At 61.9% G+C, this 87,770-nt stretch carries 73 protein-coding genes, 2 rRNA genes and 1 riboswitch (2 of these 76 cut by a window edge); of the genes, 39 read left to right on the forward strand and 36 right to left on the reverse strand.

Translation table 11 applies throughout. The annotated features are described in order from the left end of the window. Both AB4Z24_RS01580 and AB4Z24_RS01585 read left to right on the forward strand, forming a co-directional pair. Positions 1-238: the 3' portion of a hypothetical protein gene (locus AB4Z24_RS01580; protein WP_441705384.1), read on the forward strand. 71 nt of this gene lie to the left of the window's left edge; the window shows 238 of its 309 coding nt (coding positions 72-309); its start codon lies beyond the left edge, outside the window; its stop codon occupies positions 236-238. An 80-nt stretch (positions 239-318) separates the two neighbouring features. Next, positions 319-1,191: an aldo/keto reductase gene (locus AB4Z24_RS01585; protein ID WP_441705386.1), complete on the forward strand. Its 873-nt coding sequence runs from the start codon at positions 319-321 to the stop codon at positions 1,189-1,191. On the opposite strand, the gene AB4Z24_RS01590 is transcribed toward AB4Z24_RS01585, so the two are convergent. Beyond that, positions 1,166-3,118 (reverse strand): MDR family MFS transporter, encoded by a 1,953-nt coding sequence (locus AB4Z24_RS01590; protein ID WP_441705388.1) that lies wholly within the window; start codon positions 3,116-3,118, stop codon positions 1,166-1,168. The genes AB4Z24_RS01585 and AB4Z24_RS01590 overlap by 26 nt on opposite strands. Positions 3,119-3,497: 379 nt before the next feature. Between AB4Z24_RS01590 and AB4Z24_RS01595 the strand changes: the two genes are divergently transcribed. Continuing rightward, positions 3,498-4,595: a D-alanyl-D-alanine carboxypeptidase family protein gene (locus tag AB4Z24_RS01595; protein WP_441705390.1), complete on the forward strand. Its 1,098-nt coding sequence runs from the start codon at positions 3,498-3,500 to the stop codon at positions 4,593-4,595. 20 nt (positions 4,596-4,615) lie between these two features. Here the strand turns inward: AB4Z24_RS01595 and AB4Z24_RS01600 are convergent, their stop codons facing one another. Continuing rightward, complete coding sequence (locus AB4Z24_RS01600; RefSeq protein WP_441705392.1) at positions 4,616-4,939, reverse strand: hypothetical protein; 324 nt, start codon at positions 4,937-4,939, stop codon at positions 4,616-4,618. 169 nt (positions 4,940-5,108) lie between these two features. On the opposite strand from AB4Z24_RS01600, the gene AB4Z24_RS01605 reads away from it, so the two are divergent. After that, entirely contained in the window at positions 5,109-5,345 is a 237-nt protein-coding gene (locus tag AB4Z24_RS01605) for a hypothetical protein (RefSeq protein ID WP_441705394.1), read from the forward strand. A 90-nt stretch (positions 5,346-5,435) separates the two neighbouring features. On the opposite strand, the gene AB4Z24_RS01610 is transcribed toward AB4Z24_RS01605, so the two are convergent. Beyond that, on the reverse strand, positions 5,436-6,152 hold the full coding sequence (locus tag AB4Z24_RS01610; RefSeq protein WP_441705395.1) for a CAP domain-containing protein: 717 nt from the start codon (positions 6,150-6,152) through the stop codon (positions 5,436-5,438). Positions 6,153-6,475: 323 nt separating this feature from the next. On the opposite strand from AB4Z24_RS01610, the gene AB4Z24_RS01615 reads away from it, so the two are divergent. From AB4Z24_RS01615 to AB4Z24_RS01660, 10 genes are all read left to right on the forward strand, one after another. Then, the gene (locus tag AB4Z24_RS01615) at positions 6,476-7,633 is read left to right on the forward strand and encodes a hypothetical protein (protein ID WP_441705397.1); all 1,158 of its coding nucleotides are present in this window, start codon (positions 6,476-6,478) and stop codon (positions 7,631-7,633) included. 17 nt (positions 7,634-7,650) lie between these two features. Continuing rightward, positions 7,651-11,016, forward strand: a complete 3,366-nt coding sequence (locus AB4Z24_RS01620; protein WP_441705399.1) for a helicase HerA-like domain-containing protein — start codon at positions 7,651-7,653, stop codon at positions 11,014-11,016. Between the two features lie 724 nt (positions 11,017-11,740). After that, positions 11,741-14,260 carry a transglycosylase domain-containing protein gene (locus tag AB4Z24_RS01625; RefSeq protein WP_441705401.1) on the forward strand — a complete coding sequence of 840 codons (2,520 nt, stop codon included), beginning with the start codon at positions 11,741-11,743 and terminating at the stop codon, positions 14,258-14,260. Positions 14,261-14,546: 286 nt separating this feature from the next. Continuing rightward, positions 14,547-16,952, forward strand: coding sequence for a hypothetical protein (locus AB4Z24_RS01630; RefSeq protein WP_441706047.1), 2,406 nt, complete (start codon positions 14,547-14,549; stop codon positions 16,950-16,952). A gap of 164 nt (positions 16,953-17,116) precedes the next feature. Then, on the forward strand, positions 17,117-17,692 hold the full coding sequence (locus AB4Z24_RS01635) for a hypothetical protein (protein WP_441705402.1): 576 nt from the start codon (positions 17,117-17,119) through the stop codon (positions 17,690-17,692). 403 nt (positions 17,693-18,095) lie between these two features. Then, positions 18,096-23,453 carry an alpha-2-macroglobulin family protein gene (locus AB4Z24_RS01640; protein WP_441705404.1) on the forward strand — a complete coding sequence of 1,786 codons (5,358 nt, stop codon included), beginning with the start codon at positions 18,096-18,098 and terminating at the stop codon, positions 23,451-23,453. A 312-nt stretch (positions 23,454-23,765) separates the two neighbouring features. Further along, a complete protein-coding gene (gene pbpC / locus AB4Z24_RS01645) occupies positions 23,766-25,829 on the forward strand; it encodes a penicillin-binding protein 1C (RefSeq protein ID WP_441706049.1) in 2,064 nt (687 codons plus the stop codon). 33 nt (positions 25,830-25,862) lie between these two features. Beyond that, positions 25,863-26,732 (forward strand): protein-L-isoaspartate O-methyltransferase family protein, encoded by an 870-nt coding sequence (locus AB4Z24_RS01650; protein WP_441705405.1) that lies wholly within the window; start codon positions 25,863-25,865, stop codon positions 26,730-26,732. Between the two features lie 39 nt (positions 26,733-26,771). Continuing rightward, positions 26,772-27,878: an extracellular catalytic domain type 2 short-chain-length polyhydroxyalkanoate depolymerase gene (locus AB4Z24_RS01655; RefSeq protein WP_441705407.1), complete on the forward strand. Its 1,107-nt coding sequence runs from the start codon at positions 26,772-26,774 to the stop codon at positions 27,876-27,878. A gap of 102 nt (positions 27,879-27,980) precedes the next feature. Further along, a complete protein-coding gene (locus tag AB4Z24_RS01660) occupies positions 27,981-28,937 on the forward strand; it encodes a hypothetical protein (protein ID WP_441705408.1) in 957 nt (318 codons plus the stop codon). On the opposite strand, the gene AB4Z24_RS01665 is transcribed toward AB4Z24_RS01660, so the two are convergent. The 8 genes from AB4Z24_RS01665 to argH all read right to left on the reverse strand — a co-directional run bounded on the left by AB4Z24_RS01665 (position 28,880) and on the right by argH (position 38,637). Continuing rightward, positions 28,880-29,833 (reverse strand): LysR substrate-binding domain-containing protein, encoded by a 954-nt coding sequence (locus AB4Z24_RS01665; RefSeq protein WP_441705410.1) that lies wholly within the window; start codon positions 29,831-29,833, stop codon positions 28,880-28,882. The two genes, AB4Z24_RS01660 and AB4Z24_RS01665, sit on opposite strands and share 58 nt — an antisense overlap. 220 nt (positions 29,834-30,053) lie before the next feature. Then, the gene (locus AB4Z24_RS01670) at positions 30,054-30,857 is read right to left on the reverse strand and encodes a hypothetical protein (RefSeq protein ID WP_441705411.1); all 804 of its coding nucleotides are present in this window, start codon (positions 30,855-30,857) and stop codon (positions 30,054-30,056) included. 124 nt (positions 30,858-30,981) lie between these two features. Then, positions 30,982-33,675, reverse strand: coding sequence for a TIGR02302 family protein (locus tag AB4Z24_RS01675; RefSeq protein WP_441705413.1), 2,694 nt, complete (start codon positions 33,673-33,675; stop codon positions 30,982-30,984). A gap of 181 nt (positions 33,676-33,856) precedes the next feature. Continuing rightward, positions 33,857-34,699, reverse strand: coding sequence for a vWA domain-containing protein (locus AB4Z24_RS01680; protein WP_441705415.1), 843 nt, complete (start codon positions 34,697-34,699; stop codon positions 33,857-33,859). Positions 34,700-34,712: 13 nt separating this feature from the next. Next, the gene (locus AB4Z24_RS01685) at positions 34,713-35,057 is read right to left on the reverse strand and encodes a helix-turn-helix domain-containing protein (protein ID WP_441705417.1); all 345 of its coding nucleotides are present in this window, start codon (positions 35,055-35,057) and stop codon (positions 34,713-34,715) included. Positions 35,058-35,596: 539 nt separating this feature from the next. Then, positions 35,597-36,862 carry a diaminopimelate decarboxylase gene (lysA, locus tag AB4Z24_RS01690; RefSeq protein ID WP_441705419.1) on the reverse strand — a complete coding sequence of 422 codons (1,266 nt, stop codon included), beginning with the start codon at positions 36,860-36,862 and terminating at the stop codon, positions 35,597-35,599. Between the two features lie 80 nt (positions 36,863-36,942). Continuing rightward, positions 36,943-37,167, reverse strand: coding sequence for an LPS translocon maturation chaperone LptM (gene lptM, locus AB4Z24_RS01695; RefSeq protein ID WP_441705421.1), 225 nt, complete (start codon positions 37,165-37,167; stop codon positions 36,943-36,945). Between the two features lie 60 nt (positions 37,168-37,227). Continuing rightward, on the reverse strand, positions 37,228-38,637 hold the full coding sequence (argH, locus tag AB4Z24_RS01700) for an argininosuccinate lyase (RefSeq protein ID WP_441705423.1): 1,410 nt from the start codon (positions 38,635-38,637) through the stop codon (positions 37,228-37,230). Between the two features lie 38 nt (positions 38,638-38,675). Between argH and AB4Z24_RS01705 the strand changes: the two genes are divergently transcribed. Further along, the gene (locus tag AB4Z24_RS01705) at positions 38,676-39,323 is read left to right on the forward strand and encodes a TlpA family protein disulfide reductase (RefSeq protein WP_441705425.1); all 648 of its coding nucleotides are present in this window, start codon (positions 38,676-38,678) and stop codon (positions 39,321-39,323) included. A gap of 70 nt (positions 39,324-39,393) precedes the next feature. Here the strand turns inward: AB4Z24_RS01705 and AB4Z24_RS01710 are convergent, their stop codons facing one another. Beyond that, on the reverse strand, positions 39,394-39,642 hold the full coding sequence (locus tag AB4Z24_RS01710) for a hypothetical protein (protein WP_441705427.1): 249 nt from the start codon (positions 39,640-39,642) through the stop codon (positions 39,394-39,396). Positions 39,643-39,887: 245 nt separating this feature from the next. Between AB4Z24_RS01710 and dapD the strand changes: the two genes are divergently transcribed. From dapD to dapE, 4 genes are read left to right on the forward strand one after another with little or no spacing between them, the layout of a single operon-like run. Then, positions 39,888-40,730, forward strand: coding sequence for a 2,3,4,5-tetrahydropyridine-2,6-dicarboxylate N-succinyltransferase (dapD, locus tag AB4Z24_RS01715; protein WP_441705429.1), 843 nt, complete (start codon positions 39,888-39,890; stop codon positions 40,728-40,730). Positions 40,731-40,740: 10 nt separating this feature from the next. After that, on the forward strand, positions 40,741-41,496 hold the full coding sequence (locus AB4Z24_RS01720; RefSeq protein WP_441705431.1) for a hypothetical protein: 756 nt from the start codon (positions 40,741-40,743) through the stop codon (positions 41,494-41,496). Between the two features lie 16 nt (positions 41,497-41,512). Beyond that, the gene (locus AB4Z24_RS01725) at positions 41,513-41,989 is read left to right on the forward strand and encodes a DUF805 domain-containing protein (RefSeq protein ID WP_441705432.1); all 477 of its coding nucleotides are present in this window, start codon (positions 41,513-41,515) and stop codon (positions 41,987-41,989) included. Beyond that, positions 41,986-43,158: a succinyl-diaminopimelate desuccinylase gene (gene dapE, locus AB4Z24_RS01730; RefSeq protein WP_441705434.1), complete on the forward strand. Its 1,173-nt coding sequence runs from the start codon at positions 41,986-41,988 to the stop codon at positions 43,156-43,158. The genes AB4Z24_RS01725 and dapE overlap by 4 nt, the downstream gene beginning before the upstream one ends. 169 nt (positions 43,159-43,327) lie before the next feature. Here the strand turns inward: dapE and AB4Z24_RS01735 are convergent, their stop codons facing one another. Together AB4Z24_RS01735 and AB4Z24_RS01740 are read right to left on the reverse strand one after the other, a co-directional pair. Next, positions 43,328-43,669 (reverse strand): HU family DNA-binding protein, encoded by a 342-nt coding sequence (locus AB4Z24_RS01735; protein ID WP_441705436.1) that lies wholly within the window; start codon positions 43,667-43,669, stop codon positions 43,328-43,330. A 258-nt stretch (positions 43,670-43,927) separates the two neighbouring features. Beyond that, the gene (locus AB4Z24_RS01740) at positions 43,928-45,052 is read right to left on the reverse strand and encodes a 2'-deoxycytidine 5'-triphosphate deaminase (RefSeq protein WP_441705437.1); all 1,125 of its coding nucleotides are present in this window, start codon (positions 45,050-45,052) and stop codon (positions 43,928-43,930) included. 136 nt (positions 45,053-45,188) lie between these two features. Beyond that, a riboswitch (SAM riboswitch) is annotated at positions 45,189-45,267 on the forward strand. A gap of 72 nt (positions 45,268-45,339) precedes the next feature. Here AB4Z24_RS01740 and metZ point away from each other — a divergent pair. From metZ to AB4Z24_RS01760, 4 genes are all read left to right on the forward strand, one after another. Next, positions 45,340-46,551, forward strand: a complete 1,212-nt coding sequence (gene metZ, locus AB4Z24_RS01745; RefSeq protein ID WP_441705439.1) for an O-succinylhomoserine sulfhydrylase — start codon at positions 45,340-45,342, stop codon at positions 46,549-46,551. Positions 46,552-46,561: 10 nt separating this feature from the next. Beyond that, positions 46,562-47,017, forward strand: a complete 456-nt coding sequence (apaG, locus tag AB4Z24_RS01750) for a Co2+/Mg2+ efflux protein ApaG (protein ID WP_441705441.1) — start codon at positions 46,562-46,564, stop codon at positions 47,015-47,017. Positions 47,018-47,032: 15 nt separating this feature from the next. Then, positions 47,033-48,202, forward strand: coding sequence for an acetylornithine deacetylase (gene argE, locus AB4Z24_RS01755; RefSeq protein ID WP_441705442.1), 1,170 nt, complete (start codon positions 47,033-47,035; stop codon positions 48,200-48,202). 221 nt (positions 48,203-48,423) lie between these two features. Further along, complete coding sequence (locus AB4Z24_RS01760) at positions 48,424-48,990, forward strand: EF-hand domain-containing protein (protein ID WP_441705443.1); 567 nt, start codon at positions 48,424-48,426, stop codon at positions 48,988-48,990. A 36-nt stretch (positions 48,991-49,026) separates the two neighbouring features. Here AB4Z24_RS01760 and AB4Z24_RS01765 read toward each other — a convergent pair whose 3' ends face one another. The 3 genes from AB4Z24_RS01765 to AB4Z24_RS01775 are packed head-to-tail and all read right to left on the reverse strand — an operon-like array spanning position 49,027 to position 52,160. Further along, positions 49,027-49,989 (reverse strand): Hsp33 family molecular chaperone HslO, encoded by a 963-nt coding sequence (locus AB4Z24_RS01765; RefSeq protein ID WP_441705445.1) that lies wholly within the window; start codon positions 49,987-49,989, stop codon positions 49,027-49,029. A gap of 15 nt (positions 49,990-50,004) precedes the next feature. Then, positions 50,005-50,946: an ornithine carbamoyltransferase gene (argF, locus tag AB4Z24_RS01770; protein WP_441706050.1), complete on the reverse strand. Its 942-nt coding sequence runs from the start codon at positions 50,944-50,946 to the stop codon at positions 50,005-50,007. 38 nt (positions 50,947-50,984) lie between these two features. After that, positions 50,985-52,160: an aspartate aminotransferase family protein gene (locus tag AB4Z24_RS01775; RefSeq protein WP_441706052.1), complete on the reverse strand. Its 1,176-nt coding sequence runs from the start codon at positions 52,158-52,160 to the stop codon at positions 50,985-50,987. A gap of 664 nt (positions 52,161-52,824) precedes the next feature. Here AB4Z24_RS01775 and AB4Z24_RS01780 point away from each other — a divergent pair. After that, positions 52,825-53,388 (forward strand): GcrA family cell cycle regulator, encoded by a 564-nt coding sequence (locus tag AB4Z24_RS01780; protein WP_441705447.1) that lies wholly within the window; start codon positions 52,825-52,827, stop codon positions 53,386-53,388. Between the two features lie 188 nt (positions 53,389-53,576). Then, positions 53,577-54,566, forward strand: a complete 990-nt coding sequence (ppk2, locus tag AB4Z24_RS01785; protein WP_441705449.1) for a polyphosphate kinase 2 — start codon at positions 53,577-53,579, stop codon at positions 54,564-54,566. 14 nt (positions 54,567-54,580) lie between these two features. On the opposite strand, the gene AB4Z24_RS01790 is transcribed toward ppk2, so the two are convergent. Both AB4Z24_RS01790 and AB4Z24_RS01795 read right to left on the reverse strand, forming a co-directional pair. Continuing rightward, positions 54,581-55,438 carry a hypothetical protein gene (locus AB4Z24_RS01790; protein WP_441705451.1) on the reverse strand — a complete coding sequence of 286 codons (858 nt, stop codon included), beginning with the start codon at positions 55,436-55,438 and terminating at the stop codon, positions 54,581-54,583. Then, entirely contained in the window at positions 55,435-57,153 is a 1,719-nt protein-coding gene (locus AB4Z24_RS01795) for an AAA family ATPase (RefSeq protein ID WP_441705452.1), read from the reverse strand. The genes AB4Z24_RS01790 and AB4Z24_RS01795 overlap by 4 nt, the downstream gene beginning before the upstream one ends. Before the next feature lie 114 nt (positions 57,154-57,267). On the opposite strand from AB4Z24_RS01795, the gene AB4Z24_RS01800 reads away from it, so the two are divergent. After that, positions 57,268-57,765: an MmcB family DNA repair protein gene (locus AB4Z24_RS01800; protein WP_441705454.1), complete on the forward strand. Its 498-nt coding sequence runs from the start codon at positions 57,268-57,270 to the stop codon at positions 57,763-57,765. Between the two features lie 19 nt (positions 57,766-57,784). On the opposite strand, the gene AB4Z24_RS01805 is transcribed toward AB4Z24_RS01800, so the two are convergent. Next, positions 57,785-58,351, reverse strand: coding sequence for an ActR/PrrA/RegA family redox response regulator transcription factor (locus AB4Z24_RS01805; protein WP_290995188.1), 567 nt, complete (start codon positions 58,349-58,351; stop codon positions 57,785-57,787). A gap of 157 nt (positions 58,352-58,508) precedes the next feature. Next, complete coding sequence (locus AB4Z24_RS01810) at positions 58,509-59,906, reverse strand: ActS/PrrB/RegB family redox-sensitive histidine kinase (RefSeq protein WP_441705457.1); 1,398 nt, start codon at positions 59,904-59,906, stop codon at positions 58,509-58,511. A 135-nt stretch (positions 59,907-60,041) separates the two neighbouring features. Between AB4Z24_RS01810 and AB4Z24_RS01815 the strand changes: the two genes are divergently transcribed. Both AB4Z24_RS01815 and AB4Z24_RS01820 read left to right on the forward strand, forming a co-directional pair. After that, positions 60,042-60,647: an SCO family protein gene (locus AB4Z24_RS01815; RefSeq protein ID WP_441705458.1), complete on the forward strand. Its 606-nt coding sequence runs from the start codon at positions 60,042-60,044 to the stop codon at positions 60,645-60,647. A gap of 191 nt (positions 60,648-60,838) precedes the next feature. Further along, the gene (locus tag AB4Z24_RS01820; RefSeq protein ID WP_441705460.1) at positions 60,839-61,612 is read left to right on the forward strand and encodes a M48 family metallopeptidase; all 774 of its coding nucleotides are present in this window, start codon (positions 60,839-60,841) and stop codon (positions 61,610-61,612) included. 35 nt (positions 61,613-61,647) lie between these two features. On the opposite strand, the gene AB4Z24_RS01825 is transcribed toward AB4Z24_RS01820, so the two are convergent. Beyond that, the gene (locus tag AB4Z24_RS01825) at positions 61,648-64,035 is read right to left on the reverse strand and encodes a transglycosylase domain-containing protein (protein ID WP_441705462.1); all 2,388 of its coding nucleotides are present in this window, start codon (positions 64,033-64,035) and stop codon (positions 61,648-61,650) included. A 273-nt stretch (positions 64,036-64,308) separates the two neighbouring features. Between AB4Z24_RS01825 and AB4Z24_RS01830 the strand changes: the two genes are divergently transcribed. Further along, entirely contained in the window at positions 64,309-66,099 is a 1,791-nt protein-coding gene (locus AB4Z24_RS01830) for a cation:proton antiporter domain-containing protein (RefSeq protein WP_441705464.1), read from the forward strand. Between the two features lie 93 nt (positions 66,100-66,192). Further along, complete coding sequence (locus tag AB4Z24_RS01835; RefSeq protein ID WP_441705466.1) at positions 66,193-66,654, forward strand: DUF4112 domain-containing protein; 462 nt, start codon at positions 66,193-66,195, stop codon at positions 66,652-66,654. Positions 66,655-66,765: 111 nt separating this feature from the next. Here the strand turns inward: AB4Z24_RS01835 and gyrB are convergent, their stop codons facing one another. Together gyrB and recF are read right to left on the reverse strand one after the other, a co-directional pair. After that, positions 66,766-69,219: a DNA topoisomerase (ATP-hydrolyzing) subunit B gene (gene gyrB / locus AB4Z24_RS01840; protein WP_441705468.1), complete on the reverse strand. Its 2,454-nt coding sequence runs from the start codon at positions 69,217-69,219 to the stop codon at positions 66,766-66,768. Between the two features lie 147 nt (positions 69,220-69,366). Further along, positions 69,367-70,572 (reverse strand): DNA replication/repair protein RecF, encoded by a 1,206-nt coding sequence (recF, locus tag AB4Z24_RS01845; protein ID WP_441705470.1) that lies wholly within the window; start codon positions 70,570-70,572, stop codon positions 69,367-69,369. A 133-nt stretch (positions 70,573-70,705) separates the two neighbouring features. Between recF and AB4Z24_RS01850 the strand changes: the two genes are divergently transcribed. Beyond that, positions 70,706-71,068, forward strand: coding sequence for an endonuclease domain-containing protein (locus tag AB4Z24_RS01850; protein ID WP_441705472.1), 363 nt, complete (start codon positions 70,706-70,708; stop codon positions 71,066-71,068). A gap of 127 nt (positions 71,069-71,195) precedes the next feature. Here the strand turns inward: AB4Z24_RS01850 and dnaN are convergent, their stop codons facing one another. The 4 genes from dnaN to rpsT all read right to left on the reverse strand — a co-directional run bounded on the left by dnaN (position 71,196) and on the right by rpsT (position 75,601). Beyond that, positions 71,196-72,314: a DNA polymerase III subunit beta gene (gene dnaN, locus AB4Z24_RS01855; protein ID WP_441705473.1), complete on the reverse strand. Its 1,119-nt coding sequence runs from the start codon at positions 72,312-72,314 to the stop codon at positions 71,196-71,198. Positions 72,315-72,630: 316 nt separating this feature from the next. Continuing rightward, positions 72,631-74,148: a chromosomal replication initiator protein DnaA gene (gene dnaA, locus AB4Z24_RS01860; protein WP_441705475.1), complete on the reverse strand. Its 1,518-nt coding sequence runs from the start codon at positions 74,146-74,148 to the stop codon at positions 72,631-72,633. A gap of 110 nt (positions 74,149-74,258) precedes the next feature. Then, entirely contained in the window at positions 74,259-74,702 is a 444-nt protein-coding gene (locus AB4Z24_RS01865; protein WP_441705477.1) for a rhodanese-like domain-containing protein, read from the reverse strand. 632 nt (positions 74,703-75,334) lie between these two features. After that, positions 75,335-75,601 (reverse strand): 30S ribosomal protein S20, encoded by a 267-nt coding sequence (gene rpsT / locus AB4Z24_RS01870; protein WP_290995154.1) that lies wholly within the window; start codon positions 75,599-75,601, stop codon positions 75,335-75,337. A 286-nt stretch (positions 75,602-75,887) separates the two neighbouring features. Between rpsT and AB4Z24_RS01875 the strand changes: the two genes are divergently transcribed. Together AB4Z24_RS01875 and AB4Z24_RS01880 are read left to right on the forward strand one after the other, a co-directional pair. Then, positions 75,888-76,472, forward strand: coding sequence for a hypothetical protein (locus tag AB4Z24_RS01875; protein WP_441705479.1), 585 nt, complete (start codon positions 75,888-75,890; stop codon positions 76,470-76,472). A 38-nt stretch (positions 76,473-76,510) separates the two neighbouring features. Beyond that, the gene (locus tag AB4Z24_RS01880; RefSeq protein WP_441705481.1) at positions 76,511-77,125 is read left to right on the forward strand and encodes a hypothetical protein; all 615 of its coding nucleotides are present in this window, start codon (positions 76,511-76,513) and stop codon (positions 77,123-77,125) included. A gap of 13 nt (positions 77,126-77,138) precedes the next feature. Here the strand turns inward: AB4Z24_RS01880 and mutM are convergent, their stop codons facing one another. After that, complete coding sequence (gene mutM, locus AB4Z24_RS01885) at positions 77,139-78,020, reverse strand: bifunctional DNA-formamidopyrimidine glycosylase/DNA-(apurinic or apyrimidinic site) lyase (RefSeq protein WP_441705483.1); 882 nt, start codon at positions 78,018-78,020, stop codon at positions 77,139-77,141. 77 nt (positions 78,021-78,097) lie between these two features. Here mutM and ubiE point away from each other — a divergent pair, with 77 nt between their 5' ends. The 3 genes from ubiE to ubiB all read left to right on the forward strand — a co-directional run bounded on the left by ubiE (position 78,098) and on the right by ubiB (position 81,159). After that, entirely contained in the window at positions 78,098-78,910 is an 813-nt protein-coding gene (ubiE, locus tag AB4Z24_RS01890; RefSeq protein ID WP_441705485.1) for a bifunctional demethylmenaquinone methyltransferase/2-methoxy-6-polyprenyl-1,4-benzoquinol methylase UbiE, read from the forward strand. A gap of 125 nt (positions 78,911-79,035) precedes the next feature. Then, positions 79,036-79,329, forward strand: a complete 294-nt coding sequence (locus AB4Z24_RS01895; protein ID WP_441705487.1) for a hypothetical protein — start codon at positions 79,036-79,038, stop codon at positions 79,327-79,329. A gap of 237 nt (positions 79,330-79,566) precedes the next feature. Continuing rightward, entirely contained in the window at positions 79,567-81,159 is a 1,593-nt protein-coding gene (ubiB, locus tag AB4Z24_RS01900) for a 2-polyprenylphenol 6-hydroxylase (protein WP_441705489.1), read from the forward strand. Between the two features lie 12 nt (positions 81,160-81,171). Here ubiB and AB4Z24_RS01905 read toward each other — a convergent pair whose 3' ends face one another. Next, positions 81,172-81,492: a carboxymuconolactone decarboxylase family protein gene (locus AB4Z24_RS01905; protein ID WP_441705491.1), complete on the reverse strand. Its 321-nt coding sequence runs from the start codon at positions 81,490-81,492 to the stop codon at positions 81,172-81,174. A 112-nt stretch (positions 81,493-81,604) separates the two neighbouring features. Between AB4Z24_RS01905 and AB4Z24_RS01910 the strand changes: the two genes are divergently transcribed. Then, positions 81,605-82,075 carry a nuclear transport factor 2 family protein gene (locus AB4Z24_RS01910; RefSeq protein WP_441705492.1) on the forward strand — a complete coding sequence of 157 codons (471 nt, stop codon included), beginning with the start codon at positions 81,605-81,607 and terminating at the stop codon, positions 82,073-82,075. A gap of 41 nt (positions 82,076-82,116) precedes the next feature. Here AB4Z24_RS01910 and AB4Z24_RS01915 read toward each other — a convergent pair whose 3' ends face one another. Together AB4Z24_RS01915 and AB4Z24_RS01920 are read right to left on the reverse strand one after the other, a co-directional pair. Then, positions 82,117-82,944, reverse strand: coding sequence for an FTR1 family iron permease (locus AB4Z24_RS01915; RefSeq protein WP_441705493.1), 828 nt, complete (start codon positions 82,942-82,944; stop codon positions 82,117-82,119). Between the two features lie 6 nt (positions 82,945-82,950). Continuing rightward, positions 82,951-83,340: a cupredoxin domain-containing protein gene (locus AB4Z24_RS01920; RefSeq protein ID WP_441705495.1), complete on the reverse strand. Its 390-nt coding sequence runs from the start codon at positions 83,338-83,340 to the stop codon at positions 82,951-82,953. Between the two features lie 232 nt (positions 83,341-83,572). Here AB4Z24_RS01920 and AB4Z24_RS01925 point away from each other — a divergent pair, with 232 nt between their 5' ends. After that, positions 83,573-84,412 (forward strand): hypothetical protein, encoded by an 840-nt coding sequence (locus tag AB4Z24_RS01925; RefSeq protein ID WP_441705497.1) that lies wholly within the window; start codon positions 83,573-83,575, stop codon positions 84,410-84,412. A gap of 77 nt (positions 84,413-84,489) precedes the next feature. On the opposite strand, the gene AB4Z24_RS01930 is transcribed toward AB4Z24_RS01925, so the two are convergent. Further along, positions 84,490-84,978 carry an aminoacyl-tRNA deacylase gene (locus tag AB4Z24_RS01930; RefSeq protein WP_441705499.1) on the reverse strand — a complete coding sequence of 163 codons (489 nt, stop codon included), beginning with the start codon at positions 84,976-84,978 and terminating at the stop codon, positions 84,490-84,492. Positions 84,979-85,265: 287 nt separating this feature from the next. Between AB4Z24_RS01930 and AB4Z24_RS01935 the strand changes: the two genes are divergently transcribed. Continuing rightward, a complete protein-coding gene (locus AB4Z24_RS01935; protein ID WP_441705501.1) occupies positions 85,266-85,550 on the forward strand; it encodes an acylphosphatase in 285 nt (94 codons plus the stop codon). A gap of 102 nt (positions 85,551-85,652) precedes the next feature. On the opposite strand, the gene AB4Z24_RS01940 is transcribed toward AB4Z24_RS01935, so the two are convergent. From AB4Z24_RS01940 to AB4Z24_RS01950, 3 genes are all read right to left on the reverse strand, one after another. Beyond that, positions 85,653-85,934 (reverse strand): SEC-C metal-binding domain-containing protein, encoded by a 282-nt coding sequence (locus AB4Z24_RS01940; protein ID WP_441706054.1) that lies wholly within the window; start codon positions 85,932-85,934, stop codon positions 85,653-85,655. 127 nt (positions 85,935-86,061) lie between these two features. Further along, positions 86,062-86,176: ribosomal RNA gene (gene rrf / locus AB4Z24_RS01945) — 5S ribosomal RNA — on the reverse strand. A 155-nt stretch (positions 86,177-86,331) separates the two neighbouring features. Further along, positions 86,332-87,770: ribosomal RNA gene (locus AB4Z24_RS01950) — 23S ribosomal RNA — on the reverse strand (it continues 1,354 nt past the right edge of the window).

Consider the following 87,770-nt stretch of genomic DNA (forward strand, 5'->3'; position numbering starts at 1 on the left):
CAGCGCCATCGAATGCGATGAAGATTATCAGATCGTTCAGGGCAGACCCATCTCTACACCCTACTGCCGTGACAATTACCTCGCAGCCGTGGCACGCACCTACGGTTACAAGGTCTCCGACAGCACCATCCGCAACAACCCCTCCCGCAAAGAAGAAATCTGCAGGTTCATCGGCAGCGATATTCGCGTGCAAACAGCATGTGAGGAAGTACTGCCGCGGTCCCGCGGTTCCCGCTAGTTTGATCAATACGGCGCCACAAGCTCGCGGCGCTCCGCATGCAATCAAGCTCGCCAATCCCTGAAGAAAGGCAAGCAGCCATGTCCACGACCACAGCCACGAAGAGTCACTCCGGCGTTTTCTCCATCGGCGGAGATATTCCCGTCAACCGCCTCGGCTTCGGCGCGATGCGTATCACCGGCAAAGGCGTATGGGGCGAACCGGACGATAAGGAAGAATCGCTACGCACGCTTCGCAAACTCCCCGAGCTTGGCGTGAATTTCATCGATACGGCCGACAGCTACGGACCCGAAGTCAGCGAACGGCTGATCCGCGAAGCGCTTCATCCCTATCGCGGCCTCACCATCGCAACGAAGGCGGGTCTCGTACGTACAGGCCCTGATGTATGGATTCCGCTCGGCCGGCCTGAGTATCTCCGGCAGGAAGTGCTATTGAGCATTCGCCGCCTCGGCGTCGAACGCCTGGACCTCTGGCAGCTGCACCGCATCGATCCGAAGGTGCCGCAGAGCGAACAGTTCGAAGCCATCGCGGCGATGCAGAAGGAAGGCCTGATCCGCCATGTCGGTCTGAGCGAGGTCAAGGTAAGCGAAATCGAAGCGGCCCAGAAAGTCTTCAAAGTCGCGACCGTCCAGAATCTTTATAACCTCGGCAATCGCGCCAGCGAGGATGTTCTGAACTACTGCGAGAAGCAAAATATCGGCTTCATCCCGTGGTTTCCGCTTGCCGCCGGCGACCTCGCGAAACCGGGCTCGCGTCTCGAGGCGATCGCGAAAAAACATAACGCCGTTCCGAGCCAGATCGCGTTGGCGTGGCTCCTGCAGCGCAGCCCGGTGATGCTGCCGATCCCGGGAACTTCGAAGGTCAAGCATCTCGAAGAGAACGTCGCGGGCGCGAACATCAACTTGAGCGACGCTGAATTCGCCGAGCTCAGTGAGCTATCGAAGAAGAAATAGCGGACGCAGGCGGTACCGGTGGCGAACTCGCGAATGAGTTCGCCATCTCTTTCAGCATCGCACGAACTTCCGGATGCTCATTCCGGTCCCAATCGTGCAGCATGTGACGAAGATCGTCTTCGCGCTGACGAAGCAGCCGGTCGTAGACCGATTTCCCGTCTTCCGTGAGCTCGATCGTATCGCCGGCGGCGCTGGCCATTCCGGCGGCCTCTATCCGGCTGAACGGCCGCGGCGGCCGCCCTTCCTTCGGACCGAGCAGGCTTCGAAGCGCCTCCTTCTCGGCCTTTCCGCCCCGCTCGCCGAGCCGCGCGACCAACCACAATTCATCCGGTTGAAGATCGACGCCAAGCCGCGTGGCGGCGCTCTGATAGACGCGCCAACGATTTTCGCGCGCCGTGATGCGCTCGACGATCCGCTCCAGTTCTTCGAGCGAAGTTGCGTCTCGCGGAATGAGCAGAGGATCGGTCAGTGGCTTTGAGGTGGTGATGCTGCTCCGAAGCGGCACTTCCTCGATTGCGAACGAAAGCATGAAGGCCAGAAATGCCAGCAGCGACGCGGTGTGGAAAACCGGATGCAGTGACGCGACGAAGAGCTTGTCGTACGTGGCCTTGAGATCTCCCGACAGTGCGACTACAGCATCCGGGTGGGTCAAGGTCGCTGCCAGCTCGGGGGCGGTCGCCATCACCTGCCGCTGCATCGTGTAGGCGAAGATCGCCCCGAACATCGCAACGCCGACGACGCCGCCGATTGAGCGGAAAAGTGTCGTCCCGGACGTCGCGACCCCGAGCTGTTCGAAATCGACGGTATTCTGCACCGCCATGACGAGGATTTGCATGACCATGCCGAGGCCGAAGCCGAGAATGAGCATGTAAACGGACGCCGTGAGCGGCGTGGTCTCGACCGTGATGCGCGAAAGGAGGAAGAGTGCAGACGTCATGAGACCGGTGCCCATGATCGGGAATATCTTGTAGCGCCCGATGCGCGAGATGATCTGTCCGCTCGTGATCGACGTTAGAAATACTCCAACCATCATCGGCGTCAGGTGCCACCCCGCACTCGTCGGATCGAGACCTTTCACGATCTGGAAATAGAGCGGCAGAAGCGTGATCGATCCGAAAAGCGCAAGCCCGACGATAAAGCCGATCGACACCGCGATGACGAACGTCCGGTTCTTGAAAAGCGAAAGCGGCATCAAAGGATCGGGCACTTGCGTCTCGATATAGATGAACGAGGCGAGCGACACGGCGCCGAGCAATGCGAACGCGAACATGCTGACCGGCGCTTCTTTGACGAGCGTTTGTCCGAGGCTCGTGAGAATGACGAGCGCAGTGAGCGCCATACCAAGCAGCACGGCGCCAGCGTAGTCGATGGAGATATCGGCCTTCCGCGGATGCGGCCGGAACGTCCGGTTGATGACGAAAAGCGCGAGCAATCCGAACGGCAGATTGATCAGAAATATCCAGCGCCACGAAAATTGATCGACGATGAAACCGCCGAGCAGCGGCCCGAGCACGGTGGAAAGTCCGAAGATCCCGCCGAAAAACCCCTGGTACTTCCCACGTTCGCGCGGCGGCACAACGTCGCCGACCACTGCGACGGAGGTGACGATCAAACCACCGCCGCCGAGGCCCTGCAGGAAACGAAAGGCAATCATCTCCGGCAGGTTCTGCGCGATGCCGCAGAGGGCCGATCCGACAAGAAAAATAACCACGGCGGCTTGCAGGACCAAGCGTCGCCCGAACAGATCGCCAAGCTTTCCGTAAAGCGGCACGACGACGGTGGTGGACAGCAAATAGGCCGTCACGATCCACGTCAGGTGCGTTAACCCGCCGATATCGCGCACGATTGTCGGAAGCGCCGTCGCGACGATCGTCTGATCGAGCGAGGCAAGAAGGAGCACGAGCGAGAGCGCGAAAAAAATCGCCATTCGGCCGCGCGCGCTGGTTTCCGGCCGAAGCTGTGTTCCCGAACTTGTGTGCTGCATGATGCCGAAACGCCGAGCCTGTGATTATGTGGCGTCTATATTTTCGAGAGGGCACGATTTAAGCACGGCCTGTCAACCCGCTGAAGGGCAAGCGCATACGACTATTGCTCCTGAGCGCCGCAAGCGGAACCTGGGCGCCCGTGCCACGTATTCTCTGCTGAACCAGGGGAACCGTGGATTTCTGAATCCCGCTCATCCTGACATATCCGCAGATAGCGCCGCACGAGCAACACAACCAATCATAAGGTCGCCGTCAAATCGGGTTCGGTTGGCCCCTCTTCGCGAATATGGTAGCCGATCTCTGTCAAATTCTGAGGACACTATGCGGTCACGCGCAGCCGGCATCGTTGCAACACTGTTGATTTGGCTGACGGCAATCCCGCCGGCGTCGGCAAGTCCGACGCTGCTGTTCGAGCCTGATACGGGCAAGATCCTCTATTCCGAAGATATTGACGACATTTGGCATCCGGCCTCCCTGACGAAGCTGATGACGGCCTACGTCACCTTCGAAGCGATCAAAGAGGGCAAGATCCATCTCGACGACAAGATTTCCTGCTCGCTGGTCGCAACCCTGCAGCCGCCGAGCAAAGTCGGCCTGAATGTCGGCGCGACCCTCTCCGTCGAGCAGGCGCTGAAGGCCGTGATCATCAAATCCGCCAACGACGTCACCGTGATGCTCGCCGAAGCGATATCCGGCAGCGAATCCGCATTCATCGACAAGATGAACGCGACGGCTCGCCGCTTAGGGATGACGCATACAAATTTCGTCAATACGAACGGTCTGCCCGACCCTGGCCAGCTGACCAGCGCGCGCGACATCGCAAAAATCGCCCGCGCCGTCGTCAGCGAATATCCGCAGTATGCAAGCTACTGGGCAATGCCGGACATGCGCATCGGCAAGCGGCGGCTCGGCAGCCACAACGCGCTGCTGAAGACGTTTCCGGGGGCCGACGGCTTGAAGACGGGCTTCACATGCGATTCCGGATATAACGTCGTCGCCAGCGCCACGCGCGACGGCCGGCGCCTCATGGCGGTGGTTTTGGGCGAGTCATCCGGCAACGAACGGGCGATCCGTGCGGCGAGCCTCCTGGAATACGGATTCCAGAATTACGATTGGAAGCAGCTTTTCAACACATCGACCATCGACAGCCTGCCGATGGACCCGAATTCCAGAGGCGTCGTCTCGGTCCGCGATACCGTCACGGCGTGGGGATGCGGTGGCCATAAGCGGCACATCGCGGGCGGCAAGCATAAATCGAAAAACAAGCTCGCAGCATCCAAGAACAAGAGTGCGAAAAAAAGCGGCGAAGCAACGGGCGATAGCCAGGCGGCGCTGAAGGGGTCCGACGCCGAGGGATCATCGTCAAGCGCATCGAGCGGCTCGGCCCAACCGGAAGCCGCCCAAGCGACCTCGGAATAAGGCCGCCTCGCTCCCCTCCGCTAGACGATCAGGTCGAGTGGACCCTTCCGAAAGATGCAGCCCGGAACCGCATCGGGCGGCGATGCCTGATCCGAACCGGCGCCATCGTCGTTGTTATCGTTATCGCCGGGTGCCTCTGGAGTCTGCCCGCTCGTCCCGTCATCCGGCGTTGTATCGGGATCAACGTTTGGACTGTCCTCTTTCGGCGACGCGTCTTGGACCAGTTCCATTCCGGCACAGCCGAGCGAGTGGCAAGCACTGCCGCCGGTTGCGGCCGTCACACCGGCGCACGCGCCGAACAGCACCATCGCAACGAGCCCCGCAGCCCTCGAAATCCAAATCATATTGATTTCGTCCTAGCTATTTTCCGGCTGAGAGGCGCGCTGACGGTCACGCTACCTCCGGTTAACCAATCGACACAACAGGCATGAATCGGCAGCCTACGAAAATGGCGTCAAACTTGCTTTTCCAAAATCCGTCAATCTGGATTTAAGCCTTGAGTAGGACCTTACGATGGCCTTGCCGTTGCGTGCGAGAGAGAACACCGAACTGGACTGTACGCCGCCGCCCCAAGATCTCGGCGCCATGGCCGAAGTTCTCGAAGGACAACACGGATCTCTTGCAGCGGGGATCGCCGACTTCTTTGCCCTCTATCATGGACAGCGCGGGGACGCAGGACGGGCATGGGCATGGACGGGGGTCGCCGATCTCGTTCGGACGCGGGAGCGGGAACGCCTCGAAGGTATTTGAAGGACGGAAATTAGGGGTGGGGTGAGAAGAAAATGGCTCCGTTTGCGCGGAGCCACTTGCAACCATCGTCCTCTGCGACCTGCGCAATCTTCACATCGGCGAGCCGATGACGAGTGTCCAGAACGATTTGAATTCCGTCTTCGGATCTTGAACGAGCGCAATGCCCATGTGCTCGGCGTCTGGAGTGAGAAGATTCTTGTTGTGACCGGGGCTCTCTTCCCAGCCCTTCAACACTTCATTGAAATTGACCTGGCCCGTGCCGACGTTCTCGGCCGTGAGACGCGCGTGATATCCGGCCCTCTTGACGCGATCCCAGGGATTAGAGCCGTCCGAACCGTAATGGGAAATGCGATCCCACTTCGCGAGATCGCGCGAATGCGACTTGGCGGCTTCGGTCAGCTCCGGATTGAGTTTCAGCGGCTTCAGCCCATGCTTCTTGCGATAGGCATTGATGAGATCGCGCGCCATTTCCGCGTTGAGAGACGTACGTGAATAGTCGCGATCGGAAAGAACGCCGGGCGCCGCCTTCTCGAACGTGCCAGAGGGCGCCTTGTCGAGCGCTGCAACTTTCGTGTTGCGCGGCGTTGAAGGCTCGCCGCCGAGGCCGACACTCTTGATAGATGGCGAAAACGATGCGGACGGCGCGGGCGAGGCCAGCGACGAGGTGGTGTCGGTATCCGTAAAGCCCGACGAGATGGATGAGGAACCGAGACTGCAACCGGCTAGCGCGGTCGCAAGTCCGGCAGTGAGCGCAACGCGATACATTTTAGCTACCCCCGGCACGGGACGTGCGGCTGTGCTCAGCATTGCCGGAAATCCGTTAACTGGTCGTTAACGCTAACGAGTTGCGATTCGCGCGCGACCTCGCGCCGCCACTGCGAACTATCAGAGCCACTCATTACGCCGGACCCCTCGTGAACTCGAACCCGTGCCCCAGGGCAGATAATCGCCTGAATAAGGTGTCGCGATTTTGACCACGTCGCGGCAAAAGCCCGGCAGAGCCGCCAGAGGCGAGCATTTCGAAGACATAGACGCGTTGTGGGTCAAATGCGGGCGGCTCTTGGAAGTGAAGGATCAATCATTGAAGTTGTCGAGACAGCGCTTCTGATTCGCGCGGGGAGACCAATTCGATGAGTGCAGCCATCGAACAATCAGAACGGACAGCCGCAACCGGACCTTCGAGCCATCTCGGGGTCCGCGACCTTCTGCTGCTGCGGATAGCGATTGGCGGAGCGACGCGCGCCGATCTTCAGCGCGATGTCGCGCCGTTGCTGACGCCGCGGATCTCCGGCACGGAGTTCCGCCGTACCGCCGAGCTGGCGTTGAGCACGCTCGCCGGCTCGCATGCGATCTCCGAGTCGAAAGGGCGTCTGACGGCAAGTCCTAAAGGCCTGAAAGCGGCGACAGACCTGCTGCCAACGTCCCGCGCCTTCCCCGAGACATGGGCCGACGTGAAAACGGCACTCGTCCTTGCTTCGGTCGGTGCCAATGACGGCCCTGCGGTCCGGAGAGCCATCCAGCGCGCCGAAGGTCTCGCCGCGCTCGTGTTGCAGCATCATTTTGGAAAATCGACATCGCGCGTCCTCTCGCCCGCCGATCTCAGAGCCGAACTCGCGATCGTCGCCCTCGAACGCGCCTTCGGCAATAAGATAAAGACCGGCCTCGGCAAGGGCGCGGGTCTGCCGGCGAAGCCCGGCAGGCTTCTCGCCGGTCAACTCTTCAAGCAGCCGCGCGAGATCGCCAGCGACGGCAAGCTCATTATAAACTTGGCGTGCGAGATCGCCGGCAGCCGCGAAACGTCTCTGCCCGCGCTCGAACTCGCACTCCTCCGGGCGCTCATGGTGCCCAAGGCCGAGAGCGCTGCTGTCCCGCCCGCACGTCCGCGCGGCGAGCCGCAGCGGCGCCCGGTCCGCACGGCGGCGCCGAACCCCGCGAACGACCGGACACCGCTCGGAACCAGCCAGCCATCGCTGTTCGAAGTTGTATCCCCTCCCGACATGCCAGAATTCTGTCGCGCTGTTGTCGATGCGGCACGACCGGTCGCGGAGGGCTGGCCAGGCAACCGGAAGGCGTTTATCTCTTTGGTATGGAAGGCGATTCGCAACGCGCGTCCCGACTGGGGTCTATCCGAGATTGCGTTCAAGGGAATGCTCGCGGAAGCCCACCGTTCAGGTCAGCTCGAACTCGCGACCGCTGATCTCAAAGACGGTCGCGATCTCAAATCGCTCGAGGACTCGAAGATCCTCTACAAAAACACTGTCTGGCACTTTGTGCGCGTTCAAGATTGAAGGCATTCCGGTACGCAATGGGTGTTGAAGGCGCTTCCCTCAAGCCGACGTTTGCTCCCCCGCTCGCGCCTGACAAGCTGAGCGAGGCGTTCGAGCATTCGATTACCTGGGAAGACGATCTCTGGCGCGCCGACCCCGTCGACGTGCCCGAGATCCACGCCAAGGCGCGCCAGAAATTCAACGAGCTTCTGACGAGCGTCACGTCCGGCCGCGGCTACCACATGCAGGATCGCATCCTGCTGTTTCACGGCCAGTCGGGTGCCGGAAAAACCCATCTTTTGCGGGCTTTGCGCACCGATTCCCATCGCACCGGCCAGAGTTACTTCGGCTACGCGCAGATGACGCCGGACGTGCAGAATTACGCAGATTTCTATCTGCGCCGCCTCGTCCACTCGCTCGAAAAACCTTACGACCCCGATCGCTTCGGCGAGTCCGCCCTGTCGCGGCTGACGAACCGTATGGTGCTCGACTCCGAGGTCATCTCGTCAGCAGATCTCGAAAAGCTTCGCGATGCGACGCTCGACGACAAGCAGCTGGCTCAGCTCATCCTGCGCCTCGCCGACCAGATCGTCGCCTGCGACAAGTTCCAGACGCGCGAGCTCGACATCAACATCGTGCGCGCGCTCCTTTATCTGCAGCGCCACGACCCGCGTATTGATCAGCGCGTGCGGCAGTATCTCAACGGCCGTCAGTTGACGGCGATCGCGCATGAAGCCGTCAGCGCGCTCGACCCGAACGACGGCGAAGACCGCGCCTTCGAAATCATCGCCGCGCTCGGTGCGCTCATCTGGACCGTCGATCGCGCCGCGCTCGTGTTCTGTATCGACCAGGTCGAAGACCTGCGCTTCTTCGATAATGCCGAAGACCGTTTCCAGCGCGCCGTTCGCGATCTCATCCAGATCGCCAACCGGCTGACGAACGCCATCGTCATCATCTCCTGCCTCGAAGATTTTTACGGGCAGGTTCGGAGCCTCGTCGCGCAGTCCTATATCGATCGCATCGAGAAATCCGGCCCGGTTCTGCTTCGTGAAAGCCGGACGCCCGAGGAAGCGCGCCTCATCATCTCGAAGCGGCTCGCCCATCAGTCGGAGTTGAGCGGCGGCGGCCTGAGCTTCCCCGACGCCTCGCAATTTTTCGGACCGCAGTTCTTCGAGGAATTCGGCGGTCTCTCGACGCGCCGCCTCCTGGAGCACGCGCAGTCGCGCCTGCGCGAGGCAACCTCGACAGAAGGCGACGAGCGCGAGCGCGAGCCCGAAAGACCGTCGTTCATCTCGACGCTTGCGCAGGCTCTCGGTCAGGTCGTCGGCTTCGGCGGCCAGGACGACGAAGCACCCTCGACGCTGTCCGCAGTGCAGTTCCGCGAGATGTGGGAACGCTTCGCCAACGAAAGCGAAGCCGAGATGCCCGCCGACGATCAGGAACTGGTAGACGTTTTGTCGGCCGCCCTTCTGCTCGCCCGCGATGAATGGGGCCGTTCGATCGAAGTCACCGTGAAGCGGCTGGAGCTTGGCGACGACCTGCCGGCGTTCGATTTGACCGTCCGCCACCGCACCGGCTTTGCCAACGACGTACGCGTATTCCTTTGCAATCGCCCGACGCAGGGCGGCGGCTTGAAGCGCCAGCTCGACAAGGTGCTGACGGCGATGCAGGGCAAGCCCTGCTTCATGCTGCGCGCCAGCGACTTCCCGCCGAACAAGAAGAACCAGACGGCGCAGGCCTTCCGCAAATTCCGCGACGGCGGCGGGCGCCAGCTGCTCGTGCCGATCCCCGAGTGGGAACGCATGATGACGGTGCGCGAGTTCACCGCCCATCACCGCAGCGACGCCGGCATGACGCAATGGCTCGAAGGCACCAAGCCGCTGTCGAGCCTCATCTCGATCATTCACCTGTTGCGTCTCGATCTGCTCGGACGCCCGGTGCCGCGCCTCGTCGCCAAGAACATGGACGACCCACAATCGACGCTGGACGGTTTCGACGCCGTCTCCGCCGAGCAGGCGCGCGCCAACGAACAAGGTGACGGCGACAACGGCCTCGCAGCGAACGACGACGATCTGCCGATGTCCGTTATTCTCGACGAGAACGGCAGCTACGGCGCCAGCATTCTGGCGGGCGGCGAAAAGAACAATCGCGGCCGCGCAGTGACAATGAATAAGAGCGTGCTGAAACGGCACGCTGCATTCCTCGGCGGCTCGGGCTCCGGTAAGACGACGCTGGCGCTGTCGCTTATCGAGCAGCTTCTTTTGCGCGGCATTCCGGCCGTCCTGATCGACCGCAAGGGCGATCTCGCAAGCTACGCCAACCCCGATGTCTGGCGGTCCGACGACAACGAGTCGGCTGAACGCCGCGCCGAACGCGAAAAGCTCGCCGACGCGATCGACGTCGCCGTCTATACGCCGGGCCGGGCCTCGGGCCGGCCGATCTCGATCACGCTCCTGCCGAACGGCATCAATGAATTGCCCGATCACGAGCAGCAGCTGCTGGCGAACCTATCGGCTGCCGCGCTCGGCGAAATGCTTCACCTGAAGAATTCGGCGACGCACCAGAAGCAGTCGGGCGTTCTGGCGGTCGCGTTGCGCATCTTGGGCTCGCTGTCGACGAACGAAGTGACGCTCGCCGACCTGATCCATCTTCTCGAAGACGAGCATCCCGAGCTTACCGATCAGACGCAGCGCATGGACCCGTCCGGCAAGCTGCGCCGCGATCTCGTCGCCCAGCTCGACTCGCTACGCCTCCGCAACGCTGCGCTGTTCGAAGGTGGCGGCGAAAGCCTGCGCATGGACAGCCTGCTGGGCCTCGGCAAGTATCAGAGGCCGAACCGCACGCGCCTGTCCGTCATCTACACGGGCTTCCTCGGCGACAACGAAAACATCCTGTTCTGGGTCTCGCAGTTCCTGTCGGAAGCGCTTCGCTTCTGTCAGCGCAACCCGAACGATGAGCTGCAGGCCGTCGTCATGTTCGACGAAGCCGACCTCTACATTCCGGCGAACTCGAAGCCCGCGACCGCCGAGCCGCTGCAGAGCTTGCTGAAGCGTGCGCGCTCCGCCGGTCTCGGCATGATGTTGGCCACCCAGTCGCCGGGCGACCTCGACTACAAGAGCCGCGACCAGATCACGAGCTGGTTCATCGGCCGCGTCCGCGAAGACACGGCCCTCAGAAAGCTGAAAGCCGCCTTCCAGTCGGAGTCCGGCCTCGATCCCGCGACCGCGCTCCCTGGGCAGACGGTCGGCGAGTTCCACCTCGTGCAGGAGGGCCTCGTCCGGCCCATGAAGGCGCAGCGTTCGTTGATCGCCGCCGAGCAGGTTCCGTTCGACCGGATCGAGCAGTTGGCTGCTGAAACAAGAGGCACAGACGAAAGGCAGCTTCGTCTTTTCGACCTTCGCTAAACTTCAATTCTGATTTCAAACCACGACATATTCCGTGATGGTGCGATGCCAGCAGTTGCGGCGCTGGACGCAGCAGACGCATGATTTTAAACGCATAACATATTGAAAATGCACAATTTATATGAATTTTCACGCCACGCTAAAAAGCGTTAAATATTATGTTGCTCCCGCGAATTTAGTGTGATCCCGTTTCTACGCCCAAGCGCGCAAACACCTTGCAACCCCTGTCAAGTTTTTTTGCAAAGCTGTATTCTCTGAGATTGCCGGGCTTGAGGGGTTCTGACCGGCTGCGCTGACTGGGGGCGGCTCCTTTTAGCGAAATGAGATGCGAGACCGAGGGGGCAAAACCGGTCGAAACATCGTCTTAGGGCCGCGCGTAATAGTGGAGCGAACTCACGAGTTCAGTGCGGGGTAAGTGTTATGATGGCGAAACCATTCGTCATGATGGTCGTTGCAACGCTCATTGGGCCTGCAGTCGGCGTCGGACTTTTCATTCTGATGAATAATTTCTGAGCTTCCGGGGCCTTTCCTGCTTTTCGCTGAAAGATCCAAGCTGCTTTAGACGTCGGCGGCAACGCTGCCAGCGTGCGCCGTATATTTGCCTCATCTCGGAACGGAAGCCGCCCAGCCTTCGCTGAGTTGACGCCGCAAAGCTCAACTACCGTCTAACGCTTGAGGCCGCCGCCGATCTCGGCGATGGCATTAGCGCGGCTATGCGACAGCGATGTTACGTTTACTGCGGCATCTGACCGCTCTCGCGGAATTCTGCCTTTGGGTTCCGCGGACTGTCGTGCGCTGGCTCATGATGACCGTGGCTTTCAATCCGAAGCTCGGTCCGCTCCGCCACGTTTTCACGGCCGCAGTGCTCTATGGTCTCTTCGCGGTTCTCCTCGTCTACGTCGCGGCGCCGATCCGCGGCTATCTCGGCGAACTTTCCATGCACGACAAGCTCGGCTACGACGCCGAGCGGTGGCTGGCGACCGCAATCTACGATCCGAAGGGAAATTTCGTCGGAACGTTCGATCCCCGGCTCGATAGCCTGCGCGACGTCAACTACACCGGCAATGCCATCGCACTCGGCGATTACGTCGCGAACCCCGATCACAAGTCCATTCCCGTGCGCGAGGTGCCGGAACAATACTGGCGCTGCCTCTCATTTCATGAGGATCGCTACCTCGGCGGCCCGCTCAATCCGTTCGGCATCGATCTCGTCGGCGTCCTGAAAATTCCGCTGACGACGATCACGCGCTCCATTGCCGCCCGCCGGCCGAGCCTCGGCGTCGGCGGCTCGACCTTGCCGATGCAGTTTGCCCGCGTGATCTACAAAACGCCGCCGAGCCTGGACGAAAGCGGCCTGACGAAACTTCAGCGGAAGCTCGGCGAATGGTGGCTCGCGCCGGTCATCTATCGCGAGCTGACCCGCGGCGGCGACGATACGCTTCTGAAGCAATGGGCGGCGAACCATATCTGGCTCGCGCAACGCACTGGCGGTCAGCCGCTGCACGGCGTCGAAGTGACGAGTCAGGTCGTCTTCGGCAAGGAAGCGAAGGATCTCTCGACCGCCGAGCAGTTCGTCCTCGCTTCCGCCGTCAACAAACCGATCATCCTGCTCGAAGGCAACGACAGGCTGAATGCCGTCCGCCTCGACCGCTGGCGCTACATCACCGAAGTCCGCGCGCGCACCTGCGCCGAAAAACTCATCACCGATGAAGCCGAGCAGAAGAAAGTCGTTTTCGAACTGATGGCACTCGCCGGCGGCCCGCCCGATCCCAAGGTGAAACCGAAACTCGAAGCCGCCCTCGAGCGCTTCGCACCCGGCGACGTGAAACGCGCCGAAGCCAATCCCATGATCCGCGCCAATCTGCTGCTGCCGGCCGCGCGCTTCGGCATCCGCGAGGAAATGAAGCAGAGCTACGGCTTCAGCTGGCGTGATTACGTGCGCGGCGTGACGACGACGTTCGACATCGGCGAAAACTTGGCCTTCCGCGAAAAGATCGACGGCGCGCTGGCGACGCTCGATACGAAATGGACGTCGCGCATCGATCCCGCCTACACGCTCGATCCGAAAAAGGTGACGGCCGACAAGACCCTGCCGAACGTCATCGTCGTCGCGGCCGATGGCGACGGCAATATCGTGCGCTACTACGAGGCGGGCGAAACGGCCGCTTACTTCGGCTCGCTTCCCGCCCGCCGCGCCAGCGATGGCCGTTATGATCCCACGCTCGAAAGCCGTCAGGTGGCGTCGACCGGCAAAATGATCCTGGCCGTCGCCCTCGCCAATCAGGGGCGCGACACCGCCGACAGCCTCTATGCAGATCCGCAAGCACCGGCACAAGGACTGGAGACCTGCGCCAAGGGCGGAAGCTCCGGCAATCGCAAGGCCATCGTCGCCTTCGCCTGCTCCCTCAACGCCCCCCTGATCACGCGCGGGGCGCAACTCGGACAGGCGCCAGTCAAGCGGCTGATCGACGGCTTTGGCTTTACGATGCCGCCCGCCGCTGAACTCGGCGGCACGCCACCGTCAACGGCCGTCGTCCTCGGACAGATAGCGGGAGCGCCGCAGCGTGTTCAGTTCATGTCGAGCGTGATCCTTGCGTCACTGATCGGACGCGGCACGAAGCCGATCAAACCACCGACGCTGATCGAGGCGTACGACTACACGCAGAAAGGCCAGGGAGGCGCGGGCCGCATGGCCGAAGCCCGCCCCGCGATCATTCCAAAGTCGCTCATCAGGCCGAACGCGGTCTGGCTGATCCGCTCGCTCCTCGAAGCCCCTCTCTGCTATCAGACGGGCGGCCAGTCGTACGGAACGCTGAAGAGCCTCAGCCAGTGGTGCGCGCGGCGCCGCGGCGACCTGCGGCTCCACTTTGCCAAGACAGGAACCGCCGTTTCGCTCGACCCGAACGCCACGGTTGACGCCTGGGCGTCCGGCGGACTGCAGTTCGCAAACGGCGCCGCCTATTCCTACGTCGTGCTCGTTGGCACCGGCACGCCGTCGAAGCCATGGGCCCGCGATCTCCACTCCGCGCAGATTGCGGCACCCCTTCTCGATGTCCTCCTTCACGATCTCGCCGATCACGCAAAATCCAACCCGCGCCGGGACTTCCTTCCGGCCCGCCGCGCCGTGCCAGTCGCAAGCCTGCGCAATGCGCCACGCACGATGGCGGCCGATGACGCCACGAGGCCGACCGCGCGCAAACGCTCGCCCTCCGATGAGCAGTTCCGCACGCTCACCTCGAACTAACCCGTCATCCTCGACCGAGTGAGCGAAGCGAATGACGGTCGGGGATCCAGCGTGAAACTCGTCGGAGACGCGATGCTGTGAGCCTTCGGCAGCTTTGCGCTGGATCCCCGGCCTTCGACGCGCCTAGGCGCGCTCGGCCGAGGATGACGAGAAAAAACTCATCTCCCATTCATCCATCCGCTGAAAATCCGCCAATACTCAAACACCGGCGAGCCGCAGTTGCGACATCAAAAACGCGGACTGCACGCCGAACCTGTGCCCCTCAAACGGGGATGGGTTGGCGGTGATGAACCTGGATGGTCCTGAACTCGGGCGCGGGACGGGCTCGATGCGCCTCTATGCCGATGCGCGCGCCGGCGATGCACCGCAAAAGCCGCCGCGCGATTGGAAGCGTCTGATCCTCGTCATCGGCCTCGGCGCGCTGTCCTGGGTCGCGACCTACGTCGGCATGCTCGAGCTGATCGAAGCCAACATGGGCGACCTGCCGCTCGTCCATCGCGTCATCGTCGGCTTTTCCGTCGCCATGCTGATGACGATGATCATCTGGCTGCTCGACCAGCTCTTCCGCCCGCACCCCTTCACGACGAAACTCTTCTATGCGGGCGGCTACATATTCCTGTCGCTGATCTCGATCGGCTTCGGCTTTGGCTTCTATTGGAAGGTTCTCGAAAGCCGGGGCGAAGCCTCCCGCTCGGCCGAGAGCGCCGTCAGCCAAGTGCAGAATTCCTTGCACGGCGCCGAAACGCGCCTCGAACAGCTTCAGGCGACGCTGGTGCAGCTGACCCAGGTCTCGACCGACAAGGCCGAGCTCGAACGCGCGAAGGGCACGTCCTGCCCGAATTCGAAGCCGGGCGACGGTCCGCGCCGGAAAATGCGCGAAGACGATGCGCAGCGCTTTTCCTTCGCCTCCGACTTCGTAAAAGGCCGCATCGGCGCCGTCAAAGGTGACATGACGGCCCTGAACGGCGACCTGGCAAAAATCGTCTCCGCCGACGCGTCGACCTTCGATCCCAAGACCGGAACCCGCAACGAGTTCATGCGCGCGCTCGGCCGCAAGCTCGACCTCACCGTGACCGGCTTCAACGCCTTCCGGACCGACCCGCAGCTTCGCCAGATCCGCTCCGACCTCGCCGACCGCGCCGAGCGCACAACATTCGCCGACGGCAAGAACGCCGCGATCTCCTGCCCCGATCCTCAGTTGCAGATGGCGCTTCGCGGCGTCGTCAAGGCCATCGACCAGCTGCCCGAGCTGCAGAAGCCGGAAATTGCCGCCGTCGAAGGCTCCGAAGCGACGATCGAAGCCTTCCGCCGCCTGACGACGACCTTTTACGGCCTGCTCTCGTTCAAGATGCCACCCTCCGCCGACGAGCTTCGCGAACTGCAGAAGAAGGCTATCCAGTCCGTCGAAAGCCCTGACGCCGACGCCCGTGGCGCGCGTGTCTCTGCCGGCGATCAGACAGCAGGCCTCTCGAAACGCGACTACGTTCCGCTCGCCGTCGCCCTTTTCGTCGATCTTTGTCTCTTCCTCGTCTCGATGGGACAGCGCCCGGGCGGCCGCCTCGACGGCCTTGTACCGAAAATGCAGGCCGCCGAGCGCGGACCGGTTATCGAGATCCTCTCGCGCTTCAACGATATCCATCGCGACAAGCAAATCCGCGAAAACTTCGAGTTGTTCCGGCACGTCGTCTTTGACATGAACGGCGACTACTACGTCGCCGTGCCGCTCGACGCTCCGCCGCGCATGAACCCGACTGAACGCGAAAACCTGCGCGTCGAAGCGCAGCTCTTGGCCAACCTCTTCGCAAGCTTCGAAAGAGAAAAAATCTTCAAGCGCACGATGCTCCCGCTGACGGGCAGCATCCAGAAGCGCTTGCAACGCCAGGGCTCGAAGTTCGCAGGCTCGGAATCGTTCCGTGTCTACAAATTTACGAACGGCGCCTGGTCGGACATCATCCTCGGCGCCGTCATGGGCGCCGCCCGCCGCGCCGAGCGAAGCGATGCCGCGGCCGCGGTCACGCGTTCTGGCGGACGCGACGCCGATCCGCAGGTCACGACAAAGGAAACGTCCGTCCCCGAATCGAAGGCTTCATCCGCCGATGATCGCGATGAGCCGCTGGCTGCCCCGATCTTCGAACGGCCCATCCGCGCCCAGCGGGCGAACCTCGCGATCGACCCCGAACACGCGGCCCGTTTCGGCCCCTATGCCGAAATCTATCGGCCCGAACCCGAGTTTGCGCCGCAAGCCCCGCGTGTCCGCCGCCCGCCGCCAAAACCCGATCCCGAGGCGGACGTAACCGTGAAGACGGCTGCGAACAGCAACACCATTCAACCGGCGCCGATAGCACCGCCACCTCTGCCGGAGTTCCGGCCGGCGACGGTCGTCACGATCCCGCGCACGTCGCAAATCCGGAACGAAGCGGCCGCCGTCGCCCCCGACTCGTCAGAACCCCGTGCCAGCGTGACCCTCCAGCGGGAAACCGCGACCTTCTCGGTGCCCGTCGGCGAGGCGGTGATGCCGCCCTCTCTCTCAGCCGCCCTGCGCGGGTTAGACGGCCGCTGGAGCGAGCTGGAAAGCGAACCGCCAGAGGTCATCGAGGCCGGTGAACAAGTTGCAGCCCTCGGCTCAGAAATGCAGCTTTCTGAAGACGATAGGGCACTTATCCGGCGTATAGCGCCACCGGCGGCCGAATGAAAAAGACTTGGAAAGAAATAGCGATAACGCCGTTCGCCTTAAATCGAACCGACCGGCAACGCTTGTTTAACATTCTTCCTGGCTTAATGGGGCCACCGGATGCCCAGCGGGGGGCAGTTCGAAAGTCCGAAGTTTTTTGTCGGCTCAAGATAGGAATTTTTTAAATGCGCATCGCTTCGCCTTCGCGTCTCATGATGGTGGCTCGAACGGACAAGGAAGCACGCCTCAAGGACTTCATAGGGGATGGTCTTGCGCCCCGCGACGAAGGCCTGGCAGATCGGAAGTGCTTGACTGTTTTCGTTCGCAACCCGGATAGCCCGGTCGCGCGCGCGCTCTGCGCCGCCTGGTCGGAAGGCCGTATCGACGATACGCGGATCAGAATTTTGATCTGCGATACCAACTCTGAAGAACAAGCGTCGGGCGCCCTGTTCGACATTGCCCACGCCGAGTTTCGCGTTCTCGCCGATCAGAGCTTCGGCTCTGCCCACGAGCAGCTCGTCGTTGGCGAGAAGTCCGTCTGGATCGGCGATTGCCTTCGCCGCGATCCGACGAAGCGCGACGCCTTCGAACTTTTCCATCCGAACGAAGCGGCCACTGCCGTTTTCGCGACGGCATCCTTCGAGAAACTTTGGGTGCGCGGCCGCCCCTTGAAGCCCTTCAAGCCGGAGAGTGTCGCGCCTGAGATCATTGCGGTCCAATCGGGCGAGCCGGACTCGTTGCCCCGCAATCCCCGCCACTGACGGCGATCGCAGCAATCCGAAAAATACACGCACGCGTTGTCATCCTCGGCTTCATCGCCGAGGATGATTTCGTTTTAGGCCACGGCAGCGCTTCGTATCCTTCAGAAGTGCTGAAGGCCTCCGCCGGGAGCGCGACCCAAATCGTGAGCACCAAAACTTATCCCCGCCTTTTCGCGGCGTGGTAAACTGCGCCGATGCTTAGAGAAAAAGGCCGCAAGAACGCGCAAAGGCCGGCATTTCGGAATTTGCCGCCGCGCTTCGGCCGTTGGCCCCTGATGGGCTTTCGGACCCATCGTCAAATGCGATACTCAACCTCGGGCTAAGCTGAGGTGCCACTCGTGCGCCTTGCGAAGCTCTGATCGCCAGACACTTAAATCGGGCACTCAAACAGGATGCCACCCCCATGCACTTTATCGCGCGCCTTGCAGTGTTTCTCGCTCTCATGCTGGCAACGATCACGAACGTTGCCGCAACCGAGAAGCCCTTCCTGCACTCTGGGATTGCGGCCGATGCGAAACGTTATGAATCCTATCTCAAGACCAACTGGAAGCCCGATGGCAAGACGCCCGCCGCGCTGAAGTCGGAAGCCGAGAAAGTTTTCGCCACGGACCCGCGCGCAGCTTCGCGATCGCTCGCCAATGCCGTCGCCATCGACGAGAAGGATTCGAACGCCTGGACGCGCCTTGCCGAAGCCTTGCTCGCGATCAAGCCCGATCCAGACAAGGGCGGCGAACGCTACGACCTGCCGATCTATGCGTCCGGCGCCGCCTATCGCGGCTATCAGCGCGCGACGGACGACGCGCAGAAAGCGCACGCTCTTTACGTTCTCGGCCGCACGCTCGAAGCGCGCTCCTACTGGCGCCCGGCAATCGACGCGCTGAGCTTGAGCCTCTCGCTCGCCAGCGATCAGACGACGCGCGAAATGTACGACCGCCTTCGCGGCGAGTACGGCTTCCGCATGACGGACTATAAGACGGACAACGACGCGACGCCGCCGCGTCTTTGCCTCCAGTTCTCGGAAGATCTCTCGCGCACGCAAACAGACGTCGCGAAGTTCATCTCCGTTGGTGGCAAGGATCCGCAGAACCTCGTCCAGGAAGGCAAGCAGCTCTGCCTCGAAGGCCTGAAGCACGGCGAACGCTACGAAGTCCAAATTCGTGCGGGCCTTCCCTCCGACATCGGCGAGACGCTGCTGAAAAGCGCAAACATCGCCGTCTACATACCGGACCGTTCGACCGCAGTTCACTTCGGCGGCAAAGCCTACGTGCTGCCGGCGCGCGGCCAGCAGGGCATCCCCGTCCTCACGACCAATACGAAGAAGATCGCCATCGAGGTCTATCGCATCGGCGACCGCAGCCTTGCGGCGACGCTGCAGTCCGGCGACATGGCGCGCCAGCTCTCGAGCTACGACGTTGACAACATCCGCGATCGCTCCGGCATCAAGGTCTACGAAGGCCAGATGGACATCGCCTCGAAACTCAATGAAGAAGTTTCGACGGCTGTTCCGGTGACCGACGCAACGGGCAAGCTCGAACCCGGCGTCTACGTCATGGTCGCGAAGCCGACCGAGAAGCAGAAGGAAGAGAGCTACGAACGCGCCACGCAGTGGTTCATCGTTTCGGACCTCGGCCTCACGGCCTTCACCGGCAATGACGGCATTCACGCACTCGTCCGCTCGCTGACCGAAGCGACCGCCGTCGCCGGAACATCGGTCAAGCTGATCGCCCGTAACAATGAAGTACTCGCAACCGCGACAACGGATGATCGCGGCTACGCGAAGTTCGATGCGGCCCTGACGAAGGGCGAAGGCGGTGCCGCGCCCGCGATCCTAGTCGCGCAGAAGGGCGAGGGCGAATACGCCTTTCTCGATCTGACGCTCAATGCATTCGACCTTTCGGACCGTGGCGTTCAAGGCCGCGACCCGTCCGGCCCCGTGGACGCCTATGTCTATACCGAGCGCGGCGTCTACCGCGGCGGTGAGGACGTGAACGTCACCGCGCTCGTCCGCAACCAGTTCGGCAAATCTTCGTCCGTGCCGACGACGCTGATCGTCTCCCGGCCCGACGGCGTCGAGCAGACGCGCCTCGTGATGAACGATCAGGGTCTCGGCGGCCGCGCGCTTGCCGTGCGGCTTGCAAAAACCGCAATGACCGGAACATGGCGTCTCCGCCTCTATACCGATCCGAAGGCCGAGGCGATCGCCGAGAAGAGCTTCCTCGTCGAAGACTTCGTGCCCGAACGCCTCGACATGACGCTCTCGGCCAGCATCCCGGCGCTAGTGGCAGACGAAAATCAAACGATCAATGCTGACGGCCGCTATCTCTACGGCCCACCCGCCGCCGGCCTCGGCATCGAAGGCGAGGTCGTCGTCAAGGCTTCGAACAAAGACGTGCCTGGCTTTGCCGGTTACGTCTTCGGCCAGGCGGATGAACTCGTGAACCCGGCGCGTCAGCCGCTCGACGCGAGCCTGGCAATGGACAAGGACGGCAAGGCCGCCATTCCGATCGTCCTGCCGCAAATGGCGAGAACGCCGAAGCCGCTCGAAGCCGCGATCACTGTCAAGCTTCGCGAAGACGGCGGCCGCACCATCGAGCGCAAGCTCACGCTGCCCGTCGATCTGAAGCTCGAGCGCATCGGCATCAAGCCGCTGTTCGAGAACTTCACCGCCACGGAGGATCAGAACGCCGATTTCAACGTCGTACTCCTCGATGCCAACGGCAAACCGGAAGCGAACAACAATCTGACGTGGACGCTGACGCGCCTCGACACGAACTGGCAGTGGTATCGCCGCGACGGATCGTGGACCTACGAAGCCGTCACTGTGAAGCGCAAGATCGGCGGCGGGGCTCTCGCCGTCACCGCTGATGGCGCAGCTAAAATCTCGCAGCCGATCCAGTGGGGACGCTATCGCCTCGACGTGGCATCCAACGATGCCGATGGCCCGGCATCGAGCGTGCTCTTCAACGCCGGCTGGTACACGACAGGCGAAAACGTCGATAGCCCCGAACAGCTCGACGTCGCGCTCGATAAGGACAACTACAAGGCGGGCGAAACGGCGAAGCTGCGCATCGCCTCGAAGCTCGGCGGAAAAGCGCTCATCGCCGTGCTCGGCACCGGCCTCCACATGATGAAGGAAGTCGACATCGCCAAGGGCGGCGGCGAAGTTGAAATTCCGCTGTCCGGCGAATGGGGCCCCGGCGCCTATGCCACGGCCATTCTCTACCGGCCGATGGATGAAGCCCAGAAGCGCATGCCGAGCCGTGCCATTGGCGTCCGTTGGCTGCCGATCGATCAGAGCGGCAACCATCTGAAAGTGGCTGTGACGCTTCCCGAGAAGGTGAAGTCCGGCAGCACGCTGACCGTTCCGCTGAAGGTCGAAGGTCTCGCGCCCGGCGAAGACGCACGCGTCGTCGTCGCCGCAGTCGATCTCGGCATCTTGAACCTCACGCGCTACGAAACGCCGGCGCCCGAGAAGTATTTCTCCGAGCAGCAGAAGCTGGCGTTCGAGATCCGCGACTTCTACGGCAAGCTGATCGATGGCATGCACGCGGAACGCGGCAAGCTGCGCTCGGGCGGCGATGGCGGCGCGGCGCTGCAAGGCAACCCGACCGTCGAAACGGTGGTGTCGCTCTTCTCCGGTCTCGTCCAAGTCAAGGCAGACGGCACCGCAAGTGTCGACTTCGAACTTCCCGACTTCAACGGCACCGTCCGCGTGATGGCCGTCGCCTGGAGCAAGGACAAGGTCGGCCACGGCTCGGGCGATCTCATCGTCCGCGATGCGGTGGCGCTGACCGTCGCCGTCCCGCGCTTCATGACGCTCGGAGACGAAATGAACCTCGGCTTCTCTATCCACAACGTCGATGGACCTGCAGCGCCCTACAAGCTTGCGCTGTTCAAGAAGGAAGGCGACGACAGCAACGAAACGCTGACGGCGATTGCCGACAAGACCGCTGACCTCAAGAACGGCGAGCGCACGCTGCAGCGCATCGCATTCAAGCCGGCGGATCTCGGTGCATTGACGCTGAAAGCCATCGTCACCGGCCCGAACGACATTCGCGTCAAGCGTGAGATGACGTTTGAGGTCCTGCCCCCTGCTGGCGACATCAAACGCACGACGATCTCGTCGCTGAAGCCCGGTGGCAAGTTGCAGGTCACGCGCGATCTCGCACAGGATCTGATCCCGTCGCGGACACGCATCAACCTCTCTGTCGGGCCGGCAGCGCGTCTCGACGTGCCGACGCTTCTGGCTCAGCTCGACCGTTATCCCTACGGCTGCGCCGAGCAGACGGTATCGCGCGCGATGCCGCTCGTCGTCGCCAACGCGGTCGCCGCGCAAATCGGTCTCGCCGAGGACAAGGCGCTCAAGGAACGCGTGCAAGGTGCAATTGCCCGCGTCTTCGAGATGCAGGACTCGACCGGTGCCTTCGGCGTGTGGGGTCCTTCATCGACGGACCTCTGGCTGACGGCCTACGTCACGGATTTCCTGACGCGCGCCAAGGAAGCGAAGTACGACGTGCCGCGCGAGGGCTTCAATCGTGCCCTCGACAAGCTGCAGAACTTCATCGCCTATGCGTCCGACTTCGAGAAGGGTGGCGAAGATCGCGCCTACGCGCTCTACGTGCTCGCTCGCAACGGCCGCGCACCCGTCGGCGATCTCCGCTACTACGCCGACGAACGCATCGGACGGTTCTCGACGCCGCTGGCCAAAGCGCAAATCGGCGCCGCGCTCGCGATGATGGGCGACAAGGAACGCGCCGAACGGACGTTCGCGGCGGCACTTGCATCGATGCCGGATACGCCGGATAGCGGCTATCGCAGCGACTATGGCTCGACGCTTCGCGACGGTGCCGCGCTCGTGACGCTTGCCGCTGAGACCGGCATCGCTCGCGACTCGCAGCCGAAGCTCGCGACCGTCATCGCCAAAGCCTACGAGACGCGCAACTATACCTCGACGCAGGAACAGGCGTGGATGCTGCTCGCGGCGAAAGCGCTGAACGACGAGGTGAAGGCAACGACGCTCTCGATCGATGGCAAGCCCGTCAACGGCCCACTGCTCAAAGGGCTGAAGCCGGCCGAGCTGAAGGACGGCACGCTGACGATCACCAACAACGGCGACACCGCTGTCGATGCCGTGATCTCCGTCATCGGTGCCGCGCTGACGCCGGAGCCGCCCGCATCGAAAGGCTTCAAGATCGAACGTCAGGCCTACGCGCTCGACGGCAAGAAGATCGATCTGGCAAGCCTCAACGGCGGCAAGTCCGAGGTGAAGCAGAACGACCGCTTCGTCATCACCGTCAAGGTGACATCCGATGATCCGGCCGGCCGCGTCATGGTCGTCGATCGCCTGCCTGCGGGCTTCGAGATCGAAAACCCGCACTTGATCGACAGCGGCGCGATTTCCGGCCTCTCGTGGCTGAAGTCGACGGCCGACCCCGAGCACACCGAGTTCCGCGATGATCGGTTCGTGGCAGCCTTCAACTTCGCCAACGTTCGAACGACATCCGAGACAGGCGACAACGGCAGCTCGGTCGAAGGCGTCGATCAGAACTCGGTCGAAGTTCCGGACGATGGCTCGGTTGTGCTTCCCGACGGCACGGCACAGAAAAAGCCACCGCAGGTAACGGCAACGCTCGCCTACATCGTGCGCGCCGTGAACCCCGGCACGTTCGTGCACCCGGCGGCAACGGTCGAGGACATGTATCGCCCCGAACGCTACGCTCGCTCTGCCGCCGGCAAACTCACCGTCTCGGCTAAGGAGTAAACCGCAGTGCGGCTGGGCCTCAGCACGATACGCACGAAGTTATCTGCCCTCCTATCCTCCCCCCGCAAGGGGGAGGGCCGGAGCGGGGGTGATGATAAGGTTGTGCCCCCAACATCAGCCACTCTCCTCCGGCAACTCTCAGGTTTTCTTCACCTCCGCCTCTTCTCCCCTCCCCTTGACGGGGAGGGGTCGGGGGTGGGGAGCGGCCCGAGCACGATCCCCCCACCCCTAACCCCTCCCCGCAGAGGGGGAGGGGAATCCGGCCCACACTTCACGATACGCCGCTTCGCAATTGCCGCCGCGCTGACGCTGATGATCGGCACCGGCAGCGCCTACGGACTTTACCTGAAGGCCTTCGCCGACGCCGGACCGCTGCCGCTCGAGCAAGCGAAAGCGGTTTCGGTCACCGTCATTGATCGCGACGACCGCCTGCTTCGCGCCWTCACGACGACCGAAGGCAAGTGGCGGCTCCCTCTCGATCCGAAGGACGTCGATCCGCATTATCTGAAAATGCTCTTCGCATTCGAGGACAAGCGCTTCTACAGCCACCACGGCGTCGATCCGAAAGCCGTCACGCGCGCCGTCCTGCAGATGCTCCGTCACGGCCGCCTCATATCCGGCGGCTCGACGCTCACGATGCAGGTCGCGCGTCTTCTCGATGGCAAACACGAGCGCACCGCCGGCGGCAAGCTCCGCCAAATGGCACGCGCGATCGAGCTCGAGCGCACGCTGTCGAAAACCGAGATCCTGAAGCTCTACCTGCGTCTCGCCCCGTTCGGCGGCAACCTCGAAGGCGTGCGCGCGGCATCGCTCGCCTACTTCGGCAAGGAGCCGCGACACCTCTCGCTCGGAGAATGCGCGCTGCTCGTCGCGCTTCCGCAATCGCCCGAAATGCGCCGTCTCGATCGCAACCCCGAGGCCGCACGCCGCGCCCGCAATCGCGTGCTGACGCGCGCCGTGGCGGCAAATGTCATCACCGTCGCCGAAGCCGAACGCGCCAAGGCAGAACGCATTCCGGCCGTTCGTTACGCCTTCCCGATGCTCGCGCCGCATCTCTCCGAGACCGAGGCAGCCGCTCACCCCGCCGAGAGCGTCATCAAGCTGACGCTCGACCGCCCACTGCAGCAAAATCTCGAACGTCTTGCCCGCGAGCAAGCGCAAACGATCGGCGACAATGTCTCCACGGCCATCATCGTTGCCGACCACCAGACGGGCGAAATCCTCGCCGAAGTGGGCTCCGCCGATTACATGGACGCGACGCGCCACGGCGCGGTCGACATGGCGACGGCCGTTCGCTCACCGGGCTCCACGTTGAAGCCGTTCGTCTACGGTCTCGCGTTTGAAGCGGGCCTCGCACATCCCGCAACGCTGATCGAAGACCGGCCCGTGCGCTTCGGAACCTATGCGCCGAAGAATTTCGACGACGGCTATCACGGCACCGTCTCGATCCGCGAAGCGCTCGAGCAATCGCTCAACGTCCCGGCCGTACGGGTTCTGGCGCGCGTCGGACCCGGCAAACTCGCCGGCCGCTTCCGCCGCGCCGGTGTGACGGCCCGCTTTCCTGATAAGTCCGAACCGACGCTCGCGATGGCGCTCGGCGGAACGGGCCTGACGCTCGAAGAACTGACCCAGCTTTATGCGGGCCTGGCGCGCGGCGGTGACGGCATCATGCTGACGCATCGCTACGATCAGCGCGGCAAGATCTGGGGAGCGACGCACGTGAAGCCTCTCGTCAACGCGCATCGCCTGATGTCGCCCCTCGCCGCGTGGTACGTGTCCGATATTTTGAAAGACGCGCCGCCCCCGCTCAACGCCAAGGGCGGCCGCTTCGCCTACAAGACCGGCACCTCCTACGGTTATCGCGACGCGTGGGCCATCGGCTACGACGGCCGCTACGTCATCGCCGTCTGGGTCGGACGTCCGGACAATTCGTCCATTCCGGGCCTGATGGGCCGGAGCGCCGCCGCGCCGATCCTGTTCGACGCGTTCGAACGCTTGGCCGGTCCGCGCACGCCGCTTCCCGGCGCGCCCGCCAACGTCATCAGAGGTACGAACGCCGACTTGCCCGCGCCGCTCAAACGCTGGCGCGAGCCCGGCGACGACCCCGCTGCCGGCAAATTCCTGCAGCCGCCCGTCTTGATCTCGTTTCCGCCGGACCAATCCGAGATCGCAGAAACCGATCTCGACGGCGAACCCCTTGTGCTCAAGGCCGACGGCGGCGCCCTGCCGCTCACATGGCTCGTCGACGGCAAGCCCATTCCGTCCGACGCCCACACCCGTGAAGCCGTTTGGCAGCCGGAGAGCGCAGGCTTCGCCAAGCTTACGGTGATCGATGCCAATGGCCGTACCGACCGCGCATCGATCCGGTTAAGGTAAGCCCGCCCGCAACACCGCGGACAGGAGCTTGAAATGAACCTCGCAGATTTACGTCGCGTCTTCGCGCGCCAGATGCTGGCCATCGCCGGCGTAACGGGCAACGAACGGCTCGAAAACGCCTTCGCCAGCGTGTCGCGCGAAAAATTTCTCGGAATTGGCCGATGGCATATTTTGACGCCATGGTACCGTGGAGACGTTGACGAAAATGATCCGGCGCTCGTCTACCAGGACGTCGTCATCGCCCTTGACGTGGAGCGCGGCGTCAACAACGGCAGCCCGTCGCTGCACGCGCGCTGGCTTGATGTTGTCGCGCCGCGCCCGGGCGATTACGTGGCCCACATCGGCGCCGGAACCGGCTATTACTCGGCCATCATCTCCGAACTCGTCGGCCCGGAAGGCCGCGTGACGGCGGTCGAATACGACGCCGCCTGCGCCGTGAGAGCACGTGAAAATCTTGCCAGTCGCCCGAACGTCAACGTCGTGCACGCCAACGGCTGCTTCTGGCCCGAAGAAAAAGCCGATGTCGTCTACGTGAATTTCGCGATCCCCCGCCCGGCCGACCCCTGGATCGAAAATCTTAAACCCGGCGGACGGATGATCTTCCCCCTCGGCATTCCGAATTCGACCCGCTCGCACGGCCGCTCGTTGAACGGCGTCGCGATAACGGCAACACGCCGCGAAGCGGGTTACGAGGCATCGTCCGTGTGCCCGGTCTCGTTCGTTTTCGCGGAAGGACTGACGCCGGAACCCGGAAATGACGAAATCAGGAATTTGTATCGCAGCCTCAGAAGCGGCGGCTGGGAGAATGTCAAAAGTCTCGTTTGGAAGCAGCCCGCCGATAGTGCAGATTGCTGGTACGTTGGACCCGATTGGGCCCTGAGCTACACCGCCATTGCCTCCTGAACCTTTTTCTCGCGTCCTATATTCGGAATTCGATCGCCCATGAGACGCCACCGCGCCGCAACCGGGAAATATCTGCTTGTGCTCGCCCTGATTGCAGCGCCGCTGGCGTCGGGCGGCTGCAACGAGTCCGCAGAGGAAAAGGCGGCATCCGGCCGAACGCTTCCGGCGCTCGGTGCCAAGACCGACGAAACCTCCGTCTCGGGTATTTCATCCGGCGCTTACATGGCCGGACAATTCCAGATGGCGCACGCCAAACGCGTTGCAGGCGCCGGCATCATCGCGGGGGGACCTTACGGCTGCTCCGAAAGCATATTCGCCGGCACGCTTCCGGGCACCGGCACCGCGATCCTGAACCTTTCGAAAGCCGTCAACGGCTGCATGCTCGACCTTCTCGGCGTCTGGGGCGTCTCCGACCCGCAGGAACTTGCAACGAAGGCCAAAGAGCGCGCGGAGAAAGGCGAAATCGATCCGATCGCCGACGTCGTCAGAGACCGCATCTATCTCTTCACGGGAACAGCCGACCGCACCGTCGCATCATCGATCGTGCAGCACGCGGCGACGTTCTACGAAAAACTCGGCGTTCCCCAATCGAACATCGAACTCGTTGCGAACGTGCCCGCCGGCCATGCCTTTGTGACAGACGGCGAAGGCAGCGCCTGCGGAACCTCGGGCGAGCCCTACGTCGTCAATTGCAATTACGATCAGGCCGGCGCGCTGCTCAAGCAGATCTACGGCAGCCTCGAGCCGCGCGCCGCAACGCCAGCCGGTGATTTCATCAATTTCGACCAACGCCCGTTCTTTCGGCAGGACGACAGCACCGGACTCGCCGAAACCGGCGTCGTCTACGTTCCGAAATCCTGCAAGGAGCAGCCGGGCTGCCGCGTTCATATTGCCTTCCACGGCTGCTCGCAGAATCGCGAAGCCGTCGGCGACACGTTCATAAAGGAATCCGGCTTCGCCCGTTGGGCCGATACGAACCGGCTCATCGTCCTATTTCCACAAACGGCGGATTCCTCCATAAACCCGCAAGGGTGCTGGGATTGGTGGGGTTACACGGGGCCGAAGTATCTCACGCGCGATGCGCCGCAGATTGCCGCAGTGAACCGCATGCTCGATGCCTTGCAAGCGCCGGGAGGAGGCGCATAAACCTCAACGGCGAGTGGTGAATGCGCCTTAGGGGTGCCTGCATCGCCTGCCAGCGCGACGGAAGCCGCCGCTTCAGCGCGGCGAAATGGGGGGAAGTCCATAATGCTCGCACGCGAACGCCTTTTTGCGCCCCTCCTGTCCATGCCGGCGTCGGTGCCGTGGCCGCAACCCGCTGGCATAAGGCGAACGCTCGAAATCGCGGCGGCAGTCGCGACGATGGGATGCCTCATCATGGCGGCCGCGCTGCCGAACGATCGTGACAACGCCTCGTCGAGAGCCTCCGGTGGCATTCCCGTTTCGACCGCCCTCCAACCCGGCCGCGAAACCGATTTCGGCGCCTACCTTGGCGCGCCCTATCATGTTCCGAGCGACTTTCATCTCGTGAAGAAGGGCGTCACCGACCTCACGATCAAGAACGTCAACTGGTACACGCACCCGTTCGAAAACCCGCTCTACTACGGCATCCGCCTGCAACGCTGGTTCACGGGTCGCTTCGGCTCGATGATCGACTTCACCCATTCAAAGGTTTACGCGCCGCTCGACGAGGAAGCGCCTTTCGAAGGCACGTTCGATGGCAAACCGCTGCCGCCGACGGCGAAGCCTAAAGACTATTTCAAAAAGCTCGAATGGACGCACGGCCATAACATGCTGACGCTCAACGGCCTGATCCGTCTGCCGTCGCTCGGAATTGTTTCGCCCTACTTCGGTGCCGGTGCCGGATTGTCGTTTCCGCATTCGGAAATCCATCCGAAGACCGACCCGTCACGAACCTACGAATACCAATACACCGGCCCTGCCGGCCAAGCGCTCTTTGGCCTCGAGTTCCGCCTACCAACCGGCTCCGTCTTCGTCGAATACAAATTCACGTTGGCCGATTACTGGGGCCCGCTCACAGGTCGCGACGGAACGTGGTTCCCGATCGACATGTTGAACCAGTTCTCACGCTGGTGGAAAGGCGAGGAGCCCCCGAACGGCTGGGCTGGCGCGCGCCTGACGAGCCATCAGGTAATCGGCGGCTTCCTCACACGCTTCGTGCCGAAAACCGCCGGCGCGAGGTAAGCAGCAAGCTTCGCTGCGAACGTCCGAACTTCGGCGGCAAGCCACGTTTCAAAAACGGCTGCGGCTTCCGAAGTTTTCGCGCCTGCACGGCTGACGAGATAGTAGCCCTGCCGTGACGTGACGACATCGAACGGACGCACGAGCCGCTTCGCGAGAAGCGCATCGCCCGCCTGAATCTGATCGCAGAGCGCGAAGCCTTGTCCCGCTTCCGCTGCTGCCAGCGCAAGATCGCCGTTGAGCGTTGGACCCGAAGGCACAACCACGCCGGAAATTCCCGCCGCCGCAAGCCACGCATTCCAGCACTCCTTCGCAGTCTCCTGGATCAGAAGGCCGCCATCCAAATCCAGCGGCGCCGCAAGAGGATTGTCCGCCAGGAATTTCGGACTGGAAACGAGCATGAGTTCCGCGTCGGCGAGCTTCCGTGCATCGACACCGCTCCATTCGCCGTTACCAAAGCGGATACCGAGATCGACGTCCTCTTTGGCGAAATCGACGAGCCGGTGGCCCGGATCGAGGACAATATCGATCCCCGGATGAAGCTCCGTGAACTTTCCGAGCCGCGGCACCAGCCAGAGCGCCGCGAACGAAACGTCCGACGTCACCACCAATCGCTTCCGCCGCCGTGACGGACGCGCGAAACGGCTCGACGCGGCCGCGATCAGATCGAAACCCTTCGTCAAATCCTGAGCCAGAGATTGCCCGGCTTCCGTCAGCACCACGCCCCGGCCCGTCCTCTCGAAGAGGGGCGTTCGAAATTGAGATTCCAGCGTGCGGACATGACGGCTGATCGCAGCGTGCGTGACGTTGAGTTCGATAGCCGCGCGCGAAAAGCTCGAAAGCCGCGCGGCGGCTTCGAACGCTTTCAGAGCATTGAGCGGCGGCAGTCTGCGGACCATGCCTGATGTAACAAAAACTTACACGTTATGTAAAGCAATGCCGTTTGTCCGGCGTAGCCTCGAGGCGCACCGTTCCTCTAGCGAACGTCGGAAGCGGAGAACGGCAATGATGCGCGTGATCGAACAGCTGATCGAAACGATAGAAGCGCTTTTCTATCCGGATCGGCGCCCCCTGAACTGCAAACGCTGACAGTGCAGCGCTATTCGTTCCGGCAAAGACCTATGCTGACTTCGGCGTCCCGATCAATGTGTCTTTCGCTGGTTCGGTCTGGTGCCCAACCGATCCACTCGCACCGTTGGTATCGTCCGGATAAAGTTTTTGAGTCAAAACCGCGTAGGCGGATTTGGCATCGGTGATACCTTGGTCAACCGGCGCCGGGCCGTTCATCGTCAGCGTGCTGACGGCCTGCTGCATCGCGTCCAATTTCGCGCCGTCCGGATTAGGCTTAGCGGCCTTGGCCGCAACGGCAGCGTCATAATCGGCCTGCTTGTCCGCAACCTGCCCTTCAAAGATTTTGGCGGCCATATCCGAAGCGGACGGAATCTCTTCGGATTCCATTCCGGTGCGACCATAGTCGTCAAAAGTGGTGCTGAAGGAGAACGCCTCCGGCGGAAACATTTCGCGATGGGCCATGATGACGTCGCGCAAAGCGAAGTGACGCGCTTGGTCCGGGGCAATCATGACGTGCGTTTCTTCCTTGGCCTTCCGCATCTCCTCTTTGACCATGTCATTGAACTCGGCCTGGAGATCGGGGTCCGAAAAAACCTTCCTCAATCCTTGAGCGACATCGTCCGAGCTTGCCTTGAAACCCGTGAAGGAAAGGAAGGCCAAGACTTCCCGTTGTTGCCGTTTTGGCTGGAGAGGCCCCGATGCAGCTTTACCGGCTCGCGCCGCCTCGGACGTGATGAATGTGGAGTCGTCGCTCTTGCCGTCGCCCGAAGATCCGTTGTCGGACTTGCCCCTCAGCAACTGCAACGCCACCACACGGCTGCTGTAGTTGTGCGTGCTGTCGATCGCGGTCATGGGATGCGCCCCCGAATCAAAAAGCCTAGGCCATTTGATATAGGATGGCGTTAACACGTTCTTAATGAACGTAGTCGCGCAGCCGTGAAACCAAGGCAGCCCTCGCGGCCTCGCTGGGCCGCGCTTAAAACCGCTTCAGCAGCCGGTCGATGTATTCGAGTTCATCCTGCGGCCTGCGGCTCTCGCCCGAACGCTTGCGCAGCTCTTCGAGAATTTCCCGCGCCCGCTGCGCATCGATCGCATCGGGAACTTTGACAGACGTGCCGAGGTCTGGCCCCTGCGCACGCTGCGGCCGGCCCATCGGATCGCGCGGAGAATTGCCGCCGCGCCCGAGGCGTTGCTGCGCATTCTTCTGCATCTGCTCGGCCATCTGCTGGGCGCTCTGACGCATCTGTTCGAGCGCCTGCCCCTGCTGATTGGCCGCTTCGTCAAGATCGCCCTGCTTCAAGGCGTCCTCGGCTCTGCCCATGGAGTCCTGCGCCTTGCCGAGCTTGTCGGGATCGCCCGCGCCCATGTCCTCGAGATCCTTCTTGAGCTTCTCGAGTTCGTTGCGCAGTTGCGCCTGACGGTCTTGCAGACTGCCTTTGCCGCGCCGCTGCTGTCCGGCGGACTTGCCTTGCGAACCCTGCTGGCCTTCGCCCTGCTGTCCGCCGCCTTCCTGATCGGCCTGCATGTCGCCTTGCCCGCCTTGCTGACGGCCTTGGCCCTGCTGGCCTTGCTTGCCCTTGCCGGACTTCGGCGAACCCTGACCGTTCGGGTCGTCCTGCGAGCCGCCCTGTCCTTCCTGACGGCGCTGCTGCCCGAAGGTGTCGTCCATCAACTGCTGCTGCTTGCCGGTGAGATCGCTCAGCTCGTTGAGCTTCTTCATCATCTGCTGCGCGCGCTTCTGCTGCGCGCGCGCTTCCGGCGAATTGCTCGCCTGCAGACGATCCATCAATTCCCGCATCTCCGACAGCATCCGCTCGGCTTCATCGCGTGAACCCTCGCGCGCGCTCTTCTCCAGATCCTTCAGCATCTGGTCGAGGTCTTGCTGCCCGAGTTCCGAACTCTGATCGTCCTGCTGCTGCTGATCGCCGGAGGGATTTTCCTTCTCGGCGTTCTTCTGCATTTCGTTGAGATAGTCGTTGAGCCGCTTCTTCAGCTCCGCCATCGCGTCCTGGATTTCCTTGTCGTCGCCCTTCTCGATAGCATCCGACAGGCGATCCTGCGCATCCTTCAGCGACCGCTCGGCTTGCGACAGCGCGCCGTCCTCGATCTTCAGCGCAATCTGCCAAAGCTCATCGATCGACTCGTTCAATGCCGTACGCGTTTCCTGCCGGTCGAGGCGATGATAGATCGCCCTGAGACCGAGGTAGACGCTGTTGTCCTTGATGAAGCCCTCCGGCTCCATGGTCAGCGCATCGAGCGCACGCACGACCTTAGGCCGGTTGCGCGAATCTTCTGCAAGTTTGCGCCGCTGCTCGACCACGGCGCGCGCCAGCGGATTTTTGAAGCGCCGCGACGGCAGAACGATTTCGATCGGCTCGCTGCGCCCGACCTGACCGCCGACGTCCGTCGCCTCGAGCCAGAGCTGAACGCGCTGCCCCGCCCACGGATGCTCGCCGATGTCGAGAAGCGCCGAGGTATCGACCGTCTTCGCGCCGGGACGCGGAATCTTGAGGCTTAGCACCGGCGGCCGTTCGAGCGGCAACCGCGGCCCCGTGAGCGGCGGCGGCTGCGCCCATGACTTCGCGTTATCGACGGGCTTCGGGGCCACCTTGAGCACCTTAACTTCGGCGCTCTGCAAACCGTAATCGTCCTCGGCCTTGTAGAAGACGCGCATCGATCCGCGCGGCGTGCCGGTGATGTCCTTGGTCAGTGCGATTTTCGGCAGCGCGTCGGGAATGACATCAAATGTCCAGGCTCCGAGCTCCCGCGTTCCCGACAAGGCGCGGATGCGCGCCGATTTGCGGATTTCGTACCGCGTCTCGGAGACGTTCGAGGTAGTCCCGCTTTTCGATGCCTCAGGCGGCACGATGAGCGGCGCGGTCGCGCCGTCACTCAAGACTTCGAGCGATAGGCCGCCCGAGCCGAACCCGCTGCCCCTGAGCGTCAGCAGGCTTCGATCTGGAATCTCGAAAAATGTGGTCCGCTCTTTTGTCTCGGCGCCAGCCGACTGCGAGCCGTCGGCAAGCAGCACGGGTGGTAACGCCGTATAGGGTGGCGGCGTGACCCAGGCATCCACACGGGCCGCCGGCCCGGACTCACCCCCGCCGAAACGGAAAGCCGACGCCAGCCGGTCGCCGAGGTTCCCCGTGGCCAGCAAGGCGACTGGAATGAGCAGGACGAGCAGAAGCCCGCGCACCGCCCACGGATCGAAACGATCGGTTCTCGGAGCGGGACGGCCAACCCGAAGACGCGCGATTGCCCGCGCCAGGCGTTCGCGGTGCGCCTGCCAGATGGCGGACGTCGTGGCGTCCGACGCGCCGGACGTCAGAGTGTCCTCGTAGGACGTCGCAGGCCGGTGCGGTACGTTCGAACGGCGTTCGATCCGGCGGATGGCATCATCGCGTGACGGCCACGGCACACGAACCGCGTAAACGACGGCCGCGACGGCGCCCAGCGCAAATGCAGCCAGCAGAAGCTTATGGATCAGCGGATCGAGGTAGGGCCAGACCCCGGCGAACGACAAAATGGCGAACACGATCGCCAAGCCGATGACGAGCCACAGCCGCGGCCAAAGCCGCTCGAAAAACAGCGCAAGCGTACTGAGGCGAACTTTGCGCGCAAAAGACCGCGAGATCTCGGGACCAGGATCCCTGCTTTGAGGCTCTACCATGCCCGCCTAAGCTAGCACGGGGTCCACCCCCCGCACGTTAACAAAATGCAACATGAACGGGCTTCCACTCGGGGTTTTCCACCCTTCGGCGACGCCGGGTCGCATGGCCCCGAAAAACGACAAAGGCCGAGATTTCTCCCGGCCTTCGATCGCAATTCTTTTTTGTGACAGCCGCGCTGTACTACTCGTTCCAGGCGTCGCCCTGCTGCTTGGACCATGTGTCCTGATCCGGCGATCGCGGCACCGACACCGCAGTCGGCTTTTTGCGCCGGGAGAAGAGCTTCTTTAGGCCGCCCTTCTCGTCTTCGTCATCGACGAGACCCTTGCCGCCGGTGGCATCACCCATCGCCATGCGCAGCGTCGGCGAGAACTTCGCACTGGCGGAATACGCCCGTCTTGCGCCGGGCGTGGGCGCCGCAGAATAGCGGGCATTCGCTTCGGCCATCGCCGCCATCGAGGCGCTAAAGCGTTCTTCATCGAGAGCGATGCTCGCGACGTTGGCACTTTGAACACCCATCCGGATGCCCTCGCGCGCGCTTTCCAGTCCGGCGCCGAGGAAGAGCACGAGCCAGCCCTTCTTCTGCCGTTCGTCAAGAAGTGCCTTGATGCTTTCGTAGCTGTGTTTGCGGCTCGAATTCTCCAACCCGTCCGTCACGACGACGAGAATGGCCTTGTCGTCGACGGCGCGCTTGTCGAGCCCGTCAATGCCGCGGCCGACGGCGTCGAGCAGCGGCGTGCCGCCGCGCGGTTCGAAGTCGGCCGGCGAAATATCGGCTGCCGCAGATAGCGTCGATTTTCGGATGATCTCGTAAGCTCCAGTGTCGAAAATCGCGAGTTCGAAATCGGCGTCCTTCAGATTGTCGTCGTTGCGGCTCTTCGAGAGATAGGCGTTCACGCTTTCGATCGTCGCGGCGCGGCAGTCTTCCATCGACCCTGAACGGTCGAGCACCATGGTGATTGCGGTCTTGGTCGGTAGAGCTTTGGACTGAGTGGGGGACTGGGCTTCGGGAGTAGCTTCCGTCATGTCATCGTCCTTTTCAGCTTTCCCAGATGTCCTTGTCGCTCTTGAGCATCCGGGTAATGGCCGCCAGTTTTCCCTCGGACGCGCGCAATCGCGTCTGGAGGTCGGCGACGTCGGTGTCGACGTGACTCGCGAAAAGCTCAGCAGGATCGAGGCGAACCTCTTCGCAGGCGGCGAGGAATTGCCTGAGCGTCATCTCTGTCGCGCCGTTCTCGATGCGCGAATACTGGCTGTTCGAAAGTCCCATCGCTTCGGCGACGGTCGATTGCGTCAACCCGGAAAGCTTGCGCGCTTCCGCCAGACGCTCGCAGATCGCTGCGAGGCGTTCGTCAATGCTTCGAGGTTTCGGGCGTTTCGACACGTCTTGCATTTAGTGCAACATGCAATTGCGTCAAGCGCAAGTCGAAGGCCGGGCAAAAATAATTTTTGAATGGCTGAGGTTGAACCCCTCATCCGGCCTTCGGCCACCTTCTCCCAATGGGAGAAGGAATCCCCCGTACCGTTCCCGTCACAAGACTCGAGTTGCGCTCAACGAGGATCGCAGCTTCACTTTCCTCTCCCGGAACGGGAGAGGATGCCCGTAGGGCAGGTGAGGGACTTTGCGTCAGCCGGGCCGCGTCTGCATCAAGTCCCCTCATCCGGCCTTCGGCCACCTTCTCCCGATGGGAGAAGGAAAGGTCTGCTACCGCTCCCAACGCAACTTAGACGAAGCGCTCAAGACGAACGAAGCATCCTACTTTCCTCTCCCGGGACGGGAGAGGATGCCCGTCGAGCCGGAGGCTCGCTTTTGGAGGTGAGCCGAAGGCTCGCCTTCGGCGAGATGGGCAGGTGAGGGACCTGCCCACGGCATGATCGCCAGATCTTGGTGTCGTCACCGCGCAAACAGCGGAGACGACCGCCTCAAATCCAAGGCGGAATGCGATCGGCGCCGATCAGATCGTCATAGCTGACGCGGGGCCGGACGACGGCAAATTGGTCGCCGTTCACAAGCACTTCTGGCACCAAAAGACGGCTGTTGTAGGTCGATGACATCACCGCGCCATAGGCACCCGCCGTCATGACCGCGAGGAGATCCCCCGGCTCGACCGGCGGCAACGCCCGGTCCTCCGCGAGAAAATCGCCCGTCTCGCACACCGGACCGACGATATCCTGCTGGATCGGTGACATGTCCGAGCGCGCTTCGGTGACCGGCCAAATGTCGTGGTAGGCCTCGTAGAGCGTCGGCCGGATCAAGTCGTTCATCGCCCCGTCGACGATCGTGAACGTCTTGTCGGTGCCTTCCTTGACGTAGATGACCTTCGTGACGAGCACTCCGGCGTTACCGACGATCATGCGGCCGGGTTCGAGAATGATCTTGAGGCCGAGACCGCCCAGCGCCTCCTTGACGACGGCCGCATATTCGTCGGGCGTCGGCGGAATGTCGTTCGCACCCCGGTAAGGGATGCCGAGACCGCCACCGATATCGAGATGCTCGAGCGCAATCCCGTTGGCCTTCAAATCGCGCGCAAGATCGGCAAGCAGCCGGAACGCATCGCGGAACGGCGCGAGATCGGTGATCTGGCTGCCGATATGCATATGAATTCCGGAAATCTTGATTCCGGGAAGCTTCGCCGCCTCGGCGTAAAGCTGCCGCGCATCCTCGTAAGGAACGCCGAACTTGTTTTCGGCTTTGCCCGTCGAGATTTTCGCATGCGTCTTCGCATCGACATCCGGATTGACGCGAATAGCAATGGACGCAGTCTTGCCGAGCGACGTCGCAACTTCGCTCAATGCCAGAAGCTCCGGCTCGCTCTCGACGTTGAAGCCGTGAATGCCCTCTTCGAGCGCGTAAGCCATCTCGCCCCGCGTCTTGCCGACACCGGCGAAAATGATCTTCGATGCCGGAACCCCGGCCGCACGGGCACGGCGAAGTTCGCCTTCCGAGACGACGTCCATACCCGCGCCAAGCCGCGCCATCGTAGCAAGCACCGCCTGGTTCGAGTTGGCCTTGACCGCAAAGCAGATGAGCGCGTTCTGGTCCGCGAACGCCCTCGCCAAAACCTCGTAATGGCGGACGAGGGTCGCTGTCGAATAGCAATAGAAGGGTGTTCCGACCTCAGCCGCGATGTGTGCGAGGCTTACATCCTCCGCGTGAAGGAGGCCGGACTTATACTGAAAGTGATGCATGGGAGCGCTTCTAGCGGATGAGGAAGACCCGCGTCACCGAAAAATGCTGGGAGCGTTCAAAAACCGGTTCGGCGAACCGCTTACCGCAACAGCGGGTCAAGAATGAACGACTCGTGTGGCTTCGGCGGCGCATCCGAATTCTGGCCGGCGGCCTGAGCATTGGGCGATTTCGCATCACCCGCAGCCTTGGCGGCAGGAGGCGGCTCGAGAGGCCCCTTGACGCCGCACCCTGCAAAACCCGCGCAAGCCGCGCCGACGAGCGCCACCGCGATCCAGGATTTCGTGCTGCCTAGGCGCACGGCCATGCCAAAAACACTCCAAAACCGTTCGGCCCGCTCGGAAGGCAGGCTATGTAACTAAGACTTTTAGACCTTCGCCCGCGCCTTTTCCAACCGCTTGAGCCACTGACGGGCCATTTTGGCGACGTTCTGTGGCGCGGTTCCCCCATAGCTCGTTCGGCTCTTGACCGAATTTTCCACAGACAGCACCGAAAATACGGCTTTCGTGATGCGCGGCTCGACGGCCTGCATGTCGGTTAGGCTCAATTGATCGAGATCGACGCCCTTGGTTTCGGCCGCCTTCACGATGGCGCCCGTCACGTGATGCGCCTCGCGGAACGGCATCTTGAGCTCCCGGACGAGCCAGTCCGCGAGATCGGTCGCCGTCGAATAGCCGCGCCCGGCGGCAGCGCGCATGGCCTCCGCGTTGGGTTCGAGATCCGCAATCATGCCCGCCATGGCCGCCATGACGAGTCTGAGGCTCGCGAGCGCGTCGAACGTCGTCTCCTTGTCCTCCTGCATGTCCTTCGAGTAGGCGAGCGGCAGCCCCTTCATCACGATGACGAGGCCTTGGAACGCCGACGCGATGCGGCCGACCTTGGCGCGCGCCAGTTCCGCAGCGTCGGGGTTGCGCTTCTGCGGCATGATGGACGAGCCGGTGGTAAACCGGTCGGAGAGCTTCACGAAGCCGAACTGTGGCGTCATCCAGATGACGATCTCTTCGGCGAGGCGCGAGAAATGCACGGCCGCGATGGTCGCCGCGGCAAGGGTTTCGAGCGCGAAGTCGCGATCCGAGACGCCGTCGAGCGAATTCGCCATTGGCCGGTCGAAGCCGAGCGCCTCCGCCGTCATTTCACGGTTGATCGGGAACGACGTACCGGCGAGCGCGGCCGAGCCGAGCGGCGATTCATTGAGCCGCTTTCTGGCGTCCGCGAACCGGCCGCGGTCGCGCGCGATCATTTCGACATAGGCGAGCAGATGATGGCCGAAGGTCACCGGTTGCGCAGGTTGCAGATGCGTGAAGCCCGGCATGACGGTCGCCGCATGCGCCTCGGCCTTCTCGGCGAGCGCCTGCTGCACGTTTTCCAAAGCCGCGTCGATGCCGTCGATGGCGTCGCGCACGAAGAGCCGGAAATCCGTCGCGACCTGATCGTTCCGCGAGCGTGCGGTATGCAGCCGCCCCGCCGCCGGACCGATCAGCTCTTTCAGACGGTTTTCGACGTTCATATGGACGTCTTCGAGCGCGCGCGAGAACTCGAACGTGCCCGCGTCGATCTCGGCCTTGATCTTGTCGAGGCCTTTTGCGATTTCGCGCGCGTCGGTTTTGGCTATGATGCCCGCCTCGGCGAGCATTGCCGCATGCGCCTTCGAGCCGCGAATGTCCTGCGGGGCAAGCTGCTTGTCGAAGCCTATTGAGGCATTTATCTCCTGCATGATCTCGGCAGGAGACATTGCGAAACGGCCACCCCACATGGTGTTGGCTGGCTTGTCGGTCACGGGCGGCTCCGTATCAGAGAAGAAAACAAGGTTACCAAATGACAGCGAACGGCGCGGGAAACCCGCAAAAGGCTCTTTGGATAGTGGCGCTGTCGGCGCTGGCCGGGTTTGGGGCCGTATACGTTATCGGAGGCGGGTTAAGCAACGGAAGTTCGGACGATTCTGGCGCCCGCGCGCAGAATATATCGCCGCCCACCGTTGGGGAGTCCGGCACGTCGTCGTTCAAGCTCGGCGAGATGGCGGCCTTCGTAACCAAAAAGACGCCTGAGCCGCTACCCGACATCACCTTCCAGGACGCCGCCGGAAAGGATGTCACGCTCTCAAGCTTCAAGGGCAAGACGATCCTTCTCAATCTGTGGGCGACCTGGTGCGAGCCCTGCCGCGAGGAGATGCCGGCCCTCAACCACCTCCAGAAGGAGCTCGGCAGCGACAAGTTCGAGGTCGTGGCGCTGAGCCTCGACCGCAAGGGCTACGAGGCGTCGCGCAAATTCCTCGACGATTTGAAAGCCGGCAACGTGAAGCTCTATTCGGACGCGACCGCCAAGCAGGGCATGGCCCTGAAGCTTCTCGGAATGCCGACGACGATCCTCATCAACAAGGACGGATTGGAAGTCGGACGGCTGGCGGGTTCGGCGAAATGGGATTCCGACGACGCCAAAAAGCTCATCGAGGCGGCGATGAACTAGCCACCTCGAGGGCAATTCGAAAGCGAAGCCCAGTCCTAGACCCAGTCCGAAGCCCAGATGGGCAGCGGTTTTACTTCTTCTTCGTTTTCTGCGTCAGCGCCGAAGCGGCAACCGATTTCGCTTCCTTGCTTGACTTCGGGTCATGGAGGATTTTCGACGCTTCCGACGCGACCTTCTTGCTCGTTGTTTCCTTTGGGCTGCCGGTCTGCGTGAGCGCCGAAGCTGCAACCGACTTTTCAGCCTTCGTCGCCGTCTTGCTGCTCAGCACCTTTGAGGCTGCCGAAGAGACCTTTTTGCTGGTGACTTCCGATTTCGCCATGGGCGTCGCTTCCTTGTTTCGGGGGGGCCGCGAGGTACGGTCCCGCGGGTTCGAATCATGCCAGATTCGAATACGACGTGTAATGACAGGCGGGCACCGTTTCCATAGTCTTTCGAGGCCCACGATAACGGACGGGCGCTTCTGATCTCCGTCACCTCGTACGCCGAATTGACACCCCGCGCCCGAGAGGCGACAAGGCGCGTCTCGCAATTCCAATACCCGCACAGCATCGGAGACGCTTTCCCATGGCCCACGACGACCTGAAGAAGACAATCGAAACGGCTTGGGAAGCCCGCGACGGCCTTTCGTTCGATACTAAGGGCCCAGTGCGCGACGCCGTCGAAACCGCCTTAAATCTGCTCGACAAGGGTGAAGCCCGCGTCGCCGAGAAGGCGGACGGCACCTGGGTCGTCAATCAGTGGCTGAAAAAGGCAGTCCTTTTGTCGTTCCGCCTCAATGACATGGAAATGATCCCCGGCGGCCCGGCAGGCAGCTTCTACTGGGATAAGGTGCCTCCGAAGTTCGCCGGCTGGACGGAAGCCGACTTCCGCAAGGGCGGCTTCCGGGTGCTGCCCGGCGCCATCGTTCGCCGCTCGGCCTACATCGCTCCCGGCGCCGTTTTGCTCCCCTCGTTCGTCAACCTCGGCGCCTACGTCGACAGCGGCACGATGGTCGACACCTGGGCGACGGTCGGAAGTTGCGCTCAGATCGGGAAGAATTGCCACATTTCCGGCGGCGCCGGCATCGGCGGCGTGCTCGAGCCCCTTCAGGCCGGCCCTGTCGTGATCGAGGATAACTGCTTTATCGGCGCCCGTGCCGAAGTCGCCGAGGGCGTTCAGGTCGGCGAAGGCTCGGTGCTTTCGATGGGCGTCTACATCGGCGCCTCGACAACGATCATCGATCGCGCCACAGGCGAAAAAATGTTCGGTAAGGTGCCTCCCTATTCCGTCATCGTATCGGGTACGATGCCGGGCAAGCCTCTGCCGAACGGGGAACCAGGTCCAAATCTCTACTGCGCCGTGATCGTCAAGCGCGTCGATGAGAAAACGCGCAGCAAGACCAGCATCAACGAGCTTCTTAGGGATTGATTGGAAGCAGATGGCGACGCCTTCGAGATTCCGTACGCTTGATCCGGCTCGCATCACGGCGAGCCTCGATCAGCTTGCTCGGCGTATCGAAGAGCGATTTCCGGGCGCCGGCCTCGCAAACGTCTGCCGTGACATCCTCGCGCTCGCCAAGGAAACGGCGAGCGCAGCGCAGGAGATCAACCGCCCGCATTTCTTCCTGCGTTTCATCATCTGGCTTGCGACCACCGCCGGGGTTGCCCTGCTGATCGTGGTCGCTCAGCTCATTTTCGGTAGCACCAAAGCGAACGACGACCTTTTCGGCACGCTGCAGGGCATCGATTCCGGCTTCAATATTGTCGTGCTGATGGGCGCGACGCTGTATTTCGTCTCGTCGCTCGAGTCGCGCTGGAAGCAGCGGAAGGCGCTTGCCGCGCTGCACGAGTTCCGCTCCATCATCCATGTCATCGACATGCACCAGCTGACGAAAGACCCGAGCATGCTGGCGGGCGTGCATACGTCGAGTTCGCCCAACCGGAGCCTGTCCCCGTTCGAGCTCGTTCGTTATCTCGACTATTGTTCCGAGATGTTGTCGCTCACGGCCAAGCTTGCCGCGCTCTACGCCGAGAAGCTCAGCGACCCAGTCGTGGTCGACGCGGTCGGCGACCTCGAACGGCTGACATCGGACCTATCCGGCAAGATCTGGCAGAAGATCACGATCGTGCAGAGCCTCGAAGGCCGCGACATACCGTTGCCGTCGGTGGCCAAGCTTTATCCGCAGCCGAGCTGAAAGGCCGCAAAGCCGCATGGAAGATCTGGCAGCGCTGCTGTTTTCTGTCCACGGCCGCATCACCCGAACGATGTGGTGGATAGGAACGATCATCACGTGCGCCGCGTGTCTCGCTGCCACCTTCATGTTCGACCCTGGACTTTTCGATCCCGAGAGCAATACGCAGGCGCCGCCCAGCATTCTGGGAACCGCCACCCAGCTCGCCTTGCTCTGGCCGATCACTGCCATATCGGTTAAGCGCCTCGCCGATTGCGACTGGCCGATGTGGCCCGCGCTCATTATTGTCCCATCATCGGGCATTCTTGATATCGGGCCGCATTTCGGATTTATGGTCGATATCGATCGCTTCACACCCGGCGAAAAAGCGGTCCTGATTGCGTTGGCGATCCCCGGTTTCGCCCTGATGCTCTTTAACGGCAGCGTTCGCGGAACGCGCGGACCGAACCGCTACGGACCCGATCCGTTTCAAAAACAAGTTCAAACGGCAATATGACCCTGATTCCCACCGATCCCGTTGCTCTCTCACAGGCGCTCATCCGCTGCGAAAGCGTCACGCCCGACGAAGCCGGCGCCCTGACGCTGCTGCAGAACGTGCTGGAACCGGCAGGCTTCACCTGTCACCGCCTCGTCTTCTCCGAGCCCGGCACGCCGGACGTCGATAATCTTTACGCGCGCCTCGGCTCAGGCCGGCCGCACCTCTCGTTCGCCGGACACACCGATGTCGTCCCGGTTGGCAACGAAGCGGCCTGGACCGTCCCCCCGTTCGCCGGCGAAATCCGCGAAGGCCTCCTCTACGGTCGCGGCGCCGTCGACATGAAAGGCTGCATCGCGGCATTCGTTGCAGCGTCACTCAAGTACATCCATCATTACAACGGCCTGCCGCGCGGCTCGCTATCGTTCATCATCACCGGCGATGAAGAAGGCCCATCGATCAACGGCACGATGAAAATCCTCGAATGGCTGAAGGCACGAGATGAAGTCATCGATGCCTGCCTCGTCGGCGAACCGTCGAACCCGAAAGCGCTCGGCGATGAAATTCGCATCGGCCGCCGCGGCTCGCTCAACGTCGATCTGATCGTTCACGGCAAGCAGGGGCATTCCGCGTATCCGCAAATCGCCGACAATCCGGTCCCGAAACTCGCCCGCATCATCGACCGCCTATCGACGACGAAACTCGACGACGGAACAGAAAGCTTCCAGCCGTCGAATTTGCAGGTAACGGTGATCTCCGTTCCGAATACGGCGACGAACGTGATACCGGGACGAGCGGTCGCCAAGCTCAACATCCGCTATAACGACGGCTGGACGCGTCCGACGATCGAAGAGTGGGTGCGGAAAACGACCACGAGCGCGGCAGCCGAGGTCGACGCCAAATACGATCTCGCATTCTCCGGCACCGGCGACGTCTTCCTGACGAAACCGGGTCCGCTCGTCACGACGCTGAAGGACGCCGTCAAATCCGTCACCGGCCGCACGCCCGCGCTGACGACAGGCGGCGGTACATCCGACGCGCGCTTCATCAAGGACATCTGCCCGGTGGTCGAATTTGGTCTCGTCAATCAGACGATCCATCAGGTCGACGAGCACACGAGCGTCGCCGACCTCGAAACGCTGACCGAAATCTACGGGCGTTTCATAACGAACTTCTTCCGCAACGGTTGAATACGCGTCATCCCCGACCGAGCCGCGTAAGTGGAGTTGAGAGGCGCTGAATTCCCCTCCCCTTGACGGGGAGGGGTTAGGGGTGGGGTGAAGCTTGCAGCCCTGCGTCAAATGAAAAAGGCCGCCATATCCGGCGGCCTTCTCAAATTACCCCGCTAAAGAGCGATCGTTAGATCGACTCTTTCAGCTCCTTCGCGGCGCGGAAGGCGATCTTCTTCGAAGCCTTGATCTTGATGGCTTCGCCCGTTGCCGGGTTACGGCCCATGCGTGCCGGACGCTTGCGAACCTGCAGAACGCCGAGACCGCCGATGCGGATGCGGGCGCCCTTCTTGAGATGCTTCGAAATCTGCGCGACGAGATCTTCGAGCAGCGCAACCGACTGCTTCTTCGGAATCTCGTGGGCTTCCGCGAGTGCCGCGGCAATATGCTTCAAAGTTACGGTTTCAATCTTCGCCGCAGCCTTGGCCGGAGCCTTGGCTGAAGTCTTTGCTGGCGCAGCTGCCTTTGCCATTGTCGTCCCTCTTATGCGAATCGGTTTGGTATCAAACACTACATCGTTGAAGCCCAAAAACATGCTGATTCCGGGCCTTTTTCGAATGAAGCGCGCGAAAAAAGCAGCATTTGTGGCTCGAAAGCAAGCGTCCCGTGGGGGTTGGACGCAAAAAAAGCCGCCGAATCCGCAGATTTTAGTGCGTTTTGGCGGAATGAGGCGAATGAACGAGGGATATAAAATCGAAAGTTTGCGAAGGGAGCCTCTTCGCAAACGATACTATTTGAAATGCTTCGACAGCTTCAGACCCTGGCCTTGGTAGTTCGATTTGAGCCCCTGGCCATAGAGCGTTTCCGGCGTTTCCGTCATCCGCTCATAGATAAGCCGGCCGATGATTTGCCCGTCTTCGAGGATGAAAGGCACCTTGTGCGAGCGCACTTCGAGAACGACGCGCGAGCCTTTGCCCCCCGCCGCCGCGTGTCCGAAGCCCGGGTCCATGAACCCCGCATAATGCACGCGGAATTCGCCGACGAGCGGATTGAACGGCACCATTTCGGCGGCATGCGTCGGCGGCACATGCACCGCTTCCTTGGAAGCCAGGATGTAGAACTGATCGGGATCGAGGATGAGCCGGTGCTTGTCCTTGACGTAGATGGGGTCCCAATAGTCCTCGACCGGATAGGCGCCGACCTTGTCGACATCGACGACGCCGGTATGGCGCCGCGCGCGAAATCCGACGAGCCCCGTTTCATCGCCCGCAAGATCGACCGTCAGCGCGATACCGCCGGAAATATCGGCGTTCTCCGCCGAAACCAGACGTTCCCGGAGCTGCAGTTCGCGCAGCGCCGTATCGCTGTCGGCGGCCGGCCCGTTGCGAAAACGGATCTGCGACAGCCTGGAACCTTTTCGGACGACGATCGGAAACGTCTGCGGACAGATCTCGGCGTAGAGCGGTCCATTGTAGCCGCGTGGAATTTGATCGAACGCCCCGACCCCGTCGGCGATGACGCGCGTGAACACGTCGAGCCGCCCCGTCGAGCTTTTGGGATTCGCCGAAGCTTCGACGTCGTTCGGCAACGCCAGGGACTCGAGCAGCGGCACGATGTAGACGCAGCCCGTTTCGAGCACCGCCCCTTGGCTGAGGCTGATCGTATGCAGCGCCAGATCGTCGAGCTTCCCCTGCACCCGCCCGCCCGGCCTCGGAAGAAAGCTTGCGCGCACCCGGTAGGCGACGGCACCAAGCCGGAGGTCGAGACTCGCGGGCTGCACCTGTCCCTCGATGACAGGCTCCGCAATCCCGATTTCGCCGTCGGCAATCATGCCCGCGACGACTTGCGACGGAAGAATACCGGCCGCTCGCTCGCGACGCCGCGACGCCGAATGTGTTTTCTCACTTTTTGTCATGGCGTCGGTCTACCCCCTAGGGCTCCCTCTAAAGTAGGCCCAATGCTTCGCCAAGCGCGACAATGTCGGCAATACCGGTTATTCCGTGCCGATCGATGCCACCTCTTGACGCCGCCGGGTACGGGCGGTAATCCGGCTCAACTCTCGTGGTCCTTTGGCCGGCCGGCTTGCAGCCACGTTAAACAAGTTGCTAAAGAGGCCGTGTGCGCTCCCGGTTTCCCGCGCCCGGTTCTTTCGTCAGCCGGCGTCAGTGGACCGGGTTTTTTATTGCGCGAAAGGCCGTTCCGATGGCGAATGACGAGCAGTCCCCGTCCAATAGTCCTGCATGGCGCCCCGATACGGTGCTTGTCCATGGCGGCACCACCCGGTCCGAATGGGGCGAAACATCCGAAGCCCTCCATCTGACGCAGGGCTTCGTCTACAAAAATGCAGAGCAGGCTGAGGCCCGCTTCAAGCAGGAAGACCCCGGCTTTCAATATACGCGCTTCGGAAACCCGACGATCTCGATGTTCGAAGATCGCCTGAAGCTGTTCGAAGGCGCCGAAGAATGCCGCGCCACCGCCACCGGCATGGCCGCCGTCACCGCCTCGATGCTCTCTTATATGAGAACAGGCGATCATATCGTCGCCGCGCGCGCGATGTTCGGCTCGTGCCGTTACATCGTCGAAACCCTCTGTCCGCGTTTCGGCATCGAAGCAACGCTCGTCGACGGCAAGGACCTCGACGCCTGGCGCGCCGCCATCCGCCCGAACACCAAGATGTTCTTCTTCGAAACGCCGTCAAATCCGGTGCTCGAACTCGTCGATATCGCCGCCGTCTGCAAGATCGCGCGCGATAACGGTATCCTGACCGTCGTCGATAATGTGTTCGCGACGCCGATGCTGCAGCGACCGTTGGCGCTCGGCGCCGATATCGTCGTCTATTCGGCGACGAAGCACATCGACGGCCAGGGCCGCTGCCTCGGCGGCGCCGTCCTCGGCAAGACCGAGTTCATCACCAAATACGTCCAGGAATGGCTCCGCCAGACGGGCCCATCCATCAGCCCCTTCAATGCGTGGGTGATGCTGAAGGGCCTCGAGACGCTCCCCATCCGCGTCAAGGCGCAGTGCGGAACGTCCGCTAAGATTGCCGACCTGCTGTCGGGTCTCAAAGGCGTGACGCGGGTGCTCTACCCCGGCCGCGCCGATCATCCGCAAGCGGCGCTTGCCCAAAAGCAAATGCCGGGCGGCGGCCAGATGATCGCTTTCGAGGTCGAAGGTGGTAAACAGGGCGCCTTCCGCTGTCTTAACGCTCTTCGTTTGATCCGCATCTCGAATAACCTGGGCGACGCCAAGAGCCTCGTGACGCATCCGGCGACGACCACCCACTTTAAGTTGACGCCGGAACAGCGCTCGGAACTGGGTATTAGTGATGGTATGATCCGTCTTTCGATCGGACTTGAAGCGGCGGAAGATTTAGCCGACGATCTGTCGAATGCGGTGAAGAAGGTTACGGGGTGACGGGGACAAGATGAGTAAAAGTACGCCGGCATCGGCAGCCAGAAAGGCCGCGTCAGCAGCAGCCGCCTACCACGCTTATGAAGCCACGACGCGCGGCATCCGCATTCGTGTCGAGCCGCGCTACATGGAAGACCAGTCGTCTCCGGAAGACAGCCATTTCGTGTGGTCCTACGCCGTCGAGATCAACAACGACGGCGCCGAGACGGTGCAGCTGAAGTCGCGGATGTGGCGGATAACGGATGCGCTCGGCCGCACCGAAGAAGTTCGTGGCGCCGGCGTCGTCGGACAAACGCCGGTCATCGAACCGGGCAAATCGTTTCAGTACACATCGGGCTGTCCGCTGAAGACGCCGCAGGGTATCATGGTCGGCAGCTATCAGATGTCGGACGAGGCCGGTAAGCTTTTCGACGTAGCCATACCCGCCTTCTCGCTCGATAGCCCCTATACTCGGCGCAGCATGAACTGAACGCGACGGCAGCCGATGAGCGAAGCCCGAGGCCATACCTACACGCCTGTCGAATTGCTTGCGCGCCTCGTGGCCTTCGACACCACGAGCCACAAGAACAATCTCGGCCTGATCGCCTTCGTCGAAGAATACCTTCGGGGGCACGGTGTCGCGTCGCATCGGATCGTCAGCGAAGACGGTCAGAAAGCCTCGCTCTACGCCACTATCGGCCCGGCTGACGAAGGCGGCATCGCGCTCTCCGGCCATACCGACGTCGTGCCTGTCGATGGTCAGGACTGGACGAGCGATCCGTTCACGCTGCGAGCGGAAAATGGCCGCCTCTATGGCCGGGGCTCAGCCGATATGAAAGGCTTTCTCGCCGCTTCCCTCGCCGCCGTCCCCGACTTCAAGAAACGCAAACTGAAGAAGCCGATCCATCTCGCCTTCTCCTATGACGAGGAAGTCGGCTGCATCGGTGTTCGCCCGATGATCGCCGAACTTGGCAAAGCGCTCCCCAAGCCGCGCATGGTGATTGTCGGCGAGCCGACGAGCATGCAGGTCGTCGATGCGCACAAAGGTCCGGTCCGCTGGAACGTCAACGTCAAGGGACGCGCGGCCCATTCGAGCATGGCGCATCTCGGCGTCAACGCCGTTACCTACGCCACCCGCCTGATCGGCGAGCTCGAGCGCATGGAAGCCGAGCTGAAGCATCGCGTGATAGACGTTCGTTTTGAACCGCCCTACTCGACGCTGCAGGTGACGAAGATCGACGGCGGCACGGCGACCAACATCGTCCCCGTTCATTGCAGCTTCGTTTTCGATATCCGCGCCTTGCCCGGACTGCGTGCCGACGAAATCGAAGACCGCTTGCGCCGCTTTGCAGAGATGCATTGCCTCCCTGAAATGCACGCCATCGCTCCTGAAGCCGGCATCGACATCGAACGCGTCAATGCCGTGCCGCCCTTCGGCGCCGAACCGTCGTCCGAGGTGGTGGCGCTCGCCCTGAAATTGACCGGGCAAAACGAAACCTTCGGCGTCTCTTACGGCACAGAAGCCGCGCTCTTTCAAAATGCGGGCGCGCCGTCGGTCGTCTGCGGACCCGGCGACATCGCGCAGGCCCATACCGCCGATGAATGGATCGCCGAGAGCGAAGTCGCCAATTGCATGGTCTTCCTGGATCGCCTCGGAGCCTGGGCCGAGACCTGACAATAACGGTCAAGCCATACTGCACCGCGGCGAAATCCAATGCACCGCAATAGGTTAGGTAAAGCCGGAACGAGTGTGACCTGCCTACGACATACCGTGCGACAATCTTGCAAACCCACGACTTTCTTCTCGGATCGCCGTGCTTCCGGCCCACTCTTGAGCGTACCAATCACCCTGCGCCTTCGAGCCGCCGAGCCTTCGCCAATTTTAGAGACGGGCCAATGACCAAACGCTTGCAGCTTCTCAACGCCTCGGCCTGCGCCATAACCGCCGCCCTCGCTCTCGCCGGATGCTCGACGGCCTCGGTGCCGACCATCGGCTCCATCAATCCGTTCGGAGGAGGCAACCAGATCTCGGAAATCGACCGTGCATATTTGCAAGCGGCGGGAAGCTGGGATCTCAACCACGACAACGTCGTGACCTGCAACGAGTGGAAGTCCTACGCCGAAGATGTCTTCAACAGCGCCGACACCGATCACGACGATTCCCTCGACGCGAGCGAGTGGAACAACCTGACCAAGATCGACAAGATGTTCGTGACCGCAGACCTGAAATATTTCGATCAGAACGGCGACGGCAAGGTCACGCGACAGGAATTCGTCGACAAGCCAAACCCGGCCTTCGTCCTGATGGATAAGGCGGGCACATGCAAACTCGATGGCGCTCAGATCGCTAGCGCCCGCTCGAAAACCGAATACGATGTCTCCGGCAAGGCTCCACAAAACAGCGATCCGCGCGAGCAGGGCGGCGATATCGGCAAAGCCGCGAATGGCGGCCTCAACAAATAAGGGAACGCAATTGCTCGGCTGACCCGCAGACGAAACTCAGCCGCCGGCCGCCCGCAATTCATCGAGCGAGAAGACGTATCTTGCCGTGCAGAATTCGCACGTGACGACGATCTTTCCGTTGTCGTCGAGCATGTCGGACAGTTCGTTGGCGCCGAATGCGAGCAACACGTTCTCGACTTTCTCCCGGCTGCATCGGCAGAACGAAGAAAGGGGAATGACCCGCTCGATCGCGACGGCCTCTTCATGAAAGAGCCGAAGCAGCAGCCGCTCGACCGTTAAACCCGGGTCGAGCAGCTCGAGATCTTCGACGGTCGCGGCGAGCATTTCGACGCGCTTCCAGTCGTCGTCGRCATCGGCCCCGCCTTCGTCGAGCGAAGCCCCGACGCTTTGCACCATCAAGCCGCCCGCTCGCCGGTGCCAGCGCACGTCCGACTGCGACGCTTGCTTTGGCGCAACGTAGTGCTCCGCAACCGCGGTCCGGATGAATGTCGGCAGATTTTCGCGTTGCTGAAAGTAAGCCGCCGCCGTCGCCGAAAGTGGCGCCGCCTCGAACGCGAGCACGCCTTGGTAGCGCTCCTGTCCCGGGCCCGAATCGAGCGTGATCGCGAGATGACCGTTGCCCAGCGCCGCCGCCGTCTCCTGCCGCGCTCCGATTTGCGCAATCTCGGCGATCTTCTTCGCGTCGTAGCGGGCATACCCTCTAAGGCGTCCGCTCGCGGTGTAGTCGGCAACGAGAATGGAAACCGGACCGTCCGATCGCGTCAACAGATTGAGGTTGCCCCCTTGCGGCAAGGCCGATCCGCAAAGCGCAGCCAGCGCCAGCGCTTCCGACAGCGCCCGGCCCGGAAGGTCGGGCATCGCATGCGGTGCCACGATGGCGTCGAGCGTCGCCCCGAGCCGCACCAGCCTGCCCCGGATATTGGAGTTCTGCGTGCGAAAGGCGACGACGACGTCGTCTATCGGTATCGAGGGCGGTGTTGGCGGAGTGTCAACCGGCATCGGTGAGACAATCCCTCAGGCGCCGAAGCACCATGCAAGAATGGCTTTCTGTGCATGGAGACGGTTCTCGGCTTCGTCGAAAACGACCGACTGCGGGCCTTCGAGAACGTCCTCGGTGACTTCGTGTCCGCGATAGGCTGGCAGGCAGTGCATGAAGATCGCGTTCTTGGCCGCCTTGCTCATGAGCTTCGCGTTGACGGCATAGGGCGCCAGAATTTTCTTTCGCCGTGCCGCATCCGACTGTCCCATCGAAACCCACGTATCGGTGACGACGCAATCGACGCCTTCGACCGCATGCACCGGATCCGTTCCGATCTCGACATCGCCCTTCTCGCGACGAAGCCAGGCAAGCGCTTCCTCTTCCGGAAAAAGCTCTTTCGGGCAAGCGAGCTTCAGCTTGAAGCCGAAGCGAACGGCCGCATGCATCCACGAAACCGCGACGTTGTTGCCGTCCCCGACCCAGGCGACCGACTTGCCCGCGATCGGACCAAGGTGTTCCTCGAACGTCTGGATGTCGGCCATCACCTGGCAAGGGTGGCTCTTCTCCGTCAATCCGTTGATGACGGGGATCGTCGCATAACGGGCAAGCTCGGCGAGCGTCGCATGCGCATTGGCGCGGATCATGATGCCGTCGGCATAGCGCGAGAGAACGCGCGCCGTATCGGCAACGGATTCACCGCGGCCGAGCTGCAGATCGGTATGGTTCAGCGTCAGCGCGCCGCCGCCGAGCTGACGCATCGCGACATCGAATGAAACGCGCGTCCGCGTCGAAGGCTTCTCGAAGATCAGCACGAGGACCATGTCCTCGATGTTCTTCGGACGCAGATTGGCCGGCACACGTTTGCCGGCCTTTTTCATCGCATGCGCCGCGTCGATGATCCCCCGCAGCGTCTTGCTATCGAGATCGGCGATATCGAGAAAATGCCGGACGGTCCGGACGGAAGGTTTCGTGGTCATGACTTGCGGAGCTTTCTCCAGCTCTTTCGAATGTACGGTCATGGGGACGTCTCGCTGGCGACACGCGCGAGAGCGCGCGACAGGGCTCTGACCCCTTCTGCAATCTCTTCCTCGGTCGCGATGAGGGGTGGAAGAACGCGGACGCTATTGTCTCCGGCCCCGACGATGAGAAGCTTCTCCTCGTTGGCCGCTTTGACCACCTGCGGGGGCGTGACGCCGGATTTCAGCTTCAGCCCCATCAACAGACCCGCGCCGCGAACCTCTTCGACGAGCCCCGCGTGCTGATCCTTGAGGCCTTCGAGGCCCTGCTTGAGGCGCAATGTTTTCGACTGCACGGCTTCGAGGAACCCGGGCTCCGCGATGACGTCCAGAACCGTCGACGCGACGGCCATCGCCAGCGGATTGCCGCCGAAGGTCGAGCCATGAGTGCCCGGCGTCATGCCCTTGGCGGCTTCCGCGGTCGCGAGCACAGCGCCGACGGGAAATCCGCCGCCGAAGCCCTTCGCAATCGCCATGACATCGGGCGTGATGCCGGCCCATTCGTGCGCGAATAGTTTGCCCGTCCGCCCCATGCCGGTCTGAACCTCGTCGAGCACAAGCAATAAGCCATGCTTGTCGCAAAGCTCGCGAACAGCTCTGAGGAAGTCCGGCGAAACGGCCCTGACGCCGCCCTCGCCCTGAATGGGCTCGAGCATAATCGCCGCCGTCTCCGGCCCGATCTGAGCCGCGAGCGCGTCGAGATCCCCGAGGTCCACGTGATCGAAGCCCTCGGCCGCCGGCCCGAAGCCTTCGAGATACTTCTCGTTTCCGGCAGCCGCGAGCGTCGCCAGCGTCCGCCCGTGGAAGGCGCCGCGAAACGCGATGATCCGCCGGCGGTCGGGCTGGCCCGATACATAATGATAGCGGCGCGCGACCTTGATCGCGCCCTCGCAGGCTTCCGCACCCGAATTGCAGAAGAAGATGCGCTCCGCGAACGTCAGCCGCGTCAGCTTATCGGCGACGGTCTCCTGGCCCTCGACCCGGTAGAGGTTCGAGGTGTGCCACAGCTTCTCGGCCTGTGTCTTAAGCGCCGCGACGAGTTGCGGATGCGCATGACCGAGCGAATTGACCGCCACGCCGGACCCGAAATCGAGATAGCGCTCGCCGCTCTCGGCAATCAGCCAACAGCCCTCGCCGCGCACAAAAACGATGTCCTGACGGGCATATGTGCCCATCACAGCCGTTGACGGTCCGCTGGTCTCGGAAGCGCTACGGGAGGCTTTCCCCAGCGCCGCGGGGGAAGAAGACATGGTTCGTGGATAACCCTGAGTAGAAAATCAAAAAGCCGCCCAATTCCGGCGGCTCAATCACAACCCCTGATAACGCTCCCCAGCATAGCTGTCAATAAATGCTCGGTTTCACCCCTCCACTTCACGGGCCGAATTGCCAGCGCCACTTCCTTATGGTTGAAATAGGGGCTACGGCGCACCGAAATCAGACATATCCCCTGGCGCGAATCGTCTGTGGCGCCGTCGCCACTTCTCCCTGTCAATACCCTGGAGTTTGCAGCTCCGGCTTGTAGACGGGATTCAGCATGTTGTAACTTATCCTTGTCAGGCCACGACATATGGCGGCGCTAGCCGCTCGTGTTCGGTTGTGTATCGGCCTTGACCGCGCCTTGGGCTAACCGCTTGTCAGCGGACTGCCCGTGTCTCGTGCGCGTTTCTGTTCTGCGTCTCCTCAAGTTTTTTGCGTTTGTAAACCGGTTGGGACAGTCGTCCGCCGCCGTCGCGTCGTGTTCGTTCGCACGCGTTGGCAGGGGCTCGATTGCGGCCGGGTAACTGCGGGCACCGGGGGGTGCACCGCCGCTGATGCGGCTCGAGAGGGAGCAATCGACGGATGTCTTGGACTGATGAGCGCGTGGACCTTTTAAAAAGGCTTTGGTCCGAAGGGCTGAGCGCGAGCCAGATCGCAGGCCGCCTTGGAAGCGTGACGCGCAATGCCGTCATCGGCAAAGTGCACCGGCTTGGTTTGTCCGGCCGGGCAACGACGTCACGAATGAAATCGCACCGGCCCCGCACCCGGTTGGCAAATACGAAGCGCCCGGTGAAGCAACGCTTCGCACAGGCCGGAAATCCTGCCGTGCGGGCACTCTATCTAGACGCCGAAGCTTACGTGGCGCCTGCAGAAGAGATCGAAATTCCCGTCGCCGAACGAAAAACCATACAGACGCTCGGCGAATGCAGCTGCCGTTGGCCGATCGGCGATCCGCAAACCTCTGAGTTCCATTTCTGTGGCCGCGCCAAGGTGCCGTTGCTTCCCTATTGCGAAGTGCACGCCCGGCGCGCCTTCCAGCCTGTCGCGCCGCGCCGCCGCGAGCGCACGGACGTCGAAACGCCGATCACGGCGAGCCTGCCGGCTCCCGCCATCGCAGGCTCCGACCCGACCAAGCAGCGGGCCTGATATTTAACCACCGGCGTGCCGGGGGGCTTAGCCGGTGGAAGAAGAGAGAAAACCAGCAGCCGCGGGGGCGGTCGCTGGTTTTCTCGTATTTGCGTCAGAAGCGATTGACCATTCGGCCATACGCGTTGCTGCCCCGCCGCACGCCCGTGCTAGACTCATGACCCGGTTGTCCGGCGACGGAGATTGCAATGGGTAAGAACAAGCACAAAAACAAACAGGTCGATGAGCCGGGGCTCGACCCGTTGACCGATGAGGCCGCGACCGTAAGCTCGAGCCACGACGGCTCCGGCCGCCCCCAGAGGTCATCCGAAGACGACCACACGTCGAACCTGCCCAAAGGCTATTCGCTCGATCCTCCGAAACTGCCGGAAGAGATCGAAGACGCCGCGATGCGCTCCGGCGGCTATCCTTACGACAAACGCCTGAAGCGGGAAGACTACGAGGAACAGCTTCAGGCGCTGCAGATCGAGCTGATGAAGCTGCAGAAACACAATCTCAAGACCGGCAACAGAATTGTCTCGATCTACGAAGGCCGCGACGGATCGGGCAAGAGCTCCTGCATCGCCGCCTTCAACGAACACATGAACCCGCGCAACACCCGCACCGTCGCTCTGCCGAAGCCGACGGAAACGGAACGCGGCCAGCTCTACTTTCAGCGCTATGCGGTCCACCTGCCGAGCGCCGGCGAAGTCGTCCTCTTCGACCGCTCCTGGTACAACCGCGCCGGCGTCGAACGCGTGATGGGCTTCTGCACGCCCGATCAGCTCGCTGTCTTCCTGCGCGAGGCGCCTGAATTCGAGGGCCTCCTGGTCCGCGACGGCATCAAGCTCTTCAAATACTATCTGACGATCGGCCGCGAGATGCAGTTGAAGCGCTTCTACGAGCGGGCGAAAAATCCCTTGAAGCAATGGAAGCTATCGTCCGTCGACCTCGCCTCGCTCAACAAGTACGACGATTACACGCGTGCCGAAATCGAGATGTTCCGCTTCACCAACACCGCCATCGCACCCTGGACGGTCGTGCGTGCGAATGACCAGCGCCGCGCCCGTCTCGAAACCATTCGCCATATTCTGCTGTCGGTCGAATACGAGGGCCGCGACCTCGGCGCCATCGGCAAGCATGATCCATTGATCATCGGCTCCGGCCCCGAATTCTTCCACCCGTCGGTCAGCAAGTAGAATGAGCGCCGGCTCTAACGCACGAGAAGGATCGGCGTGCGCGCAACGACGGACGCCCGCGCCAGCTCACGGCCGTCGGCCAGCGCCGAGCCGCCGAAAACCGCGATGGTCAGGCTCGGCTTCAGCCGCGCGATGAATTCCGTCAGCGCACCCGGAACGCCGAACGTCGGCCCGGCTTCCTCGAAGATGATGGGCAGGCTCGTCTCCGACACGAGGAGCCGCGATTGCCCTTCGATCTCTGCGTAGTCATCCGCAGTGTCGGCGCCGATGACGATATGCACGGGAGCCTTCGGCGCCGATAGCCGCTCCGCCGCGCGCAGCATCGACGGCAGGCGTTCCGCATCTTCGACGATGACGACGACGCGCGATTGCTTCGAGCGCTGTTCGCCGCAGAGCAGAAACCCCGTCGCGCCGCTGACGTTGGCAAGCAGGGTTCCGATCACGGAGTCGCTGCGAGTGGTCGGCATGCGCGCCAGCGCTACGATGTTCCAAGGCCCGCGCTCGTCGCACATCTCCGAGATCCGGTCGACGGCATCGCCTGACGCGAGCGTGTGCCGCACCTTGACGCCATGCGCCGCGCCGACCTCATCGACAGCACGGCGGCACCGCGTCATCAGCAGCTCGAAGCGCCGCTCATGTTCGACGAAACCGCCCTGCACGCCACGCGCGGCCTGCCCAACCATTCGGACGGGCACGCCTTCCGCTTCACCGGCGCTGCCATCGGAAACGACCACCGTTTCGATCTCCGCCCCGTAAGCGGCGGCGAGGCGAACAGGCGCTTCGAGGCGGGCCGCCGGATAGTTCGCTTCCGGGTCGAGCCAGAGAACGACACGGCCGGAAAGCTCCGATGCTTCCGCCACATGCGCGATCACGGCGCGTTACCTTCGGCGCGCCGCGCCATCGCCTCGGTGAGATCGGCAGCCCGGATTTGCGACGCCGAATGATCGGCCGCGATCGCATCGGCCTCCTGCAGAAGATGCAAGAGCGCGATCCCCGCGAGCGACACGCGTCCGCCGCCACGGCGCACGGCATCCTTGTAGATCAGCGGCGCGACGGTCGCGTTGAGCGGACGAAGCCCGTGGTCCGACGCCATCCGCGCGGCGCCCTTGGCGAAATCGTCCTCGTTGAGGTCCGCGATCGGCACGGTGTCGGCAAGCTTCGCGACGTGCGGAAAGTATCGCGCGACGCCAGGCTCGATGGCTTCGAGCTTCGACCACGATTGCGCATCCGTGATGAGCACGATGGTTGCGAGCAGCGGGATCGGATCCGCCTTGATCCCGACGCCCGTGGCGTTGATCGGCACGATCTCTTTGCTGCGAATGGCGGCGCTGAGCGCGAGCCAGGCTTGTGGATCGGCGGCAAGCTTCCACGCCTCGATGATGACGATGCCCGATCCGGCCCGCATGAGATGACCGGGAAGCAGCACGGGCACGCCCAGCGCATCGCGGCTGATTTCGCCGAGCAGATCGGAAGCCGAAGCGTTCCGCGCGACGACGACGTGAGTGCGAACCGATGGATCGTAAAAATGCCCGTCGTCGCAATCGAGCAGCACGGTCGGGGCATGCCGTTCCGAACCAACGCTGCGCACGGCCAACGTCATAAATGTTTCTTCGATCGCGTCGAGCGCCGCGGCAATCGAGGCGTTCTCGGGATAGGATTTCTTGATCTGAGCGAGACCCGGCCGCACCGCCCTGAGTGCCGTTTGGCGAAGAAGAGCATCATGCCTCTCGCTCGCGCCGAATTCGGCTTCGGGAAGTGTCGCCACGATGGATTGCAGCTCGTCCTCGAAAGCCGTGATCTTGGCTTCGACGTTGCGCTTGAGCGAATCCGGCAGCGCGCGAAAAACATCCGATCTGACGACCCGGCCCTCGTGCATGGGCGCCAACACGTAACCGTCGAGAGATTTGACGACGGCAATGTTCTGAGCCTCGGCCCGCCGCCGAACTGGCTCGACGGCCTTCTCGCTCTGATAGCGCATCTCCTCCTCGAGCAGGTCGAGGCTGATGCGATGCTCTTCGCTCTTGAGATACCGGTTGAACGCCGCCCACGCCTTCGTCGTCGCCCCGCGAACATCGCGCCGGAAACGCGCTCCATCGCCAGGCGGCAGAACGAAGCCCTTCGCGCGCGACGGCGCATCGTGATCGACGACGTAAATCCAATCCGGCGATGGCGACCGCTCGACGTCCTTGCTGATGGACTCGGCGAGTTCGAGACGGCCCGTACCCGGTTGCCCCATGATGACGAGATGCTCGCCGCGGCTCGCTTCGAGCGCCGTCCGGATTTTCGCGATCGCGCGCTTTTGCCCGAAGAAGTGCATCTGCTCGATCGGCTTGATCGGCGTCAGATCTTTTGCGGTCTTCTGATCCTTCGTCGTCTTCGGCTCTTTCGTCACGCTGTCGTCGGCCACAGTCGAGACGTCGGCCAGGCGATCCGCAAGGCGGCTCGTCACGAGCGTCACGACATTGGTCGCCGCCTCTGCGGCACTGCGCTTGATCCCGTTCGCCGATTTATCCGGGGTCGCGCTCTCGTCACCGGCGGTAGCCGGAGCGTCGGCCTTCTTCTCCGTTTTGCTGCGCCAGAAAACCATTCGAACGATCTCTCCCTGGAGACTGACGTCTATTCGCGTGGCATGCCGGGCAACGAAGAGGCCGCCCCCGCGCCCGCTTGTCAGCAACAGTCGCACGGGCATAATGGCGGCACCATGACCGAGGATAGGCCTTCCGCAACGAATCCTTACCCGTCCGTCCTTTCGGCCGAAAAGACTCGGGATTATGAACGCGCCCGCGCCATCCTGCGGGGCACGCAACGGCTGCTCCGGTCGCTCGACTTCGAAAGCGTCAGCGAGGTCTCGCTGGCCAACGGGCGCCGCGCCGACATCCTTGCCATCCGCCGCGATGGCGAGATCTGGATTGTTGAAATCAAGTCGAGTATTGCCGACTTCCGGGCCGATCAGAAATGGCATGAGTATCGCGACTACTGCGATGCGCTTCTCTTCGCGGTCGCGCCGGACTTCCCGCCGGACATTCTGCCAGTCGATACCGGATTGATCTTCGCCGACGCCTACGCGGGCGAGATGGTGCGAACGCCGCCGCAGCATCCGTTGCCGGCCGCCCGGCGGAAGGCCGTGACGATAGCACTCGCGCGCACGGCCTCGATGCGGTTGCACGCCGAGCGCGATCCGGGTTTCGGAATGGAATGAATGGCCGGTTGCCGCCGCTTTATTTCGGCGCGCGCTTCGCCAGGATGCGTTGCAGAGTACGGCGATGCATGTTCAGCCGGCGCGCCGTTTCCGAGACATTGCGATTGCAAAGTTCGTAGACGCGCTGGATGTGCTCCCAGCGCACGCGGTCGGCCGACATCGGATTCTCCGGCGGCGGCGCCTTTGAATCGGTCGGTGCGAGCAGCGCGTCGGTGACATCGTCGGCATCTGCGGGCTTCGCGAGATAATCGACGGCGCCGAGCTTCACGGCCGAAACCGCCGTTGCGATGTTGCCGTAGCCGGTGAGAACGATCGCACGCGCATCGGGACGGGCCCGCGCGAGCTCGGCGATGACGTCGAGGCCGGAGCCGTCTTCGAGACGCATGTCGACGACGGCGAAGGCCGGCGCCTTTTCGCGGATGAGATCGACGCCTTCAGCAACCGAATGGCCGAAACGCACCTCGAAGCCGCGAAGCTCCATGGCGCGCGCCAAACGTTGCAGGAATGACCTGTCGTCGTCGATGATGACCAACGAGCGGTCGGCCGGCAATTCATCCTGTTTGAATGACAGGTCTTCGGTAACCAAAGGAGCCTCCCGGATCAATTATTATCCGTTGCTTTTTTCACGACGGCCATAATCCAACGCCGCCTACCCGGCTGCAACCCCTTAGGCAAGCAAAAAGCAGCCTAAAAGGTTACTAACGGAGCAAAAAAAGGTCGGCCATTCGTGCCAAATCGGCGGCTTATGCCACTTTGGTTGCTGAAGCACGCCGTCCCGGCCACGCGAAAGCGCCCGGCGGCAGCTCGAAAGCGGTTCTTGGCCATGAGATTTGGACATTGGCGCCGTGGCGGGGGGGCGTAAGGTTCGAGAACGTCACGGTCGCCCCCGAACGCTCCAAAAGCGTCTTGGCTATGAAGAGGCCAAGCCCCAATCCCGAGTGACCGTGCTCGCCTTTCTCCTCGAAGCGCCGCGTCGTCACGTAGGGCTCGCCGATGCTGTCCATCATCTCCGGCGCAAAGCCCGGGCCGTCATCGCTGATCGTGAAATAGACGTGAGACCCATTCCAGCGCGCGGTGATCTGCACCTCCGAGTTCGCAAAGCTGATGGCATTCTCGATGAGATTGCCGAGACCATAGATGACACCGGGACGGCGATGCGCGACGGGCTCGATCCTCACTTCGTCGTCGAGGCCCGGTAACGGATTTGCGGAAATGATGATGCGCTTGCCGGCGTTCCTGTGCCGCGCCGATGCCTCTTCCAGAAGTTCCGCGACGCTGAGGCTCGCGTGCATGGGATCCTGCTCGTCGGGTTTGCGCGTCAGCTTCTGCAGAATTTCCCGGCAGCGCCGGGCCTGGCTGTGAAGAAGCTGCAGATCCTCCCGATAGCGGCTGTCGCTGCCGAGCTCATGCTCGAGCTCTTTGGCGACGAGCGCGATCGTCGACAGCGGCGTACCGAGTTCGTGCGCAGCCGCCGCCGCCAATCCGTCGAGCGCGTGCAGCCGCTGCTCGCTGGCGAGCACCATGTCCGTCGCCGCCAATGCGGCCGACATCTGCCGCGATTCCTTGTTCAATCGCCATGTGAAGAAAGCCATGAAAACCATGGACGCGATCGTCGCCAGCAGCATCCCGATCTTGTAGTCGGTCGGCAGTTCGAAACGCGTCCCCTCCCGCCACGGCAGCGGATAATGATGGTTGATGAGCAGCATGCCGATCGCGATCACGGCTGAACCGAGAACAACCGTGTAGCGCGGCGGCAGCGTCGCGGCCGCGACCGTGACGGGCGCAACGAGCAAAACCGAAAACGGATTTTGGATACCGCCCGTCAGATAGAGAAGACCCGCGAGCTGAATGACGTCGTAGAGGAGGAGAGTGAGCGCCAGCCGCGTGCTGAGCCGGTAGCGAACCGGAAACCGGATCGAAAGGAAGACGTTCAGCCACGCCGACAGCGCGATGAGAACGAGACAGCTTCCAATGTTCAGCGGGAAGCCGTAGAGCAGCGTCACCGCCGCAATCGCCGCAAGCTGACCGAGCACCGCCATCCAGCGTAAGCGTACGCTCGTCATGAGGCGGAGCTGGCTCTCGCGCTCGTTTACGATGCCTTTGAGAACCGGCGCGGGCGCGCTATCAGTAGGCATACTCATGAGATCGATGAATCCGGTTTCGAAGTCGTGACTGCAAGCCGCATATCGCTCGCGCTTGCACGCCTGCATTAGAAAGGCGACATCTTATCAGCTTAGCTTCATTCTTACCCAAAGGGCGACGGAGACATCAAGCTTATGAACCGCACGACGATTGGGATGGTCTTCGCAGGCCTTCTGACTGGCGCCGCTCTTGGGTTTATTGCGCTTAAGGTTCCAACTCCAGGGACGAATACCGAGACCCAGGTAACCGGCAAGCCGGCAGTCGGGGGCCCGTTCAGCCTCGTCGATCAGCACGGCAAGCGCGTAACCGAGAAGGACTTCCTCGGACGCTATATGCTCGTCTTCTTTGGTTACACAAATTGTCCGGATATTTGCCCTGCGGGTCTCCAGGTGATGTCGGCGGCGCTCGATAAGCTTGGCAGCAGCGCGAACGACGTCGTGCCGGTGTTCATTACGCTCGATCCGGCGGAGGATACGCCGGAGCGGCTCGCGACATACCTGAAAAGCTTTCATCCGCGCCTCGTCGGCCTGACGGGAAGCGAGAGCGAGGTTGCCGCAGCGGCAAAAGCCTATCGGGTTTATTACCAGAAAGTTCCTGACGCAAAGGACCCTTCGCACTACAGCATCGATCACTCGGCAATCTTCTACCTGATGGGCAAGGACGGCACATTGGCCGCGCCGATCCCGCACACGAACGATGTCGATCAGCTCGCACTCGCGATCGAAAAAGCAATTCATTAAACATTCGCGGCGATTCGTTCCTGAGACCGGAGCGCCACACTTTCACATGCTGGAGACTGCACTCCAGACATTGCTGCTGGAGCAAGAGGCCGAACCTTGTTAGGTCATCTTGGTGCTGTATTGATCCGGCACACGCGAACGGCACTTCGTTGCATCGATAGGATGCGCGTCGGCTTTTGGGGGCAGAGCGCATGAGGATCATAAATGGACATCGCGCCATCGACCTGAGTTCAAAATCGCGATCGGTTCGCCTCGAGGACATCGGCGCAGAGTTGGAAGTCCGCCGTCATCCCGGAGCGCGCCGCTTGACGTTGCGCGTCAGCCGCACGCGGCGGGCGGTGATCGTCACGCTTCCTCTTCAATGCGATCTCGATGAAGCAGGCACGTTCCTCAATCGTCACATCGATTGGGTGCGCGCCCGCCTCGACAGCCTTCCGAACCATGTCCCGTTCGAAGACGCCGCGGCGATGCCGCTCCGCGGCGTGCCGCATTCCATTTCATTTACGGGTAACCCGAAGACGCGCTTGATCTCTATCGACGGTCGTGAAGGCATTCGTCCGACGATCATCGTCCCGGGCGATAAGGAGCGCGCTCCCGACAGGCTGACACGTTATCTCTTCGATGAAGCCAAGCGCGATCTCGCCGCCAGCGTCGCCAAACACGCGCGTCCTCTCGCCGTGAAGGCAACGCGCATCGCCATTCGCGATCAGACGAGCCGTTGGGGCTCGTGCTCGACGACCGGCGCGCTGTCCTTCTCGTGGCGCTTGATCCTGGCACCGCCCTTTGTGCTCAATTACGTCGCCGCACACGAAGTCGCCCATCTCTCGGAAATGAACCACGGGCCGCGCTTCTGGGCGCTCGTTAAGAAGATCTGCCCCGACTTCGAAACCGCGAAGCAATGGTTGCAGGTCCTGGGTCCCGACCTGCACCGCTACGGACCGGCGCACGGCCAATCCCAGAGCTGAAGTCTCAGAGCTGAAGTCCCAAAGCTGACCGCGGCTCACCACCAGCTGGTGAATGACAAAAAGCCACTCTGTTGTTCGGCGAGCGTCGCATTGGGCGCTGGTCCCGCCGCAGCCTTCGCCTCATCCGGCGTCGTTGAAACCGCACGCGCGATGAAATTGTCGTCGATTTGTTCGGCGGGATGATTACGCACAGCCGCTATGCGCCGGCCGCCATCCGTCGCGGTCGGTCCATTCTCCGCCGGACCCGCTTGCGCGTCGCGCCGCGGCGCCGATGGCAGAACGTCTTTCCCTTCGACGACGCGCGGTGGCCGCATCGCGGTCGAAGCCGGCACGAGCGGATTGATGCCGAAGTCCGCCGCGTCCGCGTCGGCGCTTCCGATGACCGTTCCCGGCAGCGGTTCGGGCGCCAGCCCCTCGTGCGCGACACGCATGACCTGCTTCCAGATTTCGGCGGGAAGCGTGCCGCCGGTCGCACGGTTCATCGGCTTGCCGTTGTCGTTACCGACCCACACGCCCGCCGTCAGATGGCTCGTGTACCCAATGAACCAGGCATCGCGAAAATCCTGCGTCGTCCCGGTCTTGCCCGCAACCGGCCGGTCCGGCAGCGCAGCTCGCTTCCCCGTCCCGTAAACGACTGCCGCATTCAGCATGTCGTTCAACGCCCCGAGCCGGTCAGCCTCCGCGATCCTGTGATCCTTGACCGCCGGCCGGGCTTCGAAAAGCACGCGTCCGGCGCCCGTCGAGACCTTGACGATGACGTGCGGCTCGACGACCTCGCCGCCGTTCGAGAAGGCCGTGTAGGCACCCGCGAGCTCGAGAAGCGTCACTTCCGACGTCCCGAGCGCTAGCGCCGGCCCTTCGCGCAATTCCGATTTGATGCCGAGCCGCTCGGCGAGATCGGCCGCGGTGCCCCGTCCGATATCCTGATTGAGCCGCACCGCAACCGTGTTGACCGACTGCGCCAGCGCGCGGCGGAGAGTGATCGGCCCGGCGTACTCGTTCTTATCGTTCTTCGGCGACCAGCCGCCGATCGTGATCGGCGCGTCAGTCGCAACGGTCTCCGGCGTCATCCCGCGATGCAACGCGGCGAGATAGACGAACGGCTTGAACGCCGAGCCCGGCTGGCGTTTCGCCTTCACCGCACGATTGAACTGGCTGTCGGCATAGTCGCGTCCGCCGACGAGCGCGCGGATGCCCCCGTCGCTGTCGAGCACGGCGACGGCCGCCTGACTTGCGCCGAACGCCGCCCCTTTCTGCTCCAGACTATCCGCGACGATTTCCTGCGCCCGGCGCTGCAGCGCCTTGTCGATTGTCGTCTCGACGACGAGATCGACGTCGTCACCACCCGTGATCGCCTGCAGCTGATCGACGACGTAATCGACGACATAACCCGCATCGACCGACGTCTTGGCCATCTTCTGCTCGTTGAAGACCAGCGTCTGCTCCAGCGCTTGCGTCTCCTGCGCTTCGGAGATGAAGCCCGCATCGAACATTTTCGCAATAACGACGCGCGCACGCGCACGCGCCGCTCCAGGACTTGCAGCGGGCGAATATTTGGATGGCGCCTTGAGAAGGCCAGCGATCAGCGCCGCTTCCGGTAACGTCAGTTCGCGAGCGGGCTTGTCGAAATATCTCCGGCTCGCAGCTTCCACACCGTAAGCACCGCCGCCGAAGTAGACTTGATTCAAATAGAGCTCGAGGATTTCAGGTTTCGAGAGCCTGATCTCGAGCCACAGCGCGAGCCCGAGCTCGGCAACCTTTCGCGTCAGCGTCCGGTCCTGCGTGAGGAAGAGGTTCTTCGCCAGCTGTTGGGTCAGCGTCGAGCCGCCTTGCGCGAAGCGGCCCGCGCGCAAGTTCGCAAACATCGCGCGGATCATGCCGGCCGGATCGACCCCATAGTGATCGAAGAAGCGGCGATCCTCCGTCGCGACGACCGCTGCCGGGACGAGCTTGCCGAGCTGATCGAGCGGCACGTATTCGCGCGGCGCACCTCTCTCCGTCAGCGTCGAGCCGTCGCGCGCCAAGATGCGGACTAGCGGCGCATGCGCTGAATTGCGAATAGCAAGCGGATCGGGAAATACGACCGTATAATAAACCATCATCACGGCGAAGGTCAGCATCAGGACGCCCGTGCCGAGCACGCCTGCGCCGAGCACCAAGCGGTATTTGAGCTTCAGGCGCGTGGGCCATCCGCGGCGCGTGGCAACTGGCGGCGGTGGCTGCGATTGTTGTGATAGTTGCGCCTGCAGTTGGGCAGCATCGCCAGCTTTGTCGTCGAAGCGAAAGGCCTGCTGCGCAACGGATTGAAAAGAACCAGGCAACGTCGGCTCCGGTTCGGGCGCAGCAACGCGCGGGCCGCCGAACAGCATCCTGCGGATCAGCCAAAGTGCGAAACGCAAGGCTGCAGCGATGGCGCGCAACACGTCAAACCTCGAAGGCGGAATTCGCCCTTTGCCGCTCAAGCTCGAAAAAGCCTGATCTGACAGGAAAAGCGGGGATCTATCCGACGACTGTTATCGAACGTTGGCTAAGGTCACGTTAAGCGCGACTGCGCACCGCCGATATCGAACCCAAAAGTTGAAGTTGTAGGCGCTGCAAAAAAGTCCCGCTTCAGAGACAAAACGAAATTGTCCAGTGACATCCGGCATCACGGGCGGCCATAGTGAATAGCAATATGAATCATTTGAGGAGAGCGGATGTCTGCTGCGGGCGAACTGGCTAACTACAAGGACGCACTACTGGTTTTAGGCACGGCAGGCGTAGTCGTTCCCGTTTTGCACCGCATCGGCATCAGTACGGTCTTTGCTTTTCTTCTATCCGGCGCATTCCTGAGCAGCGGCGGCCTGGGTGCCCTGACACCCTTCGTGCCCCAGCTCTCCTGGCTGACGATCACGGACCCCGAACGATTATCGAAATTTGCAGAATGGGGCGTCGTCTTCCTTCTCTTCATCATCGGCCTCGAGCTTTCTTTCGAGCGCCTGTCGACGATGCGGCGTCTGGTGTTTGGTCTCGGCGGGGCTCAGGTCATTGTCTCGGCGGCACTCATCGGTATGGTTGCCTATGCGCTCGGCCAGCCGCCGGTGATAGCGCTTATCATCGGCTCTGCACTCTGCCTGTCCTCGACCGCAATCGTCATCGAACTCCTGGCGACGCAGAAACGGCTGTCGACCTCTGTCGGACGAACGACCTTTTCGATCCTTCTGTTCCAGGATCTTGCCGTCGTTCCGATCCTCATCCTGATTAGCGTTCTTCAACCCGGAAACGAGACGTCGATCGTCACCGGAATTGTAACGGCGCTGGTCCAGGCCGCCATTGCACTCATCGTCATCGTCGTGGTCGGCCGCTTTCTGTTGCAGCCTCTCTTTCGCCTTGTCGCACAGACCCATAACGCCGATCTCTTCATCGCTTCGACGCTGTTCGTCGCGGTCAGCACCGCGTTCGTGACGGCCGCAGCAGGCCTCTCCTTGGCACTCGGAGCCTTCGTCGCGGGCCTGCTGCTGGCTGAAACCGAATTCAGGCGCGCCGTGCAAGCGACCGTCGAGCCGATCAAATCTCTCCTGCTCGGCGTGTTCTTCTTCTCTGTCGGCTCAGAGCTCGACGTGCACGCGTTGCTGTCCCATCCGGCCCCGATCATCACAACAACCGTCGGAATTATCGTTGCCCAACTGTTGATCATTTACGGATTGGCGCGCCTCTTCGGCATTTCAAAATCGACGGCGATTGAATCGGCCGCGCTGCTCGCACCGTGCGGTGAGTTTGCCTTTGTAATCCTGACGCTCGCGTACGAGTCGAAACTCGTCAACCACGACCTCCTGACCGTGCTGCTGACGGCGGTGGCGCTGACGATGGTGCTGATACCCGCATCCGCCAAGATTGGCCGCAAGCTCTCCAAGCGCTATATCCCGCCGACGACGATCGATCCGGCATTGACGGTCACGCCCGTCAGCGACGGCAGCGTCAAAGCCCTCGTCGTAGGCTACGGTCGGGTCGGACAGCTGATCGGTGACATGCTCAGCGAGCACAAGGTCTCCTACATCGCCGTCGATCGCGCGCCGAACCTCGTCGCCAACGCGCGGCAGGAAGGCAAGCCCGTGTTCTACGGCGACGTGACGTACGTCGAATTCCTCGAGCATTGCGGCCTCGATACCGCCAAGGCGGCGATCATCACCATCCACAAGGAGGCCGAGATCGACGCCATCGTGAAAGTCCTGCGCGCGCGGCATCCGAACCTGCTCATCGTCTCGCGCGCGAAGGACGCGGCCCACGCGCGTCATCTCTACGAGATCGGCGTCAATGATGCGGTGCCGGAAACGATCGAAGCGAGCCTTCAGCTCTCGGAAGCCGCGCTCGTCGGTCTCGGCGTTCCGACCGGGCCCGTCATCGCGTCCATTCACGAGAAGCGCGATGAATTCCGCACCGAGCTTCAGGGCGCTGCCAAAAAAGCCGGAACGGTGACGCGCGCATTTCCCAAAAAGCGCTCAAGTTGAGCGCTTTCGCCGCGCACTGGCCGGCCCTGGTCTTGTGCCCGACCTTGTCGTTCCCACATCTCCTTTCTCGATGGAGATGGGATGAGGGAGACGATGTCGACAGCATTCGCGAGAATGAACCGGACCCGCTTCGGCCAAAGTGAATTTGCAGCGAGTCTCCCAGCGGGTGAGTTCGACGAGAGTTTCGCTCGCATCGAGGCATTGGCGAAAATACTCGACAGCGCCGTTCGCATTCCCGGGACGAAGATCGTCATGGGTATCGACGCCGTTCTTGGCTTGGTACCGGTCATCGGCGACGCCATTTCCGGCGCGATCTCGAGCTACATCATTTGGGAGGCCCGCCGTCTCGGTGCACCGCGCTGGCTAATCGCACGCATGGCGATGAACATGGCGATCGACACGGCTGTCGGCAGCATTCCGCTTTTCGGCGACATGTTCGATGTGGCTTACAAAGCAAACCTCAAGAACGTCGCGCTCTTGAAGCGCCACGCCGAAAAGCACGGCGCCCGTTACGGCCGCCACACGATCGAGACGGACTATGCAGTCGTCAGCTAAGTCGAACTCCCGGGCCGAGCAAATCCTTCTCTCTCGGTTTTGGGGAGAGGAACGACGTTTCCTTCTCCCTCGGGGAGAAGGTGGCCGAAGGCCGGATGAGGGACCGGGGCCTTACACGTCCAAGTTCGAAACGTTGAGCGCGTTCTCCTGGATGAACTCGCGCCGCGGCTCGACGATATCGCCCATCAGCTTGGCGAAGATCTCGTCCGCTTCAGCGAGATCGCCGACCTTCACCTGCAGGATCGTCCGCGCGTCCGGATCGAGCGTTGTTTCCCAAAGCTGCTCGGGGTTCATTTCGCCCAAGCCTTTGTAGCGCTGCAGATCGAGGCCCTTGCGGCCGACGTCGTAGACCGCATCGAGCAGCGAACGCGGACCGGTGATGATCTCCGTCTTGTCCTTGCGCTTCAGCTTCGCCGGCGTGTTGTAGATTTCGACGAGATGCTCGTGGCGTTCGTTAAGGCGCCGGGCATCGAGCGAACCCAGAAGCGCCCGGTCCAGCATGTGCACTTCGGTGACGCCGCGAACCTCGCGCTTGAAAACGTAACCGTCGTTGCCGTAGCGGCCTTCCCATCCCGTTTCCATCTCTTCGGCGATGGAATCGAGCCGTTGGGCGATCCGCGTCGCAATGGCTTCCGCCTTCGCGGCATCCGGTGTCGAAAGGATCGACGCATCGAACACGCCGCCGATGGCGCCCTGCTCGACGACGTCGCGGTTGTAGCGCGAATGCAGCCCGTTGATGCCGCCCGCGATCTGCCGTGCCTGCTCGACGATCTCGCGCAGTTCCCGTCCCGCCCGCTCGGTGCCGTCGCCGCCGACGAGCACCGCATCGACGAGGCCCTGATCGATCAGGTAGTCTTCGAGTGCCCGCTGGTCCTTGAGGTACGATTGCGACCGGCCCTTCTCCACTTTGTAGAGAGGCGGCTGCGCGATGTAGACGTGCCCCTTGTCCACCAGCTCCGGCATCTGCCGGTAGAAGAACGTTAATAGCAGCGTGCGAATGTGCGCGCCGTCGACGTCGGCGTCGGTCATGATGATGACCTTGTGATACCGAAGCTTGTCGAGCTTGAACTCGTCGCGCCCGATGCCCGTGCCCAGCGCCGCGATGATGTTCGTCACCTGCTCGGACGACAGCATCTTGTCGGTGCGGGCGCGTTCGACGTTGAGGATTTTACCTCGGATCGGCAGCACAGCCTGGAATTCGCGCTTCCGGCCCTGCTTGGCGGAACCGCCTGCCGAGTCGCCTTCGACGATGAAGAGTTCAGTCTTCGACGCATCGCGGTCCTGACACTCGGCCAAACCGCCGGGCAAGCGCAGCCCGTCGAGCGCGCCCTTGCGTCGCGTGAGATCGCGCGCCTTGCGCGCAGCCTCGCGGGCAAGCGCCGCTTCCACGATCTTGCCGACGATGACCTTCGCTTCTTTCGGATGCTCCTCGAACCACGCGCCGAGCTGATCGCCGACCGCCGATTCCACGACCGGCTTCACTTCCGACGAAACGAGCTTGTCCTTCGTTTGCGAAGAAAACTTCGGATCAGGCACCTTCACCGAAAGCACGCAGGTCAAACCCTCGCGCGCGTCATCGCCCGAAAGCGTCACCTTTTCCTTTTTCGCGAGGCCGGTTTCTTCGGCATATTTGTTGACAATGCGCGTCAGCGCACCGCGGAAGCCGGCGAGATGCGTGCCACCGTCGCGCTGCGGAATGTTGTTCGTGAAGGTCAGCACCGTCTCGTGATAGCTGTCGTTCCACCAAAGAGCCGCTTCGACGGTAATGCCGTCCTTCTCGGCATGAATCATGATCGGCTCGGGAAGCGCCGACGACTTCGATCGATCGAGGTAACGAACGAAAGCGGCCGTGCCGCCATCGTAAATGAATTCCTGCCGTTTAACGTCGGCATGGCGGGCGTCGATCAAAACGATCTTGGCACCGGAGTTCAGGAACGCGAGCTCGCGCAAGCGATGCTCGAGTGTCCCGAAGTCGAACTCGGTCACGTTGTGAAACGTCTCGGTGCTCGGCAGGAACGAAACTTCCGTCCCGCGCTCTTCACCCGCGTCGCCGATGACTTTCAGCGGCGCGACGGCGTTGCCGTTGTGAAACTCGATGAAGTGCTCTTTGCCTTCGCGCCAGATCCGGCACTTGAGCCACGATGAAAGCGCGTTGACGACGGAGACGCCGACGCCGTGCAGGCCGCCCGAAACCTTGTACGAGTTCTGGTCGAACTTGCCGCCCGCATGCAGCTCGGTGAACACGATCTCGGCCGCCGAACGCTTCGGCACCTGATCGTCGTCGCGCTTGATGCCGGTCGGAATGCCGCGGCCATCGTCGCGCACCGTGCACGACCCGTCGGGGTTCAGCGTCACCGTGCACGCCTTCGCGTGACCGGCCAAAACCTCGTCGATGGCGTTATCGACGACTTCGTAGATCATGTGGTGGAGACCCGACCCGTCGTCGGTGTCGCCGATGTACATTCCGGGACGTTTGCGAACCGCGTCGAGGCCCTTCAGCATCTTGATGCTGTCTTCGCCGTATTCCTCCGGCGCAGGGGTTTTCTTGAGCGGTTGAGCGTTCATTTTTTGGCTTTCTCAGCGGACGGAATTAGGGTCCGTTTTTATAGCACAAACCGACCCGGAAAGCCTTAAAAATTCACAAGAATATGCAGCCAAAAAGTCGTGGATTTTCAGTCTTTTGGATGTGGCTGTTTGTCCCGTTACTTGGACTCAGGAAAGGCTCCTGATCTTTCCCTCTTCCACCCCCCAGAATTGCGCCTTTCCGCGAAGCGCCGAGAACGCGTCCGCGTCCGTGCCGGTCATCCACGCCTGGGCCCCGAGACGCAGGATTTCGGCGAATAGCGCTCCCCTCCGGTGGACGTCGAGATGCGCCGTGATCTCATCGAGAAGGAGGATTGGCGCAGCCCCCTCCTGCCGCTCCGTCAGAAGCTCGGCATGCGCCAGCACCAGCCCGAGCAGCAGGGCTTTCTGCTCCCCCGTCGAGCACTGACGCGCTTCGAGCGCCTTCGGACCGTGCTCGACGATGAGATCAGAGCGATGCGGTCCGTCGAGCGTGCGGCTCGCCGCCCGGTCGCGTTCGCGCGTCTCGCGGAGCGTGCGCGCATAGGCATCTTCCGCTTCGATGGCCGAAAAACGCGCGAGATCGTCCTCGATCGTTCCGACGAGTTGGAATGACGACCACGGAAACGCGGAATCAGGATCGCGCTCGCGCCGCTTCTGGACGATCGCCGCCATCGCCGCCACCGCTTCGAGGCGCGCCGCCGCAACGGCGACGCCCGTCTCCGCCATCACCTGCTCAAAGCCTGAAAGCTGCGCGTTGTCGCGCACGCCGTCGGCAAGGAGACGATTGCGGCTCGTCATCGCCCGCTCGAAACGCCCGGCGATCGTGCGATAGCTGTGATCGAAACAGAGAATGAGCCTGTCGAGAAACCGCCGCCGCTCGGAAGCGGGCCCCGTGAAGAGCCCGTCCATTGCCGGCGTCACCCAGACGATTTCGAGATAATCGCCGAGAATACCCGAACCCGACTGCGCCGAGCCGTCGATGCGCACAATGCGTCCCGCACGCTCGCTGCGCTCCGATGACCGCGAGAATTCCCCTCCCCCTTGCGGGGAGGGGTTAGGGGTGGGGGTCCTTGCTTGTAATCCCGTCCCAATATCCGCCGGTCCCGCGAGCGTATGCGCGTGCGCGGCAATCGCGAAACTGCCGTCGCCCCCAGCGCGCGCCAAATCCACGAACGGCACGCGCCGCAAGCCCGTTCCCGGCGACAGCAACGACAACGCCTCGAGCAGATTGGTCTTGCCCGACCCGTTCGCGCCGACGATCACCTGCGGCCCCGCGTCTGTCGCAACGCTCGCCGAGACATAGCTTCGGAAATTCGTCAGCGTCAGCCGCTCGACCCATAGAGAATTAGGCATCGATACCATCGGCTGCGCTTATCACCACTCGCGAGATTCTGAAATATTTCTCGATCATTCCCTCTCCCCGTCTAGGCGGGGAGAGGGTTAGGGTGAGGGGCGGCACAACTTCGATTTTGACAGCGGCACCAGAATGCGCGGGACGCAACCATGGAAAGCAAACCGTGCCCGGGTCCTTCGATCAAAAGCGACAGCGGCCGAAGACAAGCTCTGGTTCCACTTGCGCGACCGGCGGCTCGGGGGCTTCAAATTCGTTCGGCAATTTCCGATTGAAAATTATTTCGCCGACTTTGCTTGCCGCGATGCGCGTTTGATCGTGGAAATCGATGGCGGCACGCACGATGCGCCGTCCGAACTCGCCAACGATTCTAAGCGGACACAAACATTGATGGCGCTCGGCTACGAAGTTGTCCGCGTTCACAACAATGATGTCTGCGAAAACATCGACGGCGTTTTAGATCAAATACTCGCGGCATTAACGGCGCAAGATATCTGATCTGGATCTGCCCCTCACCCTGCACCCTCTCCCCATTGAGTGCAGAAATGGGGAGAGGGAATTGATCGTCACCCCACCCCTGACCCCTCCCCGTCAAGGGGAGGGGAATCCTTGGATGGAATCCTGCCTAAACCCGCATCGGCATAAGAACGTAAAGCGCGCTACCGTCGCCGCCGTCGCGCACCATCGTCGGCGAGCCGGGATCGGCGAGCAAAAACCGCGCGTCTTCGCTCTCGAGCTGATCGGCGATGTCGAGCAGATAGCGTGCGTTGAAACCGATCTCGAGCGGACCGGACGAATAGCCGACGGAAATCTCTTCCGTCGCGCTGCCGCCTTCCGGATTGTTCACCGTCAGGATCAGCTTGTCCTTGCCGACGTTGAGCTTCACCGCGCGACCGCGCTCGCTCGCGATCGTCGACACACGATCGACGGCGCTCTTGAACGACGCGTTCGGGACTTTCATTTCCTTGTCGTTGTTGTGCGGAATGACACGGCCGTAATCGGGGAACGTGCCGTCGATCAGCTTCGACGTCAGAACGACCGGCCCGATCTCGAACCTGACCTTCGTCTGCGACACGCCAACTTTGACCTTCGCGCTCGTGTCTTCGAGAAGCCGCGCAAGTTCATGCACCGTCTTCCTCGGCACGATGACGCCGGGCATACCTTCCGCGCCCTTCGGCAACGGCAGCTCCACCTGAGCCAGGCGGTGACCGTCGGTCGCAACCGCGCGCAGCGTCTTGGTGCCGTTGGTCTCGGCCGGATGCAGATAGATGCCGTTGAGGTAATAGCGCGTCTCTTCCGTCGAGATCGCGAAGCGCGTCTTCTCGATCAGCCGCTTCAAGTCGCCAGCTTCGATCGTGAACTCGTGCCCGATCTCACCGACCGCCAGATCCGGGAAGTCGTCGGCCGCGAGCGTCTGCAGGCTGAAGCGCGACTGCCCGGAGGTAATCGTCAGCCGCTCCTTGTCACCGTCGCGCTTCATCTCGATCTCGGCGCCTTCGGGAAGCTTGCGCACAATGTCGTGCAGAACGTGCGCCGGAACCGTCAGCGTGCCGGGCGTCGAAACCTTCGCGCCGACGCTCTCGCTGACCTCGCGCTCGAGATCCGTCGCCTTGAACATCAGCGCGTCGCCCGACGCCTTCAGCATGATGTTCGACAGGATCGGTATCGTCGTCCGGCGTTCGACGACGCTCGTAACGTGGCTCAGCGCCTTCAAGAGTTCCCCACGTTCGATCTCGAGACGCATATCTGTCCTCAGCATTGACTATGGAATTGCGCGTGGAATGGCGGCCTGAACACGCCGTGGCATCACGCGCGAGAAAACGGTTGGCCCGAGGCGAACGGAATCGCCCGCGGAGCCGGATCAGAGCCGAAACATGGCATCTTTTCAAGCAAGATGTATCGGCCCGCCCAGAACAAGCCCGCAACCGCGCCGATCCGGCGCGGAATCAATGGGGAATCCGAGGCATGGAACCTAGGGGACCACCCCATGGCAAGGCCGGCACTCCGGGGGAGGTGTGCCGGCCCTACGTCGCATCAGGCCGCAAGGGGTGAAGTTGCGGTCAGTGGTTGAGAAGCCTCTTCAGCTCCTCAAGCTCGTCTCCGAGGTTCGGATTCTTGCTGATTTCGCCTTCGATCTTGCGGATCGCGTGCAAAACGGTCGTGTGGTCGCGGCCGCCGAAACGGCGTCCGATCTCCGGCAGCGACCGCGCCGTCAGATGCTTGGCGAGATACATGCCGATCTGGCGCGGCCAGACGACGGAACGATGACGCCGTTGCGACAGCAGATCACCCTTCGAGACGCCGTAATGCCGCGAAATGATACGCAGAATATCCTCGATCTTGATCCGCCGCGGCTCGAGGTTCTGAACGAGATCGCGAATGACGGTCTCGGCGATGTCGAGCGTGATCGGCGTGCGCATATACTGCCACGTTGCATAAAGGCGCGTAACGGCGCCTTCGAGCTCGCGCCCGTTCTCCGTCAGCCTCGAGGCCAGGAGATCGATGACGTCCCGCGACAGCGAGAACGACGGGTCCGCCGCGCGCTTCTCGGCAAGCCGCTTGTCGAGAACTTTGAGCCGAAGCTCGTGATCGAGCGATTGCAGCTCCGTGACGAGGCCGCGCTGCAGCCGCGACCGCATGCGTTCGTTGAGCCGCTCGATCTGGTTCGGAGCGCGAGCCGAGGCAACGACCACCTGCTTGCCGCCGTCGAGTAGCGCGTTGATGATGTGATCGAATTCCTGCTCCGTCCGTTCGCCCTGCAGGAATTCAAGGTCGTCGATCAGCAGCATGTTGATGTTGCGGAACCGCTCCTTGAACGCCAAGGGATCGGAAGAGCGAAGCGCTTCGACGAACTGGTAGCGGAAGCGTTCGGCCGTCAGATAGAGAACCTGAGCGTTCGGCGCACGCTTCTTCACTTCCCAGGCAATGGCGTGGAGAAGATGACTTTTGCCGAGGCCCACCTGCGAGTGAATATAGAGCGGATTGTAGCCCGGCGCGCCCGAAAGCACGGTTTCCGCAACCTGCGTCGCGCCAGCATGCGCCATGCGGTTTGAAGCGCCGACGACGAAGCTGTCGAACGTATAGCGCGGGTCGAGCGGCGAGCCTTCAAGGCCGCCAGCCGATGTCCGCTGCGCCGGAAGCACCGGCGGGCGCAAGGCAGCAGGACGCTGCGGAAGCTCGGCGTTCTGTGCCGGGGGCGGCGTCGCCGCGGCGGTGCTCGTCGTCTCGACGGGACGCGTCTCGCCTGGCCTCTGGGCAATCGCACCCGGCTGACGCCAGATCACCTCGACGCGCTCGACCGTCGCGAACTCGACGCGAGAGCAGTGCAGCAGATGTTCGGAATAGTGTTCCTGGATCCAGTTGCGGACGAATTTGACAGGCACCGAAACCTTGACGATCCGCCCGTCGAAGCTTTCGAATTCTAGGCTCTTGAACCAGCTCGAATAGACCTCTTCGCCGAGCTGAGCCTTGAGCATCGCGCGAACCTTTTGACCGCGGCCCTCTACCGCGCCCTGAGGAGTCTCGGCGCCGTGTCCACCGCCCGCATCCTGAGACTCTGCTTTTTGTGCTGCCTGCATAGTATTTTACTCCCCGCTGATAACGCGGGACGCCCGAAAGCGCCCCCCTCTTCATCGCCCGCCGTAACCCTCCGCCGTGCGATGCCGTCTATGCCCTTCTTCGACGCCTGCTAGCCCTGCACCCAATCGAGCCCGGCGAATTTCCAGCCGGAAACTCCTCCGCGGTGCTGGCTAGCGTCCAATGATCCCTCAAAACCCTCCTCAACGTTTCGGCAACGGCTATACCCGGCCGCTGCCATCTCCTCTGCAGCCATGCGGCTGCGGCCCCCTGAGCGGCAAATGAAGAAGATCTCAGTGGTCTTCTCGACGCCCTTGGCAGCCAGCGCTGCCTCCAGACGCTTAGCGAAATCCGGAACGATCCGGCTGTCAGGAAACGTCTGCCACTCCATTCGCACCACCTCGCGATGGATCTTGGAGAGATCCGGAATTCCGACGAATGCCCACTCGGCACGCGTACGAACATCCACCAAAACGGCCGTCGGATCGTTCTCGAGACGCTTCCAAGTTTCGAGGACGGGAACGTCCTCGATGCCAGAAGCTTCCAGTTTTTCCACTTATCCCCTCACGTCCCACGCAGTACCGATAAAGACCCGCACAAGTCATCCCCAGGAAGAGCCCAGAGAATCCCCAGCTGTTAATGTCGTTGCCAAAGCAACGCCAAAGGTTAATTGCAGGTCTTTATCTATTTTGACGATGCATCCGCGGTCGCCAATTCTGTTGGCCCACGAACGCTACGCTCGCCGAACTTACCTGTGCGAACGACCGCTTTTACCCCGCTGCCATCCACTGCCAAATTTACTATCCCTTAACCTTCTTTTCGACAAGCGCCTCTCACCCCCAATATGGCCGTCCAGCGAGAAGAAAAGTTCTCCACAGGATCTGGTGACAACGTGAGTCACTTCGCAATCCCTGTGCATAAATGCCCTGACTCATTCGGGATTCTCGCACTCGAAATCACCCCGGCAGCTGTGTGGTCGCAGCTGTCATCCGTGCGTCATTTTTTTTTGGAGCCGGGGCCGGGCGAGAGCCGGGCAACTCGTCAGTCCACCCTCCAAGAACCGCTGATGAGCGGGATTCCAGCAGGTTAATGACGTTAAAAAAACAGCGGGCCCGAAATCGGACCCGCTCTTTACCGGTGCGAATATGCAACAGGGCGGAAAATTGGCCCCTGTTATTCACATGTACGTTACGCGCTCATCGCCTTGACACGCTGCGTCAGCCTCGAAACCTTCCGGCTGGCCGTACGCTTGTGCATGATGCCCTTCTGAGCACTGCGGACGAGCAGGGGCTCGGCGGCGGCGAGAGCAGCCTTGGCCTTCGTGGGATCGCCCGACTGAATGGCTTCTTCCACAGCGCGAACGTGGGTTTTCACGCTCGAGTGGCGGCTCTTGTTAACTTCAGTGCGGCGGATCATCTGGCGCGCGGCTTTTTTCGCCGACGACGTGTTAGCCATAGGTTGTCCTTACGTTGCTACGAATACGCCCGCGCGATAGCGGAGAGCTAGGCGAGGCGGTGGGTTGAAGAAATCTCTCGTCGGCCCAGGATTGTTGGTCCAGGCACACGGTTTGCGGGGGGTATAGCCGTCCGAAAGTGATCGGTCAATGAATCAGCACGGCGAAAACGCCCGATTCCGGGCGAATGCGATGTCGCTGCCGGTCGCAGCGCATTTAGCGGCCAATTGCGATAAGCCAAATGGTCGATAAGGCCGAAGCCCGGCATCTTGGGGGGACCTCTAGAGCATGTTGTCTTGGACCGGATGGCTGTTTGCCCTGGCAGCCGCCATTTTTGCGACCATCCTGGCCGCCGCCGCGAACCAGCCGATGCTGCAGATGGCAGCAGCAGCAGCCGTATCGCTAGCTATCGCCCTGCTCGCGATCCGCGACCACGGGAAGCTCAGGAATGCCGGAGGACCGCCGAGCGCCGTCGCAAGTTCGACCGCGCGCTACCTCGCCTTGCTTTGGGGTTGGGCTGCGCTGACGCTGTTGATAACTTACCTGTTCATCATCCAGCAGCACTGGGCCGAGTGGTGGCAATTCTTCCTCGGCTTCGCTTTCGCAGCCGTCGCGAGCCTCGGTTTTTCGGCCATGCTCGACCGCGACCGTGCCGCCGGCAACACCGACCTGACCCTCGTCAAATTCGGGCGCGTCCTGCTACAGGCGCAGCTGCTCGGCATGGTCGCCGGAGTTGTGAGCCTCTTCGTCGACGGCAAATTTCCACGCGCCGAAACCTACGCCGACTGGGCCGGCTGCAACATCTTCTTCTTCGGCGCCCTCGCGATTGCAGCGATCAGCCTCGATGCATTACGGTCACCCGCTCACGCGTGATTGAAGACCAACCGCCCCGATCGGAACATTCGACCGAAATGACGTTGCGCCCATCGCTTCCCTGGCTGCTGTTCACTCTGGCTGCTGCACTTGTTGCCATGTACCTGGCCGCAAGCGCCGTGCTGAAAGTCGAAGCTGCGATCGCTGCGGCGGTCTTCGCATTGGTCATCATCGTGTCGGCGATACGGACGAACGCACCGGCGTGGCGGCGGCCGCCGGGCGCCACTGGGCCGACGCCGCGCGAAGCGCTCTTCAGCACCACCCAGCTTATGATGATCTCCTATCTCTGGTGCGCCATCGCCTTCTACGCGATCTATCTCGGCACCCACACGCGCTGGCAGCACGGTTGGGAATACGGCACCGCCATCCTGCTCATCGCCGGTGCCCACGCCTATTACCTGAGGCGCCTCGGCGATCCGGCCGACAACATGTCGAGCCCACCGGCAATCGAGCGCATGGTGAGATTTGCGGCCTGTCAGGCTTTCCTGATCGGCGCCGGACTGATCTGGCTCATCGGTTCGGGAAAGCTGGCGACGCTCAAGGGCGACTGGGCGGCGAACCAGCTATTTCTCGCCGGTGGTTTCGCGGTGATTTGCCTGAGCGCCATCATCGTCAAGACCAACAGCGTCCTGACCGAGCGTCACGCCAACTGACGTCTCCCACGCTTCAGCGCTGGCAACGCGGGCAATAGAACGTCGCCCGTCCCGAGTGAACGACGCGCCGTATCTCACCGCCGCAACCCGGCGTCTGACAAGGCGACCCAGCGCGATCGTAAACCCCGAACCGTTCTTGAAACGCACCGCGCTTTCCATCCGCATGCCGGTAATCACGGAGCGTCGAGCCCCCGGCCTCGATGGCCCGCTCAAGGACGTCGCGGATTGCTGGCACGAGCCTGATCGCCCCTTCCGTTGGAACGCCACGCCGGTTCGCGAGGCTCTTCGCCGACCTGTTTGGCGATAGCCCGGCTTGAAACAGCGCCTCCGAAACGTAGATGTTGCCGAGCCCCGCAACGACGTGTTGGTCCATCAGGAAGGCTTTGAGATTGACCTTCCGGCTCTTCGCCTTGGAGGCGAGATAGTCCGGCGTCAGCTCCGCGCCGAGCGGCTCGGCGCCAAGCTCGCGAAAGAGCGGATGCTGCAAGCGTTCGGCGCGCGCCAACATCACCATGAAGCCGAACCGTCGCGGATCGTTGTAAATCACGCGCGTCCCGCCCTTGAGATGAAGCACGACATGATCGTGGGCCGGATCCGGCGCCGCCCCATGCGCGTATTGGCCGGGCGTATCGGCCGTCCCGTCATGCACGATCGTAAAGCGCCCGGTCATGCCGAGATGCATGACGAGATCTTCGCCGTTCGAAAGCGACGCAATCAGATACTTCGCCCGCCGTTCGAGGCCGATGACGGTCTGCCCCGCCACCCGTTCCGCGAACCTTTCGGGCAGCGGAAATCGCAAATCCGGACGCCGGGCCTCGAGCGACGCGATCCGGCTGCCGACGAGAACGGGCGCGAGGCCCCGGCGAACGGTTTCGACCTCCGGAAGTTCGGGCATGGCTCCCAAATACCTGGCGTTGAGGATGAGTTGAGCCGACGATAGCGCGACGGCGCGCGAACGGCTATGCTGCGGATATGGATCAGAATTCCCAAACTGCAAGTCAGCAAAGCGGCCAAGGCGCCAGCCAAAGCAATAGCGATAGTACCGCGTCTTTCGGCTTCCGCGCCGTTCCCGAGAGCGAGCGTCAGGGCCTCGTGAACAAGGTCTTCGCGTCGGTCGCCGGCCGCTACGACCTGATGAACGACCTGATGTCCGGCGGCATGCACCGGCTGTGGAAGCGTGAGTTCGTCACGATGCTGAACCCGCCGCGCGGCGCGACGTCGTTCAAGCTGCTCGACGTTGCCGGTGGCACCGGCGACATCGCCATGCGCTATGCGAACGACAGTGGACCGAACGCCACCGCCGTCATCTGCGACATCAGCCCCGAGATGCTGGAAGTCGGCCGCCGCCGCATCGCTGACGCAGGCCTGCAAAATCGCATTCAGTGCATCGAGGGCAACGCAGAAGAATTACCGTTCGAGACCAGCAGCTTCGACGGCTACACGATCGCATTCGGCATCCGCAACGTCACCCACATCGACAAGGCGCTCGCCGAAGCTTATCGCGTCTTGAAGCCCGGCGGCCGCTTCCTTTGTCTCGAATTTTCCGAATGCCGTGTTCCGGTTCTCGATCGCCTGTACGACTTTCACTCATTCGAGATCATTCCGCGCCTTGGCCAACTGACCGCCGGAGACGCTGAGTCTTATCGCTATCTCGTTGAAAGCATCCGCCGCTTCCCGACTCAGGAGAAATTCGCGGAACTCGTTCGCAGTGCAGGATTTTCCCGCGTCAGTTACCGCAATTTGACGGGCGGCATCGCGGCCATCCACGGCGGCTGGAAGATCTGACGGCAACTATCCAACGGTGTTCTGACCTCGCCTGCGTGTCTCCAATTGACGCCGCCCGAGACCGTTCATAGTTTTCCACATGGGAAGGGAAGAAGCGTTTTCTTCCCTAGGAGGAGGTGGGACTCATGAAATCGATAGCACTTGCCTGTACGTTGACCGCCGCCGTCATCTCGCTTGGCGCGGGCGCAGCAAACGCCGGATGTATGACGAAAGCAGCGGTCGCAACTTCGACGTCGGCCGATTCGGCGAAGTGGTTTGCGATGGAAACGATGGTGCAGAACGTCAGCTGGGGCCTCTGGCCGGGCTTCCTCGCAAACGGCGACGTTGCGGGCTACAAGGTCACCAATAAGCAGTACCGGTGCAGCCCCGATGGCGGCATGGTCACCTGCCACGGCCGCGCGACCTTCTGCGCGAAATAAGCCGATTTGAAATTTGGAATTCCGGAAGCGCCCGTGTTCGCACGCGGGCGCTTTTCGTTTGCGCCCTCGGCAGCCACGCGTTGTATGGCAACTTCGTCGCCGCGCTTCGCAATGGCGCAGGATATTTAACCGTCTTTACCCGATACATGGGCTTTGCTTGACCTGAACGCATCGCGGCGCAATGTGGCGCGACGCTGGCCATTGGCCCCTTGAACTGAGGACCACGAAACTTTCACCATGCCCGGAGCGATCGTTAACACGCTGAGACTCGCGCGCGCCGGATTTGTGCTTGCACAGTATGGGGTTCGCTTCGTGCCGAAAGGCATTGCCGTTCCGCTGCCGCTGAAGATCGCGCGTGCGGCAACGCTGCCCGTCGAATTCCTGTCTGCACCGTTTCAGAAAAGCGTGCCGCGATCGACGCGCGTCGCGACCGCGCTGACCAAGCTCGGACCGAGCTACGTCAAGCTCGGCCAGTTCCTCGCGACCCGCGCCGACGTCATCGGGCCTGAACTGTCAGCGGACCTGCGCCACCTTCAGGACAAGGCCGAACCCTTCTCGATGGCGGAAGCCCGCGAAGCGGTTGAGCGCGCCCTCGGCGGTAAACTCGAAGATCACTTCGTCGAGTTCGGTCCGCCCGTCGCGGCGGCATCGATCGCCCAGGTCCACAAGGCGTACGTGCTCGACGGCGGCGTCCGCAAAGCCGTCGCAGTCAAAATCCTGCGCCCCAATATCGAGAAGCGCTTCAATCGCGATCTCGACAGCTATTATTTCGCAGCCCAGATGATCGAGCGCTTCTATCCGCCCTCACGGCGTTTGAAGCCCGTCGCCGTCGTCGACAATCTGAAGCACACGACCGCGCTCGAAATGGACCTCCGCCTCGAGGCGGCGGCAATTTCCGAGATGGCGTCGAACACCACCGCCGACGAAGGCTTCCGCGTTCCGGCAATCGACTGGAAGCGCACCGCCAAGCGCGTGCTGACGATCGAATGGGTCGACGGCATCCCGATCTCGCAACGCGAAACACTGAAGGCGAAGGGTTTCGACACCGCCGCGCTCGGCCTGACGGTGTTGCGCTCGTTCCTTCGCCACGCGATGCGCGACGGCTTCTTTCATGCCGACATGCACCAGGGCAATCTGTTCGTCGACGCGGATGGTAAGGTTGTCGCCGTCGACTTCGGCATCATGGGCCGGCTCGGTCTCCCCGAACGGCGTTTCCTTGCCGAGATTCTGCACGGTCTCATCACCCGCGATTATCATCGCGCCGCCGCGATCCACTTCGAAGCCGGATACGTGCCGCCCCATCACACGGTCGAGGAATTTGCGCAGGCGATGCGCGCCATCGGCGAGCCCATTCAGGGCCGGACGGCGGAAGAAATTTCGATGGCCGATCTGCTTGGCCAGCTATTCGCCTACACTGAAGTCTTCGACATGGAGACGCGGCCGGAACTCATCCTGCTCCAGAAGAGCATGGTCATTGTCGAGGGCGTCGCGCGCGACCTCGATCCATCGCTCAATGTCTGGGTTGCGGCCGAACCCGTCGCCAAGGAATGGATGGAGTCGAACCTTTCGCCGCTCGGCCGCCTCCGCGAGGCAGGACGCGGCGCCGAAGAGATCGGCGAAGTCCTGCTGAAATCGCCGGCGCTTCTCCAGAACCTTGCGCAGGTGATCACAGGCTTTTCAGAAATGGCGCGCTCAGGCCTCCACCTCGACGACGAGTCTACGGAAAATATTGCGTCTCGCTCCAAGCGCAGCCGCGTGGGCGACGCCGCGCTTTGGATCGGCGCGCTGAGCCTCGCCCTCATCGCCGTCAAACTCCTCGGCGTCTTCTGATCGCCGAGTTGCTCACTTCTTTGCCTTGCGCGGACCGACCAGATGCGTGCCGTGCGCGATCGCCGCCGTCGCCCGCATCGCCGCAGCGATATAGACGACTTCCGCAATTTCGGCCTCGGTGACGCCTGCGTTCTCAGCGTTGGTGCGGTGGACTTCCAGGCTGTACGGGCACTGCGTCGCCAGCGCCACGCCGAGCGCGATCAATTCCTTATAGCGCCTGGGAATAACCCCCGGCGCCATCGCCGCCCGGTCGAAATTCTCGAATGCCGCCATCGTCGCCGCCGAAAGATTACGAAGGTGCGGCAGATTGGATAGATTGGCGATATCGTACATTTGGTACCCTCCGAGGCTCGCCGTCACTTGCGCCGGCGATTTGCAAGGAAACTCGTGACGTTTTGCGCTGAGGTCAAGCCGCCGTAGAAGCGGAAAAACTGAGGAGATGAGCATGTCGGACGTTCGGCCGCCGCTACCGCCATTCACCCGCGAAACCGCAATTCAGAAAGTTCGAGCCGCCGAAGACGGATGGAATAGCCGCGACCCGAAAAAGGTGTCGCTCGCATACACGCTCGATAGCCGCTGGCGCAATCGCGCCGAGTTTCCCGTCGGCCGCGAACAGATCGTCGAGTTTCTGACGCGCAAATGGAACCGCGAGCTCGACTATCGCCTGATCAAGGAGCTGTGGGCCTTCGAAGGTAATCGCATCGCCGTCCGCTTCGCCTACGAATTCCATGATGACAGCGGCCAATGGTACCGCTCATACGGCAATGAGAATTGGGAATTCGATGACAATGGCCTGATGCGCTTGCGCTACGCCAGCATCAACGACCTGAGGATCTCTGAAGCCGAGCGCAAATATCACTGGCCGCTCGGACCGCGCCCTGCCGATCATCCGGGGCTTTCCGAACTCGGCCTCTGAATGAAAAGTCGGCGCCAGGAATTCCCGGCGCCGATTTTTTTTTATGCGCTGAGCACGGGCTTGTCCGCCGGTGCGCGCCGCACGAACCCGAGAAGAAAAATGGTCCCCGCGGTGATCCCATAGGCGATCAGCTGCATGCCCGTTGGCCTATCCATATAGCCAATCAAAACGTGCAGGATCTGTCCCGGCCAGCTCTTTTCCGAGAGCAGCCAGGATGTATTCCAAACCGGCGTGTCGAGAACATTGAGGAGACCGGCGTTAGAAAGCTGCGCCACGGCGGATGCGGCCAAGCCCGCAGCGAGCAGCGTCACCAGAACACCCGTCACCGAGAACATGCGCTTCAGCGGAATTGCAGCAAGCCCGAAATAAAGTACCGCCGACACGGCTGCGCCGAGCGCCAGCCCAATGGCCGACCCAAGCAGCAGTTGGCCCGCCGTTTCCGTTCCACCCATGACAATGCCGGTCATGAAGAGCACGACCTCGCTACCCTCGCGCATGACCGCAATAGCAACGGCAGCTCCAAGTGCGAAAAGCGATTGGCGTCCCGCGGTAACATCGCTCCCGAGTTGCCGAAGCTGCTGCGTCATCTCGCGCGCGTGCTCCGCCATCCAGACGACGTGCCAAGCCAACATTACGACAGCGAAAAGCAGAATTGCGGCAATGAAAATTTCATGCCCGCGGCCGTCGAATGCGTTCGAGATGCCGGCCGCGAAGAACGCGACGATAGCAGACCCGATAATCCCGGCGACGATGCCAAGAAACACCGCGCTGCCTCGTCCGACCACGCCACGCGAGGCGGCAAGCACCACACCGACGATCAGACCGGCTTCGAGAACTTCGCGGAAAACGAGAACGAGCGCAGCAAGCATGGGCGATTACTCCGCAACGATATGGCCCAACGCCGTATCCTGGTGAAATTCGCCGAAGAACATGTAGGTCCCGGGCTTCAGCGGCTTCACGCGGATGATGGCCTCGCTGTTACCGGCGATGACTTTCTCGAATCCGAGTTCGTAGCTCTCGAACTCTTCCGGAGTGGCGTCTTGGTTTTTGACCGTAATCTTGATCGGCTTGCCGACCGGCAGCTTCAATGCATCCGGTTCGAACTTGTGATCCTTGATCGAGATTTGGACCTCGTGCTCTTCCTCAGTAGCCTGGACCTCGAAGGTGCCAATCCACACGCCGACGAGAGCGAAAAGAGCGACGGCCAATGCGGAAAAAAGGGAGCGGAAACTCGCGATGTTGCGCGAGTAAGACGAAGTGCTCATTGCATCTCCTAATAGGTCAGGATTCAAGGTCCCGAGATCAGGCTAAGCGCCAGCTAGAGCCCAAGTAGCCAATAAGAGTCAAGAATTTTTCCTCCCGAAAGAGTGCTGCGAATTTTATAAATTCGTGAGGTTTGAGAAGGGGCTGATGGGGCGCATCCAGGATCGCCATTTTTTGGCCAGGAGATTGGGGTGCATATGCAGTGCGGGAATAGTCAGCCACTGAGGATTGGCCATGCATTTCCGCGCTTCCCGTTCGACCGATGCGTTCCCGGACTACGATCTGGAAGACGTGCTGATGCGGGCCGACGAGCCCGAGGCCTTCTACGCAGGAGAGCCAATATCGGCGCCGCCACGAAAGCGCGGCAATCCGGTTCGGAAGTTCTATTTATTCTTATTCTTATTCTTAGCCGTGGGCGCGGGCGCTGGCCTCGTCCATTATGGCGCTCCTTGGCAGCAATGGGTGTCCAGCATCGAGCAGGTTGTCTCGTCGACCATAAGCGCGAGACAGCCGTCTGCGCCGCTCGAACCGGTGCCGCCGAAAGACGTGGCTATGGCGGAAAATTCCGGTCCACTTCCGCCATCGACACCGCCCGCGCCAAATTCCCAGCCGTTACCTGAAGTCGTCATTGCGGCAGCGCCAGGCGCGGAAACGGGGTCGCCCGCTTCAGAGGAAAAATCCGACGCCGCCGCGACTGAGACATCAGCGGTGCCGGCTGCACCTGCCGATCCGTATCGCAAGCGTGCGGAAGCCGCGGGTCTTCATCCCGATCTCTCGCATGTGCTGCTCGCACGGCTGACGGCGGCAGATTATCGCAACGCCGCCTTCGCAATCGATAAAGCCCTGAAGACAGTTCCGGACGATGGCGTTTTCGAGTGGCCGCACTCTCGCAAAAACGGGAGCGCCGTTTTCAATATCCATTTCGTCGCCGGCGCCGGGCACGATTGCCGCCGTTATGTCGTGACCGTCACCAAGGATCGCTGGACGACGACGGCGCTGCCGATGGAACGATGCGGCGTCAAGGTCGCGTACCGTGGAGCGACCGGAGCGACCAAGGAACAATCGATCGAATAGAGCCGGATGCACCGCAGTCCGCTAGTTCTAGAGCAAGCTCACGCGCCGACGGCGTGAGCTCTCTTTCGGTCTCCGGATTATCCTGGCGACGTCATTCGGCGGTGCTCGCCGATATGGACATGCGGAACATCGCTCATCAGGCGATGGAAATTACGGCCCGTCAAATGCACGAGCGTGCGATGATCACCGCCCTCGAAGTAGATGTCGTTGAAGCCCTCGAGGCTTTCGTCGACGACCGCCATCAAATCATAAGCGCCTGCGACGGGTGGAATGCAGCCCAACTCGCAATCGCCAAAAATGGTCGATGCTTCCGTCTCGCTCGCAAGCACGATCGGCTCTTTGAGCCAATCGGACAGCGCCTTGACCTCTACGCGACAGGAAGCTGGCACGATCGCCAGAAGGTAGCCGTCTTCGCGCCTCATGAGGACGCCTTTTGCCAAGTTGTCTTCGGATATGGAACTGGCGCGCGCCGTCTCTGATGAGGAATGCGTACGTTCGTGGGTCATCACATCGTAAGGCACGCCCCGACCGTCGAGATATTGCTGGAGTGATATCGCGATACCCATGGCACATCTCCGTTCCGGCCGTCCCGTAGACGGCCCGTTGTAGCCGGAGAAACCCAACTGTGCTTTCGCTCGCCGATGCACCATACGAAGCGGCATCTTATGCGGCAGCGACTGACTCGACGGTTCAGCACAGAGTGCATCCCACCAGCCGTACTCATTGCTGTTTGAAGTATAGTCCCGCTGTCCGGGCGCTCGCAACAAATCGCCGCGCCTGCGGAGGCAAGCGTTAATATCGCGTGATTGCCGAGCAGCCCGGTCGCGAACCCGAACACCGAGAGATCGAATTAATGGATAGCGTCCGCACCGTGCACGTCCGCGTTGAGGGCCGCGTCCAAGGCGTCGGCTATCGCGCGTGGGTCGAAGGAACGGCGCGGACGATGGGTCTTACGGGTTGGGTCAGAAACCGCCGCGACAGATCGGTCGAGATCGCGTTGCAAGGGCCGGTCGAACGGGTGGATGAAATGCTGAAAAAATGCGAGCACGGACCGCCAAATGCTCACGTTACGAAGGTCGAAATTCTGGGCGAAGGTGTCGGCGCCTACGACGGTTTCGACGTTCTGCCGACCACGTGAAAAACAAAAAAGCGCGCCGTCGCCAGCGGCGACGCTTGATAATGATGCTCTAATCGCGCTCTCTAAAAATAGTAGGCGCGCAAGACGCCGTCATATTTGCCGCTATCCATGCAGCAACGTTTGAAACCTGCGTCCTGATCCGCACGGGCACGGATCGTTGCGGCCCAGCTTTTCGACGAGTTCGACGTCGCCATGAACGACGCGATCACCGCGCTTGACTTGTGTTTCGGAAGGGAAAGATTTGCGACGCTTGCTAGAGACTTCAAAAGCAGGGCAGGTCGTCGAAGCTTCTGGACTTTCTTGCCATGGCACACCTCCATCAGCGGCTTGCAACACAAAAAACGCGCCGCTGGCACAAGGCACAGCGGCGCGTTTTGAATTCATATAGAGGGCACTGATTGACTTCGTTTTATGCGCGGATGCCAAGCCCGGTTGCCTTGTGGGCAACTGAAGGGCCACTCAAGAGTGGGCATCTGAAGCGCTATTAAAGAGTCACATGACGTCTCGGCAGACCTGGCAACGACCTACTCTCCCGCGTCTTAAGACGAAGTACCATCGGCGCAGGGGCGTTTCACGGCCGAGTTCGGAATGGGATCGGGTGCAGCCACCCCGCCATAATCACCAGGTCGGCGGAGACGTCATATGACTTCTGTTTCTGGTCTTTTCTGAACAATGCCTACGCTCATCGCGGCGCTCGTGAGAGCGGCGCCAGCCAACACCGCGTCGCGTTTCTTCCGCGACGAGCGGCGTAAGGCCAAACGATGAGCATTGCTAAATGAGAGCAATCAAGCCAATCGAGTTATTAGTACCGGTAAGCTACACGCCTTGCAGCGCTTCCACACCCGGCCTATCAACGTGGTGGTCTTCCACGACTCTCGAGGGAGAACTCGTTTTGAGGTGGGTTTCCCGCTTAGATGCTTTCAGCGGTTATCCCGTCCGTACATAGCTACCCTGCTGTGCCGTTGGCACGACAACAGGTCCACCAGAGGTACGTCCATCCCGGTCCTCTCGTACTAAGGACAGATCCTCTCAATTCTCCTACACCTACGGCAGATAGGGACCGAACTGTCTCGCGACGTTCTGAACCCAGCTCACGTACCACTTTAAATGGCGAACAGCCATACCCTTGGGACCTGCTCCAGCCCCAGGATGTGATGAGCCGACATCGAGGTGCCAAACGACGCCGTCGATATGGACTCTTGGGCGTCATCAGCCTGTTATCCCCGGCGTACCTTTTATCCGTTGAGCGATGGCCCTCTCACAAAGAACCACCGGATCACTATGGCCGTCTTTCGACTCTGCTCGACTTGTCAGTCTTGCAGTCAGGCGGGCTTATGCCATTGCACTCGACGGTTGATTTCCGACCAACCTGAGCCCACCTTCGCACGCCTCCGTTACGATTTAGGAGGCGACCGCCCCAGTCAAACTGCCCACCATGCGCTGTCCCGGATCCGGATAACGGACCGCGGTTAGACAACCATAATCACTAGGGTGGTATTTCACATTTCGGCTCCACCCGAGCTAGCGCCCAGGTTTCATAGCCTACCACCTATTCTACACAAGCAGTCACGATTGCCAGTGCAAAGTTGCAGTAAAGGTGCACGGGGTCTTTCCGTCTAACCGCAGGAACCCCGCATCTTCACGGGGAATTCAATTTCACTGAGTGTGTGCTGGAGACAGTGGGGAAGTCGTTACGCCATTCGTGCAGGTCGGAACTTACCCGACAAGGAATTTCGCTACCTTAGGACCGTTATAGTTACGGCCGCCGTTTACTGGGGCTTCGATTCAAGGCTTGCACCTCTCCTCTTAACCTTCCAGCACCGGGCAGGCGTCAGGCCATATACGTCGTCGTTGGACTTAGCATAGCCCTGTGTTTTAGGTAAACAGTCGCCACCCCCTAGTTTGTGTCCTGCCCTTCCGGTTGCCCGAAAAGACAGCCTGCTTCTCCCGAAGTTACGCAGGTAATTTGCCGAGTTCCTTCAGCACACTTCGCTCAAGCTCCTTGGTATTCTCTACCAGTCCACCTGTGTCGGTTTCGGGTACGGTCTACGTGGGGGCTATTTCCAGGGACACATTCGCTGCCTCGGCAATCCAATAAGCCTCAACAACTTGCTGCATCCGTCACACACCCACTGGCCCACGAATATTAACGTGGTTCCCATCGACTACGGCTTTCGCCCTCGCCTTAGGGGCCGGCTAACCCTGCGCAGATTAACTTTA

The sequence above is a fragment of the Hyphomicrobium sp. 2TAF46 genome, assembly GCF_052114865.1.
Taxonomy (GTDB): domain Bacteria; phylum Pseudomonadota; class Alphaproteobacteria; order Rhizobiales; family Hyphomicrobiaceae; genus Hyphomicrobium_B.

Excerpts from the sequence above, each read along its gene's own strand:
- AB4Z24_RS01585 (WP_441705386.1), top strand. The coding sequence starts at position 319 with ATGTCCACGACCACAGCCACGAAGAGTCACTCCGGCGTTTTCTCCATC.
- AB4Z24_RS01590 (WP_441705388.1), bottom strand. The coding sequence starts at position 3,118 with ATGGCGATTTTTTTCGCGCTCTCGCTCGTGCTCCTTCTTGCCTCGCTC.
- AB4Z24_RS01595 (WP_441705390.1), top strand. The coding sequence starts at position 3,498 with ATGCGGTCACGCGCAGCCGGCATCGTTGCAACACTGTTGATTTGGCTG.
- AB4Z24_RS01600 (WP_441705392.1), bottom strand. The coding sequence starts at position 4,939 with ATGATTTGGATTTCGAGGGCTGCGGGGCTCGTTGCGATGGTGCTGTTC.
- AB4Z24_RS01605 (WP_441705394.1), top strand. The coding sequence starts at position 5,109 with ATGGCCTTGCCGTTGCGTGCGAGAGAGAACACCGAACTGGACTGTACG.
- AB4Z24_RS01610 (WP_441705395.1), bottom strand. The coding sequence starts at position 6,152 with ATGCTGAGCACAGCCGCACGTCCCGTGCCGGGGGTAGCTAAAATGTAT.
- AB4Z24_RS01615 (WP_441705397.1), top strand. The coding sequence starts at position 6,476 with ATGAGTGCAGCCATCGAACAATCAGAACGGACAGCCGCAACCGGACCT.
- AB4Z24_RS01620 (WP_441705399.1), top strand. The coding sequence starts at position 7,651 with ATGGGTGTTGAAGGCGCTTCCCTCAAGCCGACGTTTGCTCCCCCGCTC.
- AB4Z24_RS01625 (WP_441705401.1), top strand. The coding sequence starts at position 11,741 with ATGTTACGTTTACTGCGGCATCTGACCGCTCTCGCGGAATTCTGCCTT.
- AB4Z24_RS01630 (WP_441706047.1), top strand. The coding sequence starts at position 14,547 with ATGAACCTGGATGGTCCTGAACTCGGGCGCGGGACGGGCTCGATGCGC.
- AB4Z24_RS01635 (WP_441705402.1), top strand. The coding sequence starts at position 17,117 with ATGCGCATCGCTTCGCCTTCGCGTCTCATGATGGTGGCTCGAACGGAC.
- AB4Z24_RS01640 (WP_441705404.1), top strand. The coding sequence starts at position 18,096 with ATGCACTTTATCGCGCGCCTTGCAGTGTTTCTCGCTCTCATGCTGGCA.
- AB4Z24_RS01650 (WP_441705405.1), top strand. The coding sequence starts at position 25,863 with ATGAACCTCGCAGATTTACGTCGCGTCTTCGCGCGCCAGATGCTGGCC.
- AB4Z24_RS01655 (WP_441705407.1), top strand. The coding sequence starts at position 26,772 with ATGAGACGCCACCGCGCCGCAACCGGGAAATATCTGCTTGTGCTCGCC.
- AB4Z24_RS01660 (WP_441705408.1), top strand. The coding sequence starts at position 27,981 with ATGCTCGCACGCGAACGCCTTTTTGCGCCCCTCCTGTCCATGCCGGCG.
- AB4Z24_RS01665 (WP_441705410.1), bottom strand. The coding sequence starts at position 29,833 with ATGGTCCGCAGACTGCCGCCGCTCAATGCTCTGAAAGCGTTCGAAGCC.
- AB4Z24_RS01670 (WP_441705411.1), bottom strand. The coding sequence starts at position 30,857 with ATGACCGCGATCGACAGCACGCACAACTACAGCAGCCGTGTGGTGGCG.
- AB4Z24_RS01675 (WP_441705413.1), bottom strand. The coding sequence starts at position 33,675 with ATGGTAGAGCCTCAAAGCAGGGATCCTGGTCCCGAGATCTCGCGGTCT.
- AB4Z24_RS01680 (WP_441705415.1), bottom strand. The coding sequence starts at position 34,699 with ATGACGGAAGCTACTCCCGAAGCCCAGTCCCCCACTCAGTCCAAAGCT.
- lysA (WP_441705419.1), bottom strand. The coding sequence starts at position 36,862 with ATGCATCACTTTCAGTATAAGTCCGGCCTCCTTCACGCGGAGGATGTA.
- lptM (WP_441705421.1), bottom strand. The coding sequence starts at position 37,167 with ATGGCCGTGCGCCTAGGCAGCACGAAATCCTGGATCGCGGTGGCGCTC.
- AB4Z24_RS01705 (WP_441705425.1), top strand. The coding sequence starts at position 38,676 with ATGACAGCGAACGGCGCGGGAAACCCGCAAAAGGCTCTTTGGATAGTG.
- AB4Z24_RS01710 (WP_441705427.1), bottom strand. The coding sequence starts at position 39,642 with ATGGCGAAATCGGAAGTCACCAGCAAAAAGGTCTCTTCGGCAGCCTCA.
- dapD (WP_441705429.1), top strand. The coding sequence starts at position 39,888 with ATGGCCCACGACGACCTGAAGAAGACAATCGAAACGGCTTGGGAAGCC.
- AB4Z24_RS01720 (WP_441705431.1), top strand. The coding sequence starts at position 40,741 with ATGGCGACGCCTTCGAGATTCCGTACGCTTGATCCGGCTCGCATCACG.
- AB4Z24_RS01725 (WP_441705432.1), top strand. The coding sequence starts at position 41,513 with ATGGAAGATCTGGCAGCGCTGCTGTTTTCTGTCCACGGCCGCATCACC.
- dapE (WP_441705434.1), top strand. The coding sequence starts at position 41,986 with ATGACCCTGATTCCCACCGATCCCGTTGCTCTCTCACAGGCGCTCATC.
- AB4Z24_RS01735 (WP_441705436.1), bottom strand. The coding sequence starts at position 43,669 with ATGGCAAAGGCAGCTGCGCCAGCAAAGACTTCAGCCAAGGCTCCGGCC.
- AB4Z24_RS01740 (WP_441705437.1), bottom strand. The coding sequence starts at position 45,052 with ATGACAAAAAGTGAGAAAACACATTCGGCGTCGCGGCGTCGCGAGCGA.
- metZ (WP_441705439.1), top strand. The coding sequence starts at position 45,340 with ATGGCGAATGACGAGCAGTCCCCGTCCAATAGTCCTGCATGGCGCCCC.
- apaG (WP_441705441.1), top strand. The coding sequence starts at position 46,562 with ATGAGTAAAAGTACGCCGGCATCGGCAGCCAGAAAGGCCGCGTCAGCA.
- argE (WP_441705442.1), top strand. The coding sequence starts at position 47,033 with ATGAGCGAAGCCCGAGGCCATACCTACACGCCTGTCGAATTGCTTGCG.
- AB4Z24_RS01760 (WP_441705443.1), top strand. The coding sequence starts at position 48,424 with ATGACCAAACGCTTGCAGCTTCTCAACGCCTCGGCCTGCGCCATAACC.
- argF (WP_441706050.1), bottom strand. The coding sequence starts at position 50,946 with ATGACCACGAAACCTTCCGTCCGGACCGTCCGGCATTTTCTCGATATC.
- AB4Z24_RS01775 (WP_441706052.1), bottom strand. The coding sequence starts at position 52,160 with ATGGGCACATATGCCCGTCAGGACATCGTTTTTGTGCGCGGCGAGGGC.
- AB4Z24_RS01780 (WP_441705447.1), top strand. The coding sequence starts at position 52,825 with ATGTCTTGGACTGATGAGCGCGTGGACCTTTTAAAAAGGCTTTGGTCC.
- ppk2 (WP_441705449.1), top strand. The coding sequence starts at position 53,577 with ATGGGTAAGAACAAGCACAAAAACAAACAGGTCGATGAGCCGGGGCTC.
- AB4Z24_RS01795 (WP_441705452.1), bottom strand. The coding sequence starts at position 57,153 with ATGGTTTTCTGGCGCAGCAAAACGGAGAAGAAGGCCGACGCTCCGGCT.
- AB4Z24_RS01800 (WP_441705454.1), top strand. The coding sequence starts at position 57,268 with ATGACCGAGGATAGGCCTTCCGCAACGAATCCTTACCCGTCCGTCCTT.
- AB4Z24_RS01810 (WP_441705457.1), bottom strand. The coding sequence starts at position 59,906 with ATGAGTATGCCTACTGATAGCGCGCCCGCGCCGGTTCTCAAAGGCATC.
- AB4Z24_RS01815 (WP_441705458.1), top strand. The coding sequence starts at position 60,042 with ATGAACCGCACGACGATTGGGATGGTCTTCGCAGGCCTTCTGACTGGC.
- AB4Z24_RS01820 (WP_441705460.1), top strand. The coding sequence starts at position 60,839 with ATGAGGATCATAAATGGACATCGCGCCATCGACCTGAGTTCAAAATCG.
- AB4Z24_RS01830 (WP_441705464.1), top strand. The coding sequence starts at position 64,309 with ATGTCTGCTGCGGGCGAACTGGCTAACTACAAGGACGCACTACTGGTT.
- AB4Z24_RS01835 (WP_441705466.1), top strand. The coding sequence starts at position 66,193 with ATGTCGACAGCATTCGCGAGAATGAACCGGACCCGCTTCGGCCAAAGT.
- gyrB (WP_441705468.1), bottom strand. The coding sequence starts at position 69,219 with ATGAACGCTCAACCGCTCAAGAAAACCCCTGCGCCGGAGGAATACGGC.
- recF (WP_441705470.1), bottom strand. The coding sequence starts at position 70,572 with ATGCCTAATTCTCTATGGGTCGAGCGGCTGACGCTGACGAATTTCCGA.
- AB4Z24_RS01850 (WP_441705472.1), top strand. The coding sequence starts at position 70,706 with ATGCGCGGGACGCAACCATGGAAAGCAAACCGTGCCCGGGTCCTTCGA.
- dnaN (WP_441705473.1), bottom strand. The coding sequence starts at position 72,314 with ATGCGTCTCGAGATCGAACGTGGGGAACTCTTGAAGGCGCTGAGCCAC.
- dnaA (WP_441705475.1), bottom strand. The coding sequence starts at position 74,148 with ATGCAGGCAGCACAAAAAGCAGAGTCTCAGGATGCGGGCGGTGGACAC.
- rpsT (WP_290995154.1), bottom strand. The coding sequence starts at position 75,601 with ATGGCTAACACGTCGTCGGCGAAAAAAGCCGCGCGCCAGATGATCCGC.
- AB4Z24_RS01875 (WP_441705479.1), top strand. The coding sequence starts at position 75,888 with ATGTTGTCTTGGACCGGATGGCTGTTTGCCCTGGCAGCCGCCATTTTT.
- AB4Z24_RS01880 (WP_441705481.1), top strand. The coding sequence starts at position 76,511 with ATGACGTTGCGCCCATCGCTTCCCTGGCTGCTGTTCACTCTGGCTGCT.
- mutM (WP_441705483.1), bottom strand. The coding sequence starts at position 78,020 with ATGCCCGAACTTCCGGAGGTCGAAACCGTTCGCCGGGGCCTCGCGCCC.
- ubiE (WP_441705485.1), top strand. The coding sequence starts at position 78,098 with ATGGATCAGAATTCCCAAACTGCAAGTCAGCAAAGCGGCCAAGGCGCC.
- AB4Z24_RS01895 (WP_441705487.1), top strand. The coding sequence starts at position 79,036 with ATGAAATCGATAGCACTTGCCTGTACGTTGACCGCCGCCGTCATCTCG.
- ubiB (WP_441705489.1), top strand. The coding sequence starts at position 79,567 with ATGCCCGGAGCGATCGTTAACACGCTGAGACTCGCGCGCGCCGGATTT.
- AB4Z24_RS01905 (WP_441705491.1), bottom strand. The coding sequence starts at position 81,492 with ATGTACGATATCGCCAATCTATCCAATCTGCCGCACCTTCGTAATCTT.
- AB4Z24_RS01910 (WP_441705492.1), top strand. The coding sequence starts at position 81,605 with ATGTCGGACGTTCGGCCGCCGCTACCGCCATTCACCCGCGAAACCGCA.
- AB4Z24_RS01915 (WP_441705493.1), bottom strand. The coding sequence starts at position 82,944 with ATGCTTGCTGCGCTCGTTCTCGTTTTCCGCGAAGTTCTCGAAGCCGGT.
- AB4Z24_RS01920 (WP_441705495.1), bottom strand. The coding sequence starts at position 83,340 with ATGAGCACTTCGTCTTACTCGCGCAACATCGCGAGTTTCCGCTCCCTT.
- AB4Z24_RS01925 (WP_441705497.1), top strand. The coding sequence starts at position 83,573 with ATGCATTTCCGCGCTTCCCGTTCGACCGATGCGTTCCCGGACTACGAT.
- AB4Z24_RS01930 (WP_441705499.1), bottom strand. The coding sequence starts at position 84,978 with ATGGGTATCGCGATATCACTCCAGCAATATCTCGACGGTCGGGGCGTG.
- AB4Z24_RS01935 (WP_441705501.1), top strand. The coding sequence starts at position 85,266 with ATGGATAGCGTCCGCACCGTGCACGTCCGCGTTGAGGGCCGCGTCCAA.
- AB4Z24_RS01940 (WP_441706054.1), bottom strand. The coding sequence starts at position 85,934 with ATGAATTCAAAACGCGCCGCTGTGCCTTGTGCCAGCGGCGCGTTTTTT.